This window comes from Gemmatimonadaceae bacterium, from assembly GCA_020852815.1.
Taxonomy (GTDB): Bacteria; Gemmatimonadota; Gemmatimonadetes; order Gemmatimonadales; family Gemmatimonadaceae; genus SCN-70-22.
In genome coordinates, this window is record JADZAN010000019.1 from 173,015 (window position 1) to 288,357 (window position 115,343).

A 115,343-nucleotide genomic window follows, 5' to 3' on the forward strand; every position below is an offset into this window, starting at 1 on the left:
CCGCCGAGACCTTCGTCCCGCCCTTCGTGACGTCGGACCCGATCGTCACCTTCTTGATGTCGATGTTGAGGAAGTGCTTGGCGCCAACCTTGATGTCGGCACCGAGCTGCCCGGCCACACCCACGCTCGAGCTCTCGAGATCGAGGGCCCCGACGTTCGCCACCTTGATGTCGACGCTCGAAATCAACGTGAGGTTGGCGCCAGCGCCGATGTACGGACGGAAGACGCCCTCGGGGAGGAAGTGATACTGCAGGAGGAGCGACGGCGGGAGGTGCTTGAACGTCCCGATCTTCGCCCCGTTCAACTCCACGTCGTGCTGCTGCGGATACGTGAGCACGAGCTCCGCAGCCACGTTCTTCGTGAAGAAGTACGACACGTCGACTTCGGGGAAGATCTTCTTGGAGACCGTGATGGCATCGGCGGCCACGGAGAGCGACGGAATCGCGTCGGACTTGTCGGCCGGCGTAAGCGACAGCGCGCGCAGGCGCACCATGAACTTGCCTTCGGCGGGTTGTTGCGCGGCAACAGGGGCCGAAGCCAGCGTGAGAGCCCCGAGCAGGGCGACGACAACCTTGGTATTCATCGATATTGCTCCTGAGTTTGAAGGAGTGGACGCACTCGATGAATACCAGCGCGCCCCACCCAATTGGGTGAGGCGTTGAGGGCTAGTTCTGTCAGTCGAGGGGGAGCCCACGCTGAGGCGCAACTCCGCTTGCGAAACGCGAGGCGCCGACAGGCCCTCCCCTAGCGTCCGGGGACCCCGTACTTCTTCAGGATTTCCCGCACACGCTCGATGGGGAGCGCCTCGACGGTCCGCCCGTTGCTCGTCACCGTCGTGGCGGCGAACAGCGAGTTGTAGACCGCCTCCTCGGTGGCCTCGACGGCCGCCTGGAAGAGCGCCGACATGCCGTCGTTGGCCAGCTCCGGCGTGGTGCGGAGCATCGCGGCTCGGCTGTTCTCCCCGGGCGCCGGGAGGCGGCGCCGCACGCCATCGGCGGTCGAGAAGGCCAGGACGTAGTCACCGCTTCCGTTCGACGCCGCCGAGCCGGTGCGCGACAACCCCATGATGGCACGCGCCGCGAGGCGTTCCAGGTTCCGGTCGGACAACGGCGCGTCGGTTGCCACGACCATCATGATCGAGCCGTCGCCACGCTCGGCGTCGACGTCGTCCTTGAACGAGTAGCGCCCCAGCTCCTTCCCGATGGGGACGCCCAGGACCTGCAGCACGCCGCCGAAGTTGGACTGCACGAGGACGCCGACGGTGTAGCCGCCTAACGAAGCAGGCAGCACGCGCGACGATGTCCCGATCCCCCCCTTCCACCCGAAGGCGACGGTCGATGCGCCGGCGCCCACCGCCCCCTCCTGCACCGCCCCCTCGCGCGCCGACTCGAGTGCCTGGCGCACGTGCTCGGGACGAATGGCCCGCTCGCGGATGGCGTTCAGCGTTCCATCGTTTGTCTCGCCGACCACCGGGTTGATCGAGCCGACGTTCTGCATTCCCGGCTTGGCCAGCATCCACTCGACCATCGCGTCGGCCGCCTTCCACACGCACAACGTGCACGTGAGCAGGATGGGAGTCTCCAACTCGCCAAGCTCCCGAAGCTGCGTCACGCCCAGCAGCTTGCCGAAGCCGTTCCCCACGTGCAGCGCCGCCGGGACGCGGTCAAAGAAGGGGTTCCCGCCATGCGGCAGGATCGCCGTCACGCCGGTGCGCACGCGATCGCCCTCGATCACCGTCACCTGGCCCACGCGTACGCCGGCAACGTCGGTGATGGCGTTGAGCGCCCCGGTCCTGAAGATCCCGGGGGCCACGCCAAGGTCGCGAGCGCGCGCTCGCCCCGCGCCGGCCGCCGGCGCCTGCTGGGCCGACGACTCGCTCACGAGGAGCGCCTGGAGGAGCGGCGCGAGCGCCAGCGCGCGCAGGAGGCAATGGCGCATGACATGCCTAACGGTTGAACGTGTCGCACGCCGAGGCGACGCCGCCGTCGAAGCCGCGCCGGAACCACTGCATGCGCTGTTCCGATGACCCGTGCGTCCACGACTCCGGGCTCACGCGCCCCGTCGACATCTTCTGCAACCGGTCGTCGCCCACCGCCGCGGCCGCCCCCAGCCCCTCCTCGATGTCGCCGGCGTCGAGAATCCCCTGCTTGGCCGCCGTCGATGCCCACACGCCGGCATAGCAGTCGGCCTGCAGCTCCAGGCGCACGGAGAGCGCGTTCCCCTCGCGCTCGCCGGCGCGCTGCTGTGCGCGATGCACCTGCCCGCTCGTCCCCATGATGTTCTGCACGTGGTGCCCGATCTCGTGCGCGAGCACGTACGCCTGCGCAAAGTCGCCCGGCGCGCGGAAGCGGTCCCTCAGCTCCTGGTAGAAGGCAAGGTCGATGTAGACCTTCTCGTCGCCGGGGCAGTAGAACGGCCCGGTGGCCGCCTGCCCGTAGCCGCACGCCGTCTCCGTCACATCGCGGAACAGCACCAGCTTGGCATCGCGGTATTGGCTCCCCTGCGCGGGGAGAGCGCGCGTCCAGTAGGACTGCGTGCTGTCGAGCACCGCCGACACGAAGAGCACCAGCGGCTCCTCGTTGGGGTCGTGCACCGGCGCCGCTTCCGACGACGGCGCGGGGGCCACACCGGCGCCGCCGCCGGCAAGCCCCAGGAAGTCCTGCTTGAAGACGGCGCTCAGGATGAGGAGGAGGACAATCCCCCCTAACCCGAGCTTGCCGCCGCCGAAGCCGCGCCCGCCGCCGCCGAGTCCTCCCCCGCCAGCGCCAAAGCCGCCGCCACCGCCCCCACCGGAGGCGCCGCGACGATCCTCCAGGTTCTCGCTTCTCCCACGCGGATTGATGCGCATGCCGTGCTCTCCGATCGCGTTGACCACAGGAAGCGGCACCCTCGTCGTGACGGCGCCGCCAGATGCAATGCTCCCCCGCTACCCGGCGTGTGCCAGCTCCTCGCGCAGGCGCGCCAGCAGGCGACCGGCGCGCTGCGCCGCCTCGGCCAGCCTGGGCGGCGGGACGATGAACGAGATGCGGAAGAACCCCTCGCCCCCGGCGCCGAACCCCGACCCTGGCAGGACGATCACCCCTTCCTCGTCCATCAACCGGTCGGCGAACGCCTTGCTGGAAATCCCCTCGGGGAGCGGGATCCAGAGGTACATCGTTGCCGCCGGCGACGTCACCGCGAACCCCGCCGCGCCGAAGGCCGCCACCGCGGCATCGCGACGCTCGCGAAAGATCGCCACGTTGCCCGGCACGAAGTCTCCCCAACTCTCGATTGCCGCCACGCCGGCGGACTGGATCCCCATGTACGTCCCGGTGTCGATGAAGGTCTTCACCTTCGCCAGCGCACCGGCAATCTCTGGCTTGGCCACCGCCCAGCCACACCGCCACCCCGTCATGTTGTACGTCTTGGACAGCGAGTGGAACTCGATCGCCACGTCACGCGCCCCCTCGATCTCGAAGATCGACGGCGGAACGTAGCCGTCAAAGGCCAGCTCGGAGTAGGCGTTGTCGAAGACGAGCAGGATGTCGCGCGAGCGGCAATACCGCACCACGCGCTCCAGGTAGTCGCGTGGCGCGATCGCCGTCGTCGGGTTGTTGGGGTAGTTCAGGTAGACCACCCGCGTGCGCGACGCCACCGCGTCCGGCAGTTCCTCGAGCTCGACCAGGAAGTCGGTCCGTGGACGCAGCGGGTACACATGCGGCGTGGCATCGCTCAGCAGCGTCCCGCCCAGGTACGCCTGATACGCCGGCTCGGGGATCACCGCCACGTCGCCGCGCCCGAGAAACGCAAAGGCGACGTGTGCCAGCCCCTCCTTCGACCCCAGGAGCGGGACGACCTCGTTCATCGGGTCGACCGACACCCCGAAACGCTTCGCCATCCACGCCGCCGTCGCCTCGCGGAACGGGACGTGCCCCAGCCCGAACCCGTATCGCCCTAACGAGGGAACGCTTGCCGCCCGCTGCAATTCCGCCACCGCCGCGGCGGGAGGCGCGAGGTCGGCATCCCCCGCCCCAAGGTCGATGACATCCACCCCGCGCTGCAGCAGCTCGCGCTTGCGCTGCGGAACGTGGGCAAGCGGATAGGCGGGAAACTGCCCGAAACGATAGGAGAAACGCGGCACGATATGCTGGGGGATCTCGGTGGCTACGAAGGTCGCGCGACGGCGCCCCGCAATCTAGCCCGCCCCCCGCCGCGGTCGACCGCTCAGGGGGCGCCGTCCTGCTCGCCCAGCACCGAGGTCAGCGACTCCGGCATCGCGACCAGCGTGAAGGTGAAGACGCTGCCCCCCCCCTCACGCGGGCGATACGTCACCGTCCCCCCTTGCGCCTCGGCCAGTACGCGCGCCGTGGGAAGTCCGAGCCCCGCCCCCCCCGTGTCGTAGCGCACGTTCCTGGACCGGAAGAACGGGATGAAGATGCGCCCCAGGTCGTCCTCGGACACCCCGCGCCCGCGGTCGCGCACCTCGATCACCAACTGATCCTGCTCGCGCCGCGCCTCGAGTTCTATGGGCGACCCCGGAGGTGAGTACTTGCCCGCGTTCTCCACCAGGTTCACCACCACGCGCAACGACGCCACGAAATCGAAGCGCCCCACCAGCGGTCCCTCGTCGTCTGCAACGATGCGCACCACCGGACGCGCGCCAAGAATGGGGGTGAGCTGCCGCGTCGCGGCGCCAATCAGGTCCTCCAGCGTGTTCACGTCCATGTTGAGCGCCAGCTCTCCCGCGCGCGCCCGCGACAGGTCCAGCAGGTCGCCAACCATGCGCGACAGCCGGTCGGCCTCCTCCTCGATCTGTTCCGCCGCGCCCTCACCCCGCCTGATGAGCGACGCCGCCAGCAGCTTGATGGTCGTGAGCGGCGTGCGCAGGTCGTGCGACACCGAGGCCAGCACCATGTCCTTCATGCGATCGGCCTGCCGCAACTCGTCGGCGTGCGCCGCGTCAGCCGCCAGCCGCATGCGGTCGAGCCCTAACGCCGCGTAGTGTGCCATGGCACGCAGCGTATCGGTGCGCGTCTCGCGCAGCGATGTCGCGTTCACTCCCTCGACCGTCATCTCCCCGATGGGGCCGCCGTCGGCGTGCAGCGGAAAGGACATCGCCTTGGGATGCGTGACCTGATCGGCGGCACCTGGCTTCCGCGTCACCAGCGCCACCACCTCGCCCGCCTCGCCAGGCGCGCCGCGCACGATGCGGCACTCCCGCGCACCGAGCAGGTCACACGTTGCTACCGCCACGCGCTCCACCGCCTCGGCCGGACTCACGGTCGACAACATCTCGGCGCCGAGGTCCGCCATTTGTTGCAGCTCCACGCTGCGTTGATAGGCCTCCGCCGCCTTGTACTGCGCGCGCACGAGCAGTCGCGTCGAGATCGCCGCCGTCACGAAGAAGGCGATGAGGACGGTGAGGTCGTGCGGCTTGTTGAGGCTGAACTTCCCGAACGGCGGCTGGAAGATGACGTCGATCGCCACGAAGCCGATCGTTGCCAGGAAGAAGCCCAGGCGCTCCCCGCCCACCGAACTCGCCACGAGCACGAGGAGAAGCATGGGCAGGACGATGTGCACCTCGTCGACCGTGGCGCGGTACGGGGCCAGGATCACGACGAACGACAGCATCGCCGCCGTCCCTCCCAGCCAGGCGAGACGGCGGTTGCGACGAATGGTCCGGGGATCGTACTCGGGATACTCGCGGTGCTCGCCGCCCATGCGTTCCCGCTCTCGGGGTTCAGCCCTGGCGAGGAATCTCGAAACGGTATCCGACGCCGGGCTCGGTGACAATCAGCTGCGGTGACGAGGGATCGGGCTCGATCTTCTTGCGCAGCGCGGTGATGAAGACCCGCAGGTACTGCGAGGCGTTCCCGTGCGAACGCGCCCACACGGCGTCGAAGAGCTGCCGGTGTGTGAGCGTGCGCCCGGCCTGCGTGGCCATGGTGCGCAGCAACGACCACTCCAGCGGCGTGAGGTGCAGCCGCTCGCCATTGCGGAACGCGCCGCGACGATGGAAGTCGATCTCGATGTCGCCGGCGCGAATCACCGCGGGGAGGTCGCTCTCCGATACGGTGGCGCGCCGCAGGTGCGCGCGCACCCGCGCCACCAACTCGGCGGAGCCGAACGGCTTGGTGAGATAGTCGTCGGCGCCAAGGTCGAGCAGCCGCACCTTCTCCGCCTCGGAATGCCGCGCCGAGAGCACGACGATCGGGACCTGGCTCCAGGCGCGCATCTCGCGGCACACCTCGTCGCCCGCCATGTCGGGGAGGCCGATGTCGAGGATGACGAGATCGGGCATGCGCGTGGCGGCGAGTGACAGCCCCTCGGCGCCAGTGGCGGCGTCGATCACGCGCGATCCGCGCTCCTCGAGCAGTTGCGCGAGCGCTTTCCGGATCTGCGGCTCGTCGTCGATGATCAGGACCAGGGCGTCGATCTGTTCGGTCGGCACGACGAACCGCTGGTGTCCTACGGAGATGGTCGAGGTCATGGCCCCTATCCTATCGTGCGAAACCTGAATAGAACATTGCAGAAAGTTTACAGGCTTGGTGGGCGCTTTGGCGAGCATGAGTTGAATTCCCCATCCGCCACGCTCCCGGATGCCGACGCGCTCCCCTCACACGCCCGAGCGTACCGAAATTCAGGATCAGATCTCCCGTTCCACACGAACTGAAACTCGCAACGCGCTGCGCCACAGCTACTTGCGCTTGACCAGCGTGAGGATGGTGTAGGTGGCCACCAACTCGTGATCCTGGTTGCTCACGTTGACGTCCCACGCCACGACCCCCTGCGCCACGCCGTCAGGAGGCGTCTCCTTCGCGGTCTTCTGCTTGCAGGTGAGCTTCACCTGGATCGTGTCGCCGGCATGGACCGGTTTGGTGAAGCGCAGGTTCTCCATTCCGTAGTTGGCCAGCACCGGCCCCGGCGCCGGATCGACGAACAGTCCCGCCGCCGCCGCGATCACGAAGTAGCCATGCGCCACGCGGCGCCCGAAGATCGAGTCTTTCGCGGCGATCTCGTCCATGTGGGCGTAGAAGTGATCGCCACTCAGCCCTGCAAAGTTCACGATGTCGGCCTCGGTGACGGTGCGACGGTGCGTCGTGAGCGTCTCGCCGATCTCGAGTTCGTCGAAGTACTTCCGGAACGGGTGAATCCGGTCGGCGGGCTGGTCGGCCCCCGGTATCCACTCGTTGGTGATGCGCGTGAGTGTCTGCGGCGCCCCCTGCACCGCGGTGCGCTGCATGTAGTGCAGTACACCGCGGATCCCGCCCATCTCCTCGCCGCCGCCGGCGCGCCCCGGGCCACCGTGCACCAGATGCGGCAGCGGCGAACCGTGCCCGGTTGCCTCCTTCGCACTGTGGCGATTGAGGACGTACATGCGCCCGTGATAGGCCGCCGTGCCGAGCACCACGTCGCGCGCCACCTCGTCGTCGGCGGTGAAGAGCGACCCCACCAGCGACCCCTTCCCCATCCGGGCGAGAGCGATCGCGTCGCCCACCGTGGCGTACGGCATCACGGTGTTGACGGGGCCGAAGGCCTCGACGTCGTGCGGTGCGGCGGTATCCAACGGTCGGTTGCAGGCGAGGAGCGTGATGGGATAGAACGCCCCCTTTTCCGCGTCGGCGTGCACCAGGCTCCCCAACTCCCCACCAAAGACGACCTCGGCGCCGGCGCGAATCGCGTCGCAGGCCTTCCCCACCTCGCGCACCTGCGCGCGCCCGGCCAGGGGGCCCATCTTCACGCCATCGACCGCGGGGTCACCCACTTTCACCTCGCCCAGGCGCTTGCGCAGCGCGGCGATCACGTCGTCTGCCAGCGCCTCGGGGACGATGGTACGGCGGATGGCGGTGCACTTCTGCCCCGCCTTGCTCGTCATCTCGCGCACGACCTCCTTCACGAACAGGTCAAACTCGTCCGTGCCGGGAACGGCGTCGGGGCCAAGGATGGCGCAGTTGAGCGAGTCGGCCTCCATGTTGAAGCGCACCGCGTTATGCACCACGCGCTTCGACTCCTTGAGCATGCGCCCGGTGGACGACGAACCGGTGAAGGCGACGGCGTCCTGGCAGTCGAGATGGTCGAGGAGGTCGCCCGCACTCCCGCAGATGAGCTGGATGGCCCCCGCCGGGAAGACGTTCGATTCGATGATCATGCGGAACGCCGCCTCGGTGAGGAACGAGGTCAGTGTCGCCGGCTTCACGATGCAGGGGACGCCCGCCAGCAGCGACGGCGCCATCTTCTCCATCATCCCCCAGACCGGGAAGTTGAAGGCATTGATGTGCACCGCGCACCCTTCCAGCGGGACGCAGATGTGGCGCCCGACGAAGGTCCCCAGCTTCGAGATACCCTCCGTAGCGCCGTCGACATGGAACGACTCGTTAGGGAGTTCGCGACGCCCCTTGCTGGCGTACACGTAGAACGTCCCGATCCCGCCATCGATGTCGATCCACGAGTCTGTCCGGGTGGCGCCCGTTGCCGTGGAGAGCGCATACAGCGCTTCCTTGCGCTCCCCGAGGTACTTCGCCACCTCCTTCAGCATCAGCGCGCGCTGGTGGAAGGTGAGGCGACGCAACTGCGGCCCCCCCACCGAGCGGGCGTAGTCGAGCATCGCCTTGAAGTCGAGTCCCTGGCTGCTGGCCTCCGCCACCTTCTCCCCCGTGACGGCATGCAGGAGATCGGTGGCGGATCCGGTGCCCTGCACCCACTGGCCAAGGGCGAAGTTCTGGAGTCGCATGGGACGTGTGGCGGTGTTGGAGTCGGCGGAGCGTGACGCGAGCGAGGTCGACGGCGAGTCGCGCAGAGGAAGCTAACGGCCCGAGGCGAGCGGGGCGAAATACCGGACGCTCGCGTCGGCGCTTCGCTCTTTCACCGGCGCGCCCCGCCCTCCACTGTGGATATGCGGTTCCGCATCGAGGGCGTTTCCGACGCGCCGCTGGGACGACGGTCGGGGGGCCAGCGCCCGGCGCCGCGCACTCCCTCATTTCCAGGAGGAGTCATGCTGAACCGAACTCCACTCCGCAGAGGACTCATTGCCGGGGCGCTGGGCGCCACCGTGATTGCCGTGTGGACCTTCGCCATCGATGCCTTCACCGACCGCATCGGCGTCACCGGCGCCCTGATCGGGGCGTGGATCTACGAGGCGTTAGGCGTCGGATTCGGCGGCCGCGGCTTCGGCGCGCACATCGGCACGTGGCTGGTGGCGCTGTACATCGGCGTCATGGCCATTGGTGTCGTCGCGAGCTGGCTCTACAACGCATCCCGGCAGAAGCCCTCGCTCGCCTTCGGGCTGGTGATGCTCGTCGTCGTCCTCGAACTCATCCTGCTCAACCTCACGGGACTCGCCTCCCGGAACCCGATCTTCGGCGGGATGGCGTGGCTCTACGGGCTTACCGGGAACATCCTCGGTGCGCTGGCCATGGGGCGTTACCTCTGGCGTACGCATCATCCGGCCAACGAGTGGGATTGGCACGACGCCAACGATCGTCACTTCCACGCGGGGACGAAGCAGGCGTAGTCCGCATCGGGTAGCCGCGCCCGGGGCGAGGTGGTAACGTCCCGGGCATGTCCAGCCTCCATCGCCCCAGCGTCGCCACGTCGGTCGTGGCGTCATTGCAGGCCGCGCGCAATCGCCACGTTGCCGTGCGCTGCGGTTTGTTAGTCCTCGCCGTGCTCGCCACCGTCGCGTCCCTGCCGGCGGTGGAGGCGCAAGCGGTGCGGCGCCGTGCAACGAACAACGCCCAGCCCCCGGGGCCCGCGTTCGGCGGCACCGGGGGCGTTGCCTCCACGCGCGGACTCGTCGTCTCGGCGTCGAACCTTGCCTCCGACATCGGCGCTGCCGTGCTGGCGCGGGGGGGCAACGCCGTCGACGCCGCGGTGGCCACGGCCTTCGCCCTAGCGGTCACGCACCCCTCGGCCGGCAACATCGGCGGCGGCGGCTTCATGGTCGTCCGCAAGGCCACGGGCGAGGCCACCACCTTCGACTTCCGCGAGAAGGCCCCGCTCAGCGCCACGGCGACGATGATGCTCAACGCCGACGGGTCGATCGCCTACGCACGCACCGACTCCGGCTGGCTCGCGCCGGGCGTCCCGGGCACGGTGCGCGGGATGGAGATGGCGCACAAGGCGTTAGGCAGGCTGGCGTGGCGCGACGTGGTGGCGCCGGCCGCGCAGCTCGCGGCGCGCGGATTCATCCTCTCCCCGGCGCTCGCGGCGGAACTCAACGAGCAGCTGCGCACCACCTTTGCCCCCTTCCCCGCCTCGGTGGCGGCCTACGGCAAGAAGGGCGGCACGCCGTGGCGCGCCGGTGAGCGGCTGCGCCTCGGCGACCTGGCGCGAACGCTTGCGGCGATCGCCGAGGGAGGCGCCGACGCCTTCTACACCGGGTGGATCGCCGACTCGCTCGATGCGCAGATGCGCGCCAACGGCGGGATGATCACCAAGCGCGACCTGGCGGAGTACCGCGCCGTGGAGCGCGAGCCGCTGCACGGCTCGTATCTCGGCTACGAGATCATCGCCATGCCCCCGCCCAGCTCGGGAGGGACGGTCCTGATCGAGGTGCTCAACCAGCTCGAAGCACTGGGGGCCGACCGCTTCGCGCGAACGTCGACCGACTACCTGCACCTGCGCATCGAGGCGGCGCGGCGCGCGTACCTGGACCGGGCGCGCTTTCTCGGCGATCCCGACTTCGGGGCGATCCCGGTCGATCGCCTCACGGCGAAAGGCTACGCCGACTCGCTGGCCCGCACGATCGACCCGCACCGCGCCACGAGCTCGGTGGCGTTAGGCGGCTCGCTGGTCACGACGGCGGAGACAATGCAGACGACGCATTTCTCCGTGGTGGACGCCGAGGGGAACGCGGTCGCCGTGACCTACACGCTGGAAGGGGGATACGGTTCCGGCGTGGTGGTGCGCGGCGCGGGCTTCATCCTCAACAACGAGATGGGGGACTTCAACAAGAAGGCCGGCTACACCTCCACCCGCGGCGATATCGGGACGCCCCCCAACCTGATCGCCCCTGGGAAGCGGATGCTCTCGTCGATGACGCCGACGATCCTGGCAAGAGACGGAAAGCTGGCGTTGGTGACCGGTTCGCCCGGCGGGCGCACGATCCCCAACACCGTGCTCGACGTCGTCCTCGGCGTGACGGCGTTCAAGCAGTCGGTGCGTGCCGCGGTCGATGCGCCACGCGTGCACCACCAATGGCTCCCCGACGAGACGCGCTACGAGGCAGGCGCCATCCCCGACTCGGCGAAGGCCGATCTCGAGGGGATGGGACACCGACTGCGGAAGGACCCCGTGCGGTCGCAAGGCGATGCGCACAGCATCTGGTACGATGCCGCGACGCGGACGGCGTACGGGGCGAATGACAAGCGGTCGCCGGATTCCAAGGCGAGCGTGCCGGCGCGCGTGCAGCGCTGAGCCGACACGCCAGCCGCAACGAACCACCGGGGACAGGCAAGACGAAGAGCGACGCGCGGTGTCGGGACGGAGCCTCGTCGCGACACTCGGCGTGTTGCGCTACTCCTTGGTACGGCTCCAGGGTTGGAGGGTGGGGAATGCGCGCATGCCCCAGTCCGCCGGCTTCTCTCGCAGCGGTTCCGTCGGCTGCAACGTGGCGTGGAGTTCGCCGGGGAGTGCCTGGTACAGGGCAGTCCCCTCGCTCTTCCAGGCGAGCATCTCGTCGGAGACGTCCTTCACGATCCTGGCCGGGTTGCCCACCACCACCGTGCGGTCGGGGACCTGCATCTCGGCGGGAATGAAGCAGAGCGCCCCCACGATGCAGCCGGCGCCAATGGTGGCGTTGTCCATCACGACGGCGTTCATCCCGATGAGCGCGTTGCGCCCGATGCGCGCGCCATGGATCACCGCCCCGTGCCCGATGTGCGCCCCCTCCTCGAGGACCACCGTGACGCCGGGGAACATGTGCACCGTGCAGTTCTCCTGCACGTTGCAGCCGTCGGCGATCTCGATCGCGCCCCAGTCGCCGCGCAGCGCCGCGCCGGGGCCGATGTAGACGTCGCGGCCGATGGTCACCTGCCCGGTCACCGCGGCCTGCGGATGGACGTACGCGCTGGGATGGATGACGGGGACGATGCCGTTGAATGCGTAGATCACGTCAGGGTCGCTCCACCGCTCAGGGTCCGGGCTTCCTGGTGCCGCCCACGACGCGAGGGATCCGCGCCGGGTCGCCGCCGGCTGAACCGCGAGCACCCGCCGGCCTTCGCCCCGCCCCGCCAGCCGCCGATGACGTCGCGCTCTGCGAGCCATCCTGCGTCCAATAGCACCAGACGCGGTCGCCGACGGCCGTGTTGCGGTACTTCTCCTCCGTCACGAGACAGCGCGTCCCGTCAACTGCAATGAGCGAGGTGGGCGCTTCCTTGGACGCAACCGGCTTCTCGGCCAACCCGGTCACCGCCCCACCCCGCCCCGCCCGCCCCGGCAGCATCATGCACCCGCCCAGCGCCGGCGCGAGCAGGAGGAGTGTCACCATCGTTCGTGCGCCCGTACGCATCCTCGTCACCTCCCATGCCTGACGTTGTGTCATCCGTTGAGCCGCGGTCCATGGCCCCGCTCGCGTTCTACACCACGCCCGCAACAGGTTGCCTTGCGACACGCGAACGGCGCCAGCAGCGCGGTTCGCACGCCCGTCTCCCATCTCCGCCAGCCTTCGCTGAGGCAAGCGTTCTCCCGTCCGCGGTTGCGCGTTTCAGACCTTCTCCAGGATCATCGCAAACCCCTGCCCCACCCCGATGCACATCGTGCACAGCGCGTAGCGCTTCCCCGTGCGTTGCAGCTCGCGCGCGGCGGTGAGCGCCAGCCGCGCCCCCGACATGCCTAACGGGTGGCCGAGCGCAATGGCGCCGCCGTTGGGGTTCACGCGCGGGTCGTCGTCGGCGACTCCCAGTTCGCGGAGCACCGCCAGCCCCTGCGCGGCAAAGGCCTCGTTCAACTCGATCACGTCCATCTCGTCGACCGTGAGCCCCGAGCGCTGCATCACCAGTCGCGTGGCCGGCACCGGCCCGATCCCCATGATGCGCGGCTCCACCCCCGCCGCTCCCGCCGCCACGATGCGCGCAATGGGCGAGAGCCCCTCCTGCTTGCACGCCGGCTCGCTGGCAATCAGCAGCGCACAGGCGCCGTCATTGATACCTGACGAGTTCCCCGCCGTCACCGAACCCTTGCCGTCGGTCCGGAAGGCGGGCTTGAGCCTGGCCAGGACGTCCAGCGTGGTGTCGGGTCGGATGAACTCGTCGTGCACGACGTCCACCGTCGTTCCGCGCCTGGGGCCAGGCACCTGCACGGCGACGATCTCCTCGCCCAGCCGCCCCGAGTCGCGCGCCGCCGCCGCCTTCTGCTGCGAGCGGAGCGCGAAGGCGTCCTGGTCGTCGCGCGACACCGACCACTGCGCAGCCACGTTTTCTGCCGTTTGTCCCATCGAGTCGATCCCGTACCGCTCCTTCATCGCCGGGTTCACGAAGCGCCACCCCAGCGAGGTGTCGAACAGCTGCGCGTCGCGGGCAAAGGCGGTGCCCGCCTTGGACATGACGTAGGGCGCGCGCGACATGCTCTCCACGCCACCGGCAATGTAGATCCCCCCTTCGGCCAGCTTCACCGCCCGCGCGGCATTCGCCACCGCGCTCAACCCCGACGCGCACAGGCGGTTCACGGTCTCGCCGGGAACGGTCACCGGGAGCCCCGCCAGGAGCAACGACATGCGGGCCACGTTACGGTTATCCTCGCCCGCCTGGTTGGCGCACCCCATGATGACGTCATCGACCTTCTCCGGCTCCACGCGTTGCACCCGCTCGAGCAAGGCACGAATCACGAGGGCGCCGAGGTCGTCCGGGCGCACCGAACTCAACGCACCGGCGAAGGAACCGATCGGCGTCCGCACGCCGTCGACGATGAAGGCATCACGCATGGCGAACCTGGGAAGTCCCGTCGGGAAAGTGGGGGCGCGACGTCTTGTAGGCCGTTCCCTTGAACAGCGCCACGATCGCCCCGTGCTGGTTGGTGACGGTGACCCGGTAGTAGCCGAGCCGGTTGGACGACGCCTCCTCTGCCGCCACGGCCGTGAGCACGTCGCCCGGATGGATCGCCGCCGGGTAGGTGATGGAGTTGTCCACCGCCACCGTCACGTTGCCGTGCGTGTTGCAGGCAAAGGCGAACGCCGAGTCGGCGAAGGAGAAGACGATCCCGCCGTGGGCGACGCCAAAGCCGTTCACCATCTCCGCGCGCACCGTCATGCGGCAGGTCGCGCGGCGCGGCGCGATGGCGACGACCTCCAGCCCCAGCCAGCGCGACAGCGCGTCGCTGGCCAGCATCCCCTCCACCACACGCTCGGCGAGCTGCTGCGGATCGTTGGTCATCGCCGTCACACCTGGAAGCTCTCGGCGTTGCGCACCATGCGCCGGAAGAGCGGCGATGGCCGATACCGGTCGTCGCCGGTCTCCGCCTGCAGCGCCTCGAGGTGCTCGAGGAGCCTGGAGAGCCCCACCTCGTTCCCCCAGGCCAGCAGCCCCTTGGGATAGTTGACCCCCTTGGTCATCGCCAGCTCGATGTCGGCCGCGCTGGCAATCCGCAGGTAGAGCGCGTCGGCCGCCTCGTTCACCAGCATGGCCAGCGTGCGCCTGACGATGACGGTGCCGAGCGTTTCGTCCTTGACCGGCTGCGGCGCGGGCGCTCCCTCGCGGTAGTCGTAGAAGCCGCGCCCGCTCTTGCGCCCCAGGAGCCCCGCCTCGAGCAGGCGCTTCTGCGTGAGCGACGGGCGATAGCGCGGGTCGTAGTACATCGCGCTCCACACGCTCTCCGTCACCACGTAGTTCACGTCGTGGCCGATGAAGTCCATCAGCTCGAACGGCCCCATTCGGAAGCCCCCGATGGTCTTCATCGCCCAGTCGATCGTTGCCACGTCGGCCACCCCTTCCTCGAGCATGCGCAGCGCCTCGCCATAGAAGGGGCGCGCGATGCGGTTGACGATGAAGCCCGGCGTGTCGGACGCGCGCACCGTGACCTTCCCCCAGGACTGCACCAGGCGCGTGGCACGCTCGGCGACGGCGGGATCGGTGCGAATGCCGGGGACGATCTCCACCAGCGGCATCACCGGCGCCGGGTTGAAGAAATGCACGCCGAGCACGCGTTCCGGCGACTGGCACCCGCCGCCGATCGACGCCACCGAGAGCGAGGAGGTGTTGGTGGCCAGGATGCAATCGTGCGAGACGACGTGTTCGAGGGCGCGGAAGGTGGCTTGCTTCACGTCGAGCTTCTCCACGATCGCCTCGATCACGGTCGAGCACTCGCGGAAGGCGCCCACGCCGTGGTCGGGTTCCACCAGCTGCAACCGCGCCAGCGCGGCGTCGCGCGTCGCGGCGGTCAGGCGCCCCTTCTCCACCTCGCGCGCGAGCGCCCGGGCGATCTGTTCCTGAGCCCTGAGCACCGTGGCGAAGAGGGCATCCGTCAGGAGCACGCGGTGTCCGTGCACCAGTGCCACCTGGGCAATCCCGCTCCCCATTGCCCCCGCTCCCACCACGCCGACGATCGCGTCGTCGTCCGCTCCGCCTGCGGCGGTCGCGCCCACGCGGTTACTCACCGCGGAACTCCGGCGCGCGCTTCTCGAGGAAGGCCTTCACCCCTTCCACAAAGTCGTGCGTGCGACCCGCCTCGCGCTGGAGCGCTTCCTCCAGGTCGAGCTGTGCCGAGAGGTCGCGGGTCATCGACGCGTTGAGCGCCCGCTTGGTGAGGGCGAAGCCGCGCGTGGGCTGCGTCGACAGTTGCAACGCGAGCCGCGACGCTTCGGAAAGCAGCGCGTCGGGCTCGCACACCTGCCAGATCATCCCCCACGCCTGCGCCTGCTCCGCCGACACCTTCTCGGCGAGGAAGGTCAGCGCCGTGGCGCGCGCCATGCCCACGAGGCGCGGGAGGAAGAAGGTCCCGCCGCTGTCGGGGATGATCCCGAGCTTGCTGAACGCCTGGATGAACGAGGCCGTCTTCGACGCGAGGACGATGTCGCACGCAAGCGCGAGGTTGGCCCCGGCCCCCGCGGCGACGCCGTTCACCGCCGCCACCACCGGCTTCTCGAGTTCCCGCAGTTGCCGCACGATCGGGTTCCACAGCTCGCGCACCACATGGCCGAGGTCGGGGGTCGCGCCCGGATCGTCGAGCGAGACCGAGCCCAGGTCCTGCCCCGCGCAGAAGGCACGCCCGGCGCCCGTGATGAGCACTGCCCGCACCGCGCGGTCGTCGGCCGCCCGGGCGAGGGCGGATTGCAGCTGTCGACCCATCGCCAGGTCGAACGAGTTGAGCACGGCGGGACGGTTGAGGATGATGCGCATCACCCCGCCCTCCATCTCGTGCAGGATTGTCGTATCGGTCATGCCGTCGTCGTCGTGAGTGTCGTGTCGTGTCGTGTCGTCTCGATGGAAGCTACCGACCGTGCCCCCGATGGTCGACCGCGCCCCTGCACCGCGTCCGCTCAGCGCGCCCGCACCACGTCCACGCGCTCGATGACGTCGCCCTCGATCACCCCTTCCGCCACCTCGCGCCCCTGGATGATCTCCCCGAACACGGTGTACTCGTGATCGAGGCGGAAGTTGTCGATCAGGTTCACGAAGAGCTGGGCGTCGCCCGTGTCACGCCCGCGCGTCGAGATCCCCAGCGTCCCGCGACGGTGCGACAGGAGCCCAACCTCGTCGCGCATGAAGGGACCGTCGCCCACGTATTCGGTCGCCGCCGGGCTCCCCCCCTGGATCACGAAGCCCGGCTCCACGCGATGAAAGGTGAGGCCGGCGTAGTAACCGGCGCGCGCCAGCCGAACGATGCGCGCGACCGTCACTGGTGCCTCGTCGGGAAAGAGGCGCACCACGAACGACCCGCCGCCACTTGCCGGCGACATCTTCACCAGCAGGCGCAGGTCGCTTCCCACCACCGCGGCGACCGGCTCGACTGGGCGAGGCAGCGGCTTGGGCGTGGCGGCGACACGGCGAAGCGTCCACCGCTCGAGAATCGTCGCCGCCTGCCGCGCCACCGTCGAGTCGAAGTCCGAGGCATAGGGCGCGAGGCGCGGAGCGTACCTGGCCCCTCCCAGTTCGCCCAGCCGTTCGAGGAGCGCCACGCGCGGGTCGTGGGCGTTCTCGCGCTTCTCAGCGCTCAGCCGCTCGAACGCCGCCAGAATCGCCGGGACGACGGAATCGGGGAGCGGCGCTCCCTTGAGCGACTGCGCCGCCTGCAGGACGACCTGATAGTCGTTCGACGCCAGGGCGGCGACGAAGACGCGGTCGGCCACGTGCCCCAACGAGCCGGAGATTCCGGCCAGCGCCGCCTCGCGCACGTTGCCGTTGGGATCGTAGGCCAGCGCCGACAGGGTGAGCGTGTCCTTGACGGCGGCGGCGGCGCGCGCGACGTAGAGCCGCACCTGCCACAGCGGATGCCGCGCGTCGCGCCGCAGGAGCGGGACCGCTTCCGACGGCGCCACGCGCGCCAGTGCGGCCAGGGCGTGCGCGTGGGCGTGCCAGCTCGTTCCCCCCCTGGCGCGGATGGCGCGCTGCGTGTTGCGCGTGTCGATGATGCGCAGGAGGGTATCGGCCGCCACAGTGCGCTCGTCGCACCCGGCGCCTAACGCGTCGATGGCGGCGAGCTGCACGTGCGGGTTGGCGTCGTACGTGGCCGCGACGAGTGGGGCGCACGGGCGCGGGAGCGGGAGCCCCCGATAGGCGCGCACCGCCTCGAAGCGCACCAGGAACGACGGGTCGCGCATCCCGCCGAGCACCGTGGCGCGGCGCACCGCCGTGTCGCGCAGCGCCTGCGACGCCACCACGGCCAGCCGGCGCACCTGTTCGTCCGCATCCTGGCGCGCACGCTTGACCAGCTCCGACGATGTATCGCCAGCTGCAATCAGGGCGAGATAGGCCAGGCGACGCACCACCGCCCCCCCCTCGCCCCCGTCCACCGCCGCACCGCGCTCCCCGCCAGCCGCAACTCCCACCGACACCGCGCGCCCCCCCTCCCCAGGCGTCCCGAACGTCGTCGCCCACCGCATCGCCGAGAGCGCGCGCGCCGACGGCGCGCCCAGCTGCCGCCGCGCACGCGCGAGCGAGTACAGCCCGTGCATGATCCCCCCGGCCACGCGCGCGTCGCTCCGCACGAGCGGCCGTCCCCCCGCCCCCGCCCCTGGGCGCTCGCCAAGCTCCACCAGCACGCGCTCCACCTCGCGCGGAACCACCGAGTCCGCATACGGCAGTCGCCCCAGCGTGCGAGCCGCCACGCCACGGAACTCGGGATCGGGATATCGCTCGGCGTTGCGCACAATCGCGTCGATCGCCTCGTCGAGCATCGCGCGGCGTTCCACCAATGGAAGGTCCCGCGTCCGCAGCTCCTGCAGCGCCTGGGCGATCGCGTTCACCGCTTCCAGGCGGACGCGCGCGTCGGCGTCGCCAACCATCGGCACGATGGAGTCGAGGAGCGAGGCGCGTTGCAGCCGTCCGAGCCCGCGCACCGCCGTGCGGCGAACGAACGGCGACTTGTCATCGAGCGCCGCCATGAGCGGGGCTACGCCGTCCGCATCTGTGCCGCGGGCATCCTCGGCGGCGATCAGCCTGAGCAGCGTGCTGCGTTCTCCAGCGCTGAGCCCCACCGTGGGCACCGACGGCTGGCTGGCCCCGCTGCTACGCGCCCCCGGCCGCACGGGCGATACCTTTTGCGCCGCCGACGGCAACGGCAGGACGCCCAGCGCTCCCCACACCAGGAGGGCGGCCAGGACCACGCGCGGCAGCGCGCGAGCCTCGCGCGGCAGAGCGCGAGCGTCGCGCGACAGCGCGCGAGCGTCGCGCGGCAGTGCGCAGGTGACGGCGGGACGCCTAACGAACCACGTCATGCGGCAGGGTCTCGAGTGTCGGTTCCCCGTGCCCCCCCACGCCCCGACGCGTGCGGCGAGGGGCGCGAACGACGTGGAAACGCGGGTCACGGAAGCGGTCGCGGCGAAATCTGCAGCATGGTGCCCGTACGTGCACCCGGCCGGCCGCTGCGCTCTCGGTGAATGTCACCGTTTCCACTGGAGATTGACAGCGAAACGAGCCCCGCAACCGGCGTCGCGCCAGTAGATTTCCTGAGCACTTCCATCGCACGCCCTTCGCCTCTCGTCAAACAGGGCGGCGGCCCCCGCGCGGGTGCTGCTCCCTCCCGATATTCGGTCGCTCCACATGTCGCGATCCAAGTCAGCCCCACTCCCGCGCGCGCCGAAGGGCTCCCCTTCCGCCAGCCGCACCGGCAGCGCCAAAGGCGCCACCGCCCCGAACCTCGCGGCCGACGCGCCCGCCGGCATCGATTGGCGCCGAGTCGCGTATCACACGCTGGTCTCGCGCGCACTCGACGACAGCGAGGAGCAGACCAACCGGAACCGCACGCAGGTCCCCAAGGATCACCTGGTCCTGTACCAGTTCTCTGCGCGTGGGCACGACATGGCGCAGGCCATCCTCGGCTCGCTCCTCACTCACCCCAACGACGGCGTGGGGGCGTACTATCGCTCACGCCCCCTCCTCCTCTCGGTCGGGTTGTCCATCGAGGACGGGCTCGGCTCGCCGCTGGGGCGCTCCGGCGGCTTCAGCGACGGTCGCGACATCGGCGTGGTCTGCAACCTCCCCAGCCGCAACGGTCCCAAGGTCCTCCCCATGTCCGGCGACGTGGGGTCGCAGTACACGCCAACGGCGGGGTGGGCGCAGGCCATCACCTACCATCGCGACACGCTGGGCGACCGGGCGTGGGACGGCGCGATTGCCGTGACGTTAGGCGGCGACGGCTCGGTGGCGACGAACGGCTTCTGGTCATCGCTCACCATCGCGACCACGCTCCGCCTCCCCATGCTCTTCTACGTCGAGGACAACCACCTCGGCATTTCGGTGAGCGGCGACATGCAGACGCCGGGCGGGAACATTGCCCGCAACCTTGCCTCGTTCGGCAACCTCTTCATCCAGGACGGCGACGGGACCGACCCGGCAGACGCCGCGACGAAGATCAAGGCCTGTGTCGACCACGTGCGCGCCGGCCGTGGCCCCGCCCTCGTGCACCTGACGGTACCGCGCCTGTCGTCGCACTCGGGACCGGACAACCAGAAGGGCTACCGTACCGACGCCGAAATCGCCGCCGACGTCGCGCGGGACCCGCTCCCGCGCCTGCGCTCGTTCCTCGTCCCCGCGCACCTGAGCGAGGAGGAGTGGCGCGCACTGGAGGCCGAGGTGGCGCGCGACGTGGAGGGCGCCCTCACGGCGGCGCGCGAACGTCCCGCCCCCGACCCGACCACCATCTTCCGCCATCGTTACGCGGAGCCCGACGCTCCGGCCGACGAGGCGATGGGAGGGCTGTCGGCGGCGGAGCGCGAGGCGCTGGGCGGCTCGACGACCGCGCAGGAGGAGGGCGAGACACTGCGCTTCCAGGAAGCGATCCGCCGCACGCTGCGCCGAGAACTGGAGGTGAACCCCAAGCTCGTCGTATTCGGTGAGGACGTGGGACTCAAGGGCGGCGTGCACCTCGTGACCGAGGGATTGCAGAAGCAGTTCGGGCGCGAGCGCGTCTTCGACACGTCGCTCTCCGAGGAAGGAATCATCGGGCGTGCCGTCGGCATGGCGATCTCGGGACTCGTCCCGGTCGCAGAAATCCAGTTCCGGAAGTACGCCGACCCCGCGACCGAACAGTTGAACAACACGGGGACGATGCGGTGGCGCACGGCCAATCGCTTCTGCGCCCCCATCGTGGTCCGCATGCCGGGGGGCTTCGGGAAGGATGTTGGCGACCCGTGGCACTCGCTCAGCGCCGAGGTGCTGTGGACGCACGCCATCGGCTGGCAGGTCGCGATTCCGTCCAACGCCGCGGACGCCGTAGGGCTCCTGCGATCGGCCATGCGCTCGCCCAACCCGACGATCTTCTTCGAGCACCGCTCGCTCCTGATGACGAGCGATGGGAGCGCGCGCTATCCCGGCGACGACTACGTTGTGCCGTTCGGGGTGGGGAAGGTGCTGCGTGAGGGGGGCGACGTCACCGTCGTCACGTGGGGGGCGATGGCGCATCGTTGCGTGGATGCACTGTCGCAGGTCGACGCATCGGTCGAGCTGATCGACCTGCGCTCCATCGCCCCGTGGGACAAGGCGCTCGTCCTCGACTCCGTGCGCAAGACGGGGCGCTGCCTCATCGTACACGAGGACACGAAGACCTCCGGCTTTGGCGCCGAAGTCGGTGCCGTGCTGGCGCAGGAGGCGTTCTGGTTCCTCGACGCACCGGTGGAGCGGCTGTGCGTCGAGGACGTCCCGATGCCGTATCACCCGTCGCTGCTCGATGCGATCCTCCCCTCCTCGGGAGAGATCGCCTCGCGCATCGACGCGCTGGTGCGCAGCTAGCGACCGTGTGCCGGTCACGCGGGGGCACTCCCGCGCGAGGGGTGCAGCCGACTGAGTTCTCCCCCATGCTCGACGACGACGCGCCCCAGGTAGCGGCGAAACTCGGGGCGCGCCCCGAAGTGGAGGAGCATCCCCACCTCGGCTTGCGAGCAGCGCATGCAGTTGAGGAGGCGCATGCGGTCGGTGTCGTGCAGCTCCGCGCCGCCGCGCACGAGGACGACCACCTTGCCGTCCACGACGAGGTCGGCCGCATACGTCCCGATCTTGCGCCCCTTGTAGAAGACGCCTAACGGGACGTCGGGCTCTGCCTGCAGCCCGCGGGCGATGAGTTCGAGCGTGAGGGCGCGCAGGTAGACCGCATCGGCGAAGCCGTGCCCCAGCTCGCGGTGCACCGCGAAGAAAGCGGCGAGGAGGCGACCGGTGGTATGCTCGTGCACCAGGCGCGAGGCGGGGGGGCGCTCATCGGCAACGGGGAGCGCGCGTTCGGCGTCGAGGGCGAGGACAGGAACGGACATCGGCGATGCTCGCGGTTGGGGGACGCAGGCATCATGCACGCACGCATTGGCGCACGCGTTACCGAAATCGCGCGCTCCGTACCGTTTTGCCGATCAGATCGCCTTGAAGTGCTCGAACGGCTGGTGGCAGGCGTTGCAGCTGTGGAGCGACTTGCACGCCGTGGAGCCGAAGTCGCTGCGCGTCGTCGTGTCGTGCGACCCGCAGAACGGGCACGCCGGCGGCGCGGCGCGGCGCATGAGGGGGATGAGCGGCGACTCGTCCGCCTTGCCCGGCGGTGCGATCCCGTAACGGCGCAGCTTCTCGCGCGCCTCCTCGCTCATCCAGTCGGTGGTCCACGCCGGGGTGAAGACCGTGTTCACGCGCGCCGTGACGCCGCGGGCGGCGAGGGCGCCCGTCACGCAGCGGGCAATCTCGTGCATGGCCGGGCAGCCGGAGTAGGTAGGGGTGATGTCGATGACCACCTCGCTCCCCTCCTGCCGCACGCCGCGCACGATCCCCAGCTCGACGACACTCAGGACCGGGATTTCCGGGTCCTTCACCTCGTCGAGCATCGCCAGCATCTCGTCGCGAGACGGGACGCCGGTGGGGGGGAACGCTACCACGACGCCCCCGGGAACGAACGGGCGACGATCTGCATCTCGGCCAGCAGGTGTCCCAGGTGCTCGGTGTGCCGCCCCGTGCGACCGCCGCGCTGCATGTAGCCGTCCGCGGGGAGCGTGAGCGTGGCGATCGCCACCACGTCCTTCACCTGTGCCAGCCACCCCTCGCGCACCGACGCCGGGTCGACCGCGAGCCCCTGCGCCGCGAGGCGTCGCTCGATGTCATCGCCGACGAAGAGCTCGCCCGTATAGCTCCATGCCTTGTCCAGCGCCGCTTGCACCCGGCGGTGACTCTCCTCGGTGCCGTCGCCGAGCTTGATGAGCCACTCGCCGCTGTGGCGCACGTGGTAGCGCGCTTCCTTGTACGCCTTGGCGGCGATCCCGGCCAGCGCCTCGTGCCGGCAGCGTTGCAGCTGGTCGAGCACCAGGAGCGCGTACACCGAGTACAGGAACTGGCGCACGATGGTGTCGCCGAAGTCGCCGTTGGGCGTCTCGCACAGGATCGCGTTGCGGAACTGCGTCGCCTCGCGGAAGTACGCCAGCGCGTCCTGGTCGCGCCCCTGCCCCTCCACCTGCCCCGCGAGCTGCAACAACAGGTTCGCCTGCCCCAGCAGGTCGAGCGCGATGTTGCTGAGCGCGATGTCCTCCTCGAGAATCGGACCGTGCCCGCACCACTCGGAGACCCGGTGCCCCAGGATCAGCCGGTCATCGCCGAGCCGCAGGAGGTACTCGAAGAAGTCCCGCGAAGTCTGTTCGTCCATTGCCGTATGCCTCGGTTCTCGTCCTCTCGTCCTCTCGTCTTCTCGTCTTCTCGTCTTCTCGTCCTCTCGTCTTCTGCCGTATCAGAAGACGCGAACGCCGCGCGGGGTCTTGAAGAACTGCGGGTGCCGGTACGCCTTGTCGTTGGCCGGATCGAAGAAGGGCCCCACGTCCTCCGGCGTCGAGGCGATGATCGTCACGCTGGGGACCACCCAGATCGAGATCGCCTCGTTGCGACGCGCATACACGTCACGTGCGTTCTGCAGCGCCAACTCGGCGTCCGCCGCGTGCACGCTCCCCGCGTGCTGGTGCGGCGCCCCCGCCTCTTCCTGCGTGAAGACTTCCCACAGCGGCCACTGCGTCTCACCCCCCTTGGGGGCGGTGGCGATCGTCGGGCTCGTCATCGTGCTCGTCCTCGTGCCAGTCGTTTGCCGTTCGGAATGCGATCGTCAGGTCGTGCCTGTCGTGCCTGTCGTGCCTGTCGTGCCTGTCGTGCTCGCTCGGTGCTGGAGCTGTGCCTCTTCCGCGTTGGGCTTCCTGCCGTGTGCCTGACGGCGAGTCGTCAGGCGGCCACCGCGCGGCGCGCGGCGCGCTGCTTCGCGGCGTAGGCCTCGGCGGCCTCGCGCACCCACGCCCCGTCGTCGTGCGCCTTGCGGCGAGCCGCCAGGCGCTCCCGGTTGCACGGGCCGTCTCCCTTCACCACCGCCTTGAACTCGGCCCAGTCGATCTCGCCAAAGTGCCAATCGCCGGTCGCCTCGTCGTAGCGCATCGCGGGATCGGGGAAGGTGAGGCCGATCGCCTGCGCCTGCGGGACCGTGAGGTTGACGAAGCGCTGGCGCAGGTCGTCGTTGGACTTCCGCTTGACGCCCCACTTCATCAGCTCCGCCGAGTTGGGCGAGTCCTTGTCGCTCGGACCGAACATCATCAGCGCCTGCCACCACCAGCGGTTGAGCGCGTCCTGCACCATCGCCTTCTGCTCCGGCGTTCCCGCCGCCAGCGTGGCGCAGATCTCGTAGCCCTGGCGCTTGTGGAAGTTCTCTTCCTTGCAGATGCGGATCATGGCCCGCGAGTACGGCCCGTACGACGCCTTGGCGAGCATCGTCTGGTTCACGATCGCCGCGCCATCCACCAGCCAGCCAATGATCCCGATGTCGGCCCAGGTGAGCGTGGGATAGTTGAAGATCGACGAGTACTTGGCCGTCCCGTTATGCAGCTGCTCGATGAGTTCCGCGCGGTCGACGCCAAGCGTCTCCGTGCCGCAGTAGATGTAGAGGCCGTGCCCCCCTTCGTCCTGCACCTTGGCAATGAGCGTCATCTTGCGACGCAAGGTGGGGGCACGCGTGATCCAGTTCCCCTCGGGGAGCATCCCCACCACTTCGGAATGCGCGTGTTGCGACATCATGCGGATCAGCTGCTGCCGGTACCGCGGCGGCATCCAATCCTTAGGCTCGATCACGCCACCCTCGGCGATCCGCTTCTCGAAGGTCGCCAGGCGCTCGGCGTCGTCGGTCGACGCGGGGCCGTTCGATTGGGGGCTGGACGGGGTCATCACGATTCTCCGGCAGGTCTCAGGAGGCCACGATAGGGCACGGGGCGCGTTACAAGTATCAGGGCATCTCCTGACACGGCAAAGTCTTGCATCTCGGCGATCGCGATATTAGGACCCATGAGTCCGACCAAGATTCGGCGCCGCGCCGCATGGCGGGCGGGAGTTCGGGGCGCGGCGACGGGGCGGGCTGCTAGCTTACCGCCGCCGCCGGGGGTCCACGGCGGCGGCTGACCATACCTCCACGCCGACCGTTCGCACTCCATGACTGCACCGTCCCCGCTCGACGCCGGCACCGTCGCCCTCGCGGTCGACGCCGGCATCGCGACCGTCACCTTCGGGCATCCCAAGGGGAACTCGCTCCCTGGGGCGACGCTGCGTGAACTCGCGTCGACGTTCGATGCGCTGGCCGCGCGCGACGACGTGCGCGTGATCGTGCTGCGCAGCCTCGGCACCGGTCCCTTCTGCGCCGGCGCGTCGTTCGACGAGCTGCGCGGCATCGCCACGACGGACGAGGGGACGGCCTTCTTCAGCGGCTTCGCGCACGTGATCCTGGCCATGCGCCGCTGTCCGCAGTTTGTCATTGCGCGGGTGCACGGCAAGGCGGTGGGCGGTGGCGTTGGGCTGGCCGCGGCGGCGGACTACAGCATTGCCACGCGCGGCGCCGCGGTACGCCTGAGCGAGCTGGCGGTCGGCATCGGGCCGTTTGTCGTGGGTCCCGTCATCGAGCACAAGATCGGCCACGGACACTTCATCGCGATGTCGGTCGACCACGACTGGCGCGACGCGGCCTGGGCCGAGCGCGCCGGCCTGTACGCACGCGTGAGCGAGTCGGCGGCCGAGATGGACGTGCTCGTGGACGCGCTGGCGCGGAAGCTGGCGGCGGCCAACCCGGGAGCGGTGCGCGCACTCAAGCGCGTCTTCTTCGAGGGGACCGAACACTGGGAGACCCTTCTCTACGAGCGCGCCGCGGTGTCGGGATCGCTGATCCTCACACCGGCGGCGCGCGAGGCGCTGGCGGCGTTGGCGCGGGGGTGACGCCGACGCCTCGCGCGCCGGACGCGCGAGCGTAGAGAAGTTGGCGCGAAGTGTGCCGTGCGCTCGTCAGCGCGCGCCACATGGGGTCGCTGGCGCGCGCGCCTGTTCGAGAGCCTCCCCGTGCGCACCACCGCGCGCCGCCATCCTTCGCCCCGCATATGTCCTTGCCGTCCCCGTCAATTCCCACGGTCGCCGTGATCGGCGCTGGATTCAGCGGCACCATCGCCGCCGCGCACCTCCTGCGACGCGCCGCGGAAGCACCGGCCCGCGTGCTCCTCATCGACCGGAGCGGAGGCGTGGGACGTGGCGTCGCGTACGGAACCAGGTCGGTGCGCCACGTCCTCAATGTTCCGGCGGGGCGCATGAGCGCCTTCGCCGCCGACGAGGACGACTTCCTTCGCTTCGCCAGGTCGCGTGATGCGCACGTGGTGGGCGGGTCGTTCGTCCCGCGGCGGCTGTACGGCGAGTACCTGGCGGCGACGCTCGATCAGGCGGAGCAGTTCGCGCGCGCTCATGGCGGATCGCTCATGCGCATCGGTGCGACGGTGACGGATGTCGTCGTCGACGACGGTGAGCGGGGCGGCGTCCGTTTGCTCCTGGCGGACGGCGCCGCGCTGGCCGCCGACCGCGCGATTGTGGCCGTCGGCAACTTCCCGCCGGCCGATCCACCGATTCCGGGGAGCGAGGACTTCTTCCGGAGCACCCGCTACGTCCGCGACCCATGGGCGGGCGACGCGCTCGCCGAAGTCCCCGGCGACGCCCCGGTGCTGCTCATCGGGACGGGGCTCACGATGCTCGACGTGGCGATCGAACTCGCGGCGCGCGACCGACGGGCCCCTCTCATCGCCCTGTCGCGCCGCGGCCTCGTCCCGCTCCCGCACCGCCCCAACGGCGCCCCTCCCTCGTACGGCCACCTCCCTCCGGGGCTCATTGCCTGCGAGCCGACCGCCGTCGCCTACCTGCGCGCCATCCGCCGCCACGTGCGCACGGTTGCCCGCGACGGGGTCGACTGGCGTGACGTGGTGGCGTCGCTGCGCCCCATGACGCCACGCCTCTGGGAGACGCTCCCGCTCACGGAGCGCCGGCGCTTCCTGCGCCACGCCCGGGCGTACTGGGACGTGCACCGCCACCGGGTGGCCCCCGAGCTGCACCTGCGGTTCGAGGCGCTGCGCGACGAGGACATGTTGCAACTGTCGGCCGGGCGGTTGTTGCGCCTGGCGGAACACGGCGACGGCGTCGACGTCACCTGGCGCCCGCGCGGTGCCGCCGCCGAGGAGACGCGCTCCGTGGCGGCGGTGGTCAATTGCACCGGCCCGGCCGGCGACGTGCGATCGATCGATGACGCGCTCCTGCGCGCCCTCCTCGGGCGCCAGGCGGTACGCGCCGACCCCCTCGGCCTGGGCCTCGACGTTGCGCCTGACGGGCATCTCCTGCGCGGCGACGGCACCCCCAACCCCCACCTCGCCCTCGCCTCCCCCCTGCTCAGGGCGCGCTACTGGGAAGCCACCGCCGTCCCCGAACTCCGCCTCCACGCCGCCCGCGCCGTCACCACCACCCTCGCCTCCCTCGCCACCGCCACCCTTCCGTAACGCCCCGCACAACCGCTGGCACCTGACCTAACTGGAAAGAGCGCCCCAACGGCAAGAGGCCGAGGATCCCTCCCCGGCCCCTCGTCTTCTCGTCTTCTCGTCTTCTCGTCTTCTCAAGAAGTGGGTGGCGAGAACCCCGCGTGCTGCTGCTCCAACCAGCTCTGGTGGTACTTCGGATCCTCGATCGACACCGCCGCCGTCGCCACCTGCAACGGACGGAATGAGTCCATCATCACCGCCAGCTCGTTCGTCCCCTTGGCCCCGATCGAGGCCTCGGCGCGCCCCGGGTGCGGGCCGTGCGGGAGTCCGTCCGGATGATGCGTGATGGAGCCGTACTCGATCCCCTTGCGGCTCATGAACTCGCTCGATGCGTAGAACAGCACTTCGTCCGAGTCGACATTCGAGTGGTTGTACGGCGCCGGGATCGCCTCGGGATCGAAGTCGTACGGGCGCGGACAGAACGAGCAGATCACGAAGCCGTCACCCTGGAACGTCTGGTGCACGGGCGGCGGCTGATGAATGCGCCCGACGATCGGCTCGAAGTCGTGAATGTTGAAGATCCACGGGTAGAAGTACCCATCCCATCCCACGACGTCGAACGGGTGGTGGTCGAGGACGAGTTCGTTGATCGCGTCGTATTGCTTGACGTAGATCGGGAAGTCGCCACGTTCGTCCCTGGGCACGAGCTGCAAGGGTCGCCGGATATCGCGCTCGCAGAACGGTGCCCCCTCGAGGAGCTGCCCGACGTTGTTGCGATAGCGTGACGGGAAGCGCACGTGGCCGCGGCTTTCCATCACCAGGAACTTCTGCGCCTTGCCCGCGTCGAGCTTCCAGCGATGCGTGATGTTGCGATGCACCACGACGTAGTCACCCGCCTTGTAGGGGAGGTCGCCGAAGACCGATTCGAGCGTCCCTTCCCCCTCGACAACGTAGACCACTTCGTCGGCCTGCGAGTTGCGATAGGTGTGCACGTCGGTGGTGTCGGGCTCGACGTACGACATCACGATGTCGCTGTTGAAGAGCAGCGGCATGCGATCCATCGTCGGGCTCCCCCCCTTGCGGGCACGCGCGGTGAGGAAGTGACGGTGCCGCAATGAGGTATCCTCGTCCGCCGCCAGCCGCACGTCGGCCACCTTGCGCGCCGACTTGACGGTCGTGGGCGGATGGATGTGATACAGCAGCGCCGACGTCCCCACGAACCCCTCGTGCCCCATCAGCTCCTCGGCGTACAACCCGCCGTCGGGGCGCCGGAAGATGATGTGCCGCTTGCGGGGGATGCTGCCTAACGCATGGTAGAACGGCATGAACTCGTTGGAAGAATTGGTGGAAGCCATCCCGCAGACAAAACGACGCGCCCGAACACCTCGTCCTCTCGTCCTCTCGTCCTCTCGTCTTCTGCCCCCCCTAGAGGTTCCCCCGCAGCGCCTGCTCGCGCTCGATGGACTCGAACAGCGCCTTGAAGTTCCCCTTGCCGAAGCTCTTGGCTCCCTTGCGCTGGATGATCTCGTAGAAGACGGTCGGGCGGTCCTGCACCGGCTTCGTGAAGATCTGCAGCAGGTAGCCGTCCGGATCGCGATCGACGAGGATGCCGAGCTGCGCGAGGATGTCGACCGGCTCGTCGATCTTCCCCACGCGCGCCTGCAGCTCCTCGTAGTACGAGGTCGGCACCGAGAGGAACTCGACGCCGCGGTCGCGCAGCCCGGTCACCGTCCCGATGATGTCGTCGGTCGCCAGCGCCATGTGCTGCACGCCGGGGCCGACGTAGAACTCGAGGTACTCCTCGATCTGCGACTTCTTCTTCCCCGCCGCCGGCTCGTTGATCGGGAACTTGATGCGATCGTTGCCGTTGGCCATCACCTTCGACATCAGCGCCGAGTACTCGGTGGAGATGTCCTTGTCGTCGAACGTGAGCAGGTTGCGGAAGCCGAGGACGTCGGCGTAGAAGCCGACCCAGTGGTTCATCTTCCCCAACTCGACGTTGCCGACGCAGTGGTCGACGTACTGGAGGCCGAGTGACGCCCCCTGGTAGTGCGGATGGACCGCGCGGAAGCCGGGAAGGAACGGGCCGCGATAGTTGCGGCGCTCAACAAGCGAATGAATGGTCTCGCCGTAGGTGCGGATGGCGGCGATCACGACTTCGCCGTCGTCGTCGCGCAGCACGCGCGGCTCGTGCACCGACTGCGCCCCGCGCTCCAGCGCCTTGGCGTACGCATCGCGGGCATCGTCGACCCACATGGCCAGGTCGCGCACGCCATCGCCGTGCTTGTGCACGTGCTCGGCGACGAAAGCCGCCTCGGGGCTCAGGTCGGGACGAATCGCCGTGGTGAGCACGATGCGGATCTTCCCTTGCTGCATCACGTAACTGGCGCGATCGCGCGTCCCGGTCTCGGGGCCGCGATAGGCAACCACTTCGAAGCCGAAGGCGCTGCGATAGTAGAGCGACGCCTGCTTGGCATTCCCGACGTAGAACTCGATGTAGTCGGTCCCGTTGATCGGGAAGGTGTCGTGCGCGGTCTCGGGAATGGGGGCGGTAATGGTCGCCATGGCACGGGTCCGAGCGAGGTGTGGCGGCAGGGGACGCCAGGATGGCGACGGAATCCCCGATACCAAAGTAGACTTTCGACTCGCGCCAAGCTAACGCGCGCTTCACGCACGCGCCCGATGGTCGGACCGGTTCAACCCGATGCTATCTGGTCTTGGGAGAGGCGCCTTTCATCTCCGCGCCCGAGTGCGCCGGAGCGAGCGTCGCTGTTTGCGCCGGAGCGTGCGTCGGAGAGGGCGCCGGAGCCAACGACGGGGCCTGTGCCGGAAGCGCCGCACCGCCCGCGGTCGAGTCGACCGCCGGTCGCCAGACGACGCCGGCGGGATTGGCGAGTTGAAGCTCTCGCGCGGGGTGCGACAGCAGGACCAGCGACATCGCGACGCTCTCCCCTTCCTGCTCGTACGTGATCGCCATGTGCGTCGTGTCGCCCCGAAGCGTTGTCACCACGGCGCGCACGGGGTGCAACTCCGGCGGTGCACCAGCGCGCACGGCGATCCCCACGGCGCCATCGGTGAAGGCCAGGCGCCGCTCCGCATACGCTCCCGCCGCCGTGACCCACTCGCCGCGCAGCCCCTCGGGGATCACGCGCGGCGGCTTGGGCTGCAGCAGGCGGTTTGCCATCACGACGATCGCCAGCGTGGCGGCGACGGCCGGGAGGGCAACCGACGAGCGCCGCCTTACGCGCCGTGTGGGCTCGTCGGGGATGCTGGCCATCGACGCCGTGGTACGCCGCTTCGGCAGCTGCATCAGCACGCCGAGTTCGTTCATGAAGTCGACGTACTCCATCGCGGTCGAGAGGTCGCCGTCCTTGAGCGACGGCTTGGGCGCCCCGTCGATCGACGGAGTGCCTAACGGCGTGGCGTCGCGCCGCGGATGCTGGGCCGGGCTCGGGACCGGCGTCGGGTTTCGGCTCATGCGTGCGTCAGCAGTCCGTCGCGCGCGCTCGCGACCGCCGCGGCGAGTGTGGACGTGTCCAGGCGAGAGGGTTGCGCGGGGAGGTTCCCCTTGCGGACAACCTCGAGGAACGCCGCCACCACGTGCGGGTCGAGATGGGAGCCCGCCGACTCACGGATGATCTGGCATGCCTCGGAGAGCCCCAGCCCCTCCCGATACGGGCGCTCGCTGGAGAGCGCATCGAAGACGTCGGCAACGGCGAGCACGCGCGCCAGGAAGGGGATGTCGTCGCCCGCCAGCCGATCGGGGTAGCCGGTGCCATCCATCCGTTCGTGGTGCGACCGGACCAGCGGGAGCGTCTCGGCGAGCGCCGGAATGGGGCCGAGGATCTCGCACCCCACGACGGGGTGGCGCATCATCACCGTCCACTCGGCGTCGGTGAGCCGCCCCTGCTTGTCCAGGACGGAGGCGGGGACGGCGATCTTGCCGATGTCGTGCAGGAGGGCGCCGCGCTCCAGCGTCGCCATGTCGTCATCCGGCAGCTGCAATTCGCGCCCGACCTGGACGGCAACGCGCGTGACGCGCTCCGAGTGCCCCGCGGTCCACGGCGAGTTGGCATCGATGGCCCGCGCGAACGCGGTGATGGTTCCCGCCGAGAGGGCGTTGAGGCGGTGCACGAGCTGCACGTGCCGCAGGGCGAGCGCCACGCGGTCGGCCATGCGCCGCGCGTCGCGCCAGGGGGCGTCGTGGGCGAGGGCGTCGTCGCTCGCCCAAACTGCCACCACGCCGAGGAGCTCAGCATCCTGCCACAGCGGGAGGACGACGACCCCCTGCTGCAGCGCGCCCCGCACCTCACCACCCACGTAGGACGGCACACGGGCACCCTGCGCCAGGACGAACTGCCGCGGCTGGGCGCGCAAGGCATCCGCCTCCTCCACCGAGAGGCGACGGGAGAGGAAGGCGGGGGCCGGGACACCGCCCTCGGTCACCGCGACATCGATCATCATCGGTCGCGAGGCGTGAGCCACCGCGATCGCGACGCGCGGCGAGGAAAGGAGCTGCTGGAAGCGCGCCGCGGCCTCGCGCACCAGGGCGTCGCGCTCGCGCGCCGCCAGCGCCGATTCGTCGATCGCGTCCATGTTGCGGAGCAGCGCGAACTGCTGGTCGAGCTCGCGCGCCATGCCGTTGAACGACTCGGCCACGTCCTCGAACTCGTCGTTGCTCCTGACGACGACCGGCGCGCTGAAGTCGCCCTGTTGCAGCCGCTCGGTCCCCTCCCGCAGGCGCGCCAGCGGCTCGGTGGTGCGGCGAATCTGGGCGTGCGAGACGAGGAAGATCAGCGTGAGCGCGGCGATGAACAGGATGGCAATCATGCGCCGGAACGACGCCAGCGCGGCCATGGCGGTGCTGGACGGCTGGATCACGATGACACGCCACTCGGCGGCGCCGAACTCGTAGCGCAGGTACACGTCGCGCGTCGAGGCGAAGCGGCCGTTGTCATCGACCACCGTGCGCGAATCGAGGGTTTGCGCCGCGATGCGGCTGGCGAGTGCGACCGATGCGCGCGGCATGTCGTGCGTGCAGTGCACGATGGCCAGCGACTGCCGCTCCGCCACGCAGTAGCCGGCGTCCTCGCCGCCGATCGATTCGTCGGCCGTTCCCCAGAGATAGCCGTCGTTGACCCGCGCCCAGGCCACGTCGAAGTCGGCCGCGCCGCGCAGCATCGCGCGCCCCAGCAGTATGAGCGATTCGTCGCCGGTGCGCCGTACCACGAGGAGCGAGCGCCCGCCACGCAGGTGCGCGTACTCCTCCGCGGTGAGCGCGCGCGCCATGGTCGAGTCGTCGATGCCGAGCGGCACGCCGCGTCGCGAGCTTCGGACCACGTGCGCCACGAGCGTGGCGGCGTTGCTGCTCCCGATGGCGCCGCGGCGCATGTCGCCCTCGAGGTCGCGCACCGCGGTGGCAAGCGTGGCCAGGGTCGAGAGCGAGAGCGACTTGGCCAATCGCGACAGGCGCGCCTCGGCCTCGTTGCGCAGCGCCGACCGCACATAGGCTTCCGACGCCAGGGCGATGACCGTCAGCAGCAACGACGACGCCACCAGGTTCGTGGCGAGGAAGCGCCGGCCGACGCGGGTGCGCAGAAAGCCGAGCTGCACGGCGTCAGTAGTTGCGGGCCAGGCCAATGAAGCCACCGTCGTTGGCGACGATGACGTCATCGTGCGACGCCTTGGCGGTGAGCGTTTGATTGCTGCTCCCGTCCTTCCCCAGCGAATACAGGTCGAAGTCGGTGTTGATGGGGACGAGGAAGCGATCCTTGCGCGCGCCGGCTGGCGGCGCCTTCCCCTTGCGCGGAGCGAACTTCAGGTAGACGTACGGGCGGCCCCAGGGGTCGAGCAGCGTCGCCCGATTGATGGCCGTCAGCGACGCAGGGAGGACGTCCTGCGAGAGCAGGTCGGTGGTAATCGCCTTGAGGTCGCCGATGGCCTTGGCGACCCGCGCCCGCTCGATCACGTCGGCGTACTTCGGGATGCCGATACCCGCGAGAATGCCAATGATCGTCATCGCGGCGAGCAGCTCGATGAGCGTGAAGGCGGAGCGCGTGCCCCAACGCCGATGCAACTGGCGCGCGGACACTCGCGCGTAACGTCGCGTCTGGGTTGACAACGGGGGGGGGCGGTTGCGGGCGGGAAGGGGGAGACCGGTCGAGACTGAGTCTCGGACGGTACTAGGCAGACCTGTAACCGGTTTCAGTCGTCACAAAGCTGCCGTCGCCCTCGGTGATTGTGACGCCATGCGGGACGCCGGGTACGGGCGTCATTCCCAGGGGGAGAGCGGGAATCCCGAAGGTCAGGACCATTGCGCTGCCGGTGCCGACTGGCTCCCCCTCCCACGAGCCGCGGTGCCCCACCACCTTTCGCCGCATGACCGCCCCGAACCCCGACACGGCGAGCTTCGCCGACGCGCTGCATGGTCAGTACCGGCTGGAGCGCGAGATCGGGCGCGGCGGAATGGGGATCGTGTTTCTCGCGCGCGACCTCAAGCTGGACCGCGCCGTCGCCATCAAGACGCTCCCCTACCACCTGGCGAGCGATCCCGGCATCCGGGATCGCTTCCTGCGCGAGGCGCGCACCGCGGCGGCGCTCACGCATCCGGCCATCGTGCCGATCCACCGCGCCGACGAACTGGACGGTTTCGTCTTCTTCGTGATGGGGTACGTGGACGGCGAGTCGATGGCGCAGCGCATTCGGCGCGCCGGCCCATACGCCCCCGCCGAGTTGTGCGCGCTGCTGATCGAGATCGCCTCGGCGCTGGGGTATGCGCACGCGCGGGGCGTGGTGCATCGCGACATAAAGGCGGAGAACATCCTGCTCGACGGGACGGGGCGGCGGGCGATGGTCACCGATTTCGGGATCGCGCGCCTGGCGCAGTCGGCGCCGCTCACGCAGACGGGGACCATCCTCGGCACGGTGTTCTACATGAGCCCCGAGCAGGTGAGTGGCGAGGCGCTGGACGGGCGGAGCGACCTGTACTCGTTAGGTGTGCTGGCCTTCCTTGCCCTCACGGGGCGTTTTCCGTTCGAGAGCGAGACGCCGTCGGCCGTGCTGGTGGCGCACGTGACCAAGGCGCCCCCGCCCATCCGGTCGCTGGCGCCGACGATCCCCGCGGCGCTGGGCGACATCGTCGACCGGTTGCTGGCCAAGGATCGCGAGCGGCGCTTTCCCGACGCCGACGCCGTGGTGGCGGCGCTGACGAACGCGGCGCGTACCATTCCCCACGACGCCCCCGCCGCCTCGCGCGAGCTGCTGTCGGAAACGGAGGCACAGGCGGTGTGGGAGCGCGCCGCGCTGCTGCAGGAGATGACGGGACAGTTGACGCCGCCGCCGGTGGCGCGGCGCGACCAGGCGCACGCTCCGGTGAGCGAGACGTCGGGGTATCGCCTGGACGACGTGCGCCTGGCGGCGCGCGACGCCGGGATCGGGGAGAAGTACGTCGAGCGCGCCCTGGCCGAGCGTCGCGTGGGGGCGTCGGAGCTCGCCGATGTGGTGCACGAGGGGGTGGCGATGCAGGTCGCGGTGAATGCACTGGCGGGGGCGCGCACGAAGCTCGAGTTCGAGGCGATGGTCGACGGCGAGTTGAGCGACATGGACCTCGAGGACGTGGCCGACGAGATCCGGCGCAGCGTGGGCGACGTGGGCAACCTGGCCTCGATCGGGCGCAGCGTGACGTGGACGCCATATGCCTCGCCCACGTCGCAACGCAAGCTGCAGCTGTCGGTATCGACGCGCAGCGGGCGGACGGTGATTCGCGGCTTCGAGGACCTGTCGCAGCTGTCGGGCGGGATATTTGGCGGGATCGTGGGCGGGGTCGGGGGGGGAGTCGGCGGCGCCGCCTTCGGCGCCACGATGGCTGCCACCGGGGCGCTCGTCATCGCCGCCCCCATCTTTGCCGGCGTGGTAGCCGGGGCGTACGGGATTGCGCGATACGCCTTCGTGCGCACCTCGCGCAGCCGCGAGCGCCAGCTCCGCACCGCCGTGGAGCGCGTCACGCAGCGCGTGCGCGAGTGCGTCATCGCCCGCCAGCTGCAGCGACAGGGCGAAATCTTGCGCCTTGGGCGATAGAGGACGAGAAGACGAGAAGACGAGAAGACGAGAAGACGAGAAGACGAGAGTCGGACGTCCACCTCGTCTTCTCGTCTTCTCGTCCTCTCGTCTTCTACTCCGAGAGTTGAGGCAGGTTGCGGAAGTAGTCCAGCGCCGCGGGATTGGCCAGGGCGTCGGTGTTGCGCACCGCGCGCCCGTGGATCACGTCGCGCACGGCAAGTTCGGTGATCTTGCCACTGATGGTGCGCGGAATGTCCGGGACCGCGACGATCACCCGCGGGACGTGGTGGGGGGACGTGTTGGCGCGCACCTGTCGCACGATACGCGCACGCAGCGCGTCATCGAGTGCGACACCGTCGCGCAGGCGGACAAACAGGACGATGCGCACGTCTCGATTGTTCGCCGTCCCGACCTCCTGCCCGACCACCAGGCTTTCCACGATCTCGGGGAGCTGCTCCACCTCCCGGTAGATCTCCGCCGTCCCGATGCGCACACCGCCGGGATTGAGCGTGGCATCGCTGCGCCCCGAGATCACGTACCCGCCGTGCGCCGTGCGCTCGATCCAATCGCCGTGGCGCCACACGCCGGGATAGCGGTCGAAGTAGGCCGCGTGGTACTTGCTCCCGTCGGCGTCGTTCCAGAAGGCGACCGGCATCGACGGGAACGGACGGGTGCAGACCAGCTCCCCGGGGCCAGAGTCGACGGCACGCCCATCGTCGCCGTACACCTCCACCGCCATTCCCAACCCCGCCACCTGCAACTCGCCCCGCCACACGGGGCCGCACGGGTTGCCCAGCACGAAGCAGGAGATGATGTCGGTCCCCCCGGAGATGGAGCTGAGCTGCACGTCGCGCTTGATCGCGCGGTACACGTAGTCGAACGACGGCGGTGCCAGTGGCGATCCGGTGGAGAGGATCAGGCGCAGCGCCGACAGGTCATGCGCGCGCCCCGGTGCGAGCCCCTCCTTTTCGGCCAGCGCGAGGTACTTCGCCGACGTGCCGAAGACCGTGAGTCGTTCCGCCTCCGCCATGGCCCACAACATCGACGGCCGTGCGCCGGGTGCCGTGTCACTGGCGACAGCGGCGGTGGCCGCCCCGTCGTACAGCACCACGCATGCGCCCACCGCCAGCGCGCTCACCAGCCAGTTCCACATCATCCACCCACACGTGGTGAAGTAGAAGATCCGGTCGTCGCGCGTGAGGTCGCCGTGCAGGATGTGCTCCTTGAGGTGCTGCAGGAGGGTGCCGCCGGCGCCGTGCACCATGCACTTGGGCAACCCGGTGGTGCCTGACGAGTACATGATGTACAGCGGGTGGTCGAACGGGAGGCGCTCGAACTCCGGCAACTCGGCGGCGGCCGGTGTGGCGCGCCACGCGTCGCCCTCCGCCAGCCAGTCGTTCCAGGCAACGGCGTCGCGAATGGTCCCCAGTGGCGCTGCATCGCCGAGTTTGGGGACGACCACCACGCGCTCGATCGCCGGGAGACGGCGGGCGATGTCAGCCACGCGTTCGCGCGTGTCGATCGACTTGCCGGCGTAGCGATAACCGTCACAGGCCAGGAGGAGGCGCGGCGCGATCTGGCCGAAGCGGTCCAGCACCCCGTTCACGCCGAAGTCGGGGGAGCACGACGACCAGACGGCGCCGATGCTGGTGGCGGCGAGCATGGCGACGACGGTCTCGGGGACGTTGGGCATGAAGGCGGCAATCCGGTCGCCGGGCCGCACGCCGTGCGCGCGCAGCGCCGCCGCCGCGCGTTGCACCTGTCGGTACAGCTCGGCGTGCGTCAGCGACGAGCGGCGCCCCTCCTCGTTCCAGGCGACCAGCGCCTCTGCGTCGTCGCGGCGGCGCAGCAGGTGCTCCGCGAAGTTGAGGCGCACCCCCGCGAACCAGCGCGGGCCACGCAATCGGTCGGGAGGCGCCATGCGCTCGCCCCCGTGCAGGACCGCCGTCCACGGCGGCCACCCGCTTTCCCCGTCAGCTACAATACCGCCCAGCCGCCAGATCGCCGCCCAGAAGCGTTCGGGATGATCCACCGACCAGCGGTGCAGCGCCGCATAGTCCACCTGCCCATCCGCCACACAAGGCACCCCCTCCGACGCCTGCACCTGGCGGGCAAAGTGCCACAGCGCCGAACGCGACACGCGCTCCGGCGAGGGACGCCAGAGCGCGTGGTCCGCATCGTCCTGCAGGCCGGATGCGCCGGTGGAGCCCGTCATGTCTACGCGGTGCACCCCGTGGCGACGAGCGTGACATTGAACAGCAGGTTCGCGTTGCCCGGAACAGGGCCGTTCCCGGCAGACCCATATCCGTACTCGGGTGGAATGAGGAGGCGACGCGTCCCACCGATCTTCATCCCCTGCATCCCCACCTGCCACCCCGGAATGAGGTTGTTGAGCGCGAAGCAGATCGGGGTGCCGACGCGCTCGTCGAACTTGGTCCCGTTGGGGAGGTACCCCGAGTAGAGAACCGACACCGTCGGTGTTCCCGAAAGCGTGGCCCCGGTCCCGACCAGCGAATCGAGGAAGTAGACCCCCGAGGTGAGGCGCGTGAACTGCGACAACGTTACCTGCAGCGACGTCGCCCACTGCTGCTGCTCCATCGGGATCGCATCCGGCGTCGTGGTGCCGATATTGTTGCAGGCGACGGCCGCGGTGACGGCGAGGAATGAAGCCGCCGCAACGGCGATGCGGCGAAACGGGCGGGCATGACGAACCGGACGACGTTGGGGCATGACGGTCTCTGCTGGTGTGAGTCGCGACGACTCCCGAAATGAAACGCCGCTGCCGCTAGGCGTCTACCACCAGGTCGCGCGTCAGTTCCGACACCGACCGGCACCCGGTGAGCGACATGGCCAGATCGAACTCATGGCGCAGGTGCGCCAGCACCTCCACCACGCCGTGCTCACCGCCCACCGCCAGCCCCCACAGCGGCGGACGCCCCACCATGACGGCGCGGGCGCCTAACGCGATGGCCTTCACGATGTCCGTTCCGCGGCGGATCCCGCCGTCCACGTAGACCTCGCCGCTTCCCGCCAGCGCCTCCACCACCTCGGGGAGCGCCCGTGCGCTGGCGATCGCCGTGTCCAGCTGGCGCCCGCCGTGGTTGGAGACCACCACGCCCGAGGCCCCGTGGTTCACCGCGCGCACCGCATCGTCGCCCCGCACGATCCCCTTCACGAGCACCGGGAGCCCGGTAACCTCGCGAACCCAGGTGATGTCCTGCGGCGTGAGCGCGGCGTCGTGCAGCGCCGTCAGGTGCTTGGTGAGCCCCGACCCCTCGGCATCGCCCTTGGGGAGGCGATCGTGCCCGGCACCCGCAGCCACGGCGTTGGCGATGGACAGGTGCGGCGGCAACGTGAAGCGATTGCGCAGGTCGCGCTCGCGCCGCCCCAGCATCGGCGCGTCGACGGTGAGGACGATCGCGGTGTAGCCCGCCTCGCGCGCGCGCTCCAGTAGTGCGCGCGTAGCCCCACGATCCTGGTACACGTACAGCTGGAACCACGCGGCCGCCGGTGACGCCGCGCGCACATCCTCGAGCGTGGTGGTCGCCGTGGTGCTCACGCACATGAGCGTGTCGCACGCCCCGCACGCGCGCGCCATGGCCACCTCGCCGTCGGGGTGCGCCAGCTTCTGCATCGCCGTCGGCGCCACCAACACGGGAAAGCCGACACGCGCGCCGAGCACGGTGGTGGACAGGTCGCGCACGCTCACGTCCACCATCGTGCGGTAGCGGATCGCGAGGCGGTCCCACGCCAACCGGTTGTCGCGCAGCGTGATCTCGTCGTTGGCCCCGCCGGCGCAATACCCCCACGCCGACGGCTCCATCGTCTCCGACGCGCGCGCCTCGAGCTCCGAGAGGTTGAGCATCCTAGCGCTTGTACTCCGACGACATGCGCAACGGCTCGGTGCACGCCGGCCAGTTGCTCGGCGCCGGGAAGCCGCCCCCCTGCGACGCCGCGGGACCGCGGTCAAAGGTGCGACGGTCGCGCGACAGCGTCTCCGGATCTTCCGACGCGAGGTAGGCCAGCATCGCCGTCAACGTCGCGTTGGTGCGCACCTCCTCCGCCACCATCTTGTCGTACGTGTCACGCTGGGTGTGCCAGGTGTACGTCCCGTACGACCAGTCGAGCGCGCCCAGGCCGAACGCCGGCGCGCCGTAACAGACAAACGACGCGTTGTCGGAACCGCCCCCCGCCGGCGCACCGGGGAAGGAGAGGTTGACGTTGCGCGCAATCTCGGCGGGGATGTTGGACATCCAGCGCGCCACGTTGCCGCTGGCGGTGGTGAAGCCCGACGCCGAGAAGTTCACGACGCGCCCGGTCCCGTTGTCCTGGTTGAACAGCGCCTGCAGCCCCTTCACGACCTCGGGATGGTCCTTGGCGTAGCCGCGCGAACCGTTGAGCCCCTGCTCCTCTCCGCCCCAATGCCCGACGATGATGGTGCGCCTGGGATTGGGGTACACCTGCTTGAGGATGCGCAGCGCCTCGGCCATGACCACGGTCCCGGTCCCGTTGTCCGTCGTCCCCGAGCCGCCGTCCCACGAGTCGAAGTGCGCCGAGAGGACAACGTACTCGTCAGGCTTCTGCGCGCCCGGGATGCGAGCCACCGTGTTGAAGACAGGAACCTCGCCCAGGAACTCGGCGTCGGCGCGCACGCGCACCTTCGGTCCCTGCTTGTTGTCCGCCAGGCGGTAGAGCAGCCCGTAATCCTCGCACGAAAGGTCGAACGACGGCACCTTGCTGGTGCGCGAGTCGAAGACCTTCTGCACCCCCCAGCCGCGCGACCAGTTGCTGGCAATGACACCGGCAACGCCCCCCTGCTCCAGTCGCGCCCCAAGGAAGCCAGTGCCGAGCCCGGTGCCGTAGCCGGTGGCTTGCACGCGCTTCTGCCACGCCGTCTGTGCCGCGGTGCGCGCCGCCTTCATCCGCTCGAAGGTCTCGGGGAGGGCGAACTTCTCCCAGTTGTCGTCGGGACGGCACGTGGGTTGGAGCATCGAGACGAGGACGAACTTCCCCTTCGCCTGCGGCAGCCAGGCAACGAACGCGTTGGAGTCGGCAAACTCGGGAAGGACGACGACTTCACCGGTGACGTCCTTGTTGGCTGTTCCGGCGCTCCAGGCAAGCATCGTCCCTTCGAGCGTGCGCACGCGCGGCTCGATCAGGTCGATGTGCGACGTGCCGCGACGCCACCCCTTCCACGTCCCGTATTGCTCGTTCTTTGCCTCGATTCCCCATCCGGCGTAGGTCGCAACGAGCCAGTCGTTCCCTTTCTTCATTCCCGGCGCACCGGTAAGGCGCGGGCCGATCGAGTCGCTCAGTACCTGCCCCAGGCGCGCCACCTGCGAGTTGGTCATCCCTTCATCCCAGATCTTCCGGATGACGGGGTCGCTGGTGGGCCAGGACTGCGCGCGCGCGACCGAGGGCGCCACGGCGACGGCCAGCGCGAGTGCGCCGGAAAGCGCAGCGGCGAGCGTGGCGGCGAGGGCACGCGAGGGGACGGCGATGGGCGCCAACCGCGTCTCCGGCCGAGCGGTGTGCGAGAAGTGCTGCGAACGATGCAGAGGGCGCATGACGAGTGTAGGGATGAGATGGGAATGACTGGGCGGCGCACCTGGTGCCGCGTCGCGAGAAGGGCGTCCGTAAAGTTCCGAACGAATCTGCCGCGTGCGCGAGGAAGATGGGAGGTTCACGGTTGAGTACGCCGCGCGCGGCTGAACCGTTCGCCGCCGCCGCGTCCACGCCACAGTCTTGCTCCGCTCGCGCTCGCGCTGTAACAAGGGTCGTCCATACCGGGATCGACAGCCATGGCGGCTCGAAAGAGGCAGGTGGCGAAGAAGATGGCAGCGAAGCGCGCGTCGAAGCGCGCGTCGAAGCGCGCGTCGAAGCCGACATCGAAGACGACGCAGGCGGCGTTGAAGCGGGCATCCAGGCCACGCGCCACACCACCCGCAATCGCGCCCATCACTCCACAAGCGGCAGAGACGCCGATCGCCGCGCGGCGCCCCTCCGGCTTCGATCCGCGCCAGCTCGACCGCACCGTCATTGCCCTGCCACTGGTCAAGCGGTTCGAGGAGCAGCCGCAACCACCTCGTGACGCGCGGACCAAGGCGGTCGTTGCAGCTGCGCCCCGCTTCGCGGTCGTGATCGACCTCAACCTCGACTACCACGACGGGCGAGAGGTGGCCCGCCGCGAGGTGATCGACGACATCGTTCAGGTGGTGAAGGGCGGGAGCGCCTTCACCGCCGAGGAACGCGAGGCGTATCGCGCGCGCCTCACGCGCCTTTCACCACTGCAGTACGTGGCGGCCAAACTCACCGAGGAAGAAATCAAGAACGTGGTGTGGCGCGACGTCACGCAGGCCAACAACGCCTGGAACCAGCGCCGCATCTATCGCGTGTGGCCCGATTTCGAGGTCTCGGCGTGCCTCACCAAGAGCGTGTCGACGGTGAAAGCCGATGCAGCGCGTGTCGCATTCAAGGCCAGCGGGCGCGACATCGTGTGGGCGGTCATGGACTCCGGCATCGATGGCAAGCACCCGCACTTCGCCACACACCAGAACCTCGTCCTCAAGGAACCCATCCGGCACGACACCTTCGTCGATGAAGACAACAGCGACCCGCTGCACGATGCCTTTGGTCACGGGACGCACGTGGCGGGGATCATTGGCGGGATACTCGCCGCGCCGGGACGGAAGAAGGGAGTCGTCTACGCGGCGCACAGCGTGCGCGAGGAGAAGAGCAACGAGCGTCGCGTCGACCTCCGCGCGGTCACGGAGATCGGCGGCATTGCCCCGGAATGCAAGCTCGTGAGCATGAAGGTGCTCGACGAGCACGGCAGCGGGACGACGACGGCAATCATCCGCGCCCTGCAACGGGTGAACGAGATCAACCAGGGCGGGCGTCGCCTCCTGATCCACGGCGTGAACCTCTCGCTCGGCTACGACTTCGATCCCGAGTGGTTTGCCTGCGGACAAAGTCCGCTGTGCATCGAGGTGGACCGGCTGGTGCGGTCGGGTGTGGTGGTGGTGGTGGCGGCGGGAAACTCGGGGTACGGCTTCCAGAACACGCAGTTCACGAGCGTGAAGTCGGCGGGGCTCGCGCTGACGATCAACGACCCGGGCAACGCCGACGCGGCGATCACGGTGGGCTCGACGCACCGCGAGATGCCGCACCTGTACGGCGCCTCGTTCTTCTCGTCCAAGGGCCCCACCGGCGACGGGCGCATCAAGCCCGATCTGCTGGCACCGGGGGAGAAGATCGTCTCCTGCGCCGCCGGCTCCAAGAAGGATGACATGCTGGGACAGCCGCCCAGCGCGTCGTCTCCCCGCGCCTTCAAGGCAACCGACGTGCAGTACATCGAGGACAGCGGGACGAGCATGGCCGCCCCGCATGTCTCTGGCGCCATTGCCGCCTTTCTCTCGGTGCGGCGCGAGTTCCAGGGACAGCCGGAGCGGGTGAAGCAGCTCTTCATGGACAACGCCACCGACCTCAAGCGCGATCGCTACTTCCAGGGGCGCGGGCTGGTGGACCTCATGCGAACCATTCAATCGGTCTGACGGAGCCCCACCATGGCCACCAAGAACGGCTTTCCGTACGCGGAACTCGAGTTCGATGCCAAGGGGAAGTTCGGCCCTAACCAGCTGAAGGCGGCGATCGAGACGCTGCGCACCCCCGGGCTCACCGACGTCCTCATCCTCTCGCACGGGTGGAACAACGACATCGGCGACGCCCGCAAGTGGTACGGCGACTACCTCAAGTGCCTGCGCGCGGAGCTCGATGCGCGCCTGGTGCCCGGCATCGACGCACACAAACTCGGCGTCGTCGCGATCTTCTGGCCGTCCAAGCGCTTTGCCGACTCCGAGCTGGTGGCGGGGAACGCGAGCTCGGTGGGGGGGGCGGTGACGCGCGCGGGAATCCGGAAGCAACTGGCGCTGCTGGCCAGCGCCTTCCCCGACAAGGCGTCCAAGGCAAAGTTCGCCGCCGCCGAGAAGCTCCTCGACAAGATCGAGGGCGACGTAGCGGCGCAGCGCAAGTTCGTCGACCTGCTGCGCGGCTTTTGGCCGACGGGGAAGTCGGGCGCCGACGCCCTGCCGGCGGCCGGGGCCGGCAAGCCGGGAGACCAGGTGCTCAAGTTGCTCGCCCCGCCCATCCTCGACCTTCCGACCGGGACAGGCGCGGGGACGACCGGCGGCGCGACCTCGATCGGTGGCGCCGGCGGGTCCGCCGGCGGAGGCAACGGCGGCCAAGCCGCCAACATCTTCGGCTCGGTGCTGGACGGCGTACGCAACGCCCTCAACATGACGACGTACTTCACGATGAAGGAGCGTGCCGGGACCGTCGGGGCCAACGGGCTTGCGCCGGTGGTGCAACGCATCCAGGCGGAGTTGCCGAATCTCAAGCTGCACCTGGCGGGGCACTCCTTCGGTGGGCGCGTGGTGATCGCGTGCGTGAACGCGCTCCCCAAGGGGGCGGCGAACCGCGTCGCCTCGCTCTTCCTGATGCAGGCCGCGTTCTCGCACTATGGCATGGCGCAGAAGTACGACGGGACGAGCAATGGCCTGTTTCGCTCGGTCGTTAGCGACAAGAAGGTGGCCGGTCCCATCTACATCACCTACACGTCGAAGGACAAGGCGGTGGGGCTGGCCTATCCGCTTGCCTCACGCCTGGGCGGGCAGGTGGCGGCCGGGCTGGGCGACGAGAACGACAAGTACGGCGGGATCGGGCGCAACGGGGCGCAGAAGACCCCCGAGGTGACGCCGCACGAGCTCCTCCCGCCCAGCCAGCAGTATGCGTTCAACGCCGGTGGCGTCTACAACCTGGACGCCAACGCCGTGATCACCTCGCACAGCGACATCTGCCGCGCCGAGGTGGCGCACGCGCTGGCCTCGGCCATCGCCAGCACCTGACGGACCGGCCCCGCCAGCCGCACGCCCCCGCCAGCCGCACGATCTCGCCAGGCGCAAACGAACGCGGCGCCCTCCGGGTGGAGGGCGCCGCGTCGTGCCTGTGCCGCCGTCGGACCGCGCGGGGTGCTACTTCCCGCCGTCAGCGTAGATCCCGTTGAACAGGAACTTGAACGTCCCGTGCGGCGTGGCGCGGAACGTCACCTCGGGACCAAAGAGGTAGAGCATCCCCTTCCCCACCTTGGCCTCGGCAGCCGCAACGCCGCCCTCGAGGTAGCCCTGCCCCCACGCCCAACCGGAGCGCAGCGGGTGGTCGGTGGCGAACCACGCCACCGGACGCACCCCCTTGAGCGCGGCATCCGGGCCCAGGCGGAACGTCGGCGAGTCGTCGAAGAAGACGTCGGTCTCGGCGTTGAGGCCGTAGGCGACCGGGACGCTGTTGTCGACGCTGGCCCGGAGCACCGAGCCCGGAACGTAGAACTTCTCCCGCGGAATCTCGCGCTCCTCGCCCGTGGGGGTCTTCTCCACGAGATAGTCGTACACCGGGAGCCCGAGGTGATACGCCAGGTTGGTCGACGTCCCCACCGTGATCACCGTCCCGCCCTGCTCGAGGAACTGCTTGAGCTGCGGAACGCTCTTGTCCGCCGAGAGGCGCCCCAGCCACGAGCGGTACTGCGCCGGGATTTCGTTAGGCGCGGGCTGGCGGTTGAAGCGCTCCATCATCGCCGACAGCTCGCTCCCGCCCTCGCGACGCGCCGCCGGAATGGCACCCGTCACGAAGACGATCACGTCATACTTGGCCTTCAGGTTGCCGGCGTCGATCACCGGCGAGTAGATCACGTCGAAGGGGAACTCGAACTGCTCCAGCAGCCAGCGCGTGTGCCCGGACGGCATGGAGCCGCCGTACGTGTCCCACAGCGCGATGCGCTTGGGCGAGATGCGCGTGGCGTTCCCCGGACCGGCGCTGGTGCCGTGCACCGGGACGCCGAGTTCCTTCGCCGCCTTCTCGACGATCGACTTGGTGGCGCCGCTGGCGCCGAGGTACCAGGCGCCGGCCGGATGCGTCACGTTTCCCATCGTGAGCGGCTCGTTGACGCGGTACACCGCGGCGCCGGCCTTGAGCGCGCGGTTGGCCACGACGAAGGCATCGTTGACGCGCGGATCGATCACGTAGCCCTTGGCACCAGCACCATTCGCCACGGTGAGTGCCGGCGGCGTCGCCAGCCCCTCGATCTTCTCGCACGGGCAGTCGAAGCCGTCGAGGATGCGATCGAACTGGATCCCCATCTGGAAGGCGAGCGTCCACCCGGCATTGTCATACGGCGGCCGCGGCGGCCCGCCCGGATACGCGAAGTCGTTCGGGTGATCCTGCGGCTCGAACATGTCGAGGACGTGCGGGCGGAACGCCTGCGCCGACTTCACCACATACGAGCCCGCCGGGTACTGCTTGCCATTCACCGTGAACGCCGCGGTGGCGCGCTGCACGGTGACGTTTGCCTTGCGCAGCGCATTCACGAACTTGGTCGCCGTCCCGAAGTCGGGCTGCGTCGTCGGGATGATGTAGCCGCGCGGGTCGCGCTTGGCCGGGTCGCGCAGCGCCGACATGTACGAGCTGGGGACCGTCCCGCCAAACGGGTTGAGCGCCGCCGACAGACGGTCACGCCCGTTCCCCGTCGCCGCGCCCGCTGCACGCTCCTTGTTGATCCTCGCCTGCAGCTCCGCCACCTCGGTGGGCGTCACCGTCCACGAGTCGCGGTTGCCGCGGTCGATCATGTTCTTCGCCATCCGGTAGATGTTGAAGAGGAAGTCTTCCTTCCGCTTCGAGGCGATGTCGAACACGGCGTAGTTCGCGGTGACCGAGTAGTCGATCGACTGGCGGAAATGCCACTCCTGCGGCGCGATGGGATACGGAAGGTCGGCGCGCGGGAGCTGGTTGTTCACCACCAGCGGAATCTCCATCGGCGTCGGCGACCCGATGGTCTCCGTGAGGAGGCCGATCATGTTGTGGAAGTACGCCAGCGTGCGAAGCCCGCCGTTCCACCACGTGGAGTAGCTCGACCCCGAGCGCATCGTGACGCCCGGCTTCCCTTCCACGGCAAAGCGCGTGTGCATCGCCGAGCCCACCATGTCGATGCCTAACGGGATGAGCGGGTCGAAGTTGTAGTTGAACGGGTCGCGGAACGGTGGCGCGAACATCACCGTCCCCGCCGGACCCGTCTGGTGGTGGTTGTAGACGATCTGCGGGAACCACTCCGAATACTGGATCCGCGCGATGTTGATCGACTCGTTCTGGTTCAGGATGAAGAAGTCGCGGTTGTTGTCGTGCCCGATGTACTTCTGGTACAGGCGCGGAATGGTCCCGAACGTCTTCTTCTTGTCATCGGGCTCCTGCATGTACCACGACGACACCAGCTCCATCCCGTCCGGGTTGGCATGCACCGCGAGGATGATGTCGTCCTTCAGGATGCGCTGCGTCTCCTCGTCGTTGCGCGAGATGAGCTGGTACGTGGTCTCGATGAGCTGGTGCGCGCCGAGCACCTCGGTCGCGTGCAACCCGCCGTCGAACCAGACCACCGCCTTCCCTTCCTTGGCCAGCGCACGCGCCTCGGCGTCGGTGAGCCCCTCGGCCATCGCCAGCTTGCGGGCAATCTCCTTGTAACGGTCGAGGAGCCGGAAGTTCTCCGGCGACGTGATGATCGCCATGAGCTGCGGGCGCCCCTCGGCCGACTTGCCGATCTCCTGCACCACCATGCGATCCGACTCGCTGTCGATCTTCTTCCAGTAGTCGATGAACTGGGTGTAGGTGGCGAGCTTGTAGTCATCGCCGATGTTGAAGCCGAAGAACTCCTTGGGCGAAGTGACGCGCCCCTGTGCCTGCACGGGGACGGCACTCAGGGCCAGCGCTGTGCCTGCGCCGAGGGTGAACGCGGCGCTCGCGACCAGGCGACGAACGCGCGGCGTTCGGGGTGGGACCGTATCGAACATGCGACGTCTCGTGGGGATGGGGAAAAGGGACATGGGAGCCGATCTCGGCGGGCTATCCGCGCTACGAGGATACTCTACGTCGCCCTGCAGAACACGTCCATCGTGAACCGCGTGGCAGCGAGCTCTCGCTCTTTACGCGTCGCCGACGATGCGCGCTGCGAACGCAGACCACCCGCCACGCGCCATCGGCCGCCCCTTCCCGTTCGCCAGGACCGTGTTGCAGCCGGGAACGGCGCCACGCAGGTCGCTAGATTCTTCCCCGCGACTCGACCCGCAACGGAAATCCCGACGTGTCTCCCTCTGCAAGAACCCCGGCCAAGGCCCCATCCCGCGCCCGCTCCAGGAGCCGGTCCAAGGCCCGGTCCACCGCCTCGAGCGCCAAGGCGCTTGGCGTGCACAAGTTCGGTGGCGCCTCGCTCGTCGACGCCGCCGCGGTCCGACATGCCGCGACGCTCATCGCCGCACAGCCAGGGAGACGCCTGATCGTTGCCAGCGCGATGGCCGGGGTCACCGACGCCCTCCTCCTGGGCGCCACGCGCGCCGCATCTGGCGACGCCGACGGACTTCGGGCCACAGCGGTCGCCCTCCGCACGAAGCACATCGAGGCGGCACGCGAACTGGTGAAGGACAAGGCGCGGCGCGCCGCGCTCGAAGGCGTGATCCTCGACCTCACCGACGAGCTGCAGCACCTGGCTCACGGGCTCGCCGTGTTGCACGAACTCACGCCGCGCACCTCTGACTACATCGTGGCCCGCGGCGAGCGGCTGAGCGCGCACCTCCTCGCGGCGGCGCTGGCCGAAGCCGGAGTGCGCGCCGAGTACGTCGATGCGACCGAGATCGTGCGCACCGACGATGCCTTTGGCGGCGCCTCCCCCGACTTCGAGGCCACCGAGCAGGCGGCCCGCGAGCACGTGGCGCCTCGCCTGGCGCGCGGCGTCGTCCCCGTCGTCCCCGGCTTCATCGGGCGCGCGGCCTCGGGACACGTCGCAACGCTGGGGCGCGGTGGCTCGGACCTCACCGCCACCCTCCTCGCCCGCTGCCTCAAGGGCGATTCCATCACGCTGTGGAAGGACGTGGCCGGCTTCCTCACCGCCGACCCGCGCATCGTCAGCGACGCGCACGTGATTCCGCAACTCACGCCGCGCGAGGCCGCCGAGCTGGCGTACTACGGGGCCAAGGTCCTCCACCCGCGCGCCCTGATCCCGTTAGGCGACCGCAACATCCCCATCCGCATCCGCCCCTTCGCCGACCCGGACTTTGCCGGGACGGAGATCTCGCGCCGCCGCACGCTGCGCGAATACCCGGTGAAGGCGATCTCCTCGATGTCGGGGCTCGCCCTCCTCACGGTCACCGGAAACGGGATGCTCGGCGTTCCCGGCATCGCGGCGCGCACCTTTGCCGCGCTGCACCATGAACGCGTCTCGGTTTCGCTCATCTCGCAGGCCTCGTCGGAGCACTCGATCTGCTTCTCGGTCCCCGAGGCGAGCGCCGAGACGGCGCGCCGCGCCCTGCTGGCCGCCTTTGCGCAGGAGATCGCGCATCGCGACATCGATGGCGTCGAGATGCACCCCGGCGTCTCCACGCTGGCCGTGGTCGGGTTGGGGATGTCGGGAACGCCGGGCATCGCCGCCCGCGTCTTCGATGCGCTGGCCACCGGCGGCATCAACGTCGTCGCCATCGCGCAGGGTTCGTCGGAACTCAACATTTCCGTCGTGGTCGACTCGCGAGACGCGACGGCGGCGGTGCGCCGGATTCACGGCGCCTTTCAGCTCAACCGCATCGGCGGCGGGCGACTCGTCAGGCACGACCAGGTCGACGTGGTGCTCCTCGGCTTCGGCCAGATCGGGCGCGCCCTGGCCCGCATGCTCCCCCGCGCGCGGCAGGATGGCGTCACGCTGCGCATCGTTGGAGCGATCGACCGCTCGGGCTTCGTCTTCGACCCCGGCGGCTTCTCGACGCGCCGCCTGCAGCAGCTCGTCGCGCACAAGGCCTCAGGGAAAGGGCTCGCCACCGTCGCGGGGGCGCAGGGCGCAACGGCCAGCGAGGCGGTGCGCGAGATCGCGCGCCACGCACTGGCCCACCCCATCCTCGTCGACGTCACCGCCGACGACACGGTTGGCGCGCTCACGCTCGCGCTCTCGTCAGGCATGGACCTGGTGATGGCCAACAAGCGCCCGCTCGGCGGCCCGCTGGCCGACGCCCGCGCGCTGCTCGACCTCGCGGCCACGCAGGGGCGACGGATGCTGCACGAGACCACCGTCGGTGCCGGCCTCCCCATCATCGACACCTTCCACAAGCTCGTCGAGTCGGGCGACCGCGTGCTCACCATCGAGGGGTGCACCTCGGGGACCCTCGGCTTCCTCCTCGACGAGGTGTCCAAGGGCAAGCGCTTCTCCGAGGCGCTCAAGCGCGCGATGCAGCTGGGCTACACAGAGCCCGATCCGCGCGACGACCTCTCGGGGATGGACGTGGCGCGCAAGGCGCTCATTCTCGCCCGCCTCATCGGCTACCAGGGAGAACTCAAGGACATCGCGGTGGAGTCGCTGGTCCCCGAGGCGCTGCGCACGGTTGGTCGCGACGAGTTCGTGGCCCGCATGGCCGAGTTGGACGCGCCGTGGGAAGCGCGCGCCCGCCAGGCGCGCGAGAAGGGACAGGTGTGGCGCTACATCGCCCGCATCTCGCGGCAGCGCGTGACGGTTGCGCTCAAGGCGGTCCCGGGCTCGTCGCCCTTTGCGGCGCTCTCGGGCACCGACAACCAGGTCGTCTTCACAACCACGCGCTACCGACAGAACCCGTTGGTGATCACGGGGCCGGGGGCGGGGCCGCAGGTGACGGCCGCTGGCGTGGTGAACGACGTGCTCAAGCTGGCCACGACATGACCCGCTACCGCCGCGCCTCGGCCTTTGCGCCGGGCAGCATCGGGAACGTGGGGCCGGGGCTCGACGTCCTCGGCGCCGCCGTCACTGGCCCGGGCGATGCAGTTGTCGCCGAGTGGGTCGACGCTCCGGGGATCTCGATCCGCGAGGCCGGCGACGCCGAACTGTCGACCGATGCCACGCGCCACGCCTCCGGGCTCGCCGCGGCGGCGGTGCTGCGCTCGGCGGCCGCGTTAGGCACGCTCCCGATTCCTCCTTCGCTCCCGGCAGGGGCGGGGATCGCGCTTACCGTCACGAAGGGGCTGCCGCTCTCTGCCGGCCAGGGGGGGAGCGCGGCCTCGGCGGTGGCGGGGGCGGCGGCGGCCAACGCCCTCCTTGGCTCGCCGCTTGGCGCGCGCGAACTGCTTGCCGCCTGCCTTGCCGCCGAGGAAGCGGTGGCAGGACGTCACCTCGACAACATCGCCCCGTCGCTCCTTGGCGGGATCTGCCTGGTGCGATCGCTCGATCCCATCGACGTCGTCGTGCTCCCGGTGCCGCCGTCGCTACGCGTGGTCCTCGCGCACCCCAACCAGCGCTTGCGCACCGCCGAGGCGCGCGCCGTGCTTCCGCGTGACGTTCCTCGCGCCACCGCGGTGCACCAGGTGGCGCAGGTCGCGGCCATGGTGGCGGCGTTGCACGCGGCCGACCTGCCGTTGCTTGGACGCGCCATTGACGATCGCATCGCCGAGCCGGCGCGTGCGGCGCTCCTTCCCGGATTCCACGCGGCCAAGCAGGCGGCGCTGGGGGCGGGGGCGCTCGGCGCGTCGATCTCTGGCGCCGGTCCCACCGCCTTCGCGCTCTGTGACGGCGACGCCGTGGCCGCGAGCGTGGCCACCGCCATGCGCAACGCCTACGCCGCCGCCGGCATCGAGGCCGCGGTGAGGATCGCCCACATCGACACCATCGGAACGCGCATCGAGCGCGTCCCCGCCTGACACCTCCCATGACCGACACCCACCGCCCGGTGCAGCGCTGCGACAACTGCGGCCACGCACTCCCCGACGACGACGCCGCGCCGCAGTGCCCGCGGTGCGGCGGCCTGCTCGCCATCGAGCACCCGGCGCCGGCGCACGACGCCCCCTCGCTGCGGGCGCGTTTCGACGCGCGCTGCTGCCTGACGTCGCCAGGCGCAACCGCGTCGGGCGTATGGCGCTTTGCCGAGATCGTGCATCCGTCAGCCGCAACCCCCGTCAGCTACCCCGAGGGGAACACGCCGCTCCTGGCGCGCGACGCCGTGCGGGCCTTTGCCGGGTGCGAGGGGCTCCTCCTCAAGCACGAGGGGATGAATCCCACGGGCTCGTTCAAGGACCGCGGCATGACCGTTGGCGTGACGCAAGCCAGGCGGCTCGGGGCGCGCGCCGTGGCCTGCGCCTCCACGGGCAACACGTCGGCCTCGCTGGCGTCGTACGCGGCGCTCGCCGGCATCCCGGCCCTCGTCTTTGTCCCTGCCGGCCAGATCGCGCTAGGCAAGCTCACGCAGACACTGGCGTACGGGGCGCGCACCCTTCTCGTGCGTGGTGACTTTGACGCCTGCCTCTCACTGGTGCGCGAATCGAGTTCCAGACTCGGGATCTATCTCCTGAACTCGATCAATCCGTGGCGGCTCGAGGGGCAGAAGACGATCGTCTTCGAACTGTTGCAGCAGTTGCGATGGGAGGCGCCGGATTGGATCGCGCTCCCCGCCGGCAACCTCGGGAATGTTTCCGCGTTCGGAAAGGCGTTGCGCGAGGCCAGGGCGTGGGGCCTCATCGACCGTGTCCCGCGCCTGCTGGCGGTGCAGGCGGCGGGGGCATCGCCGTTCTACCAGAGCTTTTCCGATGATTTCGCCATACGTCATCGCATGAAGGCCGACACGATGGCCACCGCGATCAGGATCGGCGATCCGGCGTCGTACGACCGGGCGGTCTCTGCCATTCGCGAGACGAACGGGATTGTGACGCGCGTCACCGATGAGCAGATCCTCGAGGCGAAGGCGGCGATCGACGGTGCCGGTGTTGGCTGCGAGCCGGCGAGTGCGGCGAGCGTGGCGGGAGTCCGGCGCATGGTGCAGGACGGGATCATTGCACCGCACGAGCGGGTGGTCTCGATCCTCACCGGCCACGTGCTGAAGGATCCCGGGGTCCTGCAATGGTACCACCAGGAGGCGGCGCCGCCACCGCCGCGCGCCAACCGACCGATCGAGATCGATGCCGACCTGGCCGCGGTGGAGCGGGTGTTGCAGATGGGGTAGCGCGGCGTGAGGTGGGGCGCGGGGGCGCTGGAGCGTGGCGCTCCCCGCGATGTTGCCTGTGCGTCAGGTTGCCCGTCGGTTGACTTTGCGGCGGCTGCCGGGGTCTTACCTGACAAGTCCCGCGCGTTTGCAGTACTGACAATCGGTTGCCTGACGAGAAAGGTTGTCGCGAGGCGCCGGATTCCGCTATGTTGTCGGTACTTCTGGCGTGGCGTGCCCTTCGGCGTTTGTGGGGGCGGCCGTGCGACGCAGTGAATCGCTCCATTCACCAGAGGATTGCATGAGACAACGACTCGTAGGGGTTGCGGTGCTGGCGGTGGCCATGGCTGCCTTGCCGGCCCACGCCCAGAAGCCGCTCGCCGTCGAGGTGGGAGGGTTCGGGCAGTTCAACCTGTTCGACAAGAACCTGGATATCGACAACACGCTCACGCTGGGTGGCCGCGCCGGCGTGCATCTCTTCAAGCGACTCTGGGCAGAAGGCGACCTCCAGTTCGGCAAGGCCGACTGGTCGCTCGCGAGCGGCACGACGAAGTCGCTCACCCTTCGCCCGTGGGCGGCGCGCGTGGTGTATGCGCCCAAGCTCGCGGAGAAGACGAGCCTGCTGCTGGGCGCCGGCTACCAGAACAACGTGTACATCGGCCGCACCAATCAGGTCACTGGGCAGCTCGCCTCGAAGAACGAGTACGAGGATGCCTTCACAGGACTCGTGGGGCTCAAGCAGTGCCTCAACGAGAAGTGGAACCTTCGTGGTGATCTCGTCGGCGACTACAACCCGTCGCCGAACCAGAACAGCACGGCAGGGACGCTCGACGGCAAGGCGACCAACTACGGGCTGCGCGTCGGCCTGGGCTACTCGGTAAACGGCAAGTGCTACGAGAAGCCGGCACCGCCGCCGCCTCCCCCGCCGCCACCGCCGCCGCCCCCGCCGCCGCCACCGCCTCCGCCGCCGGCCAACGATCCGCCGGTCATCACGATCACCGCGCCCGCCAACGGCTCGGCGTTCACCGGGCCGGTCACCTTCACGGCGACCTGCACGGACAAGGAAGACGGCACCATCTCCAACAAGGTGACGTGGCGCAGCAACCGTGACGGCGACCTTGGCACCGGCGCCAGCATCACCAAGACGCTCTCCGCCGGCACGCACACCGTGACCGCCAGCTGCACCGACGCCAACGGGCACACGGTGACCTCGACCGTCACGGTCACGGTCAACGAACTCCTCGTCCGCCTCAACTGGGTCTACTTCAACTTCGACAAGGCGACGCTGACCAAGGCCGGGCGCGACACGCTCGACCGCGTCATCGCCACGCTGAAGGACAAGGCGGACTGGAAGGTGGCGGTCGAAGGGCACACCGACCCGTACGGCAGCGACACCTACAACCAGAAGCTCTCCGACAGCCGCGCGACGACGGTCGTTGGCTACCTGACCAAGGGTGGCATCGACGCCGGCCGCATCTCGCAGAAGGGCTTCAGCGAGGCCTGCCTCGTGCTCGACGACGATCACGACAAGCCGGTCAAGTCCAAGCGGGCGCACGGCGTCAACCGTCGCGTCGAGATCTGGTCGGTTGGCAACGCCGGTACGTCGGCCTCCTGCCGCCAGTAGCGCCTGAACGGAAGTCCCGGAACGACACGAAGCCCCCGGCGCCAATGGCGCCGGGGGCTTCGTCCATCCGTGACCCGATGGCGCGTTAGGCGACGGCCTTGCCGGCGACCGGTGCCTTGGCCGAGGCGATCTCGCTCGGGCGGCGATACAGCGACGTTGTCGCCCCCGGGACGCGCGCCAGCGACTCGGTGAGCCCCAGCGTGTTCTCCGTCCCGCCCAGCAGCACCGTCCCGCCGGGTGCAAGCATCCGTGCGATGCGGTCCAGCACGTCGCGCTTGGTGTCGGCGTCGAAGTAGATCAGCACGTTGCGCACGAAGACCACATCGAACGTCCCGAGCCCGGAGAACGGCTGCAGGAGGTTCTGTTCGCGGAAGCTGATGGTGCTCCGCAGCGCATCGGTGACCTGGAAGCCCGCCGGCACCTGCTTGAAGTACTTCATCAGCAGCTGCACGGGGAGCCCGCGTTGCACCTCGAACTGGTTGTAGATCCCTTCCTTCGCGCGGGCCAGCGTCGCCGCCGCGTAGTCGGTGGCCACGATCTCGACGCGCGTGGTCCCCAGCGTGGCCTTCATCTGGTCCATGATCATCGCGATCGAGTACGGCTCCTGCCCAGTGGAACAGGCGGCGCACCAGATGCGGATCGCGCGTCCCTGGGCGCGGGCGCGCGGGACGATCTCCGGGATCAGCTGCTTCTCCAGCGCCTGGAAGGGGGCGTTGTCGCGGAAGAAGAGCGTCTCGCCGGTGGTCATCGCATCGCAGACCGCCTTGACCATCTCGGCGGTGCTGCGCGTGCGCAGGGCCCCGACGAGTGCCGCCAGGTCGGCCAGCCCGAAGCGTGTTGCAACTGGCGGCAAGCGGCTCTCGAGGAGGTACTCCTTGCCTTCCCCGAGCGCCAGGCCGGAACCGCGCTTGAGCAGTTCGGCGAGGAATCGATAGTCGTCCGGCGCAATCATGCGGCCCCCACACAGCTGATCGAGGTGATCTTCCCGGCGATTTCCTTGAGGGGAAGGACATGCTGCGACAGGCCGGCGTGCACCACGGCACCCGGCATCCCCCACACCACCGACGTCGCCTCGTCCTGGGCAATCACGCGCCCACCCCGCTCCCGCACCGCCGCGCAGCCACGGCATCCATCGTCGCCCATCCCGGTGAGCACGACCGCGAGGGTGGCCGGCCCGTACACCGCGGCAATGGAGCGCAGCATGGGGTCGGCCGCGGGGCGGCAGTGGTTCTCGGGCGGCGTCTGTTCGAGCTTGAGCACCGGATGTCCCTCGATGGTGTGCACGAGCATGTGCCAGTCGCCAGGTGCAACGTAGGTATAGCCGGGCTTGACCGGCATCCCGTTGGTTGCCTCCAGGCAGGGACGCCCGGCGTCGCGCTGCAGTCGCTGCGCGAGCAGCGCGGTGAACACGGGCGGCATGTGCTGCGTGACGAGGATCGGGAGCGGGAAGTCCGCCGGGAGCCCGCCCAGCACGTCGGCCAGGGCGTTGGGGCCGCCGGTGCTCGCCGCGATCGCCACGACCTTCGGCGTCACGTCGCTCGCCGGGCCGCGCGCGGCGACGATGATCGAGGCGGCCGCCGGAGGCGCGGGGCGCGGCGCCGTGCGCAGCACCGGGTCGATGTTGGTCTTCTTCGCGCGCCCGATCGCCCGCACCTTGCTCACGATTTCGCGCGACACGCCGGCCAGCGCCGCCCCGCCCGCTCGCGCCGAGGGCTTCGAGATGTAGTCCGCCGCGCCAAGCGACAGCGCCTGCATGGTGATGGCCGCCCCCTGCTGCGTGAGCGAGCTGGCCATGATCACCCTAACCTTGGGATACATGTTCAGGATCAGCGGCAGCGCCGTGATCCCGTCCATCACCGGCATCTCCACGTCGAGCAACACGACGTCGACGTCCAGGTGCCGAAGGGCGTCCAGCGCCAGCTGCCCGTTAGGCGCCGTCGTCACGACGGTGATGTCGCCGGCATCCTCGAGAATGCGCCCGATGGCACCGCGCACCACCGCACTGTCGTCGACCAGCAGGACGCGAATGGGAGGGAGGTTCGCCATCAGGCGATTCCGCACGCCGCCAGCTTGCCGCCGATGATCTCGGCGTCAAATGGCTTCATGATGTATTCGTTGGCGCCAAGCCCGATGGCCTGCTGGATCTTCTCGAACGTGTTGTGCGTCGTGCACATGATCACCGGCGTGTCGGCATACACCGGGTTGGCCCGCAGCTCGCGCACGAACGTGAGCCCGTCCATCACGGGCATGTCGATGTCGCACAGCACGGCGTCGGGCTTGGCACCCTGGCAGGCGGCCAGCGCCTGCGCGCCATCCGGCGCCTCGCGCACGGCGTAGCCCATCGGTTCCAGGATGCGACGGATCGCCTTGCGAATGGCCAGTGAATCGTCGATGACGAGAATCTCTTTCATGTCCGCGTCGCTCTAGCGTCGGAGGAGGATCGCGGGTGCCGCGACGTTCGGCGCGGCCCGTACCCGGGAGTATCGGCCGCACCACCAGAAGCTGTTGTGAGGAATTCCTGCGCCGCGCATGGTGCAGCGCCGGACACGTCGCCGCGCGCGGACTCGGCCGCACTGCAGCTCGCGGCGCAGTTCGAGCTGCGGCTCGCGCTGCAGCTCGCGGCGCGGGTCGCTAGTTAGGCGACGCGGTGGAGGAACAGCGCGGCGACGTCACGCGCTCGGCGATGTGATGTGCCGCACGATCTTCGCCAACCTCGCGCGCCAGTGCGCGCAAGGCGCCGAATGCCAGGAGGGCGAGCCCCCCCTCCAGCGCCCCCACGAGCGCGAAGATCGTCCGGTACCCGCGCACGGGATCGTCCCCGCGCGTGAGGACGAGCAGGATGCCGCCAACCATCGGCCCCACAAGGAAGCCGAGGGAGCCGGCCACCTGGAAGGCACCGAACAGCCCCTCGCCGTGCCCGCGTCGCGCGAGGTCGGAGATGAGGAGGAGGTTGGGGGTGAACATCAGCGCCGACAGGACCCCCGAGGCGAGCATCGCCGCCGGGAGCCATCCTTGCGGCACCACGCCGTACGACGCGAAGACCACACCGAACAGCACGTTGCCCACCATCATGGGAACGAACCAGCCGATGCGATCGGCCAACCGCCCCGCCGGGTAGCACAGGAGGGCGAAGGGGAGCATGAAGAGCGCGATCAGCCCGCCACGCTGCGACGCGCTGAGTCCGTGGACCTGCGTCAGGAAGAGCGTGAAGGTCGAGACAAACACGCCGATGCTGAAGCGATCCATGAAGGCGTAGCCGAGCGGAATCCACGCCCGCAGACGTTCACGATCGAAGGCATAACGATGCGTGCGCGGCGACGCGGCCGGCACCGGGACCGCGGGAATGGCGAGCGAGACCACCGCCGCCACCACGAGGAGTGCGGCTCCCACCGTGTAGACCAGCCCCGTCCCCCGATCGACGAGCCAGCCACCGAAGGGAGAACCAATCGCCACGCCGATCATGAGCGCCGTGGCCAGCGCCCCCAGCGAGCCGCCGCGTTTCTCCCCCGACGTCCGGTTGGACGCCAGCATCAGGAGCGTGACCGCCGGAAGGTGCACCGCGCCGTCGAGCACGCGGAACGCAAAGAGCACGGGGAGCGACGGGGCGAGCCACATCCCCACGAAGGCCAACGCGTCGACCACGAGGGCGAGGGCGATCCACCGCCCCACCTCCGCGCGCCGACGCGCCAACCGCATCCCCAGCGGGACGGTGAACATCCCAGCCAGCATGTTCACCGTCATGAACGCATGCGCGTCGCTCGCCGAACCGCCATGGGCGGTCATGACCAGTTCGTGCAGTCCCGGGACGAGGAGCGTCACCGGAACCAGCGTGAAGAACATTGCGAGGGCGATCGCCGCGCGAGTGCGCATAGATCAGAAAGCTCGCATCTTTCTCAGGAACTCCGCAACCGCCGCATTGAGCTTCTCCGATTCCGACGAGAGCTGCCCCGAGGCGACCTTGATGTTCTCTGCGGTATGTCCGCTCTCGATGGCGACCTGCGTCACGTTGGCGATGTTGTAGCTCACGTCGGCAGTCCCGCGCGCCGCCTCGCTCACGTTCCGCGAGATCTCGCCCGTCGCCGCGTTCTGCTCCTCGACCGCGCCCGCGATGGTCGTCGAGATCTCGTTGATCTTGTCGATGACGCCGGCAATCTCCCGAATGGCGGTGACGGCCAGCCCGGTGTCGGCCTGCACGCCGGCGATCTTGTTGCCGATCTCCTCGGTGGCCTTCGCGGTCTGCCGCGCCAGCTCCTTCACCTCGTTGGCGACGACCGCGAAGCCCTTCCCTGCCTCGCCCGCGCGCGCCGCCTCGATGGTGGCGTTGAGCGCGAGGAGGTTGGTCTGCTGCGCGATCGAGGTGATGACCTTCACCACCTGGCCAATCTCCTGGCTCGACTGCCCCAGCTTGGCCATCGTGTCCGAGGTCACGGCCGCCTGCTTCACGGCGGTCTGCGAGATCAATGACGCTTCCTGCACGCGCGCCGCAATCTCGCGGATGCTCGCCGTGAGTTCCTCCGACGACGCGGCCACGGTCTGCACGTTACGCGTCGCTTCCTCTGACGCGGCGGCAACCGCCTGTGCCTGGCGCGTGGTCTCTTCCGACGACGCCGCCATCCCCTGCGCGCTCGCCTCGAGCTCGGTGGCCGAAGAGCTGACGACGCTCACGACGGTCTGCACGTTGCGCTCGAAGTCATCGGCCATCTGCACGCGGTCGGTGATGACCGCCCAGGTGACCATGGCGCCGATGTACTTGCGATCCTTGTCGTAGATCGCGACCACGTTGAGGTCGAGCGTCTCGGGGCCGAGCTTGATCTTGGCGCGATGCGGGAGGTTCTTGTCCGAGGCCAGCATCCGGCGCTGGTGCGACGGGTCCTTGTGGAAGATGTCGATCTTCTGCCCCAGCACCTTGTCGGCCGGGATCGGGAGGTACGCCTGCAGCGCCTGCAGCGTGCGGATCGACGCCGGGTTGACGTAGGTCAGCGTGAGGTCGAGGTCCGTGAGCATCACGTTGATGTTCACGTTGTCCATCATGTTCTGCAGGCGCTGCGCCTCGCTCTGGGCGCGCTCACGCTCGGTGACGTCTTCCCAGTTCACGATGAAGCCGGCGACCGCTTCCTTGTTCCAGATGGCGCTGACGCAGAGGTCCAGCTTGCGGCTGCCGACCGTGATCACACGGCGATACGGGAGGTTGCGCGCGTTGGTGAGCAGCTGACGGACGCGTCCCTTGAGTTCGCCCACGTGGAAGCGGTCAATCGAGCCGCCGAGCATCTGGTCCTCGCGCAGGCCGAACAGCGCGACCGTCACGTCCTCCATCCCCTTCATCGTCTCGTGCGACTTCTTGTTCATCCACACGAGGTCGAAGTTCGTGTCGGCGACAAAGATGTTTGTCCCCACGCCCTCGAGCGCGGAATACAGCAGCGCCGGGTTGGAGGTGAGCGGCGAGGTGCCGCGGGCCGCGGCGGCCGGCGCCTCGCCCTCGCCCTCGACCTCGACCGACTCGGCACCGGCGATCGCAAAGCTCGCGACCGCCTGGTAGGCATCGCCCCACGCCTTCTGCAGCGGCTTGCTCCACAGCGGCCCGGCCACCGTGGCCAGCGCGGCCAGCAGCGCATCGCCAACCGCCGGGTAGTGCGCGGCCTTGGCGCCGTAGGCCACGTGGCGTGCGCCTAACGCGGTGGCCACTTCCTCGAGGCGCTCCGGCTTGTCGGCGTTGGCCACGACCACGCTGATGGCCTGGAGCAGCTTCTTGCGCTGCTCGGACATGTCGACGTGGGCAAAGAGCGGCTTCACCTCGGGGTACCGCTCGAAGAGGATGCGGTAGAAGGTGCGGGCCAGGAGGTCGGCGCGCGGCTTGAGCGCGTCGAACGAATCACGGAGCAACTTGACGCTGGAAGACACCCGGGCGGGCTTGACTCGCGGCATGGTTCTGTTCCTGTGTGGAGAGGTATTACGCTGCGGCGAGCTCGAGACGCAGCAGGGCGTGGACGTGGACAACGACAAGCAGGCCGCGTTCGCGGCGGACGATACCGGCGCACGCCTGGCGCCACGTCGGTTCGAGGGTGGGCGGCGGTGGTTCCACCGCCGTCGCTTCGACCGAGAGCACGTCGCCCACTTCATCGACGAGGAGCGAGAACAGCTCCCCCTCGTGGCGGACCACGACGTTCGTCGGCGCGTGATCGGGGTCGCGCGGCGGGAGCCCGAGCCGCGTGCGCAGCTCGACCGCGGTGACGATCTGGCCGCGCAGGTTGAGGAAGCCCGCCACCTCGATCGGCGTGCGCGGGACGCGCGCGATGCGCTGGGCCAGCAGCACTTCCTGCACGAGGAGGACGGGGATGCCCAGCCACTGGTTGGCGAGGCGGAACGTGACGTACTCGATGGCCGCCGCTCCCGTCTCGCGGGCGTTGGTGCTGACGGTGCTCATGCAGTTGCCTCCACGCGCGTGGCGTAGCGCGCCAGCGCACTGAGCACGGCGTCGCGGTCGAATTTCACGAGGAACTCGTTGAAGCCGCAGGCGCGCGCGTGCTCCCGGTCGGCGGGGGTGCTGCGCCCGGTGAGGGCAATGAGCGGCATGTGCGACCATCCCGGGTTGGCGCGCACGGCGCGCGCGAAGGCGTAGCCGTCCACCGTCGGCATGTCGATGTCGCTCACCACGAGGTCGAAGCGATCGCCCCGCTCCAGGCGGTCGAGCGCATCGCGTCCGTCGTTGGCGGTGCTGACCTTGTAGCCCGCGCCGCGCAGGACGGGGGCAATCAGGTTGAGGAAGAAGCGCGAGTCATCGACCAGCAGGACGCTGGTGTCCTCGCGTTGCAGCTGTGCGGCCGGGGCAAACCAGTCGCCGAACGCCTGGCGCAGGAAATAGTTGGTGTCGATGATCTCCGTCGCCTTCCCCGAAATCACGCAGACACCCAGCACGCCCGCTCGGTGCGCGCCGGGCTCCACGGCCAGGCGCGCACTCACGATGTCGCGGATCTCGTCCACCGCCAGCCCCATCGAGTGCCCGTTGTCGGTGAAGACGATCACCGGGCGCGGGGTGCGGGCGCGCAGGTTCATCGCCGGGTGCGCCGCGAGGAGCGGGAGCAGCGCGTCGCGATACTGCACGAGCGCCCGCCCGTCTGCTTCCTCGATGTTGTCGGCGGGGATCTCCTCCAGCCGCGCCACCAGCGAGAGCGGCACCGCCTGCACCGTGCTTCCGCCCGCGTCGAACAGGAGGACGCTCTCGGTCGCCGCTTCGTCGTCGCTCCCCTCGGTCGCCGCGGCCATCGCCCCCTGCTCGGCGTGCGCCACCGCCAGGGCCTCGTTGGCAATCCCCGTGGTGTCGAGGATCATGATCACGCGCCCGTCGCCCAGAATCGTGCACCCCGCATACACCGGGATGTGCTTCACCAGGCGCCCGACCGGCTTCACGACGATCTCCTGCGTGTCGAACACCTCGCTCACGACCAGCCCGAACGGCGTGTCGCCCACCTGGCAGACGACGATGTTGTACTCGTCAGGCAGCTCGGTGACCTGCAACGCCAGGCGCTCGCTCAGGCACACCAGCGGCAAGAGCGTGTCGCGCAGGCGGAAGAAGCGCGCCCCCTGCACCGTCTCGATGCGGTGGCGCACTTCGTCGCTCACCCGCACCAGCTCGACGACGCCGATCTGCGGAATGGCGAACACATCGTCCGCTGCGCCCACGAGCAGCGCCGAGATGATGGCGAGCGTGAGCGGGATCTTGATGCGGACTGTCGTCCCGCGTCCCTCGCGCGACGACAGCTCCACCGTGCCGCCGATCTTCTCGATGTTGCTGCGCACCACGTCCATCCCCACGCCGCGCCCCGACACATTCGTGATCTTCTCGGCCGTGGAGAAGCCGGGCTCGAAGATGAAGCGGAAGACCTGCGCCTCGCTCAACGTCGCGGCGACATCGGCCGGCACGAGCCCGCGCTCGACCGCCTTGCGGCGCACCTTGTCGACGCCGATTCCTGCGCCGTCGTCGGTGATCTCGAGGATGACGTGCCCCCCTTCGTGGTACGCGTTGAGGCGGATTGTCCCCTGCTCCGGCTTGCCGGCGGCGCGACGCACGTCCGGCATCTCGATGCCGTGGTCGCCCGAGTTGCGCACCATGTGCGTGAGCGGATCCTGGATGGCCTGCAGGATCTGCCGGTCGAGTTCCGTCTCGGCGCCGTGCATTTCCAGCGCGATCTGCTTGCCGCTGGCGAGCGCGAGGTCGCGCACGAGGCGCGGCAGCTTGGTCCACGCTCCACCGATGGCCTGCATGCGCGTGCGCATCACCGCTTCCTGCAGGTCAGTGGTCACGCGATTGAGGTGCTGCACCGGCGCGGCGTAGACGGAGTCGTCGTTCACCGCCGAGATCTGGATGAGCTGATTGCGCGCGAGCACGAGCTCGCCCACGAGGTTCATCAGCTTGTCGAGCAGCGTCACGTTGACGCGCAGCGTGCTGTCGGCGATGGAGCCGCGCCCTTCGGCCGATGCGCCCCCTTCGCTGGCGGCATTGGCGGGCGCTGGTGCCGCTGCGGCGGGGGCGGGCGCGGATGTCGCGGCGCTTGCGGCTTCCGGCGCCGGCGCCGGAACTGCCGGCGCCGCGGGCGTTGCGGCTGCGGCCGACTTGGCCGCGCCCGTGCTGGCCACCAGTCCGGGGGCGCCGGCCGCGAGGGCATCGCGATGCACCGCCATCACCTCGCCGGTGTCGAAGAACTCGAACGTGCCGCGCGTCCCGCCTTGCAGCTCGGGCGGTTCCGGCGCTTCGGCCGCGGCGATTTCCACCTGGCCGCCGCTGCGCGCGGACTCGCGCGAGCTGTTGTCGGCCATCATCGCGCGCACCGCCATGGGCGTGGGCGAGGCCACCGTGCTCCCGGCGGGATTGGTCGCGATATCGAGCCACGCCTGCAACGAACCAATCAGCGCGCCGTCGTCCCCTTCCGGCTCCACCTCGTCGCGCTCCAGTTCCCCCTGGATCGCCTTGATGGTGTCCACGGAGCGGAGGATGTCACTGATCATCGCCGGAACGACCATCAGGCGCGCCTCACGGACCGCCCCCAGTACGCTTTCGGTGACGTGAGCCAGCGCCTCGAGGCGCGGAAGCCCGATGAAGCCGCACGTGCCCTTGATCGTGTGAATCGTGCGGAAGATGCTGTGCACGAGTGTGAGATCGTGCGGGCGGACCTCGAGCTCGATCAGGTCCTGATCGAGCTTCTGCAGGTTCTCGGCGCTCTCCGTGAGGAAATCGCGCAGCAGGTCATCCATCGGCGCGTGGGCGTAGGGGATTCGGTATCGCCCTGTCGGGGGGACTATCGACAGGAGCCTACGCTTAATCATCGGTTCACTAGGCCAAACCTTTAGATGAGTGCACCGTAGGGCGCGCCCATGGCCGGCCCGTCCCATGGCCGCCGCGCGCACCGCCCCCATGCAACTCGGGCGTGCGCATGGAGTTGCACACGACCCTCGCTGCGCGGCGAGGCGCCCCATGTGCCAAGGCGGTACCTTTCCCGCGCCGCCGTGCATCGGTACGCGGTGGCCGCTGCCCCGTTCCGTGGAGTGTGCATGCCCTCGACTCGCCGCTCGATCGTCCCGCGCCCAGCACCCCGGCACGCATCCCCGCATTGGTCGGGAGCCCTCGCCTTCCTCGCCGCCGCATCGCTCGCGCCCCTGGCGCCAGCGCGGGCACACGCGCAGGCGACGACGTCGGCGCGACCCGCCGCGGCGGCACAACGCGCCTCGAGCCGCGACGTCATTCCCAGCGACCCGGCGGTGCGCATCGGGCGGCTGCCTAACGGCTTCCGCTACTACATCCGCCGCAACGCCAAGCCGGCGCAGCGACTCGAGCTTCGCCTCGTCGTGAACGCCGGGTCGGTTCTCGAGGACAACGACCAGCGGGGGCTCGCGCATTTCACCGAGCACATGCTCTTCAATGGAACGCGCCGCTTCCGGAAGCACGACATCGTCTCGTACCTCGAGTCGATCGGCGTGCGCTTCGGTGCCGACCTCAATGCCTCGACGTCGTTCGACGAGACGCTCTACATCCTCCCCGTTCCCACCGACAAGCCGGGACTGGTGGAGAAGTCGTTCGACATCCTGGAGGACTGGGCGCAGGGGGCGCTCTTCGACTCCACCGAAGTCCTGAACGAGCGCGGCGTGGTGCTCGAGGAGTGGCGCGGAGGGCTCGGCGCCGCGCAGCGCATCACCGACAAGGAGTTCCCGGTCATCTTCCGCGGTTCTCGTTATGCAGAGCGGCTCCCCATCGGCCTTCCCGAGGTGATCCAGGGGGCCACGCCGTCTCCCATCCGTCGCTTCTATACGGATTGGTACCGCCCGGACAACATGGCGGTCGTCGCGGTGGGCGACGTGGATCCGTCGCGCCTCGAGGCGCTCGTGCGCCGGCACTTTGCCGCGCTCAAGCGACCGGCGCGCCTGCGCCCCCGCCCCACCATCGGCGTCCCCGACAACGACTCGACGCTCGTCAGCATCGTCACCGACCCGGAACAGCAATCGGCGCAGGTGTCCGTCCTCTTCAAGCACCCGCCGGCGCCGCAGCGCACCGTTGGCGACTACCGGCGTTCGCTCGTGGGTGAGCTGTACAACTACATGCTGAACCAGCGCCTGACGGAGATCTCGCGTCGCCCCGACGCGCCCTTTGCCTTCGCCGGCTCGGCCTACGGCCGCTTCGTGCGCTCCACCGACGTCTACCAGCTCTCGGCAGCTGCAAAGGATGGGGGCCTCCTCCCGGCGCTGTCGGCCGTCCTGCTGGAAGCGCGCCGCGTGGGTCGGCACGGCTTCCTCCCCTCGGAGCTGGCGCGGGCGCGGAGCGCCTTGCTCCGTTCCTACGAGAGCGCGCACGCCGAGCGCGACAAGACCGAGTCGGGGAACTACGTCGACGAGTATGTGGAGCAGTTCCTCACCGCCACCCCCGCCCCCGGCATTGCCTGGGAATACCGGCAGGTGCAACGCCTCCTCCCCGGCGTCGCGGTGGACGAGGTGAACGCCCTCGCCCGGCGGTGGATCAGCGACCACAATCGCGTGGTCACCATCGCCGCTCCGGCCCGCGACAGCGCCACCGTCCCCAGCGAGCGCGCCGTCCTGGCCACCTTCCGCGCCGCCGACACCACCACGGTCACCCCTTGGGCCGAGACCGTCTCCGACGCCCCGCTCGTCGCCACGACACCCACGCCGGGGCGCATCGTGGCCGAGTCCACCTGGACCGATCTGGGGGCCACCGTCTGGCGCCTCTCCAACGGCGTCCGCGTCCTCCTCAAGCCCACGACGTTCAAGGCCGACGAGGTCATGTTCCGCGCCTTCAGCCCCGGCGGTTCGAGCCTGGTGAGCGACGCCGACTATCCGTCGGCGATGCTCGCCACCACCATTGCCGAGCGCGGAGGGCTCGCCGACTTCTCCGCCATAGAACTCGGCAAGAAGCTCACGGGAAAGCAGGCGCGCGCCAGCACCTTCATCGATGGCCTGAGCGAAGGACTGGTGGGCGGCGGCTCGTCAAAGGACCTGGAGACGATATTCCAGCTCGCCTACCTCCGCTTCACCGCCCCTCGCCGCGACTCCGCCGCCTTTGCCGCGTTCAAGGCGCAGGTGTCACCGTTCCTTGCCAACCGCGCCAACTCCCCCGAGGCGGTCTTCTCCGACACCGTGCTCGTCACGATGTCGAGTGCCCACCCTCGCGCGCGCCCGGTGGACCGCGCGCTGTTCGACAGCGTCTCGTTTGCTCGCGCCTTCGAGATCTATCGAGAGCGCTTCGCCGACGCATCGGACTTCACCTTTGTCTTCACCGGGAGCTTCACGCTGGAGCGCATGCGCCCGCTGGTCGAGCGGTGGCTCGCCTCGCTGCCAGCGCAGGGGCACGTGGAGCGCTGGCGCGACGTGGGGGTGCGTGCACCTGACGGCGTGGTGGAGAAGACGGTGCGCAAGGGGGTCGAGCCCAAGGCATCCACGCTCGTCATCTTTCATGGCCCCGCCACCTTCGCGCCGGAAACGCGTTATGCACTCCGCGCGCTGAGCGAATACCTCGAGATGCGCCTCCTCGAGAACCTGCGCGAGGCGCTCGGCGGGACCTACTCGGTGGGGGTGGACGCCCAGGTCACGCGACTCCCGCGTGCCGAGTTCTCGCTCAGCATCCAGTACGGCTCGGCGCCGGCGCGAGCCGATTCGCTCTTCTCCACCGTGCGCGCGGTGATCGATTCGGTGAAGGCCGGGTCCATCGCCGAGGGCGACGTGCAGAAGATCCGGCAGCAGCAGCAACGCACCCTGGAGGTCAACCTGCAGGAGAACTCCTACTGGCTGGCCAACCTGTCGGCGCGCCTGGAAAACGAGGAGGATCCGCGCGGGCTCCTGCGGTACGACCAGTTCATCAAGGGTCTCACGGCGGGGCAGCTGCAGGAGGCGGCGCGGCGGTATCTCGACGTGGGGCGCTACGCGCGCTTCGTGTTGCTTCCGGCGGCGCCGCCCACGCCCTGATCGCGAGCCCGAGAGGGTGAGCGAAGGGTCGACGTCGGGGGAGCGCTGTCAGTGCAATCTCGGACGAGGGGAGCTGCTCGCGGGTTGACGAAATACTTCATTCTACATGCTCGATTCGGGGCCAGCCGTGGCCAGGCACGGATCGCCAAGTCGAAGCGCGGGCTTGTGATGCGATCCGAGGGGCGCCGCGGATCCCGTTTTCGGACGGCGTCGAACGATGTCCGGGATTCCCTCACCTCCGGGCGGCCCACCCCCGACGACAGGAAACACCGAGGTTACCGAGATTCTGCGCACGCCAAGCGGTCCGCGTATGTCGTACTATATGCGGATTCGGTAATACAGTTCGACCCATTGCCCTCGTCGAGGTCTGCATGAGCGAATCCCGGAGCGCCCCAGCCGGAGCGGCGGCAGCCGCCAGGCTCGAGTCGTTCAGCTACGATGATGACATCGTACGCAAGTTCCTGTTCGTGACGATCCTGTGGGGATTCGTCGGGATGCTGGTCGGGGTGCTGATCGCCATCCAGATGGCGCTCCCCGAGCTGAATTTCGCGCCATTCCTCACCTTCGGCCGACTGCGCCCGCTGCACACCAACGCGGTCATCTTCGCGTTCGCGGGGAATGCCATCTTCACGGGGGTCTACTACTCCACGCAGCGCCTGACCAAGGCGCGCATGTTCTCCGACGGATTGTCGCGCGCGCACTTCTGGGGCTGGCAGCTGATCATTGTCGCCGCCGCCCTCACGCTGCCGCTTGGCTACACGCAGGCCAAGGAGTACGCCGAGCTCGAATGGCCGATCGACATCATGATCGCCGTCGTGTGGGTGATCTTCGCCATCAACTTCATCGGGACGCTGATCAAGCGCCGTGAGCGGCACCTGTATGTCGCGCTCTGGTTCTACATCGCGTCGATCATCACCGTGGCGGTGCTGCACATCTTCAACAACCTGTCGATGCCGGCGGGTCCGCTGAAGAGCTACAGCATCTATGCCGGCGTGCAGGATGCCTTCATGCAGTGGTGGTATGGCCACAACGCGGTGGCCTTCTTCCTCACCACGCCGTTCCTGGGAATGATGTACTACTTCATGCCCAAGGCGGCCGAGGGACCGGTCTTCAGCTACAAGCTCTCGATCCTGCACTTCTGGACGCTGGTCTTCATGTACATCTGGGCCGGCCCGCACCACCTCCACTACTCCTCGCTCCCCGAGTGGGCGTCGACGCTGGGGATGATCTTCTCGGTCATGCTGTGGGCCCCGAGCTGGGGCGGCATGATCAACGGCCTGCTCACGCTGCGCGGCGGGTGGCACAAGGTCGCGGACGACCCGATCCTCAAGTTCATGGTCCTCGCGATCACGGGCTACGGGATGTCGACGTTCGAGGGCCCCATGCTCTCCGTGAAGGCCGTCAACTCGCTCTCGCACTACACCGACTGGACCATCGCCCACGTGCACTCGGGGGCGCTGACGTGGAACGGCTTCTTCACGTTCGGCATGATCTACTGGCTCGCGCCGCGCCTCTTCCAGACGGAGCTGTACAGCAAGAAGCTGATGAACACGCACTTCTGGATCGCGACCGTCGGCATCGTGCTCTATATCGTCTCGATCTACTCGGCGGGCGTCACGCAGGGGTTGATGTGGCGTGCCTTCGACGAGACGGGGCGCCTGCAGTATCCCGACTTCGTCGAGACCGTCGCCCGCCTGATTCCGATGTACTGGGTCCGCGTGGTTGGTGGGACGTTGTATCTGGTGGGCGTCGTGATGTTCGCTTACAACATCATGAAGACGTGGGCCAAGCGCCCGGCGGCGTACCAGGTGCCGGTCATCCAGGCTGCCGCGCTTCCCAAGGCGTACTCGCCTGAGCCGCTGCGCCCGGGGGCCAACGTCCCGACGACGGCGTTCGGCCGCTTCATGAGCCTGTCGTTCCACCGCGCGTGGGAGCGCGCGCCGATCCTCTTTACGGTGCTCACGCTCATCGCGGTGGCCATCGCCTCGCTGTTCGAGATCATCCCGACGTTCCTCATCAAGTCGAACGTCCCGACGATCGCCTCGGTCAAGCCGTACACGCCGCTCGAACTGGCGGGGCGCGACATCTACATCCGCGAAGGGTGCTTCAACTGTCACTCGCAGATGATTCGCCCGTTGCGCTTCGAGACGGAGCGCTATGGCGAGTACTCCAAGCCGGGTGAGGCGGTCTACGAGCATCCGTTCCTCTGGGGCTCGCGCCGCATCGGGCCGGACCTCGCGCGCGAGGGAGGGCTCAAGAGCAACCTGTGGCACCTGCGTCACTTCCAGAACCCGCGTGAAGTGAACGCCAAGTCGATCATGCCGGCGTACACGCACATCGTCGAGAACGACATGGACTTCGACGTGATCCAGAAGCGTGTCGACGCCATGGCGATGCTCGGCGTGCCGTACGGTGACGCCGTCAACAAGGCGCCCGAGATGGCGCGTGCCCAGGCGCAACAGATCGCGGCCGACCTCAAGGCGACCGGTGGCGGCGATGGCTTCGAGACCAAGGAAGTGACGGCGCTCATCGCGTACCTGCAGCGACTCGGGCGCGACATCCAGACGCCCACGGTAGCGCGTGGCAGTGCCGGTTCACCCAACACCGTGGCAACCGCTCCGGCCAGCGCTCCGAGCGTGGCGCCGGGCGGAGGGCATCCATGAGCCTGACCGAGCTGATGAGCGGGGCCAATCTGGACGGGTACGCCCAGGTCTCGCTCCTCCTCTTCCTCGTGGCCTTCGGCTTCGTGCTGTGGCGGGTCTTCTCGCCCCGCTACAGCGCGACGTACCGGAAGGCCGCTCAAATGCCACTCGACGACGAGACTCCCCAAACGCCGCGCAACCGCGGAGAGTGACCATGGCCGCCCCACAAAGCAACGACAGCAACCTGATCGAGCACCAGTACGACGGGATCCAGGAGTACGACAACCCGCTCCCGCGGTGGTGGGTCTACCTGTTCTATGCCACCATCGTCTTCTCGATCCTGTACTGGTTCAACGTGCCGGGCATCGGGATCGGCAAGGGACGCATTGCCAACTACGAGGCCGATGTGGCCGCGTGGAAGGCGGCGCACCCCGAGCCGGAGAGCGGGGCGTCGCCCGAGCAGCTGGCGGCGCTTGCCTCGGACCAGACGGCGATCGCCACCGGGAAGCAGGTCTACACCACGAACTGCGCCTCCTGCCATCGCCCCGACGCGGGCGGCATGATCGGGCCGAACCTCACGGACGACTTCTGGATCCACGGCGCCACGCTGGCCGACATTCACAAGACGATCGTTGACGGGGTGCTGGCCAAGGGGATGCCGACCTGGGGCAAGCTCCTGAAGCCTGACCAGATCAACGCCGTCACGGTCTACGTGGCCTCGCTCAAGGGGACCAACCCGCCCAACCCGAAGGCGCCCGAAGGGCAGCCGGCGGGCGCCGCACAAGTCACCGACTCGACGGTGAAGCTAGATTCTGCAGCAGTACCCAAGTAACGACGGTCGTTCTCTCATAGTAGGAGCAGGTCCGCAGTGGGGTCTACCAGCGCACCACGAGCTCAAGGTCGGGTCCTCCCGACCATGAACGAAGACGGATCCCGCCGCTGGATCCGACCCAAGCCCTCCGACGGCGCGTGGCTCACGCGCCGTCGGATCGTTGCGTATGTGCTCATGGCGGTCTACATCGTCATCCCGCACATCACGATCAACGGCAAGCCCGCCATGTGGCTGAACGCGATGCGCCGGGAGTTCACCTTCTTCGGCTTCACGTTCCTCGCCACCGACACGTTCCTCTTCATGCTGCTGCTGGGGACACTCGTCCTCACCATCTTCACCTTCACCGCCCTGTTTGGGCGCGTGTGGTGCGGGTGGGGATGCCCCCAGACCGTCTGGATGGAGTTCCTCTTCCGTCCCATCGAGCGGGCGATCGAAGGGGGGCGCTCGGGGTCGTTGCGCATCGACCAGTCGGGGCGGCTCCTGCACCCGCGGCGCCTGCTGAAGTACGCGGTGTACTTCGTCATCTCGCTGATCCTGGCGCACACCTTCCTGGCGTATTTCGTGGGGGTGGACGCGCTCAAGGTCTGGGTCACGCGCTCGCCGGTGGAGCATCCGTCGTCGTTCATGATCATGGCGGTCACGACGGTGCTCGTCTTCCTGGACTTCGCCTACTTCCGCGAGCAGACGTGCACGATTGCCTGTCCGTACGGACGCTGGCAGTCGGTCCTGCTCGACACGTCGTCGCTCATCGTCGCCTACGACTACGGGCGCGGCGAACCGCGCATGAAGGGAACCAAGGCGCGCGCCGCCACCCTGGGTGACTGCATCGACTGCAACGCCTGCGTCGCCACCTGTCCCACCGGCATCGACATCCGCGACGGCCTGCAGATGGAGTGCATCCACTGCACGCAGTGCGCCGATGCCTGCGACGCCATCATGACGTCGATCGGCAAGCCCAAGGGACTCATCCGCTACACCTCGCGCGAGGTCCTGGCCGGCTCCACGCGTCACCTCCTGCGCCCGCGCACGGTGATCTACCCCGTCGCGCTCGCCTTTGTCTTCGGCACGCTCGTCTACTCGATCGACAACAAGCCGAAAGCCGACATCACGCTCCTGCGCTCCATCGATCGCCCGTTCACCGAGGAAGCCGATGGGCGCATTGCCAACCAGGTGCGCCTGCGCATTGCCAACCGCAGCGACGAGGACCGTCGCTACACGCTCACCGTGTCCGGGGCGGATGAGGGGCAGGTCGTGATTCCGATGAACCCCTTCCCTGTCCCCATCGGCAAGACGGAAACGGTGTCGATGTTCATCCTCCTCCCGCGCCAAGCCTTTGCGGCTGGCGACCGCATGATCACCATCACGGTCTCCGACGGGAAGCAGTTCACCGGCGAGTACCCCTATCGCCTGCTGGGGCCGCGCGCCGGCTCCACGGGGGCGAACGCCGCGCACGACAGCAGTGCCAACGCCGCCGCGTCCAGCGATACGGCGAGCGAGTCCCATGGCGCCAGGGAGAAGCGATGAAGCGCGGATTGCAGTGGCCCATCGGGATCGCCGCCGTGCTCCTCCTTTCGGCGGGGAGCAACATCTGGGTCGCCCTGGTCGCCAGCCGCGACGAGTCGTTCGCGGTGGAACCCGACTACTACCAGAAGGCGGTCCACTTCGATGACGAGATGGCGCTTCGCTCTCAGAGCGAGCGCCTGCGCTGGCACGTTGCGCCCACGCTCGACCTGGGGTCGCCCGGGAAGGCGGGCGCCGTGACCGCGACCGTCACCGATTCGACGGGGGCGCCGATTCGCGGCGCCACGGTGCAGCTGCTGGCGATGCACAACGCCCGCGCCTCGCGCCAGCTCGCGGTGACGCTCGCCGAGTCGGGGGACGGCGTCTATCGCGCCCCGCTGGACGCCGAACGCCCGGGCGAGTGGGAGCTTCGCTTCACCGTGTCGCGCGGCAGCGATCGCTTTGCCGTCCGTGAGCGCGTGGACGCCGCCCCGCCGGCGGTTCGTTAGGCGGTCCCGGTGTCACCCACCCTGGCCCTCGGCGTCCTGACCGCCTCCCTGCTGGGAAGCGTGCACTGCGCCGGGATGTGCGGAAGCTTTGTCTGCTTCTACGCGGCGGGCAGCGCCGGCGGCGCGCCGCGCGCCACCATGGCGCCGCGCGCCACCATGGCGTCGCACGCGGCGTACAATGCGGGGCGCCTGGTCTCGTACCTGGCGCTGGGGCTCGTGGCCGGCTTCCTCGGGCGCGGGCTGGACCACGTCGGCTCGCTGATGGGGCTGTCGCGCGGGGCGGCGGTGGTTGCCGGCTCGCTGATGATTGGCTGGGGGCTGTCCACGCTCCTCGCCGCGCGCGGCGTGCGGCTCCCGCGCCTGGAGGGACTCCCGATCGGGCGCAACCCGTTAGGCGGACTGCTGGCACGCGTGCGCGGGCGCTCGGCGGCGGCGCGCGCGCTCGCCACCGGGCTGCTCACCACGCTCCTGCCCTGCGGGTGGCTCTATGCCTTCGTCTTCACCGCGGCTGGCACCGGGAGTGTCCCGGCTGCGCTGGGGACGATGGTGATCTTCTGGGCGGGGACGCTCCCCGTGATGCTGGGGGTGGGGCTCGGCGCGCAGCGGCTCACGGGGGCCTTCCGCGCGCGACTGCCGCTGGTCACGGCGGCGGCGGTGGTGGTGATGGGCATCCTCTCCATCGCCGGCAAGATGCGCATTGCCCCCGCCGTGCTCGACGCACGCGCCCGTCAGGTGCACGCCGCCGGCGCACCGGCGAACGGAGCGCCGACCGTGCCGCATGGGCACCAGCACTAGCCCGAGCGCCCTGGCGCACGTTGGCGCCGTGCGTGTCGAACAGGTGGCCTGCTCGCACTGCGGCCTCCCGGTCCCCGAGGGCTTCCTCGAGCAGGGGAGCGCGACGCAGTTCTGCTGCGCGGGATGCCGAACCGCCTTCGCCATCCTGCGCGACCACGGGCTCGACCAGTACTACGCCTTTGCCGATCGCCGCACCTCGCCCGTGCGTGCCACCGGGCGCACGTACGAGGAGTTCGACCACGAGGCCTTCAGCACGCTGTACGTCACGCGCACGGCCGAGGGGTTGGCGCGCGTCGAGCTTTTCCTCGAGGGCGTCCATTGCGCGTCGTGCGTCTGGCTGGTCGAGCGCGTCCCGTTGCTCCTGCCGGGGGTGGCGCGCGCCGAGTTGAACATTGCTCGCTCGCTGGCCGCCATCGAGTGGGACGATGGCAGCGTGAAACTCTCGGCGGTGGCGCGGGCGCTCGAGTCGCTGGGCTATCCCCCGCATCCGTACCTGGGGGTGCGGCGCGACGAGGTGCGCCGCCGCGAGGACCGCACGGCGATCCAGCGCATCGGCGTGGCCGGCGCCATCGCGGTGAACGTGATGCTGGCCGCCATCGCGATGTATGCGGGCTGGCTCTCCAACGGCATGGAGTCGCAGTACGAACAGTTCTTTCGCTGGGTCTCGCTGGGGCTCACGATCCCGGCGATCGTCTTTCCCGGTCGCGTCTTCTTTGCCGGGGCATGGGCGGCGCTGCGCACGCGAGCGTTGCACCTGGACCTCCCCATCGCCATCGCCCTGAGCGCGGGGGTGGTGCGCGGGACCATCAACACCATCACCGACAGTGGCCCCGTCTACTTCGACGGGGTAACGGTCCTCATCTTCCTGCTCCTCGTGGGGCGCTACCTGCAGCAGCGTGGGCAACGCGCCGCCACGGACGCGTCGGAGCTGCTGTACTCGCTCACGCCGCAGGGGGCACGCGTGGTGGACGAAGCCGGCGCCGTGCGCGAGCTCCCGGCCGCCGCGCTCCTCCCGGGGATGATCCTCGACGTCCGCGCCGGCGACACGATTGCGGCTGACGGCGTGGTGACCGAGGGACGCTCGGCGGTGAACCTCTCGCTCCTCACCGGCGAGTCGCGCCCGGTGACGGTGGAGCCGGGGGCGGCGGTGTGGGCGGGGACGCTCAACATCTCTGCCCCGGTGCGGGTGCGCATTGACCGCGCCGGCGAGGAGAGCCGGGTGGCCAAGCTCCTGCGGCAGGTGGAGGAGAGCACGCGCCGGCGCGCCCCGGTCGTGGTGCTGGCCAACCGGATGGCGGGGTGGTTCGTCGCGGTCGTCCTCGTCCTCGCCGTGATCACCTACCTCGTCGGTGCGCGCCACGATCCCTCGGCGGCACTCGACAACGCGATCGCCCTCCTTGTGGTCACTTGCCCCTGCGCGCTGGCGATGGCAACACCGCTGGCCGTCACGGTCGCCACCGGGCGTGCCGCGCGGCGCGGACTCTTCATCAAGGGGGGCGATGCCATCGAGGCGCTCTCCCGCCCCGGCATCCTCCTCCTCGACAAGACCGGGACGATCACCGAGGCGCGCGTTTCGCTCGTGCGCTGGGACGGTCCGGAGTGGGTCAAGCCGCTCGTCCTGGCGCTGGAACAGGAATCGACACACCCGCTGGCCGACGGTTTCCGCCGCGCCTTCGCCGAGTTTGTCCCGGCCCCCGCGGTGGAATCGAGCACGCACGTGACCGGCGGAGGGATCGTTGGTCGCGTCGATGGCCACGACGTCGTTGTGGGCTCCCCATCGTTTGTCTCGAGCCGGGCACGCGTGGACACGGCGGCCACGGACGCTCACGCGCCCGACGATTCGCTCTCCCCGGTTTGGGTTGCGGTGGACGGTGCGCTGGTCGCCCGCGCCTTCCTGGGCGACCCGGTCCGTGCCGATGCGAAGGCGAGCATCCAGGCGCTGCGCGCCGCCGGCTGGTCGGTGCGCATCCTCTCGGGCGACGCACCATCGGTGGTGCGCGCGGTGGGGCGTGCGCTCGGCCTCACGCCCGAAGAGTGCCAGGGTGGCGCCACACCAGAGGAGAAGTTGCGCGTCGTCGAGTCGTTCAAGGGGACGCACCGCGTGGTGATGGTGGGCGATGGCGTCAACGACGCGGCGGCGATTGCCGCGGCCACCGTCGGGATCGGAGTGCACGGGGGCGCCGAGGCGTCGCTCGCCACGGCCGACATTTTTCTGACCACGCCGGGGCTGGCCCCGCTCGTGGAGCTGATGCAGGGTGCTGAGCGCACGATGAGGGTGATTCGGCGCAACATCGCTTTCTCGCTGGCGTACAACGTGGTGGGCGCCTGGCTTGCCATTGCCGGGTTGATCAACCCCGTGGCGGCAGCGATCATGATGCCGCTCAGTTCGCTCACCGTGGTGCTCGGCTCATGGTACGGCAGTACCTTCGAGCGCACGCCGATTTCCCCGAACGCGGCGGCACCAGCGACTGCGGCAGCCGTTGCCAGCGCCAGCTAGCACGACATACCCACAGCCAAACCAGCGTGAGCATCCTCTACCTCGTCCTTCCGCTCGCCCTCGTGATCGTGGGCGCAGCGGTCGTCGCCTTCTCGTGGGCGGCGCGCCGGGGGCAGTTCGACGATCTGGAGACGCCGGCGCTGCGCATGCTGCACGACGACGACGACCGCGCCGGCACGTCGCGCCCCGCGCCGCCCACCGGGGACTCGACGCCCTGAGTGCCGCTGCCGCCGGTTAGCGACGAAACGGAGCGCCCCCCGCGCATCACGGCGCGGGGGGCGCTTGTTCAAGGAGCGTCGGCGCCGTGCGGGAGGCCCCGACAGCTGCAACCTGCCTAACTCGTCGTGCGACCTGCCGTTCGCTGGAGTCCGGCCGCCACGCGTTGCACCTCGTCCAGGACGCGGAGCAGGTTGCCGCTCCAGAGCTTCCCGATCTGCTCCTCGGTGTAGCCGCGCCTCACGAGTTCGAGCGTCACGTTGAACGTCTCGGTGGCATCGTTCCATCCATCCACACCGCCGCCGCCGTCGAAGTCGGAGCTGATCCCCACATGGTCGATCCCGATCAGCTTGACCGCGTAGTCGACGTGATTGACGAAGTCCTTCACGGTGGCCTTTGGCGGCGCCGGGTACTTCTGGTTGAGCTCCGCGAGCCGGCGCTGGAACTCGCTGCGCTTGTCGGCTGGCAGCTGCTGCATCGCCCCCGGTCCAACGCCCCCCGCCCCGCCCGGCCCGCCGCCCGCGAGACCGAACTCGGCGCGCAACGCCTGGATCGCCTTCACCCGCTCCGGCGAGTCGGGGGGACGGATCTTCACGTAGCCGTCGAAGGCGACGAGCTGCGCCACGCCGCCGTTCTTCGCCAGCGCCTTGAGCTGTTCGTCGTCCAGGTTGCGGGAGTGGTCGGCAAGCGCACGCACGCCGGAGTGCGAGGCGATGATCGGGGCCTTGGAGAGAGCGAGCGTCCGCATCATCGACTGCTTGGATGGATGCGAGATGTCGAGCATGATCCCCACCCGGTTGGCCTCGGCGATCACCTGTTCACCCAGTGGCGAGACCCCGTTCCACTGCCACTTGCCGTCCCGCTCTCCCGTGTTGGAGTCGGAGAGCTGCGAGTGCCCGTTGTGCGCCATCGACAGGTAGCGGGCGCCGAGGTCGTAGAACTGCTTCACGCGCGTGACGTCGGTCCCGATGGGATAGCCGTTCTCGACGCCGATCAGGATCGCCTTCTTCCCCTGTGCGCTGGCGCGCCGCACGTCGCTCCCGGTGAGGGCGAGCGCCGCCTGGTCGGGGGCGATGGAGTCGACGAGGCGATGGATGGCGCGGAACTTCTCCATCGCCTGGGCATAGGCGCGGTCGTACGCCTCGGGGGTGAACTGCGGCGACTGTCCCACGTAGACGATGAGGAAAGCGGCGTCGAGCCCTCCCTCGCGCATCTTGGGCAGGTTGACCTGCGTGTTGAGGCGGTCCTTGTAGTTGGGGGCGTCGAGCCGGAAGTTGGCCGGGTTGATGTCGACGTGCGTATCGAGCGTGATGACGCGCTCGTGGATGCCGCGCGCCTTGGCCACGAGGTCGCCCTCGCTGAGAGGCGCCGGCGTCTGCGCCGTGGCGCAGCCTAACGCGGCGAGGGCCAGCGCCGCGGCCGCGGCGGGTGGCAGGGAGGCGCGGCGCAGGCGCCGCGAGCGGGGGGCCCCCCCCAACAACAACATCACGCGCCGCATCGCAATCGTCCTCATCGTTTCCTCTCGCCTTGGATCATTTCCTTCCCTCGCGTCGTCACTCATCGCACTCAGCTCGGCATCCCGGTCCCGAACGGATCCTCGAGCGAGGGCGACTGCGGCGTGAACATCTCGCCCCCCGTCTCGGTGACGACCCAGTCGTCCTCCAGGCGAACCCCGAACTCACCGGGGATGTAGATCCCGGGCTCGTCGGAGAAGGTCATCCCCGGCTGCAACGGGAGCGTGTTCCCCTTCACCAAATACGGCCATTCGTGCCCGTCCATGCCGAGCCCGTGCCCCACCCGGTGCGTGAAGTACTTGTAGCCCGGACCGTAGCCGCCGTCGGTGATGACCTTGCGCGCCGCCGCATCGATGTCGCCGCAGGCCACGCCGGGGCGCGCCGCCTTGAGCGCCGCCGTCTGCGCCGCATGCTCGATCTCGAACACCTTCTTCATCTTGTCGGTCGCCTTGCCAAGCACGAATGTGCGCGACAGGTCCGATGAGTACCCCTCCACCTTGCACCCGCCATCGATGAGGAGGATCGATCCCTCCTTCACGACCTGCGGCGTGATGGATCCGTGCGGGAGGGCGGAGAACTCCCCGACCTGCACGCCCGCACCGCCGGAGAAGCCCAGGCGCTCGTGCGCCTGCGAGACCAGGCGCGCGAAGTCACCTTGCGTCATTCCCTCCTTGAGCGACTTCCACGCCGCCTCGTAGGCCATGAGCGTGACCTTGGAGGCGAGCTTCATGAGCTCGAGTTCGTGCGCGTCCTTCGTCATGCGGCAGCCGGCGGCGATCGGCGTCCCACTCGTCAGTTGCAACTGCGGCGCGGCGTGCGCCACGTTGTCGCTGAAGACGAACTTCACCGTCTCCTCGATCCCGATCTTGCCCGACGCAATGCCGCGCGCGCGCAGCCCGTCGGCGACGAGCTTTGACGGAGACTCGTCCTCCTCCCACGTCATCACGTTCGTCCCGCTCCCCAGGGGGCCGAGCCTCACCTGCTCGTTCGTGCGCTCCTCCTCGAACTTCGGCGTCACCACGAACGGCGTCCCCTTCACCGGGACGATGACCGCCGTCAGCCGCTCGCTGTTTCCCCAGTTCATCCCCGTGAAGTAGACCAGCGAAGTGCCGCCGGTGAGCATCAGCGCGTCGATCTTCTGCTCGGTCATCAGGCGACGCGCCTTCTCCAGGCGGGCGCGACGCTCCTCGACCGTGATCGGCTTGGCCTCGCCCTTGAGCGACTTGAGCGCCGCGATCGCTGGCGGGAGCTGGCTCCCCCCCGCACTCCCGCCGCCATGCTCGTCATCCTGAGCGGCAGCTTCCTTCCCTCCCGCCGCGCAGGCAGTGCCCGCGATGGCCAGTCCGGACGCGGTGAGGAATCGACGGCGCGAGAACATCGGGAAAGTCTCCATCGTTAGGGCACCCGGGAGCCCGGGCTGCGTGAGGGGGCGGTTTGGCGGGACGTTCGCGGTGCCTGAGAAGGTGCCCCCGCGGGCACGGGACGTCGAGGGGCGACAGCGATGCGACGACTCGTCCGGGAGAACGCACGCTTGCCACCGGGCGTTGGCGCGCGACAGCTTGGCGCGACCGCTTGGCGCGACCGCTTGGCGCGACCGCTTGGCGCAGTCGCCCATTCCCTCGAGCTCCCCTTCCTCGTGCGTCTCCTCGAGATCGTCTTCCTCGCCTCGCTCGTTCTCACGGGGTTGGCGCTGTTCTTCCCGCCGCCCCGCCGAGCGTCGTTGCTCCGCTACTGGGCAGCCGTCCCCGTCGCGCTTGCGCTCGTCCACCTCCTCATTGACCACGGGCGCTGGCAACTGTTCGCCGCCTACGCCCTGGCCGGACTCATCGCGATTGCAGCGATCGTTGCTGCGAACATGGCCGCCGGCGCTTCCGCGAGCGCTTCCGCGAGCGCTGCCGCGAGTGGAACCGCGAACGCAGCCCGACGCGACGGCCAGATCGTCGCGCGTGGCCGCCGTCTCGTCCGCTGGCTCGGCGGGCTGGTGATCCTGGCGGTGAGCGGGCTCTCGATCGCCGCCGCATCGCTCGTTCCGTTCTTCGAACTTCCCGCGCCAACCGGGAGCTACAAGATCGGGAACCGCTGGCTCTACCTGGTCGACTCCTCGCGCACGGAAACGCTGGCACCCTCGCCCGGCGGCCCGCGCGCGCTCGTGGTTCGCGTCTGGTATCCAGCCGACTCGGTCGCCGGTAGTGCCGATCGCTACATCTCCCGACAGGTGGCCCAGGCAATCGCTCACTCGATCAAGCTCCCCACCTTCGCCTTCACGCACCTCACCAACGTCACGACGCACGCCTATCCGCTCGCGTGGATCCCTTCCACCCCGCAGCGCCTTCCACTCCTCCTCTTCTCTCACGGATACGCCGCCGGCACCGAGTCGCAGAACACGGTGCAGATGGAGGAACTCGCCTCGCACGGCTTCGTGGTCGCCAGCATCGATCACCCGTACGAGGCAGGGGGCGTCATCGTCCCGCCGGATTCGACGCTCATCCCGGCAAACCCGCCTTTCCAACCGTTCGACACGACGGAGATGAAGGCGATGATGGCGACGATGGACCGCATCAAGGGAGCGCGTGACACGGCGCAGGTGGTGGGGCCAATCCGGGAGATCCTGGCGCAGGGCGCGGTGCTCGACACGGCGGCCGACCGCTGGCTCGCCGACACGCGCTTCGTGCTCGACCGGCTCACGACGATGTCCTCGCCGCACGCCGGGTCGGACACGCTCCTCGTGGGGCGGTTGGCGACGGACGCCGTGGGGATTTTCGGCATGTCGTTCGGCGGCGCGACGGCGGCCAACTTCTGCACCGTCGACCCGCGCTGCGTGGCGGGGATGAACCTCGACGGGTTGCACTACGGCGTCGCCTCGCGGTCACCGCTCCCCCGCCCCTTCTTCATTGCTTCGAGTCAGGGGAATCCCAACGTGCACCGCCTGTTCTACGAGCGGGCGCAGGCCCCGGCGTGGCTGATGGTGACCTCGGGGGCGGAGCACATGGACTACACCGACTTCGGATGGTTTGCCCCCTGGCTCGGCGCCAAGGGCGGAATGCTGGGCGGCATCGCCGCGCCGCGCATGCACGCGCTCATGAACGCGATCGTGGTCCCCTGGTTCGACGCAGCGCTACGCGGCGGCCCGCCCCTCGACGCACGGGCACTGGCCGCGCGCTTTCCCGAGATCACGATCGAGTACCGTGACGGGACGCCGCCGGTTGCACCGGCAGCTGCCATGGCGGCCCCGGCGGCTCTCCGCCCCGCGAGGCGTTAGGCGCGCCAGGCGTTAGGCGCGCCGAGCGTTAGGTGTGCCCGGCGGCTTCGGTCGCGCCCGCGGCATCGAGAGCTCGCGGTACGCGCAACGTGCGATCGACGCCTTCCAGCACCGGCAGCTCGGTCGAGGGCGCCACGCCGAGTTCGCGAAAGCGACGCGCCTGCGGCAGGACGCTCTGCTCCAGCGACCCCACGCCGCGGTTGTAGGCATCGACCGCCTTCTCCAGCGCGCGGCGCATGTCGTCCAGGTGCGTGGAAAAGGTGCGCAGCCGGTCGTACAGTTCGCGCCCCAGCGCGCGCACCGTCTCGGCCCCCTGCGACACCTGCTCCTGCTGCCAGCCGTACGACACCGCGCGCAGCAGCGCGATCAGCGTGGTGGGCGACGCGGGGATCACCCGCCGCTCCACGCCATACTCGATGAGCGTGGCATCCAGCTGCAACGCCGTGCTGAAGAACGTCTCGCCCGGCAGGAACATCACCACGAACTCCGGCGCCTGCGGAAACTGCTCCCAGTATCCCTTGGACGAGAGGCGCGTGATGTGGTCGCGCACCTGGCGTGCGTGCTGTCGCATGAGCGCGTCCCGCGCGGCATCGTCGGGCGCCTCCAGCGCATCGAGATATGCCTGCAACGGCGCTTTGGCGTCGACGATGACGACCTTTCCCCCCGGGAGGCGCACCTGCAGGTCGGGGCGCAGCGCGCCGTCCTTCCCCTCGATCCCCTCCTGCTCCACGAAGTCGACATGCGCCTGCATCTGCGCCATCTCGCACACGCGGCGCAGCTGCACCTCGCCCCAGCGGCCGCGCACCACCGGCGACTTGAGCGCATCCACCAGCGTGCGCGTACGCCCGCTCAACTCGCGATGCACCTCGGCCAGCGACGTCACTTGCGTGAGTAGCGACTCGTAGGCGCCGGCGCGCGACACCTCGACCTGTCGCAGGTTGCCGTCGACGCGCTCCAGCGCGTCGCGAAGCGGCGTCAGCATCTCGGCAATGGCGCGCTGCCGCCCCTCGAGGTCGAGCGTGGACGCGGTGCGCGCCTCGTCCAGCGTCCCGCGCGCCACCTGCAGGAAGGCCTCGGCGTTCTCTCGCAAGGCATCGGAGGACAGCGATCGGAACGCCTCCTTGAGCTGCGACTCGGACTGGCGAACCAGCGCCTCACGCTCGCCGGCGTGCCGACGCTCGGCCTCGAGCAACGCCGTCAGCCGCGCAATCTCCCCGGCCGTGCGCGCCGCCTCGCCGGCACCCCGGCCGCGCGCCACGATCCAGGCGATCGCGGCGCCCATCACGCACCCAACGATCGCCGCCATCACAAGTGGTGACCAACTGACGGTTGCCATCCATCCTCCCGACAGGGCTCCAGTTATCCGATGTTATACTATGCCGACCTGCTGACAATTCACATGCCCCCTGTCGATTGGACTTCTCGCGGCGTCTCCGCCGCCGATGCCGTCTCGCTCATCACGAGCGGGATGCGCGTTTTCTGCCACGGAGCGGCCGCCACGCCGCAGCCACTGCTCGCCGCCCTCGCCGAGCGCGGCGACGTCGACGGCGTGCGCCTCTATCACATGCACACCGAGGGCGCCGCTCCGTGGACCGCCCCGGGCATCGCCGAGCGTATCCGCTCCGTCGCGTTGTTCTGCGGCCCATCGTTGCGCGAACCGGTCGCCGACGGGCGCGCCGATTTCGTCCCCGTCTTCCTCTCCGACATCCCGTCGCTCTTCGCCAACGGCATCATCCCGCTCGACGTGGCCATCGTGCAGCTCTCGCCGCCGGATGGCCACGGCTATTGCTCGTTAGGGACATCGGTGGATTGCGCGCGCGCCGCCGTCGACTCGGCGCGATTCGTCATCGCCGAGATCAACGAACAGATGCCGCGCACGCATGGCAACACCGCCATCCCGTTCGAGCGCATCGATGCCTTCCTCTACTCCAATCGCCCCCTCCCGGGGCACGCACCCACCGGCGAGGGCGACGTGGAGGCGCGCATCGGTGAGATCGTGGCCGGACTCGTCGAGCACCGGGCGACGCTGCAAATGGGGATCGGCGCCATTCCCGATGCCGTGCTCGCCCGCCTGCATGACAAGAAGGACCTCGGGATCCACACGGAGATGTTCTCCGACCGCGTCGTCGAGCTGTTCGACTCCGGCGCCATCACCAATCGATTCAAGCAGGTGCACCCCGGGCGCATCGTGACGTCGTTCGTGAACGGGAGCCAGAAGGTGTACGACTTCGTGCACGACAACCCGCTGGTCGAGTTCCATCCTTGCGACCGGACCAACGACACGGCACTGATTTCGCGCAACCCGAAGGTCACGGCGATCAACTCGGCGATCCAGGTCGACATCACGGGACAGGTGTGCGCCGACTCGATCGGTCCGCGCATCTACTCCGGCATCGGCGGACAGATGGACTTCGTGCGCGGCGCGGCCCGCTCGCGCGGCGGCAAGCCGATCATCGCCCTGCCATCGACGGCAGCTGGCGGGACCGTCTCGCGCATCGTCGCCGAGCTGGCGCACGGCGCCGGCGTGGTCACCACGCGCGGACACGTGCACTGGGTGGTGACGGAGTACGGCGCGGTGAACCTGCACGCCCTGTCGCTGCGCGAGCGCGCCGACGCCCTGATCTCGATCGCCCACCCCGACTTCCGCAGCGAGCTGCGCCGCGACGCGCAGCAGCTCAGAAAATAGCGTAGCGAGAACTCGCGCAGGCGATTCTCGAGAAGACGAGAAGACGAGAAGACGAGAAGACGAGAAGCCTGCCCCAGCGAAAGCTGGGGACGAGACTCCTCGCACCCTCTCGTCCTCTCGTCTTCTCGTCTTCTCGTCTTCTACACCTAAGGCATCGACACGACCGGCAGCTTGGAGATGCCGCGCTCCTTCTTCTGCTTGTCGACCATCTTGGCCACGTCGTCGAGGAGCTTCTTGGCGTCGAAGACAATGCCGTCCTTGATGGTGTACTTGACGCCGCCCACGCGCTCCATCTTCCCCGTCTTGTCGTTGAGGCGCAGGTGGCCGGTGCCGTACAGCACCTTGAAGTTGGCGATCGGGTTCTCGCCGACGATCGCGAGGTCCGCGAGCATCCCCGGGCGCACGACGCCGATCTCGATCGGCTTGCCGCTCGCCTTGTTCAGCTCCTGCGAGGCGTGCAGCGTCGCGCCGCGAATCACCTCCAGCGGGTGGAAGCCCGCCTCCTGGAAGTTCTCCAACTCCTCGATGTAGCTGAAGCCGTAGGTGTTGTAGATGAAGCCGGCGTCGGTGGACGGCGTCACGCGCCCACCCATGTTCTTGTAGTCGTTGATGAACTCCATCCACACGTTGTAGAAACGGCGCCAGGCCACCTCGTCCCACGTGGTCCAGTCGTAGAAGTACGCGCCGTGGTTCTCGCGATTGGGCGTGTAGAAGTCCCACAGCGTGGGCAACGTGTACTTCTCGTGCCACTCCGCGCCGCGGCGATACATGAGGTTCCGCCCCGACATGTACGTCGTCATCGTCGGGTCGAGTGTGGCGTCGTACTTCTTGAGCGTGTCGAGGAAGGCCCACCACTTCTCGCTCTTGGGCTTCACCAGCGACCACTGGCGCGCCACCTGGCCAAAGCGCCACTGCTCATCCGAGTAGTTGTAGTCCGCCGGATACGGCTGGATCGCTGTCCCTTCGTACATCGACTCGAAGATCCCGTAATAGTGCGTCACGGCGCCGAGTCCGAGCCGCACCGCCTGCATCGCGTTCATGTTGGGGACGCCCGTCTGCTGCAAGTGGGCGGTCGATCCCATCCCGAGCTTCTTCGCCTCGTCGAGCACGGCCGCCATGATGTCGGGCTCGTGCGCGCCGAGCTTGAGCCCCTCGACCCCCTGCGTCTTGGCCCAGCGCACCCACTCACGTGCCTTCTCAGGCGTCGTGATCGCCCCCCCCGTCCACCCCTTCCCCAGCCCGATGCGCTGGTAGTTCACCAGGCGCGGCGCGGTGATCTCGTTGGCCGCCGAACGCTTTGCCTCCGACGCCGACCACTCGAAGCCGCCTAACGGGACACCGCGCACCGTCGTGATCCCATGCGCCAGCCACAGCTTGTAGCAGTACTCGGCATCCGGCGCCTTGGGCTTGCCGCAGGTGTGCACGTGCAGGTCGATGAGCCCCGGCATGACGTACATTCCCGTCGCGTCCAGCTCGCGCGCCGGCCCCTTGGGGCGGCGCGACTCATTGATCGGCAAGCCGGGATACCCCACTTCCACGACCTGCGTGATGCGGTTCTTCTCGATCACGATGTCGACCGGGCCGCGCGGCGGTCCGCCCTGCCCGTCGATCAGTGTCGCCCCGCGCACGATCAGCTTGTCGAACGGGCCATCGCCCTCGGCACGCCTGGGCGCGGGATCGGCGTCCTGCGCTACCAGCGGCGCACTCCACGCGAGGATGGTCGCCGCTCCAACCAGCGCCGCCAGTACACGAGTCACACGGAAGGTCATGTCGTATCTCCGGGTTGATGATGCCACGATCCCACACCACACCGTCGTCGGTACCGCCGTGAGTAACGCCTGCCGCCTCATCGGCGTTGTGGCACGGGCGATGGGCTCCGGGGTAGGATCGACGCGCACGAACTTAGGGGCGGGAGATCGCCCCCGTTAGATTCCGTCACATGTCCAACGCTCCCCCTTTGACCTCTCCCCTTCCGACTCGCATGCGACGCTCACGCTCTATCGCCGGCGCCATGGCCGCGCTCTGCGCCATCGCCTTCGCCGTCCCCGCCGCCGCGCAGCACCAGCACGGGACAAAACCCGACTCGTCCAAGCAGGAAAAGCCCGCCATGAAGCACGACATGGCCGGCATGAAGCACGACATGGAAGGGATGAACCACATGTCCAGCGGGTGGAAGGAGATGGATGCCTTCCATGCCGTCCTGGGCGGCACCTTCCATCCGGCGGCGGACAAGGGCGACTTCGCCCCGCTCAAGGCCAACGCGCAGGTGCTGGCCGACAAGGCCAAGACGTGGCTCGCCTCGACCGCTCCCGCCAGCTGCGCCAAACCCGAGCAGAAGCAGACCATCACCACGATTGCTACGCTCACCAGCGAGTTGGCGAAGAAGGTGAAGGGCGACACGCCTGACGCCGACCTCAAGGCCGCCATCACCGCCATTCACGACAACTTCGAGAAGGTCGAGACGGCGTGTGGCGAAATGAAAGGGATGAAGCACTAGCCGAAGGCGCGGCACCTGCCGGCACCTGCCGGCACCTGCCGGAGCCAGCCGGCAACACGAACGGGGCGGCGCGCGATGCGCCGCCCCGTCTGTCGTTTCATCGTGACGCTTGCCCTACGCTTCGCCCACCGACAACGACATCGCGAAGCAGTGCTTGTGCCCGATCGTCCACTCGTCCACGGAGACGCGGTCGTAGCGCCGCTTCTTCTCGGGATAGCGTTCGATGTCCTGGAAGTGGAAGCCGCACCGCTGGAAGAGCGAGTCGCTGAACGAGACGGCGAAGATCTCCGGATAACCGCGCTTGGCCGCCAGCTGCACCGCCGCCTTGATGAGCTGCGCTCCCAGCCCCTTCCCCTGCTGCGACGCTTCGACGGCCAGCGACACCAGCTCCACCAGTGACGGCGAATACTCGTCGATGCACACGCACCCCACCACGTGCCCGTCGTCGTCGCGAATCACGCGATAGTCGTCGAGGTGCGACTCGACAAACGATTCGGAGCGGGGCAGGGTCAGCCCGTCGGGTGCAAAGCGGTTGTTCAGCTCCGCGAGGACGGGAACGTCATACTCGCGGGGAGGGGCGATGGGACGCATGGAGGGATGTTACGAAATGGCCGCCGACCGGCGCAACGGGACCATGTGCACGCGCCGCCGTCACGGGTCGATCAGCACCCCGCGATTGAATCGCCACCGCGGATCGACCCACCGCTTCACCGAGCGAAAGCGCGCCAGCACCTCGGGCGAATACTGCACCGCGAGAAACGGCTTCTTGATGCGCCCAATCCCATGCTCAGCGGCCACGCACCCCCCGCGCGCCACGATCTCGCGCGCCAGCACGAGGTAACACTCCTTCGCCAGCGCCAGCTCCCCCTCGTCCCGCGGCAGGATGTTCACGTGGAAGTGGTTGTTCCCCACGTGCCCGAACGCGGCAAAGTCGAGCCCGGCCCCACCCAGCACCTCCTGGTATCGCGCGAAGACCCACTGCAACTGGTCGTCTGGCACCGCCATGTCGGTCGCGATCTTGTGGAGCCCAGGATGCCTTTCTCGCCGCTGGGCGATTATAGCGTTTATGCGCTCCGGAACGGCGTGACGGAACGCGCGGATGTCCCGAAGTTCGCTCTCCGTCGCCCCAGCCAGCGAGTAGCTCGGATCCGCGCCGCACGCCACGATCTCGTCAGATAGCGTATCGGCTATTGTTTCTAGCTCGCCGTCGCCCTCGAAGCCGACCTCCACAAAAACCGAGCACTCCGCTGCTCCGCTCCCCTCCAGCACCCGCGCAACCGCCGGCTTCCCGCTCTCGGCCGCCAGCGCGTGCGAACGCCGATCGAGAAACTCCAGCGCCGTGGTCCGCATCGACCGGTCTCCCCTTACCAGGACCACAAACCGAAACGCCGCCGCCACATCGCCGAAAAACTGCAGGTAGCCCAGCCGCTGCTCGCTCGACCGCTGCAGTCGCACGGTGACGCTGGAAACGGCGCCCAGCGTCCCCTCCGCGCCAATCCAGAGGTCGATCGCGTCGCCCGAGGAAAAGTAGCCGTAGCCGATCGCGTTCTTCGTCGCCGGCTTCGGGATCGGGGCGAGTTCCAGGCGGCGAATCTCGCCCCCGTCGTCCAGGAGCAGCGCCCCTTCACCACCATCGCCCGCGCCGCGCCGCAGTGTGAGCGTGCGCGCACTCGGCAGCTCCACCGTGATCGCCTCCACCCACTCGCGCATCGCGCCGAACCGGAAGGTGCGCGCACCGCCGGCGTTGGTCGCGACCATCCCGCCAATCGACGCCGACGTCTCGGTGGGATCGACCGGGAACGTGAGCGCGGGGTGGTTGGCTGCCAGGTAGCCAGTGAGTTCGCTGAGGCAGGTCCCGGCCAGAACGGTGGCGGTCGGCGGTTCGCCCGCCTCGTCGACCGAGAGCACACCGCGCAGCGCCGAGAGCGCGACCAGATGCGCGTCAGGCTCGGGGACGGCCCCTCCGACAACCCCCGTGCGCGACCCCGAGATGGCCACCGCGTGTCCGTTGGCGGCATGCCACGCCAGCACCTGCCGCAGCTCCTCCACCGTTTCGGGGACGGCGAGCGACCCTGCCCCGCGCGACGTGAGCTTGGATTCATCGTGCAGGTAGTCGGCAATCGCGTCGTCGGCCGGCGACAGGCGCACGCACGCCGGTGGCGCAGTCACCACCCCGACCAGGTCGCGCGCAACCAGGGGGACGGCGCCCATCGTCAGTACAGGATGCGCGTGCGAACGCTCATGGGAAGCTGCGCGATGCGCGCGTGCACCTCATCCGACAGTTCGCGGTTCACGTCCATCACCAGGTAGCCGATCTCGCGCGACGTGGCGAGTTGTTGCGCCTCGATGTTCGCCCCGACCTCCGAGACGATGCGGTTCACCTCGGCCAGGGCGCCGGGAGCGTTGCGATGGATGTTGAGGATGCGATGCGTCTCGGGGATGGGGGGGAGGTTCACGTGCGGGAAGTTGACCGCCCCCTCGGTCGAGCCGCGCTCGAGGAATCCAATGAAGGAGTGCGCCACCTCGATCCCGATGTCGCGCTGCGCCTCCTCGGTGTTGCCGCCCACGTGCGGCGTGAGGATGACGTTAGGCGCGTCGCGGAAGCCGACGTCGAAGGTGGTGTTGGTGGGCGCCGGTTCGGAGGGAAAGACGTCGAGCGCCGCCCCCGCGAGCTGCCCGCTGTGCAGCGCATCGCGCAGCGCGGCGACGTCGACCACCCCGCCGCGCGCGAGGTTGATGACGTAGCTCCCCTTGCGCAGGCGGTGCATCTCCGCCGCCCCGATCATCCCGCGCGTACGCGGCGTGTCGGGGACGTGCAGCGAGAGGAAGTCCGCCTGCTCCAGCAGCGCCTCGAGCGACGACACGGGGCGCGCCAGGCCTAACGGGAGCTTCTTCTGGATGTCGTGGAACAGGACGCGCATCCCGAACGCCTCGGCCAGGATCCCCACCTGCTGGCCGATGTGGCCATAGCCCACGATCCCTAACGAGCGGCCGCGCACCTCGTGCGCCCCCGCCAGGCTCTTGTCCCACTCTCCGCGATGCAGCTTCGAGTTCTTGTCGCCGATGCGCCGGGCCAGGGCGATGATGTTCCCCATCGCCAGCTCGGCCACGCTGCGCGTCGACGCGTGCGGGGCGTTGAAGACGGGGACGCCCTTGAGCGCCGCGTCATGGATCGCTACCTGGTCGGTCCCCACCGAGAAGCATCCAATGGCGAGCAGCCGCCCCGCGTGCTCCAGCTGCGCCGCGCGAACCTTGGTGCGCGAGCGAACGCCGAGCAGGTGTGAGGCAGCCACCACCTCATTGAGCTCGTCGTCGTCGAGCGCCCGGGGAATGAACTCGACGCTGTACCCCGCGTCGACCAGCGTCTCGCGCGCCGCCGGATGAATGTTCTCGAGGAGCGTGATGCGGATGCGTTCGCGCGGAAACGACGTCGGGGTGGTCATGCGGTGACAATCGGCGCTCGTGGATGCCGGCGGTCGCACGTCACGACTGGAATGCGTGCGCCGCGCCGTTGGCGAGCGGTGGGGAGTCCCCCGCCGCCCGTGGCAAGTTAATGCGCGACGCTCGCCCCTCGTGCGGCTGTCTCGCCGGCGTCACCCGCCGCCTCGATGGTGTGTCGCCCCCCGCCAACGCTCGCCGCCAGCGGCTGCAGCGGCTGCAGCGCCGACGCCTGCCGTTCGAGCGCCGAAGGGAGGCGCACCCGCACCTGCGTCCCCGTTCCCGGGTTGCTCTCGACGTCGACCACGCCACCGTGCTGCTCGAAGACGCCGCGCGCCAGGAAGAGCCCGAACCCGATTCCTTCCGCCCCGCCACGCGTCGAGAAGTACGGCTGCATCAACCGGCGCAGCTCCTCGCGCGAGATGCCTGCCCCGTTGTCGGCCACCGTGAGCGCGGCGCGCCCCTCGCGATCGGTCGCCACTTGCACCCGGATGCGCGGAGCCGCCTGCGATTCGTCGGCGTTGGTCCAGCGCTGGCGCACCGACTGCGACGCATTCAGGAGCAGGTTCACCATCGCCTGCACCAGGCGGGGTTCGTCACCCAGCACTGTCGGTGCGTCCGACAGATCGACATCGATCGCGACGCCGCGCAGTTGGTGCGCTGCAACGCGCAACGCCGATTGCGTCACCTCTTCCAGCGATACGGGTGAGAAGACCCCTGCCCCCGGCCTCGTCGAGGCTCGCAGCGCGTCGACGACACGTCGAATACGGTCGGCACCGTCGAGCGCACTTTCCACCGATTCCAACAGCTCTGTGGGGGCGGCATGGTCGCGCCCCCACTCGCCCATCAGCTCGAGGTTGAGGCGCAGGTAGGCGAGCGGGTTGTTGATCTCGTGCCCGACGCCGGCCGCCAGTCGCCCAAGCGAGGCCTGCCGCTCCGCCTCGATCCAGGCATGGTGGGCTTCGTCGCGCTCCTGCGTGCGGAGCTCGACCTCCATCGTGAGTTGCGTGGAGAGCGACGAGAGCCGCCGCGCGTCGGCGATGAAGCGGCGAACCGTCGCCGCCGCCATCGGGATCACCACGGCCAGGAAGCCGACGTCTGCCACGAAGAAGAAGCGGAGGACGCCGTTGGTGATGAGGACCTCGACCGCGGTCGCGAGGAAGAAGATCGAGAAACCCACGCGGTACTCCCACGTGCGCTCCCCGGCTGGGCGCGGCCGCCAGAGGTCCATGCAGACACAAACGACGACGAACAGGTAGACATACGTGATCGCCGAGCCGAGGGGGTTGGGGGCCGGGAAGCGGTAGTGCAGCGTGGCCCAGTCCACCGTGATATCGACCCACGTGTCGCTCGACAGCTGCAACGTGGTGATCGAGATCGCGGCGCCACCCAGCGACGCCAGCGCCAGCGCGCGCGCCCAGCGCGGCATCTCGCGCACGCGCCCGTCGCTCCCGCCAAATGCAAACACCAGCCAACCCGCCGCGAAGATCCCCGCGGCGACATAACTGACGGTGGCCAGCACTCGGCGAATCGGGTCGGCCATCGGGTGCCAGCTGGCACCGATGTTCCCCGCGCTGTAGGCCGCCGCGCTGGTGGCGATCAGGGCAAAGGTGCGCGCCTGCCGCCACCCCGGCGCGCGCGCCACGGCGATGAACAGGACCGCCATCGCGAGCTGCAGGATGGCGACACAAGCGGAGAGGAGAACGGCGGCATTCATGCTCGACAACCGTAAGTGTCGGCCGTCGCCCCTCCCACCTGTCGCTTCTACCAGATGTCGCCGACGGTGAACCCCTCGGGGAACGGGTCGGTCGGGTCCAGGACGTACGTCGCCATCCCCGTAATCCACGCCTGTCCGGCGATCGTCGGTACTACCGCCCGGTAGGGACCGACGGTGACCTCCTCGACGAGCCGACCGGTGAAGACCGTTCCCAGGACACCGCTGTGCCGGAAGTCCTGATGCAGCCCAAGGCGCCCCCGCGCGTGAAGCGTCGCCATCTTGGCCGAGGTCCCCGTCCCGCACGGCGAGCGGTCGAGCGCCCCGGTCCAGGTGGAGGGACGATCCCAGTCGAGCTGCCCCGTGGACACGACGACCGCGTTCTGCCAGTCCGCAGAGTCCTTGAGGGGCGGCCCGGAGAGCTGGGCGATGGTGACTCCGTCGAAGTCCGGCTGGTCGGGATGCACCACCGGGAGCTGTTCGCGCGTCGCGGCCTTGATCATCTCGCCGATGCGGACGATGTCGCCCCCTTCGTCGGGGGTGAGGCGGAGCCCGAACTGCGTGGCGTCGGCAATGACATAGAACATCCCGCCGTAGGCCACGTCCACGCGCACCGTGCCTAACGTCGGCACCTCGACCGGAGCGTCGAGGTGCGTGGCAAAGGCGGGGACGTTGCGGAACGTGACGCGCGTGACCTTCCCGTTGGCGCAGTCGGCGCGGACGCGGATCACCCCGGCCGGCGTCTCCAGCGTCAGCTCGGTCACCGGCTCGTGCATCGGGAGCATCCCCGTCTCGAGCAGGACCGTCACGGTGCACATCGTGTTCGTCCCCGACATCCCCGGATACTCCACGTGCTCCATGATCACGAAGCCGGCGTCCGCCTCGGGATGGTTGGAGGGGAGGATGAGGTTGCAGTTGGCGGCCGGGTAGCCGCGCGGCTCGCGCAGCATGCGCAGGCGCAACGCGTCGCCGTGCGTGCGCAGCCAGACCATCTTGTCGAACATGGTCTGGCCGGGGACGTTCGGCACCCCCCCGACGATGACGCGTCCGTGCTCGCCGCCCGCGTGGGCGTCGACGGCGTGAATGAGGTTGGAGACTCTCACGGCAATCCTATGAGACGGGAAGACTATCCCAGCGACGGCTGGGGACGAGGAACGCCTGGCGTCAGGGCGCGACCACCATGCGGGTGAATGGCGGGACGTATGCCTGGAGGAGAACCAGCAGCCCCACGAGAGCGGCCAGGGCCAGCGAGTGCCAGAAGACAAAGCGGAGAATGCGCCCTTCCTGCCCGTACCAGCGCGTGGCAGTGCTGGCCACGACGATGCTCTGGGCGTCGATCATCTTCCCCATCACGCCGCCCGTCGAGTTCGCGGCCGCCATCAGCGTCGGGCTCACGCCGACCTGTTGCGCGGTGAGTGTCTGCAGGGAGCCGAACAGGACGTTCGACGAGGTGTCGGAGCCGGTGAGCGCGACCCCCAGCCATCCCAGCAGCGCGCCGAAGAACGGGTAGAGCACCCCCGTCTGCGCGAAGGCGAGCCCCAGGATGGCATCCATTCCCGCATAGCGCGACACGTACCCTAACGAGAGCATCGCGGCGATGGTGAGCAGCGACGTCCGCGTGACCTTGAGCGTCGCCACGTACTCGCGCGCCAGCGCCGCGGGGCGGTACCCCATGAGGAGCCCGCCGATCATCGCCGCCAGGCAAATCGCACTCCCCGTGGCCGACAGCCAGTTGAGCGTGAACACCGCCCCTTCTGCCGTCGGCTGCGCCACCACGGGTGGCATCCGCTGCACCAGCAGGTGCAACCCCGGCACCGGGAAGGCCGGCGCCGAGAGGCCGTTCAGGAACCCCTTCACCTGCGGCAATCCCCACAGGAAGACCAGCACCGAGAGCACGATCCACGGCACCCACGCCCGCACCGGCGAAATGACGGGACTCGCCCGCTGCGCGCCGTTAGGCAACCCGGGGCCGCGGTCGGACGGCGGCTCCTCCGCCGGCGCAGCCGGCACTCCCGTCTCCCCCGAGCCTTCGCTGGGGCCAGCTTCCCCGTCTCCCGTCCAGCGCGTCTTCGGCTTCCACACCTTCAGGAACGCCACCAGCGCCCCCATCGAGCACACGCTCGCCCCCACGTCCACCAACCACGGCCCGTGCAGGTTCGAGATCGCCCACTGCGGAACGGCGAATGCCACCCCCGCCACCAGCAGCGCCGGCCATACCGCCATGGTGGCACCGAACCCCACATAGGCCATCATGAGCCAGAAGGGGACGATGATCGAGAAGACGGGGAGCTGCCGCCCCACCATCGCGCTCAGTTGCAACAGGTCGAGCCCAGTGACGCCCTGCAGGGCGATGATCGGCGTCCCCAGCGCGCCATAGGCCACGGGCGCGGTGTTGGCGATGAGCGACAGCCCGCTCGCCTGCAGCGGCGTGAACCCCAACCCGATGAGGAGCGCTCCCGTCACGGCCACGGGGGTCCCGAACCCCGCCGCCCCCTCGAAGAAGGCGCCGAACGAGAAGGCGATCAGCACCAGTTGCAGCCGACGGTCGTCGGTGACGCGCGTGATGCTCCCCTGCAGCGCCGCGAAGTACCCCGACTCACTCGTCAGGCGATACAGGAAGATCACGTTCACCACGATCCACCCGATCGGGAACAGCCCGTACAACGCCCCGTACGCCGCCGTGGCCAGCGCCATTGGCGCCGGCATCCCCAGCGCCACGATCGCCACCAGCACCGCCGACGTCAGCCCCGCCACCGCCGCCCAGTGCGCCCGCACCTCGTGCCGCGCCAACAGCCCGAGCAGGACCACCAGCGGTACCGCGGCGACGAGGGTCGAGAGGACCGGAGAGTGGAGCGGGTCGTACGTTTGGGGCCACATGGGGGCGGACGGGAGACGGAAAAGCGTGCCCCAGCGAAGGCTGGGGGGAGACGGGAAAGCTTGCCCCAGCCAAGGCTGGTGGGAGACGCGAGATCCGGCTGCGCCGGGGGGCTCGCCCGCGCGCACGCCCACGCATGTTCGCGCGCACGTCCGCCCAAACCACCCCCACCCGCCCCGGCCCCGCTCCAGGAACCCGCCCCCCCGTGCGGCGGCGAACTTGTCGCCTGTCGCGGAAAAAGACGAGGCCCCCGCGGACAACGCCGGCGGGGGCCTGATTCTGATGGCGCGCTGCGCGCCGGTCGAACGATGTCAGCTGCGTGCGCTCACGCGCTCACGCGCTCACGCGCTCACGCGATACGGCGACTCGGAGTAGGGAGATTCGTCCTCGACTTCACCCCCGTATACCACGCGCGGACGCATCTCCAATCGCGGCGGGAGCGGGGCAATGTCGCCCGCCAGCGGCCGCACGATGTCGAGAATCCCGTCGCTCAGGTGCTGCCCGTACCGCGCCAGGTTGATGGCGCGCACGCGCTGCGCGAGGAGGTACATCAGGAAGGGCTTGTCGGCCTTGGCGCTGTTGCAGCGCTTGCAGGCCAGGACCAGGTTGTCGCGCCGATCGTACGCCGTCTGCCCCTTTCGAGGCGTGACGTGATCGAGCGTGATGTTCCGCGGGTTCGACTCGACTCCGCAATAGGCGCAGGTGGGTCCGTGCTGCGCCAGGAGCCAGCGGCGGGTCTCGGCGTACGCTTCCCGGCTGGTCGAAACGGAGGAGTGCTGTGGAATGTGCGCGTCCGGTCTGCCACGCCGCGGTCGGCGGCTCCGGCGCTTTGCTGGATTTGTCATGTGCACGTGAATGATACCTGACTTACCGCATTCGCGGCAGTCATCACGTATTGGACGATCGGGAGTGCCGGGCGTCAGCGGGCCGGGCCGTCACGACGGTCAGCGGCGTACCGAATCGGCGGCGAAGTACCGTGCGTCGGCCCACCCCTCGAACCCCACTGCCCGCACGCGACGCCACCCCGCCTTCACGTCGCCCAGCAGGACGCGCGTGTTCGGCGTCACCACCCCCACCACTGCCGCCTCGCGCGCGGGAGTCCCGCGAACGTTCACCCACTCCAGGGCTACGGCTCGCGACCAAGGGCCGGCGTAGCGATCGGCCGCACTCGGCCCGGTCGGAATCGCCTGCGGCGGGACCGGGGGCGCCGAGGTCGCGGGCTGGGTCGCTGACGCAGAGGGTGGCGCCGCGGCGCCCCCAGGGCGCATGGCGGCCGCCGCGGCTTGCGACGAGGGGGCCGGCGTCGCCTGGCCAGGGGGCGCAGTCACCGGGGGAAGCGGTGCCGGTTCGTGGAGCGCCGGCTGCGCGGTCGGCGCGGTCGAAACCGCAGTCTGGAGCAGGGAATCCGGGCGCGTGCTGTCGGTCGCGGCTAACGGCGTTCCCACCGCCGGTGGAGCGACCGCCCCGGGCTGTTCCGGCGCCACACTGGCGGGCGCCTTCGCCGCGACCACCGCCTCCCCACCCCGGCTCTCGCTCCCCCCGCGCCGAGCGAAGAATTGCCAGGTTCCGATTCCGAGGAGCGCGACCACGGCGACCACGCCACCGATGGCCGCGAGCGAGACATTCACGACCGGCGGCGCCGTGGTTCCGCACCACTTGCAGCCGCCGCGCGAACGCGGATAGTACGTGTCGCACGAGCGGCAATGCGCGAGCGGCACCGGCTCTCCCCGCGAGTCGCGGAGGTTGAGCGGATGGGTGCAGCGCGGGCACTGGGATGCTGCCATCAGCGCCTTGGCGCCACAATCTTCGCAGCGCACGAAACGCATACGCGGCACGACACGGCTAGGTTTGAATCCTGAGTCACCGAGGAACCGCGTGGTACACCCGGTGGCGTGTGGAACTCTCGTGAAACTGCTGCGTGCGTCACAGACACGAAAGGGGAGCTTCCCCTGAGACTGACCGCACCTGCCCGGTCACGCTTCTCGATAGGCACACTCGTCGCATGCCACCCACTTCCGATGCTCCAATCGCGCACCTGACGCCCCGCATCGCCACGTTGTCCGGGGCGTCGCCCGCCCGCGTCATCCTCGCGCTCGCCCTCACGACGGCGCTGGCACTGGCGTCGGCAATCGCCTCTCCCCTCGTCGCGCAGCGTCCAAACGGCCCCACCTTCGCGGCGCAGCCCCATCTCACCGATCGCCGCGTCGTCGCGCGTCAGGTGCAACCCTTCCTCGGCGCCCGCGGCGTCCCGATCCTCGAACGTGACGGACTGCGCTTCAAGGACCTCGACCGCAACGGTGAAGTGGACCGGTACGAGGACTGGCGCCTCACCGCCGCGGCCCGCGCCCGCGATCTCGTCGCACGCATGTCGCTCGGCGACAAGGCCGGGGCGATGATGCATGGCAACCTGCGAAGCGTTGGCCCCATGGGCGCGGTCGGCGTGGGGACCGAGGTCGACCTCGACGCCATGCGCGCCGTGATTCGCGATGTGGGAATCACGCACGTGATCATGCGACTGGGCGGCGCTCCCGCCGACCTGGCGCGGCAGACCAACGCGGTGCAGGAACTGGCGGAGGGGAGCCGGCTCGGCATCCCGGTCACGATCAGCACCGACCCGCGCCATCACTTCCAGTACGTCGTGGGCGCCAGTGTGCAGACGGGGCAGTTTTCGCAGTGGCCGGAACCGTTAGGCCTGGCCGCACTGCGCGACCCCGCGATCACGAAGCGTTTCGCCGACATCGCGCGGCAGGAGTATCGCGCGGTGGGGATCCACATGACGCTCTCGCCGCAGGCCGACCTTGCCACCGAGCCGCGTTGGAGCCGCATCAACGGAACGTTTGGTGAAGATCCCGACCTCGCGCTTCGCCTGACGAGGGCCTATGTCGAAGGCTTCCAGCACGGCGCGCGCGGCGTCGATTCCAGTGGCGTGGCCGCGGTGGTGAAGCATTGGGTCGGCTATGGCGCCGCACGGCTTGGCTACGACTCGCACAACGTTTTTGGGCGCTACGCCGACATCGACGGCGCCGCGCTCGCCGTCCATGTCCGGCCGTTCCTCGGCGCCTTCGCCGCGGGAGTGGCCGGCGTCATGCCCACGTACTCCATCCTCGAAGGCGCCACGATCAACGGGCAGAGGGTGGAAGCGGTCGGCGCCGGCTTCAGCAAGCAGCTCGTCAACGACCTGTTGCGCCGGACGCACGGCTACCGGGGGATCGTTCTCTCCGACTGGGCGATTACCAGCGATTGCACCGAGCGGTGTCGCAACGGCGCCCCCGCCGGCGAGCGTCCGTCGTGGAGCGATGTGGGGATGCCGTGGGGCGTGGAGGACCTTCCCAAGGTCGACCGCTTCGTCAAGGCCGTGCGCGCCGGCATCGACCAGTTTGGGGGGACCGAGGAGGCGCCCCAACTGGTGGAAGCAGTGCGTAGCGGCAAGCTCACCGAGGCGCAGCTCGACGCCTCGGTCGTGCGTCTCATGGTGCAGAAGTTCCAGCTCGGCCTCTTCGAGAATCCGTACGTCGACGTCGAACGCGCACGGCGCGTGGTGGGGAGCAACGCCTTTCGCGGCGCCGGCCTCGACGCGCAGCGCAAGGCGCTCGTGGTGCTGGAGAACAAGGGAGCGCTCCTCCCGTTAGGGCGCACGGTCCGGCGCGTGTACTTGCACAACGTCGACCCCATGCTCGCCGCCAGCTACGGGTGGCGTGTGGTCAGCGATCCGGCACAGGCCGACGTGGCCATCATGCGCCTCGACGCCCCGTTCGAGACGTTGCACCCGGGGTGGGTCTTTGGCGCCATGCAGCACGAAGGCAATCTCGGCTTCAGGGACGGAGACGCCGACTACGGGCGCTTCAAGGCGGTGAGCGCTGTTGTCCCCACCATCGTCACCGTGTACCTCGACCGCCCGGCGATCCTGACCCCGCTCAAGGAGCGGGCACGTGTGCTGATTGGCAACTTCGGTGTGAGCGATGCGGCGCTGCTCGATGTGGTGGCCGGCAAGGCGCGGGCTCAGGGGAAGCTCCCCTTTGCCTTGCCGTCGTCCATGGCGAGCGTGGAGGCGCAACGCGGCGACACGCCGCACGACCTGAAACGACCGCTGTACTCGTTTGGCGCGGGAATCGTGCGCTAGCTACGACGAGCGGAGTCGGTGGCGCGTTGCCGGGTCCTTTCCTCAGCGCGCCGCCGCCCTCAGCCGCAACGCCGTCCCCCACGGATCGCGTAGCTGCACCACCCCGGGCGCAACGTCGATCGCCGTGACGCCGCCACGCACCAGGCTCGCCTGCGCCGCGGCGACGTCGGCAGCGGTGGGGAGTTCGATGGTCCAGTGCAGGAGCTGTGCGTCGTCGTCCGCGGGCGCTCGCGCCCCCGCCCCGGCCCACGTGTTTGTCCCCAGGTGATGATGGTAGCCGCCCGCCCCGAGAAAGAGCGCCCCCGGGTAGCTCCACGCCATCACGTCGAACCCTAACGCGTCGGAGTAGAAGGCGCGAGCGATGGTCAGGTCGCCCACGTGAAGGTGCACGTGCCCGATCACCGTGCCGGCGGGGATCCCGCGCCACCGTTCGTCGCCAGCGGCCAGGAGCAATCCGTCGACGTCGACGGGATCGGTCGCCAGCCGCAACTCGTGCCCGTTGCGGCGCCAGCTGTCGCGCGGGCGATCGGCGTACACCTCGATCCCGATGCCGTCCGGATCGGAGAGGTAGAACGCCTCGCTCACCAGGTGGTCTCCCGCACCGGCCGGGACGCGCATGTCGGCCAGGTGGCGCACGAATCGCCCCAGCGCGGCGCGATCGGGGAGCAGGATCGCGAAATGGTAGATCCCCAGCAACCCGTGCCGTCCCGCAGCGCGCGTTCCAGCGCGCGCCGACAGCTCCACCAGTACGCGATCGTCATCCAGCGGCGCCAGCGCCGCCGTGTCCCCCTCGCGCCCTAACACGCGAAAGCCTATCACAGACGTGTAGAATGCAAGGGCGCGATCGAGGTCGCTCACCTGCAGCCGCACCGCGCCCAGCCGGGTGGCGTCGGGCAGGCGGAACCCGGGCGGTGCCACCCCGTAGCCCGGGTCGAGCCCCGGCCGCGCGGCGCTCGCGGTGCCTGGGGGCGTGCCTGACGTCGTGCCTGACGTCGTGCCTGACGTCGTGCCTGACGTGGTGCCTGACGTGGTGCCTGACGTGGTGCCGGTGCGATCGTTCGGGGTCTCGTCCATGGGGGATCTCCGGGAGAACGAGTGATGACCGCGCAGTTGGCGACGACAAGGGTTGTCCAGCGGCGCGACCGGCCATGGCAGCCACGACGCTCGGGACCGCTAGGCGCTCAGCTTCCCCTCGAGAAACTGCAGCTCGCGGGAGGCGGCGCGGTCGAGCGCCTCCTCGATCCGCCGGTAGCGCGCCACCACGTCGCGGCCAAAGGAGGTCAGCATCGCTCCCCCTCCCTTGGCCCCGCCGTGCGCGGTCTCCACCACCGCCGGTTCGAACATCGCATTCACCTCCTCGATCAGGAGCCACGCGCGCCGGTACGACATCCCCAGCGACTTGGCGGCCGCGGTGATGCTCCCGTGCAGCGCCACCGCCTCCAGCAGCGCGATCTTGCCCGGCCCCAACCGCGCCCCCTCGCGGAAGTCGATGCGAACCGTGAGTCGTGCCATCTCACCCCCCGTGCGTCGCGTTCCCGACGCTATTCGATGTTGTCGTGCGCACCGACCCGCGGGGTCGCTACATCCGCCACCCCAGCAGGTTCCACGTATTGAGTGACCAGAAGAAAAGCAGCGCGATGGCCACCGCCCCGCTGTGCCGCAGGCGCATCCAGATCGTCCCGTCGCCGTTGCGCCACTGCTGGATCATGAGCCACGCCCCCCAGAGCACCAGCACCAGCGCAAGGACCGGGAAGGCGAGACCAACCATCAAACCCTTCGGCGACCCGCCGAGGAGTTGCTCGGGATCCGAAACGAGCTTGGCGAGGATCGCCATGAAGACGGCGAGGAGAAGCCCGGCGAACACCAGCGCCCGACGGCCGTTGACGATGGACGGCTCGAGTCGCGGCCTCCCCGGCGTGTTGCGGATGAAGAAGCGCACCAGCGCCGTGATGATGATCGCGAGGAACATCACCAGCCCGCCTCCCAGGATGAACAGGTGTACCTTGGGCTGCGACATTCCTTCGTACTTGTCCAGCACCATCATCGGCGCCGCGTCATAGAAGGCGTGCGTGATCTTCCCCGACGGCTCGGCGCGGAAGGCGATGCGCGTCTCGCTGTTGAGGTCGCGGAAGAGGAGCGAGTCCACCTGCGCCATCCGCATCACCCCGAACGGCGTCTTGACCATCAGCGTCCCGTCGGGCATCGGCGTCACGGGGACGGAACCGGCCAGCGCCGCCACCTTCACGAAGGTGGTGAAGTTCATCCGGTTGAAGACGTACTCGCCGGCGAAGCGTTGCAGCTGCGGCGCATCGGCCGCCTTGGGCGTCAGCGCCGGCAGCTCGTGCGGATAGTAGTGATCGAGGAAGGCGTTGAGGAACGGGAGGAAGGAGATCTCGCTCCCGGTGTTGGTGTTCGTGGACATGAAGACGCCCACGTTCTCGCTCGGGATGAGCGACAGGTCCGAGTGGAACCACTGCGTGTCGCCGCCATGCCCGATCATGCGCAGCCCGTGCGATGACTGCTCGTAGAACCCGTGCGCGAAGCCCGGGATGCGCGGGTCGTGGCCATGGACGCGCGTGTGCATCAGTTCCGTCTCGCCCTCGCCAAGGATGCGCGCGTCGCCTAACGCCCCCTTGTTGAGGTGCGCGATCATGAACTTCGCCATGTCGGTCGCCGAGGCGCTGATCGACCCGGCCGGTGCAGCGCCGGTCACGATCTCGAACTTGTGCGGGACGTACTCGCCGTTCTTGTACTCGTAGCCAATCGACATGTCGCCTCGCAGCGACGCCGGGAGCGGCTGCCGCGTGCTGGTCTGCGTCATCCCCAGCGGCTTCAGGATGCGGTTCTCGATGTAGTCGTCCCACGTCTTCTCGCCACCCTGCCGTTCCAGGATGTAGCCGGCCACGCCCGTTGCCCAGTTGGAGTACGACGCGAAGGTCGCCGGCGGACGCACGCGCGCCGGCATGTGCGCGGGGAGCCACTTGGACATCGGCGTGATGTGCGCCGAGTCCTCGGTGAAGAGGTCGCGGGGATCTTCCTCCAGCCCCGGCGTGTGCGTGAGGATATCGGTGAGGGTGATCGGCTGCGGATAGGTTGCCGGAATCTGGAAGTCGAGATACGCGTTGACGTCCTTCTTCAGGTCCAGCTTCCCCTGCTCGTGCAGCTGCATCACCCCCGTCCAGGTGAAGAGCTTCGAGACGGACCCGATGCGAAAGAGCGTGCGCTCGGCGTCGACGGGGGTGCGCTTGGCAACATCGGCGTAGCCGTACCCCTTGGCAAAGAGGATCTTGCCGTCGCGCACCACCGAGACCGTCACGCCGGCGATGTGCTTCTCTCGCATCCACACGGTGAGCAGGCCATCGATGAATGTCTCCACCTCGGCGGGATCGCGTGGGCCGCGCACCGCGGGTGCCCCGGCCAACGCGGGGGTTGGCGCGGCGGGTGAAGCGGTGGGGAGTTGCGAGGCCGGCCCCTTTGCCTGCGCAGCAGCCAGACTGAGAGGCGAGACGGCGGCGAGGGCGCAGGCAGCGAGTCGGGAGAGGCGCACGAGAGGTCCCCTGTGGTGGACAGAATTGTATACAAACTTCCCGTGGCCAGAACTTGCACCGCCACCCCTGCCCACCGCAACATCCCAGCCCACCGCGAGCTCCCGAAAACGACTCGGCGGCGGGGAGCCCCGGGGCCCCCGCCGCCGACTTCGTCGCCTGTGCGAACGTTCCCGGCGCTCCTACGGCGTCGCGATCGTGCGGCGCGCCTGCTCCAGACGCACCCCCGCCCCATCGCGCACCCCCATGTACACCACGCCCCCCTTGCCGAAACCGGCAATGACACGCCCCGCGGGAACGGCCACGCGCTCCACCAGCGTCCCGTTGGCGTCGATGACGTCGTAGATCGGGCCGCCGTTCACGACGATCGACGTGCGCACCCACAAGTTGCCGTCCTGGTCGGCGCGCGCGGCGCCGGTGGTGAATGGCGGGGCGTAGTCGGGCAGCTCGTTAGGCTCGACGAAGGTGAGCGGCGGGAGCGTGAAGTTGCGGGGCGGTCCCCCCGTCTCGTCGCGCGCCCGCGCGTTGTCGCTCTGGCGCGGCGGCCCCCCCGGCGGCCCCCCTTCGAAGCGCATCACCATCACCGGCGCCCCGCCCCCCATCGCCCCGTCCATCCCCGGGATCTGCGGCATGCGCCCGGGGTTCTCCTTCATCTGCGCCATGAAATTGGCACGCACCTTCTCCATGGCCACGCGGGTGGAATCGAGGAAGGCGGCCTTGGCCGAGTCGTTGAGGTGGCGCCAGTCGAACGGAAGGCGTTCCGACGATGCCCGCGCGTCGTCGCCCTTGATCCAGTCGACGTGGTAGTCCATCCCGCGCACGATGGCCACGGCACCATTCGAGAGAACGGCCCAGTCATCGACCTTGGGGAGCGGATCGATGATCGGCGTCATCATCATCCGCCCCGACGTGTCGGTCCCCTGCTTCATCCTGATCTTCTGCGTCTTGATGAAGGCCACGGTGTCGAGCTTGCGCGTGGCGAGTTCGACGCGAACGATCGCCGCCGAGTCGGGGATGTCGGGCATGCGGAACGCGGGGGCCCCCTGCCCGGGCGTTCCCCCCTGCCCGCCCTGTCCTCCCCGTCCTGCCGCCGCTCCGGGGCCTCCCGGGCCGCCGGGGCCAAAGCGCAACTGGAACGGCGCGCGATAGACGAGCCGCCCCTGCGCGTCGAAGCCGGGAATCCCGTTCTGGCCGGCGACGAGCGCTTGCGCGTCGTTAGGGCGCGGCACGCTCATCACCCGTCCGATCTTGCCCGACGGGTCGATGACGAGCATCGACATGGCCTGCGGGTCGACGAAGAGCGACGTGTCGCCCTTGTAAGTCAACAACCCGCCAAAGCGTCCCGAGTACGCATTTCCGGTGGCCGCCGTGGTGTCGGCAACGACGGTGTAGGTGGCAAGCGTCTTGTCGAACAGGAGGACGCGGCGCCCGATGGCGTCATTGATGAGGACGCGCCCATCGGAGAGCGCGCGGGCGGTCGACACCGCGCCGAGCAGTTCCGCGGACTTGGCCTCGATGGCACCGAGTGCGCGCGGCGCGGGGGGCTTCGCCGGCGCCTGCGCGAAGGCCAGGCCCGGGGAGAGGAGGCAGAGGGCGGTAAGGACGCGAGGCATGGGGAGCGGGACGGGAGACGGGGTACGGGAGACGGGAGACGGGAGACGGGAGACGGGAGACGGGAGTGCCGACGTCGCGGGGCGACGTCGGCGGGGCGTTAGGCGATACGCCAGGTGCAAGGGAGCAATGACTGTGCACGCGCGGTCAGCGAACGATCTGGATGGATTGGCCGCCACCACCGCCGCCCATCAGCATTGGGCCGCCGGCAAAGCCGGCGCCACCGCCGGAGCCCGCCGTCCCCGACCGAATTGACGCGAGATAGCGCGGATCGAGGTACGAGGCCACGAGCGTGGGGAGCTTGCGGCGTTGCTCGGCGCTGAGCAAGCCGCGCACGTCCCGGGCCACGCGCTGGAGCAGGTCGACGGTGGCGCGGCGCCCCTGGCGGTACATCCCGTACGCCTTGTCGCTGTCGTAGTGGTCGGGGAGCGACGCCAGTTGCTTGCTGATCGGCGTCCAGATGGAATCGGCGCGGATGAGGTACCAGCGGTTGAGCGTGGCCAGCGAGTCGGCCTGCGGCACCGTAAGCTGCAACGTGTCGGTCTGGCGCAGGATGTTGGCCAGCGGGTTGATAAAGCCGCCGCTCCCGTAGATCGCCTTGATGATCTGCTCGTTCAGCTTCTGCCCGTCCTGCCGCCGCCCGAGGTTGAGCTGCTGCGTGAGCGTCTGGCGTTCGCGCGTGGGACCGATGTCGAAGCGGAGCATCGCCGTCACGGTGACCGGGGTGCGGAAGGCGCTGAACTGCGGGTTGGTTGCGCCAAAGCGCCGGTTGACGTCGTACACGTAGCGCCCCGACGCCCGGTCGAAGCCGCGCACCGCGAGGAGCGTGGCATCGGGGAACGCGTTCTGCCCCCACCCCCGCAGGTTGTCATCCGAGTGCAGGAGGAGGTCGGCCGCGCCTAACGGGTTGGAGACGTTGAACGAGAGCGTGGCGCGCTGCGGCATGCGCACCTTGATCGGGTTGAATGCGATGGAAAAGTTGGCCGAGTGGGTCCAGGGTCCCTGGCACGAGTTGCGCCCGGCCACCTGCCCGAGCTGCCCCGACAGGCAATCGCGCACGCGCGACGACGCGGTGGACAGCAGCGTCTGCATCGAGGCCGCCAGGTTTGCATCGGCGGCCGTGCGCGGGTCGTAGATGAAGGCGCGGTCGTTCGAGTAGCCGTCGCCGTTGATGTCACCCGCCACCAGCGGGGTGAACGGCGTCCCCGACCGCACGTTGCCGAACCAGCTGATGCGCACGAGATCGGCCGCGTTCCAGTACAGCGAGTATTGCACCTGGTGGCGCGAGTCGAAGTTGCTACGCGCCCACTCGACGCTGCGCGGGTCGCCCGCCGTGTTGTTGCCAAAGCCGCGCACCCGCTCCCGCACGTTGGAGAACACATACGACAGCGACCAGTTGTAGCGGGAGTTGTACGACAGCGGCGAGAACGACGCCCGCAGTTGCCGCGATTCGGAACGCAGGTCGGAGCGCTGCTCGGTCACACGGTTGAACAGCGTCGACACGCGCGCGTCACGCGCGGCAATCGCACCAGTCGCCGGGTCGATGCTGGTGGGAAGGACGTAGACCGGGCGCCCCGCCTCGTCCCCTAACGAGAAGCGCTGCGTGGCGAGGAAGTTGAGATCGACGAACCCCTGCTGGTTGAGGTTGAGCGAGTACGTCCCCTCGAGGTTCGCGTTGAAGCGGTTGCCAAGCACCGGGCCGCTCCACTGCAGGTTGCTGCGCACGGAGCGCGGCGCGTGGAAGTCCTCCCTGAACAGCGAGACGTTCGGCGCCGAGCTCGCGAAGACGGTCCCCGTCGTCCCGTCGGCGCACTCGGCGGGAATGGCCCCCTGCCCGGCGAGGTACTGCGCCCACTGCGCGTTGGGAACGGCGAGTCCGGAGCAGTTCACCAGCTGCACGCCGCTGGCAAGCCCGGTGTTGTCGAGCGCCGAGCCGATGAGCTGCGCGCCGGGCGTCCCCTGGAAGATCCCCACGCCGCCGCGCACCGTGGCGCGCGGGCCGCGGAACGCCCCCTCGAAGGCGCCCACCTGCGCCGCCTGCCCATAGCTCCACGAGAAGCCGATGCGCGGCGAGACGTACACCCCGTTGGGGACCTCGTCGTTGCGCACGCCGAACGTCGCCTCGACCGCGTCGTTCTCCCGCGGGCGCGTCCCGAAGGCGTTGCCGTCCACGCGCACCCCGTACTGCAGCTGCAGGCGCGGCGTGGCGCGGTACGAGTCGCCTAACGCCATCGCCGCCGTGACCTGGTTGCCCGACCGGATGCGCCGTCCCAGCTGGCGCGAGAACGACAGGGCGCGCCCCGCCTCGAGGTCGGCCAGCGAGTTGTAGCTGAATGACCCCAGCAGGTTGTTGCTCTGGTCGACGTCGAAGTCGTCGCGGCGCAATTCGGTCGAGAGCTTCACCCGATGCTTGTTGTCGTTGCTGAACCAGGAGATCTGGTTGGAGAGGTTGATTCCCGTCGTCGTCGACGTGTTGTTGAGGAAAGTGCTCCCCCCGAACTGCACCGACTTCACCGCGGTCGTCCCGTCGTCCAGCACCGACGTGATGCGCACGCTCCCGCTGGGCACCGACAGGAAGGGGGACGACACATTGCGCGTGCGGTTGATGCCAAGCGCAGTCTCGCTCAGCGCCCCGAACGAGAAGTAGGTGGAATGCCGCGCCTGCACGCCGCCGTTGAAGCTGGTGCGCGTCCCCGAGTGCGCGGGAAACTCGGTCACCTGACCGCTCACCGGATCGAGGCGGTTCCACGACAGGTTGCTGCTGAACGAGAACGCCGAGCCGGCCCGTGACGACGGTGGCGAGAGGTCGATGCCGCCGAACAGCACCCCCTGGTCACTCAGCCGGCTGGAGGGAATTCCCCCCGCCGTGGAGGGAATCGACTGCGTCGAGAGAATCGAGAGGAGGCGCGTGACCGAGTCGGGCGAGATCCCCGACGCCTCGAGCCCGATGGGCGAGGTGTTCAGCAGCGTCTGCAGGTCGTTCGAGCGACGCCCCAGCTGGTAGGCCAGGTTGTAGAACGCGGCGTTGTACTTGAGCGGCCCCGAAACGAGTCCGCCCAGCGAGGCGTTGGAGTACTGCTGCCCCAGCGCGCTCGCCGCGGGGTCCGTCCACTGCAGCGCGGGCGAATCCAGGTTGAGCGAGTTGGTGCGCAGGATGAAGTTGGTCCCCGAGCGCGTGCGCAGGTTCAGGTTCCCGCCGCTGAAGCCACCGCGCGACACGTCATAGGGCGACGAGTTGAGCGCCGCCGACACCATCGCGTCGCGCGGCAGGTCGGAGCCGGAGAAGTTGAGGCCATTGAGCGTGGTGCTGTTCTGGTCGGCGCCGAGCCCCAACACGGAAAAGCCGGACGGATCACCATCCTGTCCCGGGACGTAGAGCACCCCCGGCGTGTTGGCTGCCATCGCCGCCAGATCGCCCTGCTGCGTGGGATCCAGGTTGTTGGGATTCACCACGCGCTCGGTTCCCGCCACGTCTTGCGCCTGGTCGTTGCGGGTCACGCGATTCCGGTTCGCCGTGACGCGCACCTCGTCGAGCGTCGTCGTGGTGCGCGAGAGCTGCGCGTCGGCCACCAGGATGTCCTCGTCGGCCACCCGCTTGATCTCGAACCGGCGCGGGGCGAAGCCGATCGAACGGAAGGCGACGAAATAGTCGCCATCGCCCCCCGGAAAGGTCACCATGAAACGCCCGTTGCGATCGGTCAGCGCATTGCGACTGACGGCGCCCGAGAGCGTCGTCACCGTCACCTGCACGCCCGGCAGCGGCTCGCGATCGGGGCCGGTCACGCGCCCGCGGATGATGTCGACCGTCTGCGCCGCAGCGGCCAGCAGCGGCAGGGAGCACAGCACGATCGCCAACGTCACGACGCGACAGAACGCGCCAACGAGGCTCCCGGCGCGCGAGATTCGGGGGGACACGCGGTATGGACGCAGGTGAGGCATGAGCTCCAGATAGGGCGGGGACACTCTCTTACGCGCCAGCGCCTCCAGACATTGCGCGGCCGCACCTCGGGGACACGCGCACGGCCATGCCCCCACGACGCCAGTTAGACTCCGACGCGCGTCGGAAGGATTCTCGTCCGTGACGATCCGGACTGGCATCGGGGAACCAACCGGAGTCAGGTCTGCTCGACGCCGCGGAAAGCTCGCGCGCGGCCGCGAGCTGCCGCGGGCGGTCGCACGAGGGCGTGCGAGGTTTGCACTCCCTTCACACCCTCGCTATCTCGGGCGAATGCGGACGGCGGCGCCTCCGCCGGGGGCAAGGACGAGGTGCAACCGGTCCCCCGCCCCCACCTCACGCGACGAGATCACAACCGGGAGCGGGTTGGTGAGCCAGTGTGCTCCCGGGCCGTCGGTATACGACTCGGCGACGTACGCCTTCCCGGGGGTGAGGAAGTCGAGCTCGATGTCGACGACGCGCGCGTGTTCGTCGGTGATTGCCCCCACGAACCACTCGTCGCGCCCCCGGGCCTTGCGCGCAACCACGACCGAGTCGCCGATCGCGCCGCCCAGGACGCGCGTCACCTCCCAGTCGGTCGCCAGGTCGCGAATGAACTGGAAGGCCGGCTGATTGGCGTAGCTCTCGATGATGTCGGCGGCCATGTGCACCGGCGAGTAGAGCACGACATAGTCCGCCAGCTGCTTGGCCAGCGTGGTGCGCACGCGCGGCTGGTCCGGGGTGCGCGCCGTGCCTGACGAGCCGGCAAGGAGGATGTCGAACACACCCGGCGTGTAGTCCATCGGCCCCGCCAGGAGGCGCGTGAAGAAGAGGATCGTCTCGTGTTCCGGCGGGTTGCCGCCGTCGGGCCCCCCGGCGTTGTACTCCTGTCCGCGCCCCCCCTCGCGGGAGAGCATGTTGGGCCAGGTGCGCCGCTCGCCGGTGTCCATGATCGGCTCGTGCGCGTTGACGGTGATGCCGTACTTTGCCGCCGTCTCGATCACCTTGCGGTGGTGTCGCACCATGAACTGCCCCGTGTGCGCATGCCCCTCGGCGGTGCGGTCGTTCACGTAGCCCGTCTTGATGGCGCGGATACCGAGGGAGCGATATAGCGCAAACGCCGAGTCGAGCTGCCGTTCGTAGTTGGCGATTCCCATCGCCGTCTCGTTATGCACGATGAGCGAGACGCCCTTGGACTTCGCGTACCGGGCAACTGCGGACAAATCGTAGTCGGGATAGCCGCGGGTAAACGAGAAGTGCCGCCCGAAGCTCCCGATCCAGTCACCATCCCACCCCACGTTCCACCCTTCCACCAGCGTCCCGCCCAGGTGGTTCGCCGCCGCAAAGTCGATGTAGCGCCTGGCGTTCTCCGTGGTCGCGCCGTGCGTGGGCCCCGAATGCCAGCTGTACTTCCCGGCGTGCATCCCCCACCAGATCCCGTTGTACGTCATGGGGGTGATCCAGCGCGTGTCGGCAATGCGTGACGGCGCATTGAGGTTGAGCCCCAGCACCGACGGGACGAGCGCCGCCGGTGTGTCCGCCAGCTGCACCGTGCGCCACGGCGTCACGAACGGGGTGCGCCCGCGCACCTTCACACCGTCGCTCCACGGCGCCAGCGCGGGGCGAAGCGTCCGCTCCCCTACCCGCGCCAGGTCCATCGCCGCGTAGTCCTCGAGCGCTGCCTCGTGCAGCACCACCACCGGGCCCCCCTGCATCTCCATCGTGAGCGGCGTGCGCACCGAGTCCAGCATGCTGAGCGGCGACGACGCATACAGGAACTCGTAGCGGTCCATCGCCTTGCGGTTGGACGGAATCCACCACGCCTTCGCGTTGTCGGCCATCGCGAACTCGGTCAGCTCGTCGGCGATGCGGAACGCGCCAAGGTTGGGTTGCTTGGGGAGTTCATAGCGGAAGGCGACGCCGTCATCGAAGGCGCGGAAGGCAACCACGAAGCTTCGCGCGAGCGGGCGCCGCTCGGCGACTCGCACGCGCAACTCGTTATGGTGATCGCGGACCTGCATCACCTCGCCCCACGGCTGCGCCCACGTGGTGTCGACCGAAGCGCGCGCCGAATCGACGAGCCGCAGGTTGCCGCCCAGCGCCGGTGCACCGCGAAAGGCGAAGCCAAGTCGCGAGGGGAGGATCACTTGGCGAGCGTCGCGGGCAACGGCGTAGGTGATGCGCCCGCCCTGGAGTTCGACCGTGACAACGTTGCGGCCGTCGGGAGAGGCGAGGCGAATCGGAGCCTGCGCGTGCACCGCTGGTCCTGTCAGCAGGCACGTGATGGCGACGAGTGATGCGAGGGCACGACGCCCACCGCGATCGGGCTGCAACTCGCGGCCACCGCTCATCGGCGTCGCCAGGGATCAGCGAATCGGCGATCCCGCAGGATGGTGCTGTCGGTAAGCGCCTGGAGAAAGGCGATCACATCGCGCTTGTCCTGATCCGTCATGACGAAGCCGTCGACGTTGCGCGCGCGGACCACTCGCAATGGTACCTCCTCCGGCCGCGTAGTGATCGAGCCCTTCCTACGTTCCGTCGCGTCGCTGCCGTACCGCAAGCGTGATGGCCGCGAGCAGGAAGAGCACGAATCCGATCGTGCTCACGTTCTCCAGCGCAGGACCTCTCGACGAGCGTGGCTCGAGGAACTTCAGGGCCCACAGCATCACACCCGTGCTCATGGCAACCGTGGTGAATTCCGTCAGGAACGGCCCCTGTCTTCGCCGAACGATGCGCGCCAACGACCACACGACCGCAATGGCGGCGAGGAGCATGCCGGTGACAGCAAACCAGAACTGCAGCGTCTGCAATTGCGCGCTCCCATCGTTCGTCTGGGGACTCCCGGATTCACTGTGCGAGCAACCGTCGTCAGGTGACGGCCATTGGGAGCATGCTCATACCGCTCTGACAATCGCCGACATCCACATCGCCCAGCGTGCGAGCCAAACTGCCGCGTGTAGACTCGAGTCGATGAGATGTGCGCGCGGTGTACGAGACCTCGATAGATGTAAAGAAGGTCCGCCGCACGCTCGGCGAAGCTTGTCCGGTCAGGCGCGCCCCGTTGGCACATCGGGAAGAATGGCGCCCGCGCCCCATGTGGTGAAGCGGCCCAATGGCGGGATTCCTCGTGCAGGGCTAGCCCGGCGATGAGCGCAGCCGCCGAGTACGTCCACTGACCACAGCCAGCCCCCAGAAGCAGAAACGCCGGCCACACCCACGTAAGGTGTTGTCGGCGCCTCAGTTACGTGCAATCGGGACGGCGGGATTTGAACCCGCGACCCCCTGAACCCCATTCAGGTGCGCTACCGGACTGCGCTACGTCCCGTCTACGAAAGCGCGACACCACGACAGCGGCGCGCCCGCAGAGGTCCCCCAACCTAACCGCCCTTCCACCACCATTCAACCGCAACCTCGGCCGGCAATTCACCCCGCGCGCCGCCGCCTGGGCGCATTCGCTAGCACGCAGCGGCAGCGCTCGCGCATCCCACACGGCTAGAAGCTCGCGCTCGCGTCGCGCTCGCGCTTCTTCTCGACCAGCCAGGCGATGAACCAGACGGGGATGGCGATGATGAGCGCCACCTTCAGGATTGCCACCCCCAATCCCACCACCGCGCCCAGCAAACCGAAGACTACCCCCACGATCGCCATCGCGATCACGAAGAGGATGAAGAGCGGGAGCCCCACGGCGAGCAGGAGGAGCACCACCGGGACCGCCACCACGCCCAGCACCGCGATGATCGGCAGCCCGACCAGCGCCACGACTCCGGCCAGGGGGAGGACAACGAACAGCGTCAGCAAGGTGAAGACGGCGAGCTTGGAGAGTGACACGTCGCAGCTCCTTCAGGAGTTCACGTTGGACACTGACCATACGACAGCGCCCGGAGCGTTGTTTCTCCCCGGGCGCTCCGTGCACCATCGCTGAGATGGCGCCTAGAAGCTCTGCATCGAGTTCCAGTCGTCGTCGTCGAGCGGAATCGAGATCTCCGGTAGCTCGCGCGCGGCTGCTTTCGGAGGGGCACCCTTGGACGGCGGCGGCTTCACGCGGAACGCCTTGCTCGCGGCTGATGTCGGACTGGAGCTGGCAGGGACGGCGTGCGCGACGGCAGGCTTGTCAGGCACCGCTCGCGCCGCTGGCGCCTTGTTAGGCACCGCTCGCGCCGCTGGCGCCTTGTTAGGCGTAAGGCGTGCGGCCGCGGGCCTTTCAGGCACGACGCGCGCGGTCGGGGCTTTGTCAGGCGCAACGTGAGGGGCAGCGACCTTCTCCGTCACAGCATGCGTGGCCGCCGCCCTGGTCGGCGCCGCGCGGCGCGCCAGCCTGAACTCACCCACCAAGGCACGCAGCGCCTCGCTCGTCTCGCCCAGGTTGCGTGACGCTTCCTCGCTCTCATCGGCGGCCGCCGCCACCGCCTGGGTGCGCCGCGACATCTCCTCCAGCGCACGATCGATCAGTTCCACCCCCTTCGACTGCTCGTCGCTCGCCACGGCAATCTCCCCCACCACCTGCCCCACGCGGTTCACGCGGTCGTCGATCTCACTCAACTGCTGCAGCACCTGCGCGTTGAGGGCGACACCCTGCTCGGTGGCGCGCACGGACTGCTCGATGAGCTCGGCCGTGCTCCGTGCCGCCTCGGCCGAGCGCATGGCGAGCGTGCGCACCTCGTCGGCGACGACGGCGAACCCTTTCCCACTGTCACCAGCGCGCGCCGCCTCCACCGCGGCGTTCAGCGCCAGCAGGTTGGTCTGGAACGCGATCTCGTCGATGGTCCGGACGATCCTCGCCGTCGACACGGCGCTCTGCTGGATCTGGACGATGGCGTCGGCCAGGCGTCGCACCTCGAGTACCCCTGCGGAGGTGCTGGCGCGCGCCCCCTCGCTCAGCGAGCGCCCTTCGGCGGCGCTGGCCGCGTTGCGCCTGGTCATCGCCGCCAGCTCACGCGCGCTCGCCGACACTTCCTCCAGCGAGGCCGCCTGGTCGCTGGCGCCGCGCGCCAGCTCCTTGCTCCCGGCGTCGATCTGCTGTGCAGAACTGGCCACCCCCTGGGCCGTGTCGGTCACCGCCCCCATCGCTTCGGACAGTTTGTCGAGCGCGCTGTTCAGCGACTGCTGGATGCGCGCATGGTCGCCGCGGTAGTTCCCTTCCACGCGTGAGGTGAGGTCGCGCTGCGCCAACCGCTCCAGCGTCTCCGTGGCGGCGTTGACCGGCGCGATGACGAGGTCGAGCGTGTGGTTGATCCCTTCGACGAGCGCGCGGAACGAACCGTCGAAGGCCGCCGCGTCGCCCCGTTGCGACAGCTCCCCTTCCCTGGCCGCGCGCGACAGGGCGTTGGACTCCTCGATGAGGGCGCGCACGATGCGGCGCGCCTCCTCGAACGACGCCACCGTTGCCTGCGTCTGCGCGATGATGTCGTTCACGTTCGTGGTCAGGACGCCGATCTCGTCGGTCGAGGTCACTGGGAGGAGCTGCGTGCGCGGCGCAATGGCCGCGGCGAGGTCGCCACGCGTCATGGCGTCGAGCGCCGCGCGCAGCTCGGCGATGCAGGCGCCACGCAGCGTCTGCACGCGCTCCACCACCGCGCTCAGCGACGTCGTGATCCCCCGCTCGATGAGGAAGCCCAGGGCGAGCGCGATCAGGATCAGGAGGACGGACGACAGCATCACGATCAGCTTGGCGCGCGCGACGGCGCTGGCGCTCGCCGCGCTCAGCCTCGCCGTGTGGACCTCGATCTCCTTGCCCAGCGCGCCCAGCTCCCGTTCCAGCGTGGCAAACGCTTCCTCGAAGCGCTCGACTGCCGGCGCCAACGCGGCCTTGTCTCCCGATGCAGCCGCCAGCTGCACCGCGCGCGCCCTTGTTTCCAATGCCTCGATATCGGGGCGCAGCGACTGCGCGCGCTTCACGATGTCGGGGTGACGGCTCTCGCCCGCGACGCTCGCCATCGCCTCCTTCAGCACCTTCGCGTCCCCCAGCAGGTCGTGCTCGGCGCGGACGCGGCGCGTCTCGTTCGCCATCTGCGCGGCCAGTATCGCCGAGTAGACGTCGGATCGCATTGCGACATGCGCCAAGTCGCCCTGCATCCGGGCGCGCTGCGCGGCGGCGCTGGTGGAGAGTCCTTCGACGGTGGCGACGCTGGTGCCAAGCGTCAGGTAGCCGATCCCGCCAACGACGATGGTGCCGGTAACGCCGAGGAATGCGAGCAGGAAAAGCTTCGCACGCAACGAAAGGGTCGAGAGCATGTGCGCAAGTCGGAAACCGAGAGGGCCGTCGGCGTCGCCGAGCGACCGCGAGGGAGGCCATCGCTGGCGCTCACCCCGCTGCTCCAAGTATCGACCGCGTTCAAGAGTCGCTGAAGACTCGCGCCCCGCGTGCGCTGACCGCGGTGCCTGACGAGCTTCGCGTCACACTCTCGGGTCGAATGTCGACAGGACAGCCTCGAGTCGCGACAGCTCGAATGGCTTCTCGAGCACTGGACAACCGCACTGCTGCAGGAACTCGGCCGCCTCGGGTTCCTGCACGTCGCCGCTGGCAAAAACGAGCCGTTGCGCGAGGTCGGGGCGGTGGCACCTGGCCCACGCATGCAGCTCCGGTCCGCTCAGCGACGGCATCCGCAGGTCGCAGATGATCAGGTCGAAGTCGCGCGCCTTCGCCGGCTCGCCCCCGTCGCGCAGTTGTGCCAGCGCCACTTGGCCGTCGGGTGCCTCGGCCACTTCCCAGCCGCGACGCTTGAGCCAGCGGCGCAGCACGCTGCGCACCGCACCTTCGTCGTCGATGACCAGGGCGCGCCTCACCGGCGACCGGTCGAGCAGCGTGCGTCGAGCGGTGTGCAGATCGGCGGACGGCATGCGGGGGGGGCGAGGCAGGGTCGGCAGCAAGGCCCCGGCGAGAGCCGGAGACATCTATTGGTATCGGCGTATGTCACGAAATGCTTGAGCCCTTCCCCGACCCGTCGCCCGTGGCGACTAGGCAAAACGGTGCATGCGCGACTGCAAGTGTTCGCGATAGGTACGGCTGAGCTTGAGCTGACGCCCATCGCGCAGGATCACCACGTAGTCGCCGGCAAACCACGGCTGGAGCTCCTTGATCCGATCGATGTTGACGATCACGGCGCGGTGGATGCGCACGAACATCGAGGGGTCGAGCTGCGCCTCCACGTGGTGCATGGTCTCGCGGATGAGGTGCGAGACTTTCCCTGTGTGGACGCGCACATAGTTCCCCGACGCCTCGAACCAGTCCACGTCGCTGACCTTGACGAAGAAGACGCGGCCGTCGTGCTTCACCATCAGGCGGTCGAGGAACCGCGTGCGCGGCATCGTGCCCGGCGCGCCGGACGGTTGCGCCGGCCGATCGGCGAGTGCCGCCGTCGCGCGGTCCTCGCCCAGCACCTGCTCCAGCAATGCGCGGATCTTCCGCCCCTGCTCCGCCGAGCTCTCCCGTTCGATGTGCGACCGCGCCCGCTGGAAGGCGGCGCGAAAGCGCTCCGGGTCGTAGGGCTTGAGGAGGTAGTCGATCGCGTTCACGTCGAACGCACGCACCGCGTATTCATTGAACGCAGTGACGAAGATCGTCGGCGGCATCTGCTCGGCTCCCAGTGCCCCTACCACGCCAAAGCCGTCCACGTCCGGCATCTGCACGTCGAGCAGGACCAGGTCCGGGGGGTCCTTCCGGATGGCATCGATAGCCTCGCCACCGCTCCCCGCCTCGTCGATGACGTCGACGTCCGGTTCGAGGCGCAGGAGCCGTCGCACGCGACGACGGGCGATCGGTTCGTCGTCCACCACCAATACGCGAATCGGCATCGTCAATCTCCCTTCCTTGTTTAGGCAACGGCCGCCGCCCACTCGGCGGAGACCGCGGTGGCAATCTCTGGGGCATCGGCAATGAGGAGCACCGCCGACGCACGGTCGGGAAAGGTCACGCTCACCAGCGCACCCGCGTCGGCCACCGCCGCCTCGGCGACGCTCTTGGTGCGCCACCAGGCGTGCGACCCGCTCCCGCCGGGCCCGGCGCCCGCGGGCGACGCATTGCGAGCGCGCCAGTCGGCCTCGCCGCGCAGCCGCACGCGCGTCACGTCGGCCGCGCGATCCACCTCCAGCCGTACGGTGAGCGACTCGGCGGGATTCAATGAATCGGCGACGAGGAGGTCGTCGACCATCGTGCAGACCAGGCGACTGGGAATGCGCAGCGATAGCGCGTCGGGTGGAACGTTGGTCACCAGCCGCACCCCGGGGCGAATCCCATCGCGGTGGGTGTCGACGCAGGCAACGAGCAGTTCGAGTTCCTGTCGAACCGAACTGGTTGCCTCTCGCCCGAGTTCGAGCGTGAGGCGCAGCGTGTCGGCCAGGCGTGTGATCAAGCGTTCCGTACGCGGCACGTCGCGGTGCACCAGCTCGGCGAGCAGGTCGAGCGTGGCAAGGAGGAACTGCGGGCGGAGCTGCACGCGGAGCGCCTGGAAGCGGGAGCCGGCGATGCGCGCCGACAGGCGCGCCCCCTCCAGTTCCCGCGCGCGATACCAGTTCACGAAGTCGCGCGCGTGCGACCACGCCAGCAGCCCGAAGTAGACGAAGAAGTCGCCGGTGAGGGGATTCATGTTCCCCGGCGACAGCACTGGCATCTGGCTCAATCCCGTGGCCTG

87 protein-coding genes and 1 tRNA gene (2 of these 88 running past the window's edge) are annotated in these 115,343 nt (G+C 69.0%); 25 read left to right on the forward strand and 63 right to left on the reverse strand.

What is annotated here, in order from left to right; genetic code table 11:
• From IT359_11660 to paaZ, 7 genes are all read right to left on the reverse strand, one after another.
• Positions 1-583 carry the 5' portion of an OmpW family protein gene (locus IT359_11660; GenBank protein MCC6929637.1) on the reverse strand. 50 nt of this gene lie to the left of the window's left edge, so only the first 583 of its 633 coding nucleotides appear in the window; the start codon lies at positions 581-583; its stop codon lies off the left edge, out of view.
• Positions 584-744: 161 nt separating this feature from the next.
• Positions 745-1,938: a P1 family peptidase gene (locus IT359_11665; protein ID MCC6929638.1), complete on the reverse strand. Its 1,194-nt coding sequence runs from the start codon at positions 1,936-1,938 to the stop codon at positions 745-747.
• Between the two features lie 7 nt (positions 1,939-1,945).
• Positions 1,946-2,848: a zinc metallopeptidase gene (locus IT359_11670; protein MCC6929639.1), complete on the reverse strand. Its 903-nt coding sequence runs from the start codon at positions 2,846-2,848 to the stop codon at positions 1,946-1,948.
• 78 nt (positions 2,849-2,926) lie between these two features.
• On the reverse strand, positions 2,927-4,120 hold the full coding sequence (locus IT359_11675; GenBank protein ID MCC6929640.1) for an aminotransferase class I/II-fold pyridoxal phosphate-dependent enzyme: 1,194 nt from the start codon (positions 4,118-4,120) through the stop codon (positions 2,927-2,929).
• Between the two features lie 83 nt (positions 4,121-4,203).
• Positions 4,204-5,700 carry a DUF4118 domain-containing protein gene (locus IT359_11680; GenBank protein ID MCC6929641.1) on the reverse strand — a complete coding sequence of 499 codons (1,497 nt, stop codon included), beginning with the start codon at positions 5,698-5,700 and terminating at the stop codon, positions 4,204-4,206.
• Positions 5,701-5,719: 19 nt separating this feature from the next.
• Positions 5,720-6,469: a response regulator transcription factor gene (locus IT359_11685; GenBank protein MCC6929642.1), complete on the reverse strand. Its 750-nt coding sequence runs from the start codon at positions 6,467-6,469 to the stop codon at positions 5,720-5,722.
• A 207-nt stretch (positions 6,470-6,676) separates the two neighbouring features.
• Positions 6,677-8,710 (reverse strand): phenylacetic acid degradation bifunctional protein PaaZ, encoded by a 2,034-nt coding sequence (paaZ, locus tag IT359_11690; protein ID MCC6929643.1) that lies wholly within the window; start codon positions 8,708-8,710, stop codon positions 6,677-6,679.
• A 261-nt stretch (positions 8,711-8,971) separates the two neighbouring features.
• Between paaZ and IT359_11695 the strand changes: the two genes are divergently transcribed.
• Both IT359_11695 and ggt read left to right on the forward strand, forming a co-directional pair.
• Complete coding sequence (locus tag IT359_11695; protein ID MCC6929644.1) at positions 8,972-9,490, forward strand: hypothetical protein; 519 nt, start codon at positions 8,972-8,974, stop codon at positions 9,488-9,490.
• A 47-nt stretch (positions 9,491-9,537) separates the two neighbouring features.
• Positions 9,538-11,394, forward strand: a complete 1,857-nt coding sequence (ggt, locus tag IT359_11700; GenBank protein MCC6929645.1) for a gamma-glutamyltransferase — start codon at positions 9,538-9,540, stop codon at positions 11,392-11,394.
• Between the two features lie 99 nt (positions 11,395-11,493).
• Here the strand turns inward: ggt and IT359_11705 are convergent, their stop codons facing one another.
• The 7 genes from IT359_11705 to IT359_11735 form a co-directional block, all read right to left on the reverse strand.
• Entirely contained in the window at positions 11,494-12,090 is a 597-nt protein-coding gene (locus IT359_11705) for a transferase hexapeptide repeat family protein (GenBank protein MCC6929646.1), read from the reverse strand.
• 19 nt (positions 12,091-12,109) lie between these two features.
• Complete coding sequence (locus tag IT359_11710; GenBank protein ID MCC6929647.1) at positions 12,110-12,466, reverse strand: hypothetical protein; 357 nt, start codon at positions 12,464-12,466, stop codon at positions 12,110-12,112.
• A gap of 216 nt (positions 12,467-12,682) precedes the next feature.
• The gene (gene pcaF / locus IT359_11715; protein ID MCC6929648.1) at positions 12,683-13,897 is read right to left on the reverse strand and encodes a 3-oxoadipyl-CoA thiolase; all 1,215 of its coding nucleotides are present in this window, start codon (positions 13,895-13,897) and stop codon (positions 12,683-12,685) included.
• Positions 13,890-14,345, reverse strand: coding sequence for a hydroxyphenylacetyl-CoA thioesterase PaaI (gene paaI, locus IT359_11720; GenBank protein ID MCC6929649.1), 456 nt, complete (start codon positions 14,343-14,345; stop codon positions 13,890-13,892). The genes pcaF and paaI overlap by 8 nt, the downstream gene beginning before the upstream one ends.
• Before the next feature lie 5 nt (positions 14,346-14,350).
• Entirely contained in the window at positions 14,351-15,487 is a 1,137-nt protein-coding gene (locus tag IT359_11725; protein MCC6929650.1) for a 3-hydroxybutyryl-CoA dehydrogenase, read from the reverse strand.
• A gap of 70 nt (positions 15,488-15,557) precedes the next feature.
• Positions 15,558-16,349, reverse strand: coding sequence for a 2-(1,2-epoxy-1,2-dihydrophenyl)acetyl-CoA isomerase (locus IT359_11730; protein MCC6929651.1), 792 nt, complete (start codon positions 16,347-16,349; stop codon positions 15,558-15,560).
• A 98-nt stretch (positions 16,350-16,447) separates the two neighbouring features.
• Entirely contained in the window at positions 16,448-18,844 is a 2,397-nt protein-coding gene (locus tag IT359_11735) for a peptidylprolyl isomerase (protein ID MCC6929652.1), read from the reverse strand.
• A 325-nt stretch (positions 18,845-19,169) separates the two neighbouring features.
• Here IT359_11735 and IT359_11740 point away from each other — a divergent pair, with 325 nt between their 5' ends.
• Positions 19,170-21,356 carry a pyruvate dehydrogenase gene (locus tag IT359_11740; protein ID MCC6929653.1) on the forward strand — a complete coding sequence of 729 codons (2,187 nt, stop codon included), beginning with the start codon at positions 19,170-19,172 and terminating at the stop codon, positions 21,354-21,356.
• A 14-nt stretch (positions 21,357-21,370) separates the two neighbouring features.
• Here IT359_11740 and IT359_11745 read toward each other — a convergent pair whose 3' ends face one another.
• From IT359_11745 to paaA, 5 genes are all read right to left on the reverse strand, one after another.
• Positions 21,371-21,871: a GxxExxY protein gene (locus tag IT359_11745; protein MCC6929654.1), complete on the reverse strand. Its 501-nt coding sequence runs from the start codon at positions 21,869-21,871 to the stop codon at positions 21,371-21,373.
• Positions 21,872-21,964: 93 nt separating this feature from the next.
• The gene (gene paaJ / locus IT359_11750; GenBank protein ID MCC6929655.1) at positions 21,965-22,432 is read right to left on the reverse strand and encodes a phenylacetate-CoA oxygenase subunit PaaJ; all 468 of its coding nucleotides are present in this window, start codon (positions 22,430-22,432) and stop codon (positions 21,965-21,967) included.
• Positions 22,433-22,467: 35 nt separating this feature from the next.
• Positions 22,468-23,232, reverse strand: a complete 765-nt coding sequence (paaC, locus tag IT359_11755) for a phenylacetate-CoA oxygenase subunit PaaC (GenBank protein ID MCC6929656.1) — start codon at positions 23,230-23,232, stop codon at positions 22,468-22,470.
• Between the two features lie 81 nt (positions 23,233-23,313).
• Entirely contained in the window at positions 23,314-23,634 is a 321-nt protein-coding gene (gene paaB, locus IT359_11760) for a 1,2-phenylacetyl-CoA epoxidase subunit B (protein MCC6929657.1), read from the reverse strand.
• A gap of 158 nt (positions 23,635-23,792) precedes the next feature.
• The gene (paaA, locus tag IT359_11765) at positions 23,793-24,779 is read right to left on the reverse strand and encodes a 1,2-phenylacetyl-CoA epoxidase subunit A (protein ID MCC6929658.1); all 987 of its coding nucleotides are present in this window, start codon (positions 24,777-24,779) and stop codon (positions 23,793-23,795) included.
• 261 nt (positions 24,780-25,040) lie between these two features.
• On the opposite strand from paaA, the gene IT359_11770 reads away from it, so the two are divergent.
• Together IT359_11770 and IT359_11775 are read left to right on the forward strand one after the other, a co-directional pair.
• Positions 25,041-25,814, forward strand: a complete 774-nt coding sequence (locus IT359_11770) for an enoyl-CoA hydratase/isomerase family protein (GenBank protein ID MCC6929659.1) — start codon at positions 25,041-25,043, stop codon at positions 25,812-25,814.
• Between the two features lie 158 nt (positions 25,815-25,972).
• On the forward strand, positions 25,973-27,403 hold the full coding sequence (locus tag IT359_11775) for an FAD/NAD(P)-binding protein (protein MCC6929660.1): 1,431 nt from the start codon (positions 25,973-25,975) through the stop codon (positions 27,401-27,403).
• Positions 27,404-27,516: 113 nt separating this feature from the next.
• On the opposite strand, the gene IT359_11780 is transcribed toward IT359_11775, so the two are convergent.
• The 5 genes from IT359_11780 to IT359_11800 all read right to left on the reverse strand — a co-directional run bounded on the left by IT359_11780 (position 27,517) and on the right by IT359_11800 (position 33,473).
• Positions 27,517-28,707: a homogentisate 1,2-dioxygenase gene (locus IT359_11780; protein ID MCC6929661.1), complete on the reverse strand. Its 1,191-nt coding sequence runs from the start codon at positions 28,705-28,707 to the stop codon at positions 27,517-27,519.
• Positions 28,708-28,807: 100 nt separating this feature from the next.
• Positions 28,808-29,947, reverse strand: coding sequence for a 4-hydroxyphenylpyruvate dioxygenase (gene hppD, locus IT359_11785; protein ID MCC6929662.1), 1,140 nt, complete (start codon positions 29,945-29,947; stop codon positions 28,808-28,810).
• A gap of 142 nt (positions 29,948-30,089) precedes the next feature.
• Positions 30,090-30,860: a hypothetical protein gene (locus tag IT359_11790; protein MCC6929663.1), complete on the reverse strand. Its 771-nt coding sequence runs from the start codon at positions 30,858-30,860 to the stop codon at positions 30,090-30,092.
• Entirely contained in the window at positions 30,857-32,995 is a 2,139-nt protein-coding gene (locus IT359_11795; GenBank protein MCC6929664.1) for an HD domain-containing protein, read from the reverse strand. The genes IT359_11790 and IT359_11795 overlap by 4 nt, the downstream gene beginning before the upstream one ends.
• Before the next feature lie 4 nt (positions 32,996-32,999).
• A complete protein-coding gene (locus tag IT359_11800) occupies positions 33,000-33,473 on the reverse strand; it encodes a prepilin-type N-terminal cleavage/methylation domain-containing protein (GenBank protein ID MCC6929665.1) in 474 nt (157 codons plus the stop codon).
• Positions 33,474-33,760: 287 nt separating this feature from the next.
• On the opposite strand from IT359_11800, the gene IT359_11805 reads away from it, so the two are divergent.
• Complete coding sequence (locus tag IT359_11805; protein ID MCC6929666.1) at positions 33,761-35,458, forward strand: serine/threonine protein kinase; 1,698 nt, start codon at positions 33,761-33,763, stop codon at positions 35,456-35,458.
• A gap of 94 nt (positions 35,459-35,552) precedes the next feature.
• Here IT359_11805 and IT359_11810 read toward each other — a convergent pair whose 3' ends face one another.
• The 5 genes from IT359_11810 to IT359_11830 all read right to left on the reverse strand — a co-directional run bounded on the left by IT359_11810 (position 35,553) and on the right by IT359_11830 (position 41,480).
• On the reverse strand, positions 35,553-37,655 hold the full coding sequence (locus IT359_11810) for an acetoacetate--CoA ligase (GenBank protein MCC6929667.1): 2,103 nt from the start codon (positions 37,653-37,655) through the stop codon (positions 35,553-35,555).
• A 2-nt stretch (positions 37,656-37,657) separates the two neighbouring features.
• Entirely contained in the window at positions 37,658-38,170 is a 513-nt protein-coding gene (locus IT359_11815; GenBank protein MCC6929668.1) for an FKBP-type peptidyl-prolyl cis-trans isomerase, read from the reverse strand.
• Positions 38,171-38,225: 55 nt separating this feature from the next.
• Positions 38,226-39,305, reverse strand: a complete 1,080-nt coding sequence (locus tag IT359_11820; GenBank protein ID MCC6929669.1) for an alpha-hydroxy-acid oxidizing protein — start codon at positions 39,303-39,305, stop codon at positions 38,226-38,228.
• Between the two features lies 1 nt (position 39,306).
• Positions 39,307-41,007: a M20/M25/M40 family metallo-hydrolase gene (locus tag IT359_11825; protein ID MCC6929670.1), complete on the reverse strand. Its 1,701-nt coding sequence runs from the start codon at positions 41,005-41,007 to the stop codon at positions 39,307-39,309.
• Positions 41,008-41,123: 116 nt separating this feature from the next.
• Positions 41,124-41,480, reverse strand: coding sequence for a hypothetical protein (locus IT359_11830; GenBank protein ID MCC6929671.1), 357 nt, complete (start codon positions 41,478-41,480; stop codon positions 41,124-41,126).
• Between the two features lie 97 nt (positions 41,481-41,577).
• Between IT359_11830 and IT359_11835 the strand changes: the two genes are divergently transcribed.
• Complete coding sequence (locus IT359_11835; protein ID MCC6929672.1) at positions 41,578-42,993, forward strand: S8 family peptidase; 1,416 nt, start codon at positions 41,578-41,580, stop codon at positions 42,991-42,993.
• A 12-nt stretch (positions 42,994-43,005) separates the two neighbouring features.
• On the forward strand, positions 43,006-44,343 hold the full coding sequence (locus tag IT359_11840) for a hypothetical protein (protein ID MCC6929673.1): 1,338 nt from the start codon (positions 43,006-43,008) through the stop codon (positions 44,341-44,343).
• A gap of 126 nt (positions 44,344-44,469) precedes the next feature.
• On the opposite strand, the gene IT359_11845 is transcribed toward IT359_11840, so the two are convergent.
• Positions 44,470-47,358 (reverse strand): peptidase, encoded by a 2,889-nt coding sequence (locus tag IT359_11845; protein MCC6929674.1) that lies wholly within the window; start codon positions 47,356-47,358, stop codon positions 44,470-44,472.
• Between the two features lie 359 nt (positions 47,359-47,717).
• Here IT359_11845 and thrA point away from each other — a divergent pair, with 359 nt between their 5' ends.
• The 4 genes from thrA (at position 47,718) to IT359_11865 (ending at position 54,073) form a co-directional block, all read left to right on the forward strand.
• Positions 47,718-50,204: a bifunctional aspartate kinase/homoserine dehydrogenase I gene (gene thrA / locus IT359_11850; protein ID MCC6929675.1), complete on the forward strand. Its 2,487-nt coding sequence runs from the start codon at positions 47,718-47,720 to the stop codon at positions 50,202-50,204.
• Positions 50,201-51,175, forward strand: a complete 975-nt coding sequence (locus IT359_11855; GenBank protein MCC6929676.1) for a homoserine kinase — start codon at positions 50,201-50,203, stop codon at positions 51,173-51,175. The genes thrA and IT359_11855 overlap by 4 nt, the downstream gene beginning before the upstream one ends.
• A gap of 8 nt (positions 51,176-51,183) precedes the next feature.
• Positions 51,184-52,470, forward strand: a complete 1,287-nt coding sequence (locus IT359_11860) for a threonine synthase (protein ID MCC6929677.1) — start codon at positions 51,184-51,186, stop codon at positions 52,468-52,470.
• A gap of 280 nt (positions 52,471-52,750) precedes the next feature.
• On the forward strand, positions 52,751-54,073 hold the full coding sequence (locus tag IT359_11865; protein MCC6929678.1) for an OmpA family protein: 1,323 nt from the start codon (positions 52,751-52,753) through the stop codon (positions 54,071-54,073).
• 85 nt (positions 54,074-54,158) lie between these two features.
• Here IT359_11865 and IT359_11870 read toward each other — a convergent pair whose 3' ends face one another.
• The 7 genes from IT359_11870 to IT359_11900 all read right to left on the reverse strand — a co-directional run bounded on the left by IT359_11870 (position 54,159) and on the right by IT359_11900 (position 63,319).
• Positions 54,159-55,025, reverse strand: coding sequence for a protein-glutamate O-methyltransferase CheR (locus IT359_11870; protein ID MCC6929679.1), 867 nt, complete (start codon positions 55,023-55,025; stop codon positions 54,159-54,161).
• Positions 55,022-56,119: a chemotaxis response regulator protein-glutamate methylesterase gene (locus tag IT359_11875; GenBank protein ID MCC6929680.1), complete on the reverse strand. Its 1,098-nt coding sequence runs from the start codon at positions 56,117-56,119 to the stop codon at positions 55,022-55,024. Before IT359_11875 ends, IT359_11870 begins: the two co-directional genes overlap by 4 nt.
• On the reverse strand, positions 56,119-56,484 hold the full coding sequence (locus IT359_11880) for a response regulator (GenBank protein MCC6929681.1): 366 nt from the start codon (positions 56,482-56,484) through the stop codon (positions 56,119-56,121). The genes IT359_11875 and IT359_11880 overlap by 1 nt, the downstream gene beginning before the upstream one ends.
• 220 nt (positions 56,485-56,704) lie before the next feature.
• Positions 56,705-57,943 carry an MFS transporter gene (locus IT359_11885; GenBank protein ID MCC6929682.1) on the reverse strand — a complete coding sequence of 413 codons (1,239 nt, stop codon included), beginning with the start codon at positions 57,941-57,943 and terminating at the stop codon, positions 56,705-56,707.
• A gap of 3 nt (positions 57,944-57,946) precedes the next feature.
• The gene (locus IT359_11890; protein ID MCC6929683.1) at positions 57,947-59,953 is read right to left on the reverse strand and encodes a hypothetical protein; all 2,007 of its coding nucleotides are present in this window, start codon (positions 59,951-59,953) and stop codon (positions 57,947-57,949) included.
• A gap of 67 nt (positions 59,954-60,020) precedes the next feature.
• A complete protein-coding gene (locus IT359_11895; protein MCC6929684.1) occupies positions 60,021-60,494 on the reverse strand; it encodes a chemotaxis protein CheW in 474 nt (157 codons plus the stop codon).
• Positions 60,491-63,319 carry a chemotaxis protein CheW gene (locus tag IT359_11900; protein MCC6929685.1) on the reverse strand — a complete coding sequence of 943 codons (2,829 nt, stop codon included), beginning with the start codon at positions 63,317-63,319 and terminating at the stop codon, positions 60,491-60,493. Before IT359_11900 ends, IT359_11895 begins: the two co-directional genes overlap by 4 nt.
• Positions 63,320-63,616: 297 nt before the next feature.
• On the opposite strand from IT359_11900, the gene IT359_11905 reads away from it, so the two are divergent.
• From IT359_11905 to ccoS, 9 genes are all read left to right on the forward strand, one after another.
• Positions 63,617-66,532 (forward strand): insulinase family protein, encoded by a 2,916-nt coding sequence (locus tag IT359_11905; GenBank protein MCC6929686.1) that lies wholly within the window; start codon positions 63,617-63,619, stop codon positions 66,530-66,532.
• Positions 66,533-66,903: 371 nt separating this feature from the next.
• Positions 66,904-69,195 (forward strand): cytochrome-c oxidase, cbb3-type subunit I, encoded by a 2,292-nt coding sequence (gene ccoN, locus IT359_11910; GenBank protein ID MCC6929687.1) that lies wholly within the window; start codon positions 66,904-66,906, stop codon positions 69,193-69,195.
• On the forward strand, positions 69,192-69,386 hold the full coding sequence (locus tag IT359_11915) for a cbb3-type cytochrome c oxidase subunit 3 (protein MCC6929688.1): 195 nt from the start codon (positions 69,192-69,194) through the stop codon (positions 69,384-69,386). Before ccoN ends, IT359_11915 begins: the two co-directional genes overlap by 4 nt.
• 2 nt (positions 69,387-69,388) lie before the next feature.
• A complete protein-coding gene (locus IT359_11920; GenBank protein ID MCC6929689.1) occupies positions 69,389-70,006 on the forward strand; it encodes a c-type cytochrome in 618 nt (205 codons plus the stop codon).
• An 84-nt stretch (positions 70,007-70,090) separates the two neighbouring features.
• Positions 70,091-71,530, forward strand: coding sequence for a cytochrome c oxidase accessory protein CcoG (gene ccoG, locus IT359_11925; GenBank protein ID MCC6929690.1), 1,440 nt, complete (start codon positions 70,091-70,093; stop codon positions 71,528-71,530).
• The gene (locus IT359_11930; GenBank protein ID MCC6929691.1) at positions 71,527-72,015 is read left to right on the forward strand and encodes a FixH family protein; all 489 of its coding nucleotides are present in this window, start codon (positions 71,527-71,529) and stop codon (positions 72,013-72,015) included. The genes ccoG and IT359_11930 overlap by 4 nt, the downstream gene beginning before the upstream one ends.
• 9 nt (positions 72,016-72,024) lie before the next feature.
• Positions 72,025-72,810, forward strand: a complete 786-nt coding sequence (locus IT359_11935) for a sulfite exporter TauE/SafE family protein (protein ID MCC6929692.1) — start codon at positions 72,025-72,027, stop codon at positions 72,808-72,810.
• On the forward strand, positions 72,794-75,307 hold the full coding sequence (gene cadA / locus IT359_11940; GenBank protein ID MCC6929693.1) for a cadmium-translocating P-type ATPase: 2,514 nt from the start codon (positions 72,794-72,796) through the stop codon (positions 75,305-75,307). Before IT359_11935 ends, cadA begins: the two co-directional genes overlap by 17 nt.
• A 26-nt stretch (positions 75,308-75,333) precedes the next feature.
• On the forward strand, positions 75,334-75,525 hold the full coding sequence (gene ccoS, locus IT359_11945) for a cbb3-type cytochrome oxidase assembly protein CcoS (protein MCC6929694.1): 192 nt from the start codon (positions 75,334-75,336) through the stop codon (positions 75,523-75,525).
• Between the two features lie 116 nt (positions 75,526-75,641).
• Here ccoS and IT359_11950 read toward each other — a convergent pair whose 3' ends face one another.
• Positions 75,642-77,036 carry a dipeptidase gene (locus IT359_11950; GenBank protein ID MCC6929695.1) on the reverse strand — a complete coding sequence of 465 codons (1,395 nt, stop codon included), beginning with the start codon at positions 77,034-77,036 and terminating at the stop codon, positions 75,642-75,644.
• Positions 77,037-77,089: 53 nt separating this feature from the next.
• Positions 77,090-78,415, reverse strand: a complete 1,326-nt coding sequence (locus tag IT359_11955; GenBank protein MCC6929696.1) for an aminopeptidase P family protein — start codon at positions 78,413-78,415, stop codon at positions 77,090-77,092.
• A gap of 258 nt (positions 78,416-78,673) precedes the next feature.
• Between IT359_11955 and IT359_11960 the strand changes: the two genes are divergently transcribed.
• Entirely contained in the window at positions 78,674-80,296 is a 1,623-nt protein-coding gene (locus IT359_11960) for a hypothetical protein (GenBank protein MCC6929697.1), read from the forward strand.
• Between the two features lie 28 nt (positions 80,297-80,324).
• Here IT359_11960 and IT359_11965 read toward each other — a convergent pair whose 3' ends face one another.
• Entirely contained in the window at positions 80,325-81,632 is a 1,308-nt protein-coding gene (locus tag IT359_11965; GenBank protein MCC6929698.1) for a DNA recombination protein RmuC, read from the reverse strand.
• 63 nt (positions 81,633-81,695) lie between these two features.
• Between IT359_11965 and IT359_11970 the strand changes: the two genes are divergently transcribed.
• Positions 81,696-82,982 (forward strand): acetyl-CoA hydrolase/transferase family protein, encoded by a 1,287-nt coding sequence (locus IT359_11970; GenBank protein ID MCC6929699.1) that lies wholly within the window; start codon positions 81,696-81,698, stop codon positions 82,980-82,982.
• Between the two features lie 146 nt (positions 82,983-83,128).
• On the opposite strand, the gene IT359_11975 is transcribed toward IT359_11970, so the two are convergent.
• On the reverse strand, positions 83,129-84,751 hold the full coding sequence (locus IT359_11975) for a hypothetical protein (GenBank protein ID MCC6929700.1): 1,623 nt from the start codon (positions 84,749-84,751) through the stop codon (positions 83,129-83,131).
• Between the two features lie 212 nt (positions 84,752-84,963).
• Between IT359_11975 and IT359_11980 the strand changes: the two genes are divergently transcribed.
• Positions 84,964-85,479: a hypothetical protein gene (locus IT359_11980; protein ID MCC6929701.1), complete on the forward strand. Its 516-nt coding sequence runs from the start codon at positions 84,964-84,966 to the stop codon at positions 85,477-85,479.
• A 114-nt stretch (positions 85,480-85,593) separates the two neighbouring features.
• Here the strand turns inward: IT359_11980 and IT359_11985 are convergent, their stop codons facing one another.
• The 8 genes from IT359_11985 to IT359_12020 all read right to left on the reverse strand — a co-directional run bounded on the left by IT359_11985 (position 85,594) and on the right by IT359_12020 (position 95,290).
• The gene (locus IT359_11985; protein MCC6929702.1) at positions 85,594-86,070 is read right to left on the reverse strand and encodes a GNAT family N-acetyltransferase; all 477 of its coding nucleotides are present in this window, start codon (positions 86,068-86,070) and stop codon (positions 85,594-85,596) included.
• A 60-nt stretch (positions 86,071-86,130) separates the two neighbouring features.
• Positions 86,131-87,690 carry an FAD-binding oxidoreductase gene (locus IT359_11990; GenBank protein MCC6929703.1) on the reverse strand — a complete coding sequence of 520 codons (1,560 nt, stop codon included), beginning with the start codon at positions 87,688-87,690 and terminating at the stop codon, positions 86,131-86,133.
• A gap of 2 nt (positions 87,691-87,692) precedes the next feature.
• Positions 87,693-88,922 carry a phosphoglycerate dehydrogenase gene (serA, locus tag IT359_11995; protein MCC6929704.1) on the reverse strand — a complete coding sequence of 410 codons (1,230 nt, stop codon included), beginning with the start codon at positions 88,920-88,922 and terminating at the stop codon, positions 87,693-87,695.
• Between the two features lie 107 nt (positions 88,923-89,029).
• On the reverse strand, positions 89,030-90,634 hold the full coding sequence (locus IT359_12000) for a HAMP domain-containing histidine kinase (GenBank protein ID MCC6929705.1): 1,605 nt from the start codon (positions 90,632-90,634) through the stop codon (positions 89,030-89,032).
• A gap of 47 nt (positions 90,635-90,681) precedes the next feature.
• Entirely contained in the window at positions 90,682-91,734 is a 1,053-nt protein-coding gene (locus IT359_12005) for a proline racemase family protein (GenBank protein ID MCC6929706.1), read from the reverse strand.
• A gap of 61 nt (positions 91,735-91,795) precedes the next feature.
• Complete coding sequence (locus tag IT359_12010; GenBank protein MCC6929707.1) at positions 91,796-93,508, reverse strand: L-lactate permease; 1,713 nt, start codon at positions 93,506-93,508, stop codon at positions 91,796-91,798.
• Positions 93,509-93,847: 339 nt separating this feature from the next.
• Positions 93,848-94,351, reverse strand: a complete 504-nt coding sequence (locus IT359_12015; GenBank protein MCC6929708.1) for an HNH endonuclease — start codon at positions 94,349-94,351, stop codon at positions 93,848-93,850.
• Positions 94,352-94,450: 99 nt separating this feature from the next.
• Positions 94,451-95,290 (reverse strand): hypothetical protein, encoded by an 840-nt coding sequence (locus IT359_12020; GenBank protein MCC6929709.1) that lies wholly within the window; start codon positions 95,288-95,290, stop codon positions 94,451-94,453.
• A gap of 218 nt (positions 95,291-95,508) precedes the next feature.
• On the opposite strand from IT359_12020, the gene IT359_12025 reads away from it, so the two are divergent.
• Entirely contained in the window at positions 95,509-97,626 is a 2,118-nt protein-coding gene (locus IT359_12025; GenBank protein MCC6929710.1) for a glycoside hydrolase family 3 protein, read from the forward strand.
• Positions 97,627-97,668: 42 nt separating this feature from the next.
• Here IT359_12025 and IT359_12030 read toward each other — a convergent pair whose 3' ends face one another.
• The 14 genes from IT359_12030 to IT359_12095 form a co-directional block, all read right to left on the reverse strand.
• Positions 97,669-98,700, reverse strand: a complete 1,032-nt coding sequence (locus IT359_12030; GenBank protein MCC6929711.1) for a VOC family protein — start codon at positions 98,698-98,700, stop codon at positions 97,669-97,671.
• Between the two features lie 99 nt (positions 98,701-98,799).
• Entirely contained in the window at positions 98,800-99,138 is a 339-nt protein-coding gene (locus tag IT359_12035) for a LysR family transcriptional regulator (GenBank protein ID MCC6929712.1), read from the reverse strand.
• Between the two features lie 67 nt (positions 99,139-99,205).
• On the reverse strand, positions 99,206-101,173 hold the full coding sequence (locus tag IT359_12040; protein ID MCC6929713.1) for a serine hydrolase: 1,968 nt from the start codon (positions 101,171-101,173) through the stop codon (positions 99,206-99,208).
• A gap of 180 nt (positions 101,174-101,353) precedes the next feature.
• Positions 101,354-102,784: a hypothetical protein gene (locus IT359_12045; GenBank protein MCC6929714.1), complete on the reverse strand. Its 1,431-nt coding sequence runs from the start codon at positions 102,782-102,784 to the stop codon at positions 101,354-101,356.
• Positions 102,785-102,929: 145 nt separating this feature from the next.
• Complete coding sequence (locus IT359_12050) at positions 102,930-106,697, reverse strand: TonB-dependent receptor (protein ID MCC6929715.1); 3,768 nt, start codon at positions 106,695-106,697, stop codon at positions 102,930-102,932.
• 300 nt (positions 106,698-106,997) lie between these two features.
• Entirely contained in the window at positions 106,998-109,067 is a 2,070-nt protein-coding gene (locus tag IT359_12055) for a glycoside hydrolase family 97 protein (GenBank protein MCC6929716.1), read from the reverse strand.
• Positions 109,064-109,207, reverse strand: a complete 144-nt coding sequence (locus IT359_12060; protein MCC6929717.1) for a hypothetical protein — start codon at positions 109,205-109,207, stop codon at positions 109,064-109,066. The genes IT359_12055 and IT359_12060 overlap by 4 nt, the downstream gene beginning before the upstream one ends.
• A gap of 37 nt (positions 109,208-109,244) precedes the next feature.
• Complete coding sequence (locus IT359_12065) at positions 109,245-109,490, reverse strand: hypothetical protein (protein MCC6929718.1); 246 nt, start codon at positions 109,488-109,490, stop codon at positions 109,245-109,247.
• Positions 109,491-109,967: 477 nt separating this feature from the next.
• Positions 109,968-110,041: transfer RNA gene (locus IT359_12070), tRNA-Pro, on the reverse strand.
• Between the two features lie 167 nt (positions 110,042-110,208).
• A complete protein-coding gene (locus IT359_12075) occupies positions 110,209-110,544 on the reverse strand; it encodes a hypothetical protein (GenBank protein MCC6929719.1) in 336 nt (111 codons plus the stop codon).
• A gap of 102 nt (positions 110,545-110,646) precedes the next feature.
• Positions 110,647-112,947 carry a hypothetical protein gene (locus IT359_12080; protein MCC6929720.1) on the reverse strand — a complete coding sequence of 767 codons (2,301 nt, stop codon included), beginning with the start codon at positions 112,945-112,947 and terminating at the stop codon, positions 110,647-110,649.
• Between the two features lie 162 nt (positions 112,948-113,109).
• Positions 113,110-113,553 (reverse strand): response regulator, encoded by a 444-nt coding sequence (locus IT359_12085; protein MCC6929721.1) that lies wholly within the window; start codon positions 113,551-113,553, stop codon positions 113,110-113,112.
• A 117-nt stretch (positions 113,554-113,670) separates the two neighbouring features.
• Positions 113,671-114,507 carry a response regulator transcription factor gene (locus tag IT359_12090; protein ID MCC6929722.1) on the reverse strand — a complete coding sequence of 279 codons (837 nt, stop codon included), beginning with the start codon at positions 114,505-114,507 and terminating at the stop codon, positions 113,671-113,673.
• A gap of 20 nt (positions 114,508-114,527) precedes the next feature.
• On the reverse strand, positions 114,528-115,343 hold the final stretch of the coding sequence (locus tag IT359_12095; GenBank protein ID MCC6929723.1) for a histidine kinase. Its footprint extends 1,590 nt past the window's final position; only the last 816 of its 2,406 coding nucleotides appear in the window; the start codon falls outside the window, past its right edge — the gene reads right to left on this strand; it ends in the stop codon at positions 114,528-114,530.

What these genes read in the sequence shown, in the direction of transcription:
- IT359_11665 (MCC6929638.1), bottom strand. Translation starts at nt 1,938, where the DNA reads ATGCGCCATTGCCTCCTGCGCGCGCTGGCGCTCGCGCCGCTCCTCCAG.
- IT359_11670 (MCC6929639.1), bottom strand. Translation starts at nt 2,848, where the DNA reads ATGCGCATCAATCCGCGTGGGAGAAGCGAGAACCTGGAGGATCGTCGC.
- IT359_11680 (MCC6929641.1), bottom strand. Translation starts at nt 5,700, where the DNA reads ATGGGCGGCGAGCACCGCGAGTATCCCGAGTACGATCCCCGGACCATT.
- IT359_11685 (MCC6929642.1), bottom strand. Translation starts at nt 6,469, where the DNA reads ATGACCTCGACCATCTCCGTAGGACACCAGCGGTTCGTCGTGCCGACC.
- paaZ (MCC6929643.1), bottom strand. Translation starts at nt 8,710, where the DNA reads ATGCGACTCCAGAACTTCGCCCTTGGCCAGTGGGTGCAGGGCACCGGA.
- IT359_11695 (MCC6929644.1), top strand. Translation starts at nt 8,972, where the DNA reads ATGCTGAACCGAACTCCACTCCGCAGAGGACTCATTGCCGGGGCGCTG.
- ggt (MCC6929645.1), top strand. Translation starts at nt 9,538, where the DNA reads ATGTCCAGCCTCCATCGCCCCAGCGTCGCCACGTCGGTCGTGGCGTCA.
- IT359_11710 (MCC6929647.1), bottom strand. Translation starts at nt 12,466, where the DNA reads ATGGTGACACTCCTCCTGCTCGCGCCGGCGCTGGGCGGGTGCATGATG.
- pcaF (MCC6929648.1), bottom strand. Translation starts at nt 13,897, where the DNA reads ATGCGTGATGCCTTCATCGTCGACGGCGTGCGGACGCCGATCGGTTCC.
- paaI (MCC6929649.1), bottom strand. Translation starts at nt 14,345, where the DNA reads ATGACCAACGATCCGCAGCAGCTCGCCGAGCGTGTGGTGGAGGGGATG.
- IT359_11725 (MCC6929650.1), bottom strand. Translation starts at nt 15,487, where the DNA reads ATGGGGAGCGGGATTGCCCAGGTGGCACTGGTGCACGGACACCGCGTG.
- IT359_11730 (MCC6929651.1), bottom strand. Translation starts at nt 16,349, where the DNA reads ATGACCGATACGACAATCCTGCACGAGATGGAGGGCGGGGTGATGCGC.
- IT359_11735 (MCC6929652.1), bottom strand. Translation starts at nt 18,844, where the DNA reads ATGACGTGGTTCGTTAGGCGTCCCGCCGTCACCTGCGCACTGCCGCGC.
- IT359_11740 (MCC6929653.1), top strand. Translation starts at nt 19,170, where the DNA reads ATGTCGCGATCCAAGTCAGCCCCACTCCCGCGCGCGCCGAAGGGCTCC.
- IT359_11745 (MCC6929654.1), bottom strand. Translation starts at nt 21,871, where the DNA reads ATGTCCGTTCCTGTCCTCGCCCTCGACGCCGAACGCGCGCTCCCCGTT.
- paaJ (MCC6929655.1), bottom strand. Translation starts at nt 22,432, where the DNA reads ATGCTGGCGATGCTCGACGAGGTGAAGGACCCGGAAATCCCGGTCCTG.
- paaC (MCC6929656.1), bottom strand. Translation starts at nt 23,232, where the DNA reads ATGGACGAACAGACTTCGCGGGACTTCTTCGAGTACCTCCTGCGGCTC.
- paaB (MCC6929657.1), bottom strand. Translation starts at nt 23,634, where the DNA reads ATGACGAGCCCGACGATCGCCACCGCCCCCAAGGGGGGTGAGACGCAG.
- paaA (MCC6929658.1), bottom strand. Translation starts at nt 24,779, where the DNA reads ATGACCCCGTCCAGCCCCCAATCGAACGGCCCCGCGTCGACCGACGAC.
- IT359_11770 (MCC6929659.1), top strand. Translation starts at nt 25,041, where the DNA reads ATGACTGCACCGTCCCCGCTCGACGCCGGCACCGTCGCCCTCGCGGTC.
- IT359_11775 (MCC6929660.1), top strand. Translation starts at nt 25,973, where the DNA reads ATGTCCTTGCCGTCCCCGTCAATTCCCACGGTCGCCGTGATCGGCGCT.
- IT359_11780 (MCC6929661.1), bottom strand. Translation starts at nt 28,707, where the DNA reads ATGCCGTTCTACCATGCGTTAGGCAGCATCCCCCGCAAGCGGCACATC.
- hppD (MCC6929662.1), bottom strand. Translation starts at nt 29,947, where the DNA reads ATGGCGACCATTACCGCCCCCATTCCCGAGACCGCGCACGACACCTTC.
- IT359_11790 (MCC6929663.1), bottom strand. Translation starts at nt 30,860, where the DNA reads ATGAGCCGAAACCCGACGCCGGTCCCGAGCCCGGCCCAGCATCCGCGG.
- IT359_11805 (MCC6929666.1), top strand. Translation starts at nt 33,761, where the DNA reads ATGACCGCCCCGAACCCCGACACGGCGAGCTTCGCCGACGCGCTGCAT.
- IT359_11810 (MCC6929667.1), bottom strand. Translation starts at nt 37,655, where the DNA reads ATGACGGGCTCCACCGGCGCATCCGGCCTGCAGGACGATGCGGACCAC.
- IT359_11815 (MCC6929668.1), bottom strand. Translation starts at nt 38,170, where the DNA reads ATGCCCCAACGTCGTCCGGTTCGTCATGCCCGCCCGTTTCGCCGCATC.
- IT359_11820 (MCC6929669.1), bottom strand. Translation starts at nt 39,305, where the DNA reads ATGCTCAACCTCTCGGAGCTCGAGGCGCGCGCGTCGGAGACGATGGAG.
- IT359_11825 (MCC6929670.1), bottom strand. Translation starts at nt 41,007, where the DNA reads ATGCGCCCTCTGCATCGTTCGCAGCACTTCTCGCACACCGCTCGGCCG.
- IT359_11830 (MCC6929671.1), bottom strand. Translation starts at nt 41,480, where the DNA reads ATGACGGTGCGGTCGAGCTGGCGCGGATCGAAGCCGGAGGGGCGCCGC.
- IT359_11840 (MCC6929673.1), top strand. Translation starts at nt 43,006, where the DNA reads ATGGCCACCAAGAACGGCTTTCCGTACGCGGAACTCGAGTTCGATGCC.
- IT359_11845 (MCC6929674.1), bottom strand. Translation starts at nt 47,358, where the DNA reads ATGTCCCTTTTCCCCATCCCCACGAGACGTCGCATGTTCGATACGGTC.
- IT359_11855 (MCC6929676.1), top strand. Translation starts at nt 50,201, where the DNA reads ATGACCCGCTACCGCCGCGCCTCGGCCTTTGCGCCGGGCAGCATCGGG.
- IT359_11860 (MCC6929677.1), top strand. Translation starts at nt 51,184, where the DNA reads ATGACCGACACCCACCGCCCGGTGCAGCGCTGCGACAACTGCGGCCAC.
- IT359_11865 (MCC6929678.1), top strand. Translation starts at nt 52,751, where the DNA reads ATGAGACAACGACTCGTAGGGGTTGCGGTGCTGGCGGTGGCCATGGCT.
- IT359_11870 (MCC6929679.1), bottom strand. Translation starts at nt 55,025, where the DNA reads ATGATTGCGCCGGACGACTATCGATTCCTCGCCGAACTGCTCAAGCGC.
- IT359_11875 (MCC6929680.1), bottom strand. Translation starts at nt 56,119, where the DNA reads ATGGCGAACCTCCCTCCCATTCGCGTCCTGCTGGTCGACGACAGTGCG.
- IT359_11880 (MCC6929681.1), bottom strand. Translation starts at nt 56,484, where the DNA reads ATGAAAGAGATTCTCGTCATCGACGATTCACTGGCCATTCGCAAGGCG.
- IT359_11885 (MCC6929682.1), bottom strand. Translation starts at nt 57,943, where the DNA reads ATGCGCACTCGCGCGGCGATCGCCCTCGCAATGTTCTTCACGCTGGTT.
- IT359_11895 (MCC6929684.1), bottom strand. Translation starts at nt 60,494, where the DNA reads ATGAGCACCGTCAGCACCAACGCCCGCGAGACGGGAGCGGCGGCCATC.
- IT359_11900 (MCC6929685.1), bottom strand. Translation starts at nt 63,319, where the DNA reads ATGGATGACCTGCTGCGCGATTTCCTCACGGAGAGCGCCGAGAACCTG.
- IT359_11905 (MCC6929686.1), top strand. Translation starts at nt 63,617, where the DNA reads ATGCCCTCGACTCGCCGCTCGATCGTCCCGCGCCCAGCACCCCGGCAC.
- ccoN (MCC6929687.1), top strand. Translation starts at nt 66,904, where the DNA reads ATGAGCGAATCCCGGAGCGCCCCAGCCGGAGCGGCGGCAGCCGCCAGG.
- IT359_11915 (MCC6929688.1), top strand. Translation starts at nt 69,192, where the DNA reads ATGAGCCTGACCGAGCTGATGAGCGGGGCCAATCTGGACGGGTACGCC.
- IT359_11920 (MCC6929689.1), top strand. Translation starts at nt 69,389, where the DNA reads ATGGCCGCCCCACAAAGCAACGACAGCAACCTGATCGAGCACCAGTAC.
- ccoG (MCC6929690.1), top strand. Translation starts at nt 70,091, where the DNA reads ATGAACGAAGACGGATCCCGCCGCTGGATCCGACCCAAGCCCTCCGAC.
- IT359_11930 (MCC6929691.1), top strand. Translation starts at nt 71,527, where the DNA reads ATGAAGCGCGGATTGCAGTGGCCCATCGGGATCGCCGCCGTGCTCCTC.
- cadA (MCC6929693.1), top strand. Translation starts at nt 72,794, where the DNA reads ATGGGCACCAGCACTAGCCCGAGCGCCCTGGCGCACGTTGGCGCCGTG.
- IT359_11950 (MCC6929695.1), bottom strand. Translation starts at nt 77,036, where the DNA reads ATGAGGACGATTGCGATGCGGCGCGTGATGTTGTTGTTGGGGGGGGCC.
- IT359_11955 (MCC6929696.1), bottom strand. Translation starts at nt 78,415, where the DNA reads ATGTTCTCGCGCCGTCGATTCCTCACCGCGTCCGGACTGGCCATCGCG.
- IT359_11965 (MCC6929698.1), bottom strand. Translation starts at nt 81,632, where the DNA reads ATGGCAACCGTCAGTTGGTCACCACTTGTGATGGCGGCGATCGTTGGG.
- IT359_11970 (MCC6929699.1), top strand. Translation starts at nt 81,696, where the DNA reads ATGCCCCCTGTCGATTGGACTTCTCGCGGCGTCTCCGCCGCCGATGCC.
- IT359_11975 (MCC6929700.1), bottom strand. Translation starts at nt 84,751, where the DNA reads ATGACCTTCCGTGTGACTCGTGTACTGGCGGCGCTGGTTGGAGCGGCG.
- IT359_11980 (MCC6929701.1), top strand. Translation starts at nt 84,964, where the DNA reads ATGCGACGCTCACGCTCTATCGCCGGCGCCATGGCCGCGCTCTGCGCC.
- IT359_11985 (MCC6929702.1), bottom strand. Translation starts at nt 86,070, where the DNA reads ATGCGTCCCATCGCCCCTCCCCGCGAGTATGACGTTCCCGTCCTCGCG.
- IT359_11990 (MCC6929703.1), bottom strand. Translation starts at nt 87,690, where the DNA reads ATGGGCGCCGTCCCCCTGGTTGCGCGCGACCTGGTCGGGGTGGTGACT.
- serA (MCC6929704.1), bottom strand. Translation starts at nt 88,922, where the DNA reads ATGACCACCCCGACGTCGTTTCCGCGCGAACGCATCCGCATCACGCTC.
- IT359_12000 (MCC6929705.1), bottom strand. Translation starts at nt 90,634, where the DNA reads ATGAATGCCGCCGTTCTCCTCTCCGCTTGTGTCGCCATCCTGCAGCTC.
- IT359_12010 (MCC6929707.1), bottom strand. Translation starts at nt 93,508, where the DNA reads ATGTGGCCCCAAACGTACGACCCGCTCCACTCTCCGGTCCTCTCGACC.
- IT359_12015 (MCC6929708.1), bottom strand. Translation starts at nt 94,351, where the DNA reads ATGACAAATCCAGCAAAGCGCCGGAGCCGCCGACCGCGGCGTGGCAGA.
- IT359_12020 (MCC6929709.1), bottom strand. Translation starts at nt 95,290, where the DNA reads ATGGCAGCATCCCAGTGCCCGCGCTGCACCCATCCGCTCAACCTCCGC.
- IT359_12025 (MCC6929710.1), top strand. Translation starts at nt 95,509, where the DNA reads ATGCCACCCACTTCCGATGCTCCAATCGCGCACCTGACGCCCCGCATC.
- IT359_12030 (MCC6929711.1), bottom strand. Translation starts at nt 98,700, where the DNA reads ATGGACGAGACCCCGAACGATCGCACCGGCACCACGTCAGGCACCACG.
- IT359_12035 (MCC6929712.1), bottom strand. Translation starts at nt 99,138, where the DNA reads ATGGCACGACTCACGGTTCGCATCGACTTCCGCGAGGGGGCGCGGTTG.
- IT359_12045 (MCC6929714.1), bottom strand. Translation starts at nt 102,784, where the DNA reads ATGCCTCGCGTCCTTACCGCCCTCTGCCTCCTCTCCCCGGGCCTGGCC.
- IT359_12055 (MCC6929716.1), bottom strand. Translation starts at nt 109,067, where the DNA reads ATGAGCGGTGGCCGCGAGTTGCAGCCCGATCGCGGTGGGCGTCGTGCC.
- IT359_12065 (MCC6929718.1), bottom strand. Translation starts at nt 109,490, where the DNA reads ATGCTCCTCGCCGCCATTGCGGTCGTGTGGTCGTTGGCGCGCATCGTT.
- IT359_12080 (MCC6929720.1), bottom strand. Translation starts at nt 112,947, where the DNA reads ATGCTCTCGACCCTTTCGTTGCGTGCGAAGCTTTTCCTGCTCGCATTC.
- IT359_12085 (MCC6929721.1), bottom strand. Translation starts at nt 113,553, where the DNA reads ATGCCGTCCGCCGATCTGCACACCGCTCGACGCACGCTGCTCGACCGG.
- IT359_12090 (MCC6929722.1), bottom strand. Translation starts at nt 114,507, where the DNA reads ATGCCGATTCGCGTATTGGTGGTGGACGACGAACCGATCGCCCGTCGT.